The sequence below is a fragment of the Pseudomonas sp. WS 5078 genome (assembly GCF_012985745.1).
Classification (GTDB): domain Bacteria; phylum Pseudomonadota; class Gammaproteobacteria; order Pseudomonadales; family Pseudomonadaceae; genus Aquipseudomonas; species Aquipseudomonas lundensis_A.
Map to the genome: position 1 here is coordinate 1 of NZ_JAAQWX010000007.1, position 114,275 is coordinate 114,275.

The following is a 114,275-nucleotide window of genomic DNA, read 5'->3' on the forward strand; positions in this document are numbered from 1 at the left end:
TCCACCTCAAGGCCGGGGCCCTGGTGACGTTGGATGCAGGCGCGAACCTGACGTTGATGGCAGGCGGTCATCATCTCGTGATCAATGCGGCGGGCATTTTTTGCAGCACACCGATCCAGTTGGGGGGCGTGCCGATACCGGGCATACCTGATCTTGTTGAGCCGCTGATCGCCCTGGCGCCAGCTCCGCAAATTGAGGCACTGAGGGCGGCCGCACGTGGAGCAAAGCCGATCTGCCCGGTTTGCGAAAAAATGCCGAGCATTCAAGCATGAGCCGCGCTTACTTGCTGCTCGACAGTTGCCAGATCGAAAACCTTCCCGTCCGATTGGTGGACCTGGCCCCCGGATCAATCCCTCATGTTTTGTACCGTATGACCCAATACGCCGAGTTGACGATTTGCAGTCCGTTATTAGTCTGCGTCGAAGCTCACAGCCCGTTGGCGCACACCTTTGAAATGCATTGGCAGGACAATGCAGGCATCTGGCTGGAAAGTGATGTTGACGAAGACCTTTTGATTGCGCACTTGCGCAGCCTGGTTCACGCCCGGGTAGACGGCGATGTGAGCGTGTTATTCCGTTATTACGACCCCCGGATTGCCCGATTGTGGTTGCAAGACTTGCCTGCCGGTGTGCGTGAAAAAGTGATGGGCCCCGTCAGCCTGATTCGCTTGCCTGGTTGTGAGTTCCGTCGTAATGGGCCTGCGCAGGCCGGGGCCGACTATGCGCATATCCCTTGGTTGAAACTCAACGTCCCACAGATCGAGCACCTCGGCCAAGAAGGGCGAGGTGTCATCCTGCAGCGCGTACTGGAACATGCTGAGCAGTATTTTCCGGAATATGTGCACGGGCTGGCGTTAGCTGCGCGCAAGCAATGGGCGATTGCTTGCTGCGGCCATGCCGAGCGTCAGGGGTTTGGGGCTGTGGATGAGGTGATGCGCTGGGTCAGTGTTTACGGTCATTTTGGTGACACTTTCCCTGACGGCCCCGCTCACACGCGGTATCGCCAGTTACTGGCAGCTCGCGAGCTTTCACCTAAAGAGCGCCTGGACAAGGTGCTGGACGAGTTCAAACGCCAAATTGCATGCGCAGAGGTTGCCCTATGAGCACTGAGCAACGACTCGCCAGGCTCTCACAACTGGAGGCGGCTGACCGGGCTGCCCGTGGCCATGAACATATCGACATTCATAGTGCCGGCGGCCAGTGCCCGGCTCACCAGCCTTACCTTTTTGTGCTGCCGGTACGGTACGCGTTGAGCGAACAGGCGGCGACACACAGCGCCTCTCAACCGGGCATTGTTCCCGACAGTCATCCCATGGCCGCGCGATTGCTGCGTGAAGGATTTGTGTATGTGTGGCAAGGCAGCAAAGGGCTGCAGCGCTATGCCGTGGCGATCAACGGATGCCTATATGAGCAGGCGCTACAGGCCGATGACACGCGGGTTGAACGCGGCAACCTCCATGGCCTTACGCTGAGCAAGCATGAGCCGGTCTCGATGCTCTACAGCGAATACCCCCTTTCGCCCGAGGCTTGCCAGAACTTGTATGACCCGCAAGTACGTGCCCAGCGCATGCGCGCACTCGATTTACGCCAGCTTGCCAATGAATTGCAGGCCCCTCACTGCGTACCGCTCAATAAAGCGAATGAGCTCATGGGCGAACTGATACCTGAAACCTATGCGCGGGCCGTCACCCTTGACCATTTACGCAACGGCCCAGCGCATAAGGCCCACGAACAGCAATTGGCACAGCGACTGTTCGAAAACCGGCCCACCGACAACATTCAGCACAACATCACGGCATTAACCGATGCCCGGCGCTGGAACCAAGAACGCGCCAGCGTAGCGGCCGGCCATCCGGATATCACCGCAGACGACACGCCGCCCGGTGAGTGGAGCGCAGTGCCGTGGACGCCGATCAGCGTTCGGCAACAGCTGGAACTCGCCCAGCAGCAGGCTCAAGGCTTATATGCCGTACTGGCTTGCCTGGATGACGATCTGGGCGTTTTGCGTGATATCAATCATGAACAGGAACAGGTCGAAAGCCAGCATGAGCAATGGCAGCAGGACCACCAGCTGCGCTTGAGCATCGGCGGATTCATACGCAGCCTGATTACCGAAGATGGCGCTTAAATTGCGGGACAGGTGAGTTATCGCTACCGCGAGCACCTCCTTGAGCTGACCCCTGAGCAAGGTGAGCAACTGCTGAGGGTTGATCATGAACTCGAAGAGCTGTTTCGCGAAGAAGCACGGTTGAATCAAAAGCGCGGGCGTCATTCAAAGAATTGGGAAGGTGCTGTCAGGCTGGAAGAAGTGCAGGCTCAAATAAAACGTACGGTAGCGCCGGTGCGTGAATTCATTCCTGCTCATTTGCACACGGAAGTTGAAGCGTTGGTGCGCGATTACCGAGCATCAAAAGTGGCTAATCTGGAAAACCGTTTCGTCAGTGAAAAGGTTGAGCAGTACATTGACTTACCGGCCATGAATACGTGGCTTGATCACACTGCCCCCACCCATTTTGCTCAGGTTCAACAGCGCCACACCCGACTCTATGCCGACCGGGGTGTGTATTTGGCCCGGCACCATAGCGGCACGTGGTTTGTCGATTTCCACAACCCCGCTCACCTGACATGGCTTGGCCACTTGGCCATTGCCTGCCTGAGCGCGCAATGCCTGCGCAAACAAGGTGCCGAGCAATATGCCGACTACGTGCGCAGTGCCGATCAAGGCGCCTTGCGTCAGTTGTTCTACGGCTGGAGCCCGACCCTGGAGGCGGCGGTCATCGGCATTAGCCGGTCCGCAGAGTTGATGGCGGCATTGAGTCTGGAAAACCAGGCCAACGCCGAACAGGCCTTGATCAAAATACTCGGCCCGCTGGGCGTGCCGATCCTTGCCAGCCTCGCCGAACTTGCTCGCGAGGCTGACAGTTCGTGGAATACCCTTATCAAACGCTTGGGGGCAGCATTGCTGTTACTGGGAGGTGAGCCCGGCACGCCGTTAAGCGGGGCGTGGATGAGCATCATGGTTGCCGCGCGCGTGGGCAGTGAAACCGGCTTGCGCCTGATCGATCAGGGCGGGCGGCAGGTGTTGCAACTGGTCGGTAAAGCTGCCGAAGAACTTACTCAGTGGGCAAAAATAACCGGTAAAGCCATCGGCACAGGGCACGTCGCCAATATCGTTAACTCGCCTGCGGTGCAAAATAGCGGCGGCGTGATTGCATTGGCGGCATTGCTGCTCAATAGCTGGAATGCGGGGCGTTATCTAAGCCAGGCGCAGGTGCTGGAAGGGGTGGATCAACAGCGTCAGTACGAGACAGCGTCCGCGACGTTATATGCAGCAGCCGCGTTGGTGGCGGTGATTGATGCGCAGGTCAGGAAGGGTTTTTGGGGAGGGAGAGGCGTTGAAGTCATTTCTTTGAAGGCCGGTAGAACTTCATACATCGCCTCCGTTATGACAATGCTGGGTGGCATTCTTGGCTTTCTTTCTTCCATAGCAGCATTTATGGAATACAAAGCACTTCAAATTCAACTAGATAACATGCAGGGAAATTTAGATCCGTGGTTGAAAGTGCGGCAGACAGTATCTGCGGGATTTGCTATAGCGTCTGGCGTACAGGCGATGCTCGGTATAATACACACCTCTAAAAGCATGGTTGCAAGCTATGGGGTCGCGCTAGCACAGGCCAGTTATTTAAGATGGTTGGGACCGATTAATGTGGTATTAGCGGTCTTAGGCGTGTTTTATGTGGTTTCTTGGTTCATGCAGCGGACGCCCTTACAGAATTTTCTTGCTCATTGCTGTTGGTCAAAGTTGAGGGCGGGGAAGTGGGAAGTTATTGCGTACGAAGCCCAGGCTAAAGAGTTGATGGAGTTACAGAATATACTGTTTACGCCGCGCCTCAGTTTTGAAAACGGGTCCAGCCAAGAGTTAGTGGATAACTGGGACGGTTTTCGATATGTCTCGACAGTTGAATCTCTGACAGTGGATTTGCCAGGTGCTGGTTTTTATGGCTCGTATGTTGATATTTCTATAGTGGGTGATCCTGTTGATACGATTGCTTATAGAAACATGATTAAAAATAACGGCTCTGGCCATCTTGTCGTCCCGCCGAGACCGATGCGGGATATAGGTAAGTATTGGATTGAAACCAGTACGTGTAACTGGATACCGTATAAGGAAGGGCAGGGTATACGTTTGTCGGGACTGTTTAACCTTGTGCCTGATGTTCTTGGGACTCAACCTCGTCTGGTATCGGTGCGTATACGATACCGAACCCCCATCACTTCAATGTTGAACCTGTCAGAGTTTATTGGGGGGCAAGAAGGGCTCGCATTTACTTGCTCTCCGCTCATCGGTTTGGTGGCGGTACGCGATGCTCCAACTCCAGAATTGAATAAAGCTGAGCGTTTACGTGTGCGTATCGAAGACCATGGTAAAAGTTTAAAGCCCTTGAGTATTAGGGAATGACTCTTCCGCCAGCAGGTACAAGTCAGAAAGGTTTTTTTTCACAAAACGAATATTTGGCGCCGTTAGCAGTGCCAACCGGAGAAGTTGCGAATGACGTGCTGGGTAGTGTGTGGATAAAAAATGACGTTTATATGGATGTCGGTTTATTCGCAATAGGTCAGGCTATCGTCGTGTTATGGGTAAATATATTAATTTTTACTGCGGTTGCCTTTTTTTGGGGTGATTGGGATGTTCTTTACTTGGGCGTCATTTTGTTTGCTTATCCTATTTATCTTCTTGTCACTGTCTTGAAAAAGCCGGTGCCTTTGCCTGCTCGTTTTAATCGCCAGCGTCGAGAAGTTTGCGTTCCGATTAATGCTAGCGAATATTGGATTGTTCCGTGGGAAACCGTTGTCGCCCAAGCAACTGAGTGTTATTCAATGACTCAAGCAGGAAAATATTCAACAGGCGGGGGATTGCTCGTGGTGTTCAAAAATCCTGACCCTGAGGCGGATGAGAAAGTTAAATACTGCCGTTTTTCTTTTGCCAGTGGCAGTACCAGGGCCTCAAAAATGGTCTGGGAGTGTATGCGTAGTTACATGGAAATCGGGCCCGACGCAGTTGATACTCCACCCCAATATCATCCGTACACCAAGGGGGTATTAGCAACCTATTGGGAGCAACTGGGCGAGGCTGCCAGTCGCAAGGGCTGGCCGTTGGCATTGCTATGGGAAGGCTTTTTCGGTGTATTTGTATTTAATGTGTTGTTCATTAGCGCCGTGCACAAGCTAAAACTAAACCCCCCTCCAGATTTGACCTGGCCGGAGATTGTTGAATGGTCTAAACCGATACCACCCGAGCAATGGGCCAAACGTTCGCCCGAGCTGGAAGCTGCCATTGCGCAGCGCGAAGCGGAGCTGGCATTACGCGATTAGTCAGTGCCAGAAGTGCCAGTCGGGCTCGCGAAGCGGTCGTTCCGCTATCGCGAGCAAGGGCTGGCCGGATCGATCAGGCTGTTTCGGTCGGGTCGTGGGGTTTGCGGGTGGCACGTACCACGGGGCGCAGCAGTTCGGTGGGCGGGGTTTCGCAGCTGATTTTGCGGCCCAGCTTGGTTTCGATAGCAGGCAGTTGATACGAGTCGTCTTCACCGGCAAAGCTGATGGATACGCCGTCTGCACCCGCACGCCCGGTTCGGCCAATGCGGTGGACGTAGTCGTCCGGCACTTCCGGCAGGGTGAAGTTGATCACGTGGCTGATGCCGTCGATGTGAATGCCGCGACCCGCCACGTCGGTGGCGACCAGAACGCGGATTTTACCTTCACGGAAGCCTTCCAACGTCTTGATGCGTTTGTGCTGGGGTACGTCGCCCGACAGTTGCGCGGCGTTGAGGCCGTCACGTACCAGCCGCTCTTCGATGCGGCGCACTTCATCCTTGCGGTTGGCAAATACGATGACACGTTCCCAACCGTTGTCATTCACCAGGTTGAACAACAACTTGTACTTATCGGCCCCGGCTACGGCGTAGACGTGTTGCTCCACACGGTCGCTGGCCACGTTTTCGGATTCAATTTCCACGATTGCCGGGTCGGTGGTCCATTGCTTGGCGAGGTTCATGACGTCTTCGGTGAAGGTCGCGGAGAACAGCAAGGTCTGGCGTTCGGCTTTGGGCGGGGTCTGGCGGATGATCTGGCGCACCTGCGGAATGAAGCCCATGTCCAGCATGCGGTCGGCTTCGTCGAGGACCATCACTTCAACCATGTCCAAATGCACTTCGCCGCGCTGGTTGAAGTCCAGCAGGCGGCCCGGGGTGGCTACCAGAATGTCGCAGTGACGGGCTTCAAGCTGTTTGAGTTGCTTGTCGAAGTCCATGCCGCCTACGAACGTCATGACATTGAGGTCGGTGTATTTGGTCAGGTCGGCTGCGTCTTTGGCAATTTGCACCACCAGCTCGCGGGTCGGCGCGATGATCAAGGCGCGGGGCTCGCCCATGTAGCGTTCTTTGGGCGGCGGGGTTTGCGTCAGTTGACTGATGATCGAAATCAGGAACGCGGCGGTTTTACCGGTACCGGTCTGTGCGCGGCCAATCGCATCACGGCCTGAGAGGGTGTAACCCAATACGCCCGCCTGAATCGGTGTGCAATAAGGAAAACCCAGGTCCTGGATAGCGTGCATCAGCTCGGGCGCGAGCTTGAAGTCGTGAAAGCGGGTTTTGCCTTCTTGAGGCTCTACCACGAAATCTTCGAGTTTCCAGGGGATGACCGGTGGCTTGGGGGCCGCTTCCCGGCGCGGTTTGGTCGGCTTTGGTTTTTCGCTGCGTGCCGAAGGTGCAGCAGGCTGTGCGTCGGGCGTTGTCACCGAGGCATCAGCGGGAGCAGGTTGGGCGCTGTGTTGCGCGTCGGTTCGCGGGCCGGGGCTGCTGGAAGGTGCTGTGGAAGCAGGCGCGAGCGGCTCAGCCTCGCTTTTACCGAATATTTTTTTGAGTGCTTTGAGCACGGTCATCTCATCAGTTGGTTAAGGAGTGTACGCCGGGCAGTGTAATGCAAGTCGCGTGCTCGGCGTAGTGAACGACAGGATGTTTCGGTTTTAACTCAGACGCGCCTTGAGCCAGACGCCTATGTCCCGGATTTCCTCAGGTAACACTTCATGGCTCATGGGGTATTCCTGCCAGATCACGGTTACGCCGCGGCTCTTTAAATGTTCATACGCCGTGCGACCCATGGAGTTTTGGACTACATCATCGTACTGACCGTGTAGGCACAAGGCCGGAATGCGTTGCTGACTGGCGGACAATTCCATTTCATCGCTGAAGGTTGGCGCGTAGGTGGAGAGGGCGATTACGCCACCCAATGCGCCCTGCCATTTCAGGTACGCGGTGTGAAATACCACGGCGCCGCCCTGAGAAAACCCGGCCAGAAAAATACGGTTGGCATCTATCCCGTGTGCTTTCTGTTGATCGATCAGCTCAATGACCATCCGGGCAGATTCATTTAACTCGTCTTCGCTGATTGATCGGGCCGGGCTCATGGCCTTGATGTCGTACCAGCTGGGCATGGGATACCCGCCATTGATGGTGACTGGGCGAGTGGGTGCCTGCGGCAAAACAAAACGTGTAGTCAGCAGGTTTTCTTGCAGCGCTTCGGCCACCGGCAAGAAGTCATAACGATCCGCGCCCAAGCCATGAAGCCAGATAACACAGGCATCAGCGGGCTTTGGGGGGTCGAGGATAAGAGGCTCGGTCATGGTTGCTCCATCGTTGTGCAGGCGTGCCATCAGGGGGCGCGGCTTGAGTACGAGTTCGTTTAACGTTTGGCGAAAATGTCTATTGCTTGAACGATTTTTCTGAAAATAAGCGCGCAATGTCGCAGGGCGTGTGACTGGTACGCGCTTTGCTATGAGCTATGGGCGTCTCTGCATATTTCCGGCGGTAACACTAACAGGCAACTGCCGTCGGGGGGATAGCAAAAAGCCCGAAGGTGAAGCTGGACAAGGAGTTCAACCGCTCAAGTGAGCGCTTCAGTTTGAAGGCTTGTGCGATGCACCCATCGCTCAAGGCTTATGCCGCTTGACCTCATTTAATGCCAACACAGGTCAACAGTGCCTCACAAGGGGGCGGCGGGTCTTGTTCAAACACAATAAAAGCAAGACTTGGAGGTTTGAATGAAGCAGTTGAAATCCACTTTGGCCCTGGCCACAGCAGCCGTAGTCCTCACTATGAGCGGTTTTGCCCATGCGGGCGCAACGCTGGACAGCGTGAAAAAGAAAGGCTTTGTGCAATGTGGTGTGAGTGACGGGCTGCCCGGTTTTTCGGTGCCGGACGCGTCCGGGAAAATTCTCGGGATTGATGCGGACATTTGCCGCGCCGTGGCCGCCGCTGTGTTTGGTGACGCGACCAAGGTCAAGTTCAGCCAGTTGAATGCCAAAGAGCGTTTCACGGCGCTGCAATCGGGCGAGGTGGATGTTCTGTCGCGTAACACCACGTGGACCAGCTCCCGTGATGCAGGCATGGGCATGGTGTTCGCCGGCGTGACGTACTACGACGGCGTGGGGTTTTTGGTGAACAACAAACTGGGGGTCAAAAGCGCCAAGGAGCTGGACGGCGCCACCATTTGCATTCAGGCGGGCACGACCACTGAGCTCAATGTCTCTGATTACTTCCGCGCCAATAACCTTACATACACGCCGATTACCTTCGACACCTCTGACGAAAGCGCCAAATCGCTGGAAAGCGGGCGCTGTGATGTGCTGACCTCCGACAAATCGCAGCTGTACGCGCAGCGCACCAAACTGGCGACACCTGGCGATTACGTGGTGTTGCCTGAAACCATTTCCAAAGAACCCTTGGGGCCGGTGGTACGCAAGGGCGATGAGGATTGGTTCAGCATCGTCAAATGGACCCTCTACGCCATGCTCAATGCGGAAGAGGCCGGGATTACTTCCAAAAACGTGGTGGCAGAAGCCAAGTCCACGAAAAACCCGGACGTTGCACGCTTGTTGGGCGCTGATGGTGAATACGGCAAAGACTTGAAACTGCCCAAGGACTGGGTCGTGCAGGTCGTCAGTCAGGTTGGCAACTACGGCGAAGTGTTTGAGAAAAACCTCGGCAAAAGCACACCTTTGGCCATCGACCGCGGGCTCAATGCCCTGTGGAACAACGGCGGGATCCAATACGCACCCCCTGTGCGCTGATAGCGCTGTCACCCGGCCGCTCCAAGGCCGGGTGATGTTATGTCCATTTTTTTCAGGGGTTCAACATGCAGACTAAAGTCGGCGCACTCAAGCCCAGGCTTAGCCTGAGCGATCCACGTGTGCGTGGGTGGGTATTTCAGATCGTCACTGTGGTACTGGTGGTCTGGCTGGGCGCGTATCTGTTTGACAACACCCAGACCAACTTGCAGCACCGGGGCATTACGTCGGGGTTTGACTTTCTGGAGCGCAGTGCCGGATTCGGCATCGCGCAACACTTGATCGATTACACCGAGTCCGACAGTTATGCCCGTGTTTTTGTCATCGGCTTGCTCAATACCTTGCTGGTTTCGGCCATTGGCGTGGTATTGGCGACGATGCTGGGTTTCATTATTGGCATCGCGAGGCTGTCACCCAACTGGATGATCAACAAGCTGGCGACGGTATACGTTGAGGTGTTTCGCAATATTCCGCCCCTGCTGCAAATTCTGTTCTGGTATTTCGCTGTGTTCCTGACCATGCCGCTGCCGCGCAACAGTCACAACATTGCTGACACCTTCTACATGAGCAATCGCGGGCTGAACATGCCCGCAGCGATGGCCACCGAGGCCTTCTGGCCATTTGTATTTAGCGTTCTGCTGGCTCTCGTGGTTGTGGTCCTGATGGTGCGTTGGGCCAACAAGCGCTTTGAAGACACCGGCATGCCATTTCATAAGTTCTGGGCGGCGCTAGGGCTATTGGTAGTGATTCCGGGTATCTGCGTGTGGCTGACGGGCAGCCCGGTGCATTGGGAAATACCGCAGCTCAAAGGCTTCAATTTCGTGGGTGGCTGGGTGCTGATCCCGGAGCTGCTGGCCCTGACCCTTGCCCTCACGGTGTACACCGCTGCATTTATTGCTGAAATCGTGCGCTCGGGTATCAAGTCAGTCAGCCATGGTCAGACTGAAGCCGCGCATTCTCTGGGCCTGAAATCGGGACCGACGCTGCGCAAGGTGATCATTCCTCAAGCGTTGCGGGTGATTATTCCGCCCCTGACCAGCCAATACCTGAACCTGGTGAAAAACTCTTCGCTGGCCGCAGGTATCGGTTATCCGGAGATGGTGTCGCTGTTTGCAGGGACGGTTCTCAATCAGACCGGCCAGGCAATCGAAGTCATTGCCATCACCATGAGCGTGTACCTGGCCATCAGCCTTAGCATTTCGCTGTTGATGAACGTGTACAACTCGCGCATTGCGCTGATCGAACGATGAGGGCGCGACCATGACCACTCATGTTTTCAAACCCGACTTGCCTGCGCCGGGCATGCGCATTGGCCTGCTGGCATGGGCTCGGGCCAATCTGTTTTCCAATGCGTTCAACACCGTGCTGACCCTGCTGGCGTGCTATCTGGTGTGGCTGATCGTGCCGCCGTTGCTGAACTGGGCGATTCTCGATGCCAACTGGGTTGGCACCACCCGCGAAGACTGCACCAAAGACGGCGCGTGTTGGGTGTTTATTCAGCAACGCTTTGGTCAATTCATGTACGGCTACTACCCCAGCGCGTTGCGCTGGCGGGTGGACCTGAGCGTCTGGCTGGCGGTGCTCGGGGCCGCGCCGCTGTTCGTATCGCGCTTCAAGCACAAGACGGTCTACGGACTGGGCTTTTTGGTGGTGTACCCGCTGCTGGCCTACACCTTGCTGCACGGTGGTTATTGGGGCTTGAGCCCTGTTGCCACCAGCCAGTGGGGCGGTCTGATGCTGACACTGGTGATTGCCACGGTGGGCATTGCCGGTGCCTTGCCGCTGGGTGTGTTGCTGGCGCTGGGCCGTCGCTCCGATATGCCCGCCATCCGCGTGGTATGCGTGACCTTTATCGAGTTCTGGCGCGGGGTGCCGTTGATCACGGTGTTGTTCATGTCGTCAGTGATGCTGCCGCTGTTTCTGCCCGAAGGCATGAACTTCGACAAGCTGCTGCGGGCGTTGATCGGGGTGATTCTGTTCCAGTCGGCTTACGTGGCCGAAGTGGTGCGCGGCGGGTTGCAAGCGATCCCCAAGGGCCAGTACGAGGCCGCGGCTGCCATGGGCCTCGGTTACTGGCGCAGCACCGGGCTGGTGATTTTGCCGCAAGCCTTGAAGCTGGTAATCCCCGGCATCGTCAACACTTTCATTGCCCTGTTCAAGGACACCAGCCTGGTCATCATCATTGGCCTGTTTGACCTGCTCAACAGCGTCAAGCAAGCAGCAGCGGACCCCAAATGGCTGGGTATGGCGACCGAAGGGTATGTGTTCGCGGCCCTGGTGTTCTGGATTTTCTGTTTCGGTATGTCCCGCTACTCCATGCACCTGGAGCGCAAGCTGGACACAGGCCACAAGCATTAGGAGACGTGCGTCATGAGTGAAGCCATCAAACAGACCGCCGAGCCACAAGGCATCATCCAGATGCTTGGGGTGAACAAATGGTACGGCCAGTTCCATGTACTTAAAGACATCAACCTCAATGTGCAGCCAGGGGAGCGGATAGTGCTGTGCGGGCCTTCGGGCTCGGGCAAGTCCACCACAATACGTTGCCTCAATCGCCTTGAAGAACACCAGCAGGGACGCATCGTGGTGGATGGCGTCGAGCTGACCAATGACCTCAAACAGATCGAAAGCGTGCGCCGTGAGGTGGGCATGGTGTTTCAGCACTTCAACCTGTTTCCGCACCTGACCATCCTGCAAAACTGCACGCTGGCACCGATGTGGGTGCGCAAGATGCCCAAGCGGCAAGCCGAAGAAATTGCCATGCATTATCTGGAACGGGTGCGCATTCCCGAACAGGCGCACAAATACCCAGGGCAACTGTCGGGTGGGCAGCAACAGCGGGTGGCGATTGCCCGGGCGTTGTGCATGAAGCCCAAGATCATGTTGTTTGACGAACCGACGTCGGCACTGGACCCGGAAATGGTCAAGGAGGTGCTCGACACCATGATCGGCCTGGCACAAGACGGTATGACGATGCTCTGCGTGACCCATGAAATGGGCTTTGCCCGGACCGTGGCGAATCGGGTGATCTTCATGGATAAAGGTGAAATCGTTGAGCAGGCCGCGCCCAACGATTTCTTCGACACCCCGCAAAACGATCGGACCCAGTTGTTTCTGAACCAGATCTTGCACTAGGCCTGTCGTGACACCCGCAGGCTGCGCGCTTTGATCACATCAAAGCGCGCAGCCTCCTACCTCACACGCCCGGATTGCCCCCGGCGTCTTCGTCTGGCTAAGATGTCCCGAATCTTTTGAGGTCCGCGCCAGCAACACTGCGGCGCTCTCAATACCGACATCGGCTGCGACCTGCTATTTCTCCTGCGCCTGATTATTGCCGTGCACAACCCGGCGCTCAGCGAGCTGTATCACGACAGCTCCAGTGGCGTCTGCAGCCAGTTGCGTCACACATCGACTATTCACCCGCGCCGCCCGTCGGTGTTCGATCGGCACATCGAACGGCAGGCTGCTGTCGAACAATAAGACCCTCAACGGGCGATGGCGTTTTGCCGGACGTTGAACAATAAACCTTGAACCGGAGCAGGCCATGACGAGCAATCCGCCACACCATAACGACAGCCCCGAACCCGCACGCCATCTGGAAGATCTGGATCAATTGCTGATTGATGCCGAGGTGGACGACGAAGTGGTCCAGCAAGCGCCTCCAGTGGTGGTGCGCCCCTGGTTGTTGCTGCTGGGCCTGGTGCTGGTGGCGTTGAACTTGCGCCCGGCGTTGTCGAGCATGGCGCCGCTGTTGGGCGAGGTCTCTGATCAATTGGGGTTGTCGGCCGCGCAAGCAGGCTTGCTGACCACCTTGCCGGTGTTGTGCCTCGGCATCTTCGCGCCCCTGGCGCCGATACTGGCCCGGCGATTCGGCACCGAGCGCGTGGTGTTGGGGATCTTGCTGACACTCGGCGGCGGCATCGTGCTGCGCAGTTACCTGGGGGAAAACGGTCTGTTTGCCGGCAGCATTCTGGCCGGTGCCAGCATCGGGGTAATCGGTGTGCTGTTGCCCGGCATCATCAAGCGTGACTTCGCCGGGCATGCTGGCACCATGACCGGGGTTTACACCATGGCACTCTGTCTGGGCGCTGCGCTGGCTGCCGGGGCGACCGTGCCGCTGAGCCATTATTTTGATAACAGTTGGGCGATAGGGCTAGGTTTCTGGGCGTTACCGGCGGTGTTGGCCGCGTTCTTCTGGCTGCCGCAAGTGGGCAAGCGTCAGGGCGCGCATAACGTGGCTTACCGGGTGCGCGGTTTATTGCGTGACCCGTTGGCGTGGCAGGTCACGCTGTATATGGGCTTGCAATCGTCCTTGTCGTACATCGTGTTTGGCTGGTTGCCGTCGATCCTGATTGGCCGTGGGTTGACCCCGACGCAAGCCGGGCTGGTGATGTCCGGGTCAGTGATCGTGCAACTGGCCACCGCGTTGACCGCGCCCTGGTTGGCCACGCGGGGCAAGGATCAGCGTCTGGCCATTGTGTTGGTGATGGGGATGACCTTGGCCGGTTTGTTTGGGTGCCTGTATGCGCCGCTTAACGGCTTGTGGGGCTGGGCCATTGTGTTGGGGCTGGGGCAGGGCGGGACATTCAGCTTGGCGCTGACCCTGATCGTGTTGCGTTCGCGAGACGCCCACGTCGCGGCCAATTTGTCGGGGATGGCGCAAGGCATCGGCTACACCGTGGCCTCCATGGGCCCGTTTGCCGTGGGGCTGGTCCACGAATTGACCGGTGGCTGGAACGCCCTGGGGTGGATTTTCGGCGTCGTGGGCATCGGTGCGATCATCGCCGGACTGGGGGCCGGGCGTGCGAAATACGTCAATGTCGTCAGCGAGAAGATCTGAAGCCATAGTGTTTCTGCTCATGTCGGATTATCGTGCACGAATTCCATCCTGCACGGACCCCGTCATGAGCCAAGCCCACCACGCGTTGATCACTCGTTTCTATCAAGCATTCCAGCAGCTGGATGCCGAAACCATGGCGCAGTGTTACACCGAAGACGTGCTGTTCAGCGATCCGGTGTTTGGCCAGTTGCGTGGGCAGGACGCTCGTGACATGTGGCGCATGCTCACGTCCCGGGCCAAGGATTTCACCCTCAGTTTCAACCAAGTGCAGGCGGACGATCAGCAGGGCAGCGCGCATTGGGTGGCTACTTATGTGTTCAGCCAGACCGGGGCGATTGTCATCAACGACATTCAGGCGCGCTTTGTTTTTCGCGACGGCAAAATCTGCGAGCACCATGACCATTTCGACCTGTGGCGTTGGTCGCGTCAGGCGCTGGGTATCAAAGGCACGCTGCTGGGCTGGACGCCGCTGGTGAAAAATGCGATCCGGGCCCAGGCGAAAAAAGGTCTCAAGGCCTTTCAGGCGCGCGGCCAAGGGCTGTAACAGTGACCGCAGTAACCGAATCTTGTGAAGCGACAGCCGCGAGTAAACCCTGGTTTGTGTACCTGGTGCGGGCTGCCAACGGGGCGTTGTATTGCGGTATCAGCGATGACCCGCATAAGCGTTTTGCCAAGCATCAAAGCGGCAAGGGTGCGCGCTTTTTTGCGTCCAGCCCGGCGGTAGCACTGGTGTATGTCGAATGCTGGCCCGACAAAGGCGAGGCGCTGCGTCAGGAGCGGCTGATCAAAAAGCTCAGGAAGAGCGCCAAGGAGTGCCTGGTAAAAAGCCAGGCATAGCGGTAATCGGTCTGCGCGGGTGAGGGGCAGGCATTTATCCGTTGTCGCCCTTGGCAGGCGGTGCGCCGTTTATTTCAATGCGTCGAGGATCGCCTCGGGCTTGAAGTCGCGAATCAGCGTGCCATTCACATCGAGTATCGGAATCCCGCGTCCGCCCAGCGCTTCATACGCCTTGCGCGCGACAGGGTCTTTGTCGATATCGAATTCGGTGTACGGGATGCCTTTTTCGTCGAGAAAGCGGCGGGTGGCTTTGCAATACCCGCACCACTCGGTGGCGTAGAGCACAACACGGGCGTTGGCCCGGGTCTGCTCGGCAACAACGCCCGAAGGGTTGAGCACGCGTTCAATCTTGCCCCAGTTCTGAAAAATCACCACGACCACCAGCACGAACAGGACTTTTTTCAGGATCCCGTTGAGCATTATTTGTTGCGCTTGAGCTGGTCGAGCAGTTGGGTCGGCAAGCCCTTGAGGATCAGCGTGCCGGCCTCTTCGTCGAATTCCACTTTGGAGCCCAGCAAATGGGCTTCAAAACTGATCGACAGGCCCTCGGCACGGCCTGTGAAGCGGCGGAACTGGTTGAGGGTGCGTTTGTCTGCCGGGATTTCCGGCGAGAGGCCGTAGTCTTTGTTGCGGATGTGATCGTAAAACGCTTTCGGGCGCTCTTCGTCGATCAACTCGGACAGCTCTTCAAGGCCCATCGGTTCGCCGATTTTGGCCTGGCTGCTGGCGTAATCGACCAGGGTTTTGGTTTTCTCGCGTGCGGACTCTTCTGGCAGGTCTTCGCTTTCCACGAAATCGCTAAAGGCTTTAAGCAGGGTGCGGGTTTCGCCGGGCCCGTCGACGCCTTCCTGGCAGCCGATGAAGTCGCGGAAATACTCTGACACCTTCTTGCCGTTTTTGCCTTTGATGAACGAAATGTACTGCTTGGACTGTTTGTTGTTCTGCCACTCGGACAAGTTGATCCGCGCTGCGAGGTGCAACTGGCCAAGGTCCAGATGACGCGACGGGGTCACGTCCAGCTCTGCGTTCACCGCCACGCCTTCGCTGTGGTGCAGCAGGGCAATGGCCAGATAATCGGTCATGCCTTGTTGATAGTGGGCGAACAGTACATGGCCGCCCACTGACAGGTTGGACTCTTCCATCAGCTTTTGCAGGTGCTCGACGGCTACGCGGCTGAAGGCCGTGAAGTCGGTGCCGCCATCCAGGTACTCCTTGAGCCAGCCGCTGAACGGATGCGCGCCGGATTCGGCATGGAAAAAGCCCCAGGCCTTGCCTTGTTTGGCGTTATAGCTTTCGTTGAGGTCCGCGAGCATGTTCTCGATGGCCTGCGACTCGGCCAATTCGGTGTCGCGGGCGTGGAGAACAGCGGGCGTACCGTCGGGTTTTTTCTCAATCAGATGGACGATGCAATGACGGATCGGCATGGGCTTCTCGGCGAGTGATCAGAAGACAGGGGGCAGGCCCCGCGAAAGCGGCAAGTGTAACGCACCTGAGCCTTTGGACGGCCTTCGCACCGGGGTTTAGGGTGCTTCTGTCGGCCGGGAGGCGTTTTTTTACGGTTTTAACGCGATAAAGCTGACCAAATGGGCAGGTAGAGGCGGATATTTGGCCGTCTCTGTGCTAGTTTTGCCCGGTCTTGCGCTGGGTAACGGCGCAAAGCGCGGATTCAGCATGTGTCAGGTCGAACCAAACTCCGTTTCAGCACTCTACATCCGCGATTCGTCGTGAAAGCAAACGGGCGTGCCAGACCCCCAATATCTGGCTCGATAGCTGACTTTGCACTCTGCAAACCAAATGAATTTGATAGGGAAGGAACATCTCAATGGCTATTACTAAAGACCAACTGATCGCCGATATCGCTGAAGCTATCGACGCGCCGAAAACTACCGCGCGTAACGCTCTGGACCAACTGGCTCAGATCGTTGCTGATCAATTGGAAAATGGCGGCGAAATCACTCTGCCAGGTATTGGCAAACTGAAAGTGACCGAGCGTCCTGCCCGTACTGGCCGTAACCCTTCGACTGGCGCAGCCATCGAAATCGCTGCCAAGAAAGTGATCAAGCTCGTTGTGGCCAAAGGCCTGACTGACGCTGTTAACAAGTAAGACACTTGTTAAAAAGCCGCGCCCCGGAGCGATCCGGAGCGCGGCTTTTTTGTGGGCGCTTGTTGCCGGTTATTTCCAGTTCTTCTCGCGCCACAGTTGTTGCTGTTCTTTATCGTGGAAGGTCCAGGCCACAAAACGGCTTTGCTTGTTGCCCTGGGACATGTCCACCACCTGGCTCTCGCGAACGCCTGCTTTTTTCAGGGCGGTCTGGATGGCCGGCAAGTTGGAGGCTTTGGACACCAGTGTGCTAAACCACAGCACCTGACGGCCCACTTGCACGCTTTCGCGGATCAACTGCGTGACAAAGCGCTGCTCGCCGCCTTCACACCACAACTCTGCGGCCTGGCCGCCAAAGTTCAGGACCGGCAACTTGCGTTTTGGGTCTGCCTTGCCCAGTGCCCGCCATTTACGCTCGCTGCCGCGCTGTGCTTCGTCCAATGACGCGTGGAACGGCGGGTTGCACATGCTCAGGTCAAAACGCTCACTGCTTTGCAGCACGTCCAGCAGGATCTTCTGCGGGTTGGGTTGCTGGCGCAGGCTGATGGCTTTGTTCAAACCGTTGGATTGCACGATGGCTTTGGCCGCCTTCAGGGCGATGGTGTCGACCTCAGTACCGAGGAACTGCCAGCGGTAATCGCTATGACCGATCAGCGGGTACACGCAGTTGGCGCCCATGCCGATATCCAGCACGCGCACGCTCGGGCCACGCGGAATCACGCCGTCATTGAGGGTGGCCAACAGGTCCGCCAGAAAATGCACGTAATCGGCGCGTCCCGGGACGGGTGGGCACAGGTAGTCAGCCGGGATGTCCCAGTGCGCAATGCCGTAGAACGCTTTGAGCAGGGCGCGGTTGAACACCCGCACGGCGTCCGGGTTGGCGAAGTCGATGCTCTCTTTGCCGTACGGGTTGATGATCACGAACTGACCCAGTTCAGGGCACACCGAGATCAGTTGCGGGAAGTCGTAACGCCCCTGATGGCGATTGCGCGGGTGCAAGCTGGGTTTGACTCGTGGTGCAGCCGGCTTGGCTTCGCTGGCAGCCTTGGGCTGATGGCGTGTGGCTTTGGAAGTGCGTGGGGTTGTCATGTTCAATTCATTCCACAAAAGCAATCGCGGGCAAGCCCCGAGGCTCCCACAGGAGCATCAGGCCTTGCCCGCGATCAGGTGCGCAGCGTGTTTACAGGCTGGAAATCCGCGCGTGCTGTTCTGCCAACTTGCTCAAAGCCTGTTCGGCTTCGGCCAATTTGGCGCGTTCCTTGTCGATGACTTCGGCCGGGGCCTTGTCAACGAACGCGGCGTTGGAGAGTTTTCCGCCTACGCGGGCCACTTCGCCGTGCAAACGCTGGATTTCCTTGTCCAGGCGCGCCAGTTCTGCATCTTTGTCGATCAACCCGGCCATTGGCACCAGCACTTCCATCTCGCCGACCAGCGCGGTGGCGGACAGCGGGGCTTCGGCGCCGTCTTGCAGCACGGTGATCGACTCGAGTTTAGCCAGCTTTTTCAGCAAGGCATCGTTCTCGGCCAGACGGCGCTGGTCTTCGGCACTGACGTTTTTCACGTAGAGCTGCAACGGTTTGCCGGGACCGATGTTCATTTCGCCACGGATGTTACGCACGCCGAGCATTAGGCCCTTGAGCCATTCGATATCATCTTCGGCGGCCTGGTCGATGCGCGCTTCGTTCGCCACCGGCCACGGTTGCAGCATGATGGTCTTGCCTTCAACGCCCGCCAGCGGCGCGATGCGCTGCCAGATTTCTTCGGTGATGAACGGCATGAACGGATGCGCCAGGCGCAGCGCCACTTCCAGTACCCGAACCAGCGTGCGCCGGGTGCCGCGCTGACGTTCAACCGGCGCATTTTCGTCCCACAGTACCGGCTTGGACAGTTCAAGGTACCAGTCGCAATACTGGTTCCAGATGAACTCATACAGCGCTTGTGCTGCCAGATCGAAGCGGAACTGGTCGAGGTGACGAGTTACTTCGGCTTCGGTGCGCTGCAACTGCGAAATGATCCAGCGATCGGCCAGCGACAGTTCGTAGGCTTCGCCGTTCTGACCGCAGTCTTCGCCCTTGTCCAGCACGTAACGGGCAGCGTTCCAGATCTTGTTGCAGAAGTTGCGATAGCCTTCGACGCGGCCCATGTCGAACTTGATGTCACGGCCGGTGGAGGCCAGCGAGCAGAAGGTGAAGCGCAGTGCGTCCGTGCCGTAGCTGGCGATGCCGTCAGCGAATTCGTCGCGGGTCTGCTTCTCGATTTTCTTCAGCAGTTTGGGCTGCATCAGGCCGGTGGTGCGTTTGGCCACCAGGTCTTCGAGTTCGATACCGTCGATGATGTCCAGCGGGTCCAGAACATTGCCTTTGGACTTGGACATCTTCTGGCCCTGACCGTCACGCACCAGGCCGTGAACGTACACGGTCTTGAACGGAACTTGCGGGGTGCCGTCTTCGTTTTTCACCAAATGCATGGTGAGCATGATCATCCGGGCAACCCAGAAGAAAATGATGTCAAAGCCGGTGACCAGTACGTCGGTCGAGTGGAAGGTTTTCAGCGCGTCGGTTTTTTCCGGCCAGCCAAGGGTAGAGAACGTCCACAGGCCCGAGCTGAACCAGGTGTCGAGCACGTCGTTGTCCTGTTGCAGCGCAACGTCCGGGCCCAAATTGTTTTTGGCTCGGACTTCGGCTTCGTCGCGACCGACATACACCTTGCCCGACTCGTCGTACCAGGCCGGGATCCGGTGGCCCCACCACAGCTGACGGCTGATGCACCAGTCCTGGATGTCACGCATCCAGGAGAAGTACATGTTTTCGTACTGTTTGGGCACGAAGGCGATGCGCCCGTCTTCAACTGCGGCGATCGCAGGTTCGGCCAGCGGTTTGGTCGACACGTACCACTGATCGGTCAGCCACGGTTCGATAATCGTGCCGGAGCGGTCGCCCTTCGGAACTTTCAAGGCGTGGTCGTCAACGCTGACCAGCAGGCCGGCCTCGTCAAAGTCTGCGACGATCTGCTTGCGCGCTTCAAAACGGTCCAGACCGGCGTATTTGGCTGGCAGGGTGCCGTCGATGGTCTCGTTCAGTGTGCCGTCAAGGTTGAACACTTGAGCGGCGGGCAAGACCTTGGCGTTTTTATCGAAGATGTTCAGCAGGGGCAGGTTGTGACGCTTGCCGACTTCGTAGTCGTTGAAATCGTGGGCCGGGGTGATTTTCACGCAGCCGGTGCCAAATTCAGGGTCGCAGTAATCGTCAGCGATGATCGGGATGCGACGGCCAACCAGCGGCAGCTCGACGAACTTGCCGATCAGGGCTAGGTAGCGTTCATCGTTCGGGTTAACCGCCACGGCGGCGTCGCCGAGCATGGTTTCCGGGCGCGTGGTCGCAACGATCAGGTAATCGTTGCCTTCAGCGGTCTTGGCGCCGTCGGCCAACGGGTACTTGAGGTTCCACAGGAAACCTTTCTCGTCGTGGTTTTCCACTTCAAGGTCGGAAATCGCTGTGTGTAATTTGGTGTCCCAGTTGACCAGGCGCTTGCCACGGTAGATCAGGCCGTCTTCGTGCAGGCGCACGAACGCTTCTTTCACGGCTTCGGACAGGCCGTCGTCCATGGTGAAACGCTCGCGGCTCCAGTCGACGGACGAGCCCAGGCGACGGATTTGACGGCTGATATTGCCGCCGGACTGGTCTTTCCACTCCCAGATCTTGTCGAGGAACTTCTCGCGACCCAGGTCGTGGCGGTTCAGGCCCTGCGCTTCGATTTGGCGCTCCACCAGCATTTGGGTCGCGATACCGGCGTGGTCGGTGCCCGGCTGCCACAGGGTGTTGCGACCCTGCATGCGGCGGAAACGGATCAGGGCGTCCATGATCGCGTTGTTGAAACCGTGACCCATGTGCAAGCTGCCGGTGACGTTCGGCGGCGGGATCATGATGGTGTACGGGTCGCCCGCGCCTTGCGGGGCAAAATAGTTTTCTTCTTCCCAGGTTTTGTACCAGGAAGTTTCGATGGCGTGCGGCTGGTAGGTCTTATCCATGCGCGGCGGGACCCTATTGGCATTAATTCAGGAAAGCCGGCAAGTATAGCGGGGCGGGACGCATAGGGCGAGTTGTGCGCGGTGAATACAGGTCATCGCGCGATCAGGGATCGGGCATCAGTTTTGATGCTGGCTGATCAGGCGCTCCATGTGTGCGTCGAGGCGACGTTTGATTTCGGATTCGATGTGTGGGGCGTAGTCGTTGATGACGTCTTGCATGATTGCTTGCGCGGCGGTGCGCAGTTCGCGGTCCAGATGGACCAACAGGGCGTCGGGGGCTTTATCGGCGGCAGGTGTACTGGCAGGTGCGGGGTGGGCTGCTGGCTGGGGGACCGGTGTGTGTTCAATGACCTCGTCCAGCAAGGGGATCTGCGCACCCTGTTCACCCACCATCTCGGTCAGCAGTGGCGGTTGCAGGCCTTCGTCATCCAGCAGTTGGCGAATAGACTCAAGATCATCGAGCAGGTGTGCAGCTTTTTTCGGCGTATTTGGGGTGTCCATCGTGTGCTCAGAGTCGTTGTAACTTGTGGTCTTGCAGAGGATAGCCCTGTTCACGGTAGAAACGGAAACTCTCCCGTGCAGCCAGTCGAACGGCGGGGTCTTCGACCACAACTTCCGCCACACGGGCGAAATGCTTGAAGGATTCGGGGACTTTCACGTCCAGATTGATCAGCAGGTCTTGATGGCCGGCAGGCGCATCGGCGATGCCCATGACGATCACGCCATCAGGTTCGTCTTCGGCGTTACTGTGGGGCACAAAACTCTCGCCTTTAAAGCGCCACAGGCGTTGGTCGAGGTCTTCGCGCTGAGCGGAGTCGCTGCAGTGCAGGTAGATCCGATGCCCGAGACGCCAGGCCTTTTCAGTGAGTTTGCAGGCGAAATCCAGTCGCGCCGCCGGGTCTGCGCTGGGCAGGATATAAAAGTCGATTTTGGTTTTTTCAGAGGTCATTGCGGTTCCTGAATCGGGGCTGCGCCGCCCTTGCGCGACGCAGCCTGCGATCAACAGTGTCAAGCGTTGGCGCGATCCAGCAGGTATTGCGTCAGCAAGGGCACGGGGCGGCCGCTGGCACCTTTGTCTTTGCCGCCGCTGACCCAGGCCGTGCCTGCGATGTCCAGGTGAGCCCAGTTGTACGCCTTGGCAAAACGGGACAGGAAGCAGCCTGCGGTGATTGCACCGGCTTTCGGGCCGCCAATGTTGGCCATGTCGGCGAACGGGCTGTCCAGCTGCTCCTGGTATTCGTCGAACAGCGGCAGTGGCCATGCACGGTCATCGGCTTGCTTGCCCGCGTCCAGCAGTTGCTCGATCAGTTCATCGTTGTTGCCCATCAGGCCCGAGGTGTGTGCGCCGAGCGCTACCATGCAGGCGCCCGTCAGGGTGGCGATGTCGATCACTGCCTGCGGTTTAAAGCGCTCGGCATAGGTCAGCGCATCACACAGCACCAGGCGGCCTTCGGCGTCGGTGTTGAGGATTTCAACGGTTTGACCGCTCATGGTGGTCACGATATCGCCCGGACGGGCCGCGCCGCCGCTCGGCATGTTTTCGGCGCACGCCAGAATGCACACCAGGTTGATCGGCAGTTTCAGTTCGAGTACAGCGCGCAGGGTGCCGAAAACGCTGGCAGCGCCGCCCATGTCGTATTTCATTTCGTCCATGCCCGCGCCCGGCTTGAGGCTGATGCCGCCGGTGTCGAAGGTGATGCCTTTGCCCACCAGCACAAACGGCTTCTCGGATTTCTTGCCGCCCGCGTAGTTCATCACAATCAGGCGGGGCGGCTGGTCGCTGCCCTGGCCGACCGCGTAGAACGCACCCATGCCCAGGTCCTTGATTTTCTTCTCGTCGAGAATCTCGACCTTCAGGCCCTTAAAGGTTTTACCCAGGTTCTTGGCCTGTTCCGCCAGGAATGTCGGGTGGCAGATGTTTGGCGGCAGGTTGCCCAGATCACGGGTGAAGGACATGCCGGCTGCAATGGCCAGTGCGTGGGTCACCGCCAGTTGCACTTCGGCCTGTGCGGCCTTGATGGTCAGCAGGGTGATTTTTTTCAGTGCGCGGGGTTCGGCTTTCTGGCTTTTGAAACGGTCGAAGGTGTATTCGCCGTCTGCCAAGGTTTCTGCCAGCAAGCGGGTCTTGCCGTAGCTGTCGCGGTCCTTGACCACCAGTTCGTCGAGGGCGAAGACCGCATCGCTGCCGCCCAGGCCTTTGAGGACGTTCAGGGCGCCGCTGATGATTTTGCGGAAGGGGCGGTCGCCCAGTACTTCGTCTTTACCTGTGCCTACGAGCAGCACGCGCTCGGCCTTGATGTTAGGCAGGCTGTGCAGCAACAGGCTTTGACCGGTCTTGCCGGCGAGGTCGCCGCGTTTGAGGACTGCGCTGATCGCGCCGCCGGTGAGTTCGTCGAGGGCCTTGGCGGTCGGGCCGAGCTTGCGGCCTTCGCCGACGGCGACCACGAGCGTGGCCGTTTTCAACGTTTCTGGGCTAACGCTTTTTACAACCAGTTCCATGTCCGGGTCCCTGAATCAAATGGTCAACGTGCGCACAAACGCGTGGGTTTGAGTGCCTATGGATGAAACGCTTCACCTGTCTAAGCGGGCCTGCGTCAAGGCGGGCAGTTTGAACCCCGTCGGTCGCGGCTGACAACCCTTGCATGGTCTGCAATTGCTGCTTTGTAACCTTGGGTTAGCAAGCGCAGTGACAGGCGGGGTCATTCACAGGATAATGCGCCATCTTTTTAGTCGGCCCGGCTCATCTATGATGAATGCCTGGCCAACTGGTAATGCCGCTTGTTTGGCCGCCTTAGCCTGACGACCCTGGAGTGTCTGGTTTGATCGTCTTCCGTTATTTGTCCCGCGAAGTCCTGCTTACATTGAGCGCTGTCAGCGCTGTGCTGCTGGTCATCATCATGAGCGGGCGTTTCATCAAGTACCTGGCGCAGGCTGCTTCTGGCGCTCTGGATCCGGGTTCCCTGTTCCTGATCATGGGCTTCCGTCTGCCGGGCTTCATGCAGTTGATTCTGCCGTTGGGGCTGTTTCTCGGCATTTTGCTGGCCTATGGGCGTCTCTACCTCGAAAGCGAAATGACCGTGCTCTCGGCAACGGGCATGAGCCAGCAGCGTCTGTTGGGCATGACCATGATCCCCGCGGCCTTCGTGGCGCTGATTGTGGCCTGGCTGAGCCTGAGCCTGGCGCCGCAGGGGGCGAATCAGTTTCAGTTGCTGCTGAACAAACAAGACGCCCTGACCGAGTTCGACACGCTGGTGCCAGGCCGCTTTCAGGCATTGAGTGACGGTTCGCGCGTGACCTATACCGAAGAGCTGACCAACGACCGCACCAACCTCTCGGGCGTGTTCATCTCGCAAAAGAGCCTTGGTCAGGACGCCAAGGATCGCAGCATCTCGGTGCTGGTTGCAGAAACAGGCCATCAGGAAGTCCGTCCCGATGGCAGTCGCTGGCTGATTCTCAATAATGGCTACCGCTATGACGGTAACCCGGGTCTGGCCGACTACCGCGCGATCAAATACGACACGTATGGCGTGCTGCTGCCCAAGCCGGATGCCAGTGACGAAGTAACTGACCGCGACGCAATTCCGACCCTTGACCTGATCGGCAACCCCGAACCGCGTGCAATTGCCGAGCTGCAATGGCGTATTTCATTGCCGCTGCTGGTGTTTGTCGTGACCCTGATTGCTGTACCACTGTCACGCGTGAACCCGCGTCAGGGCCGCTTCCTCAAGCTGTTACCGGCGATTCTTCTTTATATGGCTTACCTGACCATTCTGATTTCGGCGCGCGGCGCCCTGGAAAAAGGCAAGCTGTCGCCGACACTCGGGCTGTGGTGGGTGCACCTGCTGTTCCTGGCCGTTGGCCTGTTGTTGCTGTACTGGGAGCCGCTGCGCTTGAAGCTGGCTAGTCGCCGTAGCGTGAAGGAGATGACGCGTGGGTAAGCTCGACCGCTACATTGGTAGCAGCGTCTTTTTGGCGATCCTGGCTGTGCTGGGCATTATTCTGGGGCTGGCGTCGCTGTTCGCGTTCATCGACGAGACGGGCAACATCAGTGACAGCTATACCGTCATGGATGTCTTGAGTTATGTCCTGCTGACGGCGCCCCGGCGCATGTATGAAATGTTGCCGATGGCGGCGCTGATCGGCTGCCTCATCGGGCTGGGCAGTCTGGCCAGCAACAGTGAGCTGACCATCATGCGTGCGGCGGGCGTGTCCATCGGCCGGATCGTGTGGGCCGTGATGAAACCCATGCTGGTGCTGATGGTGGCTGGCGTGCTGGTGGGTGAGTACGTGGCCCCGGCCACTGAAAGCACTGCGCAGGCTAACCGGGCGCTGGCGTTGGGCAGCGGGGATGCGCAAAGCTCCAAGCATGGCCTGTGGCACCGTCAGGGTGATGAGTTCATCCACATCAACGCCGTGCAGCCCAATGGCACGTTGTTTGGTGTGACGCGCTACCGCTTTGATGACGAACGTCACATGTTGTCGTCGAGCTTTGCCAAAAAAGCCGAGTTTGACAAAGATCATTGGCAGCTTTCGGAGGTCACGACCACGCTGTTTCATGATCGCAGCACCGAAGTGGTCAGCGCTCCGGTCGAGCGCTGGGACGTGGCGCTAAGCCCGCAATTGCTTAATACCGTGGTGATGGCGCCTGAATCGCTGTCGATCAGTGGTCTGTGGAGTTATATCCATTACCTGAAAGATCAGGGCTTGAACAACGGCCGTTACTGGCTGGCATTTTGGGTCAAAGTGTTGCAACCGCTGGTCACCGCAGCCCTGGTGTTGATGGCGATTTCCTTCATTTTTGGACCGTTGCGCTCGGTTACCCTCGGGCAGCGTGTGTTTACCGGTGTGCTGGTGGGCTTCACGTTCAAGATCGCGCAAGACCTGCTGGGGCCGTCCAGCCTGGTGTTTGGCTTCTCCCCGCTGTTTGCGGTGATTTTGCCAGCCCTCATTTGCGCGCTGGCGGGCGTCTGGTTGTTGCGACGGGCGGGTTGATCGACCTGTAAAGCTCGAACCAAAAGCCTCTGTCCCGCGACAGGGGCTTTTTTGTGGGGGAGCATTGGCCTGTAAACGTGACGCTCGTCGCGATCACAGGTACAATTCCCGGCTATTTTTCGGCGGGCAGTCTGCCTGCGACTTTTTTTGAGTGTTGACCCGTGAGTGATTTGAGTCATATCCGCAATTTCTCCATCATCGCCCACATTGACCATGGCAAGTCGACGCTGGCCGATCGTTTCATTCAGATGTGCGGCGGCCTGACTGCCCGTGAAATGGAAGCCCAGGTGCTGGACTCCATGGACCTCGAGCGTGAGCGCGGGATCACCATCAAGGCCCACAGCGTTACTCTGTATTACAAGGCAAAAGACGGTAATACCTATCAGTTGAACTTCATTGACACCCCCGGCCACGTTGACTTCACCTATGAAGTCAGCCGTTCGCTGGCGGCCTGTGAAGGTGCCTTGCTGGTGGTCGATGCGGGGCAGGGCGTAGAGGCCCAGTCCGTTGCCAACTGTTACACCGCCATCGAGCAGGGCCTTGAGGTCATGCCGGTACTGAACAAGATCGACCTGCCGCAAGCCGATCCTGATCGGGTTAAGGAAGAAATCGAGAAAATCATCGGTATCGATGCGACTGATGCCGTGACGTGCAGTGCCAAGACCGGCCTGGGCGTCGATGAAGTGCTTGAGCGTCTGGTACACACCATTCCTGCGCCGACCGGCAACATCGAAGATCCGCTGCAAGCGTTGATCATCGACTCCTGGTTCGACAACTACCTGGGCGTTGTGTCCCTGGTTCGCGTGCGCCATGGCCGCGTGAAAAAGGGCGACAAGATTCTGGTCAAGTCCACCGGCAAGATCCACCTGGTGGACAGCGTCGGTGTATTCAACCCGAAACACACGGCGACAGCCGACCTCAAAGCCGGTGAAGTGGGCTTCATCATCGCGGGTATCAAGGACATTCACGGTGCCCCAGTGGGCGACACCCTGACCTTGAGTTCCACCCCGGATGTAGACGTTCTGCCAGGTTTCAAGCGCATTCAGCCGCAGGTGTACGCCGGTCTGTTCCCGGTCAGCTCCGACGACTTCGAAGACTTCCGTGATGCGCTGCAAAAGCTCACGCTTAACGACTCGTCGCTGCAATACACCCCTGAAAGCTCCGACGCCTTGGGCTTCGGCTTCCGTTGTGGCTTCCTCGGCATGCTGCACATGGAGATCATTCAGGAGCGCCTGGAGCGCGAGTACGACCTGGACCTGATCACCACCGCGCCCACAGTTATTTTCGAGTTGCTGCTCAAGACCGGTGAAACGATTTACGTCGACAACCCGTCCAAGCTCCCTGACCTGTCCATGATTGAAGACATGCGCGAGCCTATCGTGCGTGCCAACATTCTTGTGCCTCAAGAGCACCTGGGCAACGTCATTACCCTGTGCATTGAGAAGCGTGGCGTTCAACACGACATGCTGTTCCTGAGTACACAGGTACAAGTGACCTACGATTTGCCGATGAACGAAGTGGTTCTGGACTTCTTCGACCGTCTCAAATCCACCAGTCGCGGCTATGCTTCGCTCGATTACCACTTTGACCGTTACCAGTCTGCCAACCTGGTGAAGCTCGACGTGCTGATCAACGGTGAGAAGGTCGATGCGCTGGCCTTGATCGTTCACCGTGACAACGCTCACTACAAAGGGCGTGCACTGACCGAAAAAATGAAAGAACTGATTCCGCGTCAGATGTTCGATGTTGCAATCCAGGCCGCTATTGGCGGACAGATTGTGGCGCGAACCACTGTCAAGGCACTCAGAAAGAACGTACTGGCCAAATGCTACGGTGGTGACGTTAGCCGTAAGCGCAAGCTGTTGGAAAAGCAAAAGGCCGGTAAAAAACGCATGAAGCAAGTGGGTAACGTGGAAATTCCACAAGAAGCCTTCCTTGCAGTGCTCAGGTTGGATAGTTAGGTCCTATGTCACTAAATTTCCCGCTGTTGCTGGTCATTGCTGTAGCCGTCTGCGGTTTGCTGGCGCTGCTCGATCTGGTCTTCCTGGCCCCGCGCCGGCGCAAGGCCATTGCCAACTATCAGGCCAGCGTCAAGCCGGCCGATATGCAGGTCATCGAGAAGCTCAACAAGGAACCGCTGCTGGTCGAATACGGCAAGTCGTTTTTCCCGGTGTTGTTCATCGTGCTGGTGCTGCGTTCGTTTCTGGTTGAGCCGTTCCAGATCCCGTCCGGTTCCATGAAACCAACGCTGGATGTGGGCGACTTCATTTTGGTGAACAAGTTTTCTTACGGGATCCGCTTGCCGGTGATCGACAAGAAAATCATCGAGGTGGGTGATCCGAAGCGTGGCGATGTCATGGTCTTTCGCTACCCGAGCGATCCGACAGTCAACTACATCAAACGTGTAGTGGGCCTGCCGGGCGACAAGATCCGTTATACCAGTGACAAAAAGCTGTACGTCAACGATCAGCTGGTTGCCGAGCAACTGGTGGGTGCTGAGCCCAATACACTGGGCAGCGCACAATTGTACAAAGAGAAGCTGGGCGAAGTGGAGCACATGATCCGCAAGGAAATGAGCCGCTACCGCACACCGCCCGATCATGAATGGACGGTTCCGGCCGGGCATTACTTCATGATGGGCGACAACCGCGACAATTCGAACGACAGCCGTTACTGGGATGATCCGAACATTCCCAAGGACGAGTTGGGCATGGTCCCCGACAAAAATATCGTCGGTAAGGCTTTCGCTGTTTGGATGAGCTGGCCCGAACCGAAAACGAGCCACTTGCCGAACTTCTCGCGAGTGGGTCTGATCAAGTAGCCAAGACGGCGCTGTTAATAACAGCGCCGAATGCTTTTCAGGTGTCCGAATAAATCGGCCGTCTGACGGTTCTTACAACCGCCGTGCAGCGTCAGGCAGGGCGGCAACAGTATTCAGGATGTGGATTTGAACAAAGCGTTAAGTGTGACGGCGGCGAACAGCCTGTTCCCCGTCCATTTGCTATGCGATAAACGAGCATCACTGATCCCTAATATCGGTCCGGTGGTGACATTCGGCCACGAACTCAGCGTGGGTAAATCGTGAGTTTTTCATTAAGTCGTTTAGAGCAGCAGCTCGGTTACACCTTCAAGGACCAGGAACTGATGGTTCTGGCCCTCACACACCGCAGCTTCGCGGGGCGCAATAACGAGCGTCTTGAGTTTCTCGGTGATGCCATCCTCAATTTTGTAGCCGGTGAAGCGCTGTTTGATCGCTTCCCACTGGCGCGCGAAGGCCAGCTGTCGCGTTTACGTGCGCGTCTGGTCAAAGGCGAAACCCTCGCCGTACTGGCCCGTGGCTTTGAGTTGGGCGAGTACCTGCGTCTGGGCTCGGGTGAGCTGAAAAGCGGCGGGTTCCGCCGCGAGTCGATTCTGGCTGATGCCCTTGAAGCACTGATCGGCGCCATCTACCTGGATGCAGGCATGGAAGTGGCCCGTGACCGCGTACTGGCCTGGCTGGCCAGCGAGTTCGAGACGTTGACCCTGGTCGACACCAACAAAGACCCGAAAACCCGACTGCAAGAGTTCCTGCAGTCGCGTGCCTGTGAGCTGCCGCGTTATGAAGTGGTGGATATCCAGGGCGAACCGCATTGCCGCACTTTCTTTGTAGAGTGCGAAATTGCCTTATTGAATGAAAAAAGCCGGGGTCAGGGTGTGAGCCGTCGCATTGCCGAACAGGTAGCGGCCGCTGCAGCACTGATTGCCCTTGGCGTGGAGAATGGCCATGACTGATTCAACTGCAACACGCTGTGGCTATGTCGCCATTGTTGGCCGACCAAACGTGGGTAAATCCACGCTGCTGAACCATATCCTCGGCCAAAAGCTGGCGATCACTTCGCGCAAGCCGCAAACCACCCGACACAACATGCTCGGCATTAAAACCGAAGGCAATGTGCAAGCGGTCTACGTGGACACGCCGGGGATGCACAAGGGTGGCGAGAAAGCCCTGAACCGCTACATGAACAAAACCGCTTCGGCAGCGTTGAAAGACGTCGACGTGGTGATCTTTGTCGTGGACCGCACCAAGTGGACCGATGAAGACCAGATGGTGCTGGAGCGCGTGCAGTACGTGACCGGCCCGTTGATCGTGGCGTTGAACAAGACCGATCGCATCGAGGACAAGGCCGAGATGATGCCGCACCTGAGCTGGTTGCAGGAGCAACTGCCCAACGCGCAAATCATCCCGATCTCCGCCCAGCATGGCCACAACCTTGACGCGCTTGAGCGTGTGATTGCCGACCACCTGCCGGAAAACGAACATTTCTTCCCCGAAGATCAGATCACCGACCGCAGCAGCCGCTTCCTGGCTGCCGAGCTGGTGCGTGAAAAGATCATGCGTCAGATGGGGGCAGAGCTGCCGTACCAGATCACCGTTGAGATCGAAGAATTCAAGCAGCAAGGTAAAACCTTGCATATTCATGCCTTGATTCTGGTGGAGCGTGACGGCCAGAAGAAAATCATCATTGGCGACAAGGGCGAACGCATCAAGCGTATCGGTACTGAGGCGCGCAAGGACATGGAGCTGCTGTTCGACTCCAAAATCATGCTTAACCTGTGGGTGAAAGTGAAGGGTGGCTGGTCCGATGACGAGCGCGCCCTGCGTTCGTTGGGCTACGGCGACCTGTAACGGCAGCTTTTCATTCCCCCCTTTCCTGCAGGAGCGGGGGGAGCAGCAGTGCTGCGCAGATGTGCTTTTACTTCCAGTCCCTCTTCCCCAAGGGGCAAGGTGAGGGCGCTTTTCGTTTTCACAGAGGCGTGCCTGCCATGTCCAGTTCCCCCCCCGCCGCACAGCTTGCCTACGTCCTGCACAGTCGACCCTACCGTGAAACCAGCGCGCTGGTGGATTTCATCACGCCGCAAGGTCGTTTGCGGGCAGTGCTGCGCAGTGCACGGGGTAAGGCCGGTTCTCTGGCGCGACCTTTTGTCCCTTTGGAAATCGAATTTCGCGGGCGCGGCGAGCTGAAAAATGTCGGGCGCATGGAGAGCGCCGGGGTCTCCACCTGGCTCAATGGCGAAGCGCTGTTCAGCGGTCTTTACCTTAATGAGCTGTTGGTGCGCTTGCTGCCGGCTGAAGATCCGCACCCTGCGGTCTTTGATCACTATGCAGCGACCCTGCTGGCATTGGCTGAAGGTCGACCGCTGGAACCCTTGCTGCGGGCCTTCGAATGGCGCTTGCTGGATGATTTGGGCTACGGCTTTTCGCTTTCACAGGACATTCATGGCGCGCCGATAGCCAGCGACGGCATGTACCGTTTGCAGGTCGATGCCGGGCTGGAGCGTATTTACCTGGTGCAGCCGGGGTTGTTTCACGGCGCTGAGTTGCAGGCCATGGCGCAGGCTGACTGGACCACGGCGGGTGCATTGTCGGCGGCCAAACGTTTGATGCGCCAGGCGTTGGCCGTTCATTTGGCGGGCAAGCCGCTGGCCAGCCGTGAGTTGTTTCGCAAGCCCTGAATAGACCGGTATGCTGTGCGCCGAATCTTCAACTCTTCAGGAGAGCCCTCGTGACCCAAAGCAATCGCATCCTTCTCGGCGTGAATATCGACCACGTAGCCACGCTGCGTCAGGCTCGGGGCACGCGTTACCCTGATCCGGTCAAGGCCGCGCTGGACGCTGAAGAAGCGGGCGCCGATGGCATCACCGTGCACCTGCGTGAGGACCGTCGTCACATTCAAGAGCGTGACGTGTTATTGCTCAAGGATGTGCTGCAAACCCGCATGAATTTCGAGATGGGCGTGACCGAAGAAATGATGGCGTTTGCCGAGCGCATTCGTCCGGCGCACATCTGTCTGGTGCCTGAAACCCGTCAGGAACTGACCACTGAGGGTGGGCTGGACGTGGCGGGGCAGGAAGCCCGGATCAAATCTGCGGTTGAGCGCCTGAGTCGGATTGGCTGTGAGGTGTCACTGTTTATCGATGCCGATGAGCGTCAGATCGAGGCGTCGAGACGCGTCGGTGCACCGGCGATTGAATTGCACACCGGTCGTTATGCCGATGCGCAAACCCCCACCGACGTGGCGCAAGAACTGCAGCGGGTAGCGCAAGGTGTGGCCTGTGGCCTGGCTCAAGGGCTGATCGTCAACGCCGGTCACGGTTTGCATTACCACAACGTTGAGGCCGTGGCCGCAATCAAAGGCATCAATGAGCTGAACATCGGTCATGCGTTGGTGGCACATGCTTTGTTCGTAGGCTTCAAGTCAGCCGTCTCGGAAATGAAAGCGTTGATCGTGGCCGCCGCCAAGCACTGAGAGCGTGAGCGTTTTCAAGTAAGGTAGTGTGCGCAATGCGTGCAGGCTCGATCGCTGGGTAAGCGATCGAAGCCTCGAATTGCGACAGCGATGAAGAATCGCAGTTACAACTGGGGTTCTTCTTTTGGCTTGGTTTTATCAATGCCGGGAATGTGCAGTTTGCTGTCGGCTGCCTGGTCGCCTTCAAGCTGTGGCTGCGTGGCCCATGTCAGGATGTCGTAGTAACGACGGATGTTGGCCACAAAGTGCACCGGTTCGCCGCCGCGGGCGTAGCCATAGCGGGTTTTGCTGTACCACTGCTTCTGCGCAAGGCGAGGCAGCATTTTTTTAACGTCCAGCCACTTGTTCGGATTCAAGCCTTCTTTCTTGGCCAGCTTGCGTGCGTCTTCGAGGTGCCCACCGCCCACGTTGTAGGCTGCCAGGGCAAACCAGGTGCGATCCGGCTCCTGGATGTCATCGTCCAGCTCGCTTTTGATCAGTGCCAGGTACTTGGCGCCGCCCTGAATGCTTTGTTTTGCATCCAGTCGATTGGCTACACCCATGGCCTGTGCGGTGTTCTGCGTCAACATCATCAGCCCCCGAACACCGGTTTTTGAGGTCACAGTCGGTTGCCAGAGGGATTCCTGATAGCCCATCGCTGCCAGTAGACGCCAGTCGATGCCTTCTTTCTTGGCAGCGTCCTTGAAAAACTTCTCATACTTGGGCAGTCGCTGCTGCAAGTGCTGGGCGAAGGTGTAGGCACCGACATAGCCCAGTACGTCCACATGGCCGTAATATCGGTCCTTGAGGCGTTGCAGCGTGCCGTTCTTTTCGACTTTGTCGAGGTAAGCATTGATCTCGTTCAGCAGGCTGTTGTCTTCGCCAGCCATCACTGCCCAGCGCTGGCTGCGGGCGTCACCCAGATCAAACGCGACGCGTACGTTGGGGAAGTACACCTGGTTCATGGCCACTTCGTTGGAGTCCACCAGGGTCAGGTCGATTTGCCCCTCATCGACCATGCGCAAAAGGTCGACCACTTCCACGGCGTCGGATTCGTCGTACTCAATGCCGGGGTATTGTTTCTTCAGTTCGGCGAGCTGTTCTGCGTGAGAGCTGCCTTTAAGGACGGTAATGCGTTTGCCCACCAGATCAGCAGCAGACGTCGGGCGCGACTGCCCGTTGCGGTAGATGATCTGTGGCGTCACTTCGAGGTAGGGGTGGGAAAACTTGGCTTGTTTGAGGCGATTCTCGCTGCTGACCAGTCCGGCAGCAGCCAGCACAGGGCCGTCAGGCTGGCCCAACTGGTTAAACATGTCGTCCAGATTGTCGGCGGTCTCGATTTTGAGTTCGACACCCAAGTCGTCGGCAAAGCGTTTGACCAACTCGTATTCAAAGCCGGTTTCGCCATTGCGGTCTTCAAAATAAGTGGCCGGGCTGTTACGAGTAATCACCCGCAGTACCCCGTCCTCCTTTACACGCTCAAGAGTGCTGGGTTTTTCAACGCAGGCACCGAGCATCAGGAAGAGTCCGGTTGCGAAGAGCCATTTGGCGCAGCGCGGGCGGATTGCTGATAAAGAAAACATGCGCGCAGTATACGCAAAGCAGGGCGGGTGCCATATCTCGACAATATGTAGCCATTCTGATAACAACTCCCAAAACCGCCCAAACCCTTGTGAAATGGGGCTTTGCAGGCCGTTCAAAGAGCTAAATCGACCAGCCGTCAGCGCGCTGATAGCCACAAAGAATAAGGCCCTGATCGATTAACGACGTTTGGCGTGCGCTTGGTGTGCCGTTTCGGGTGCCGAGGCCAACGGTTTACGTTAGAATGCCGGGCCTCAAAGCACACCCCTCCCGAGGCTGTCCCGAAGATGTTGATCCTGCGCGGCGCTCCTGCCCTTTCTGCCTTTCGCCACAACAAACTTCTCGCACAACTGAGCCAAAAGGTTCCAGCTGTCAGCGGTTTGTACGCTGAATTCGCCCACTTCGCCGATGTTAAAGGCGAATTGACCAGCGACGAGCAACTGGTACTGGCTCGTCTCCTCAAGTACGGTCCAAGTGTGCCGGTTCAAGAGCCGAGTGGCCGACTGTTCCTGGTGTTGCCGCGGTTTGGCACCATCTCGCCCTGGTCGAGCAAGGCCAGCGATATTGCCCGTAACTGTGGCCTGGCCAAGATCCAGCGCCTGGAGCGCGGCATTGCCTTCTATGTAGCCGGTCAATTGAGCGACGCCGACGCGCAGCTGATTGCCGATGCATTGCACGACCGCATGACGCAAATCGTGCTGGGCAACCTGGAGCAGGCTGCCGGTCTGTTCAGCCATGCCGAACCCAAGCCGCTGACAGCGATTGACGTGCTGGGTGGCGGGCGTGCTGCGCTGGAGAAGGCCAACGTCGAGTTGGGCCTGGCACTGGCAGAAGACGAAATTGATTACTTGGTCAATGCGTTCAACGGTCTGGGCCGCAACCCGCATGACATCGAACTGATGATGTTTGCCCAAGCCAACTCCGAGCATTGCCGCCACAAGATTTTCAACGCCAGTTGGGACATCGACGGCCAAAGTCAGGAAAAAAGCCTGTTTGGCATGATCAAAAACACCTACGTGATGCACAGCGAAGGTGTGCTGTCAGCTTATAAAGACAACGCGTCGGTGATTGTCGGTAGCGTGGCCGGGCGCTTCTTCCCGAACCCTGACACCCGTCAGTACGGTGCGGTGCAGGAGCCGGTGCACATCTTGATGAAAGTCGAGACGCACAACCACCCAACAGCCATTGCCCCGTTCCCGGGTGCAGCCACCGGTTCCGGCGGCGAGATTCGCGATGAAGGCGCTACCGGCCGTGGCGCCAAGCCAAAGGCCGGCCTCACCGGGTTTACCGTATCCAACCTGCAAATCCCTGGCTTTGAACAGCCGTGGGAAGTGCCGTACGGCAAGCCGGAGCGCATCGTCAACGCGCTGGACATCATGATCGAAGGCCCGCTGGGCGGCGCTGCGTTCAACAACGAATTCGGCCGTCCTGCGCTGACCGGCTACTTCCGTACATTTGAGCAATCGATCAGCACGCCCCACGGCGACGAAGTGCGCGGTTATCACAAACCGATCATGCTCGCGGGCGGCATGGGCAACATCCGCGCCGAACACGTTCAAAAAGGCGAAATCACTGTCGGCTCCAAGCTGATCGTGCTGGGCGGTCCGGCCATGCTGATTGGCCTGGGTGGCGGTGCCGCCTCTTCCATGGCCACGGGCGCAAGCTCGGCTGACCTGGACTTCGCTTCGGTACAGCGCGAAAACCCGGAAATGGAACGCCGCTGTCAGGAAGTCATCGACCGTTGCTGGCAGTTGGGTGACAAGAACCCGATCAGTTTCATCCATGACGTGGGCGCGGGCGGTCTGTCCAACGCGTTCCCGGAGCTGGTGAACGACGGCGACCGCGGTGGCCGTTTCGAACTGCGCAACATTCCGAACGACGAGCCGGGCATGGCCCCGCACGAAATCTGGAGCAACGAGTCACAGGAACGTTACGTGCTGGCGGTGGGCGTTGAGGACTTCGAACGCTTCCAGGCCATTTGCGAGCGCGAGCGTTGCCCGTTTGCCGTTGTTGGTGAAGCCACGGCCGAGCCGCAACTGACTGTGACCGACAGCCACTTCGGCAACAACCCGGTGGACATGCCGCTTGAAGTACTGCTGGGCAAAGCGCCCCGCATGCACCGTTCGGCAGTGCGCGAGCAGGAGCTGGGCGATGATTTCGACCCGGCTACACTGAGCATCGGCGAGTGCGTCGAGCGCGTTCTGCATCACCCGGCGGTAGCCAGCAAGAGCTTCCTGATCACCATTGGCGACCGCACCATTACCGGTCTGGTGGCTCGCGATCAAATGGTTGGCCCATGGCAAGTGCCGGTGGCTGACGTGGCCGTCACCGCCACCAGTTTTGACGTCTACACCGGCGAAGCCATGGCCATGGGCGAGCGCACACCGCTTGCACTGCTGGATGCGCCAGCTTCGGGCCGCATGGCCATCGGCGAGACCCTGACCAACATCGCAGCGTCGCGAATTGGCAAGCTGTCCGACATCAAAATGTCGGCCAACTGGATGTCTGCCGCCGGCCACCCGGGTGAAGACGCCCGTCTGTTCGACACCGTTAAGGCTGTCGGGATGGAATTGTGCCCTGAGCTGGGCATTACCATTCCGGTCGGCAAAGACTCCATGTCGATGCAAACCCGCTGGAACGAAGACGGTACCGAGAAAAGCGTCACCTCGCCGCTGTCGCTGGTTGTTACCGGATTTGCCCCAGTGGTGGATATCCGCCAGACGCTGACCCCCGAATTGCGCATGGACAAAGGCCTGACGGATTTGATCCTGATCGACCTGGGCCGTGGCCAGAACCGCATGGGCGCGTCCATCCTGGCGCAAACCTACGGCAAGCTGGGCAAGCAGGCGCCAGATGTCGACGACGCCGAAGACCTCAAAGCCTTCTTTGCCGTGATTCAGGGCCTCAATGCCGACGGCCATTTGCTGGCTTACCACGACCGTTCCGACGGCGGCCTGATGACCAGCGTGCTGGAAATGGCGTTCGCCGGTCATTGTGGCTTGAGCCTGACCCTCGATTGCCTGACGCAAAACGTCAGTGAAATCCCGGCCATCCTGTTCAACGAAGAGCTGGGCGCAGTGATTCAGGTGCGTCAGGATGCGACGGCCGAAGTACTGGCTCAGTTCAGCGTTGCTGGCTTGGGTGAATGTGTGGCCGTGATCGGCCAGCCGCTGAACAACAGCGAAGTCACCATCAGCCTCAAGGGCGAAACTGTTTTCGAAGGCCAGCGTGGTGCTTTGCAACGTCAGTGGGCAGAAACCAGCTACCAGATCCAGCGCCTGCGTGATAACGCCGAGTGCGCCGATCAGGAATTCGACGTGCTGCTGGAAGAAGACAACCCGGGCCTGACGGTCAAGCTCGGCTTTGACGTCAACCACAACATCAGCGCGCCTTACATCAAGAAAGGCATTCGCCCGCAAGTGGCGGTTCTGCGTGAACAGGGCGTCAACGGTCAGGTTGAAATGGCGGCAGCGTTTGACCGGGCCGGTTTCAACGCCATTGACGTGCACATGAGCGACATTCTGGCTGGTCGTGTCGACCTGAACGAATTCAAAGGCATGGTGGCCTGCGGTGGCTTCTCTTACGGCGACGTGCTGGGTGCCGGTGAAGGCTGGGCCAAGTCCGCGCTGTTCAACACCCGTGCGCGGGATGCGTTCCAGAGCTTCTTCGAGCGCTCCGACAGCTTCTCGCTGGGTGTGTGCAACGGTTGCCAGATGATGTCCAACCTCAGTGAGCTGATTCCGGGCAGCGAGTTGTGGCCGCACTTTGTGCGTAACCGCTCCGAGCAGTTCGAAGCCCGTGTAGCCATGGTGCAGGTGCAGGAGTCGAACTCGATCTTCCTGCAAGGCATGGCCGGGTCGCGCATGCCAATCGCCATTGCGCACGGCGAAGGTCATGCTGAATTCGCCAGTGAAGAAGCCATGTTGCAAGCGGACCTGTCCGGCGCAGTAGCGCTGCGTTTCGTCGATAACCACGGCAAAGTCACTGAAAGCTACCCGGCCAACCCGAACGGTTCGCCGCGCGGGATTACCGGTCTGACCAGCCGTGACGGTCGCGTGACCATCATGATGCCGCACCCGGAGCGTGTTTTCCGTGCCGTGCAAAACTCGTGGCGTCCTGAAGAGTGGAACGAAGATGCGCCATGGTTGCGCATGTTCCGTAACGCTCGCGTCTGGGTGGATTAAGCGCGATGTACAAGCTCAGCTTTTTCGTGCCTCCCAGCCACATAGATGGGGTCAAGGATGCCGTATTCGCTGCCGGTGGCGGCCGTATCGGCAACTACGACCACTGTGCCTGGCAGACCCTGGGCCAAGGCCAGTTTCGCGCGCTGGACGGCAGTCAGCCGTTCATCGGGCAAACCGGCACGGTTGAATATGTTGGGGAATGGAAAGTTGAGCTGGTGGTTGCCGATGAGCTGATCCAGGCAGTGGTGGCTGCGCTCAAGCTCAGCCACCCGTACGAAACGCCTGCTTATGAGGTGTGGCGGCTGGCTGATTTTTAGTCGGGAACTGCAATAAAAAACCCGCTGAACCGGTAACGGTCAGCGGTTTTTTTTATGGCGCGAGAGGGGTTACGGGCGAATTTCGACCATCGTGCCGTCTTTGGTCAGGTTCCACACCTCACGCATTTCATAGTTCTTCATGGCGATGCAGCCGTCAGTCCAATCCAGCGTATGAAACAGGTTTTCCGGGTTTTCTTCGGTGTCCGGTGTGCCGTGAATCATGATCATTGAACCCGGGCTCACACCTTCACGGCGGGCCTGTGCGGCATCGCTGATGTTGGGATAAGAGATGTGCATGGCGAGGTTGAATTTCTCACTTTTCTTGCGCCAGTCGACCCAGTAAAGGCCTTCCGGAGTGCGCTTGTCGCCTTCGCGGGTTTTTGGCCCCTTGGGTTGCTTGCCCAATGAGATGCGGTATGTCCTGATGGGTTTGCCGTTGCTGATCAACTGCAACTGACGGGCCGACTTGAGCACGAGGATTTTTTCCACCGGCTGACCGGCGCGGGCGGGCTGCGACGAAAGATGCGGCTGGATCACTTCATTTTTATCGACGGGCTTGCCGTTGATGGTGACGACAACGGCGGCTTGGCACGTAACAGCAAATGACAGACAGAGTGCGGTAAACAACCAACGCATGGAGCGGTATCCCTAGAGGTGCAGTGGGGTGACGAACACGTTTACTGTTGAGGTTTGACCAAGCCTGCCAAGGGCGGCACGGCTTCGCTGCGCACCGGATAGGTTTGCCCCGGCCGGTCAGCGAAAAAGCATTCTAAGGTACGGCTGACCGTGCGAAAAGCCAGCTCTGACCAAGGGATATCGGCTTCGTCGAACAGGCGCACTTCAAGGCTCTCTTCACCGGCCGCAAAATCGCGGTTCAGCAGTTCGGCACGGTAGAAAATATGCACCTGATTGATGTGCGGTACATCGATCAAGGTATAGATGCTCAGGTTCGCGACTTCGGCACAGGCTTCTTCGCGGGTTTCACGTTGCGCGGCCTGCTCAACGGTTTCGCCGTTCTCCATGAAGCCGGCGGGCAGCGTCCAGAACCCTTTACGGGGTTCGATCGCGCGCCTGCACAGCAACACTTGGGTGCCCCACGTTGGTACGCACCCGGCAACGATGTTCGGGTTTTGGTAGTGAATGGTCTGGCAGTGGTCGCACACGTAGCGCAGGCGCGAATCACCCTGCGGGATGTGTTGGCTGACGGAATGGCCGCACTGGCTGCAAAATTTCATGCTGAGCTCTCTGGTGTGGCGCCTATCTTGGCGGTTCAGGCGGGGCTTGGGCAAGTGCCGCATGGCGTGCTGCGACAGTGTGGGGCTTGGGTGCATTGGGTGATTTGGTGCATGATGCCCGATAAGTGACGGATCGAGATGACCTATGCTGGACGAGCTGCTTGGCCGCGTGAGCCGCTACACCCCGCGAACGCTGGTGACAGAGCGCAATTTCCCCGAGGCTGCCGTATTGCTGCCGGTGACCCGCAGTGATAAGCCTGAATTAATATTGACCCTGCGCGCCAGCGGCCTCTCAACCCATGGGGGCGAGGTGGCCTTCCCCGGTGGCCGACGTGACCCCGAAGACCCGGACCTTGTGTTTACGGCCCTGCGCGAAGCTGAAGAAGAAATCGGTCTGCCGCCGGGGCTGGTGGAAGTCATTGGCCCGCTGAGCCCATTGATTTCCCTGCACGGCATTCGAGTGACGCCCTATGTCGGGGTTGTTCCTGACTATGTCGAATACCTGGCCAACGATGCGGAAATCGCGGCTGTGTTCAGCGTTCCTCTGGACTTCTTCCGCCAGGACCCCCGTGAACACACGCACCGTATCGACTATCAAGGCCGCAGTTGGTTTGTGCCGAGTTACCGCTTTGGTGTGTACAAGATCTGGGGGCTGACCGCGATCATGATCGTCGAGTTGATGAACTTGCTTTATGACGACGTGAATATCAACCTGCATACCCCGCCAGAACGTTTTATCACTTTCTAGAACCCTGCTCACAGGGTCATGCCTGCCTTGAGGACTTTGCCATGAAATACCGTTTGGGCGACGCATGCGTCGACACCCACCCTGACAGTTGGACAGCACCCAATGCCACGCTGATCGGTAACGTGCGGCTGGAAGAGGGCGCCAGCGTGTGGTTTAACGCCGTGTTACGGGGTGATAACGAACTGATCCTCATCGGTAAGGACAGCAACGTGCAGGACGGTGCCGTGATGCATACCGACATGGGCTATCCGCTGACCTTGGGCACGGGCGTGACCATCGGCCATAACGCCATGCTGCATGGCTGCACGGTCGGCGATTACAGCCTGATCGGCATCAATGCAGTGATCCTTAACGGCGCCAAAATTGGCAAACACTGCATCATTGGCGCGAACGCGCTGATCGGCGAAGGCAAGGTTATCCCAGAGGGTTCGCTGGTCATGGGGTCGCCAGGCAAAGTGGTCCGCGACCTGACTGACGAGCAAAAAGCGTTGCTGCAAGCCGGTGCCGCCCATTACGTGAAAAATGCCCAGCGTTACGCCCGCGACCTTGCAGAGCAGTCATCGTGAGTGAACAGGAGCGTCCGGTAGCGTCCCCCTGCGTGAGCATTTGCGCGCTGGACGACAATGACGTGTGCACCGGATGCCAGCGTACCGTGGCTGAAATCACCCGCTGGAGCCGCATGACCAACGCTGAACGCCGCGACGTGCTGGTGTTGTGCCATGAGCGGGCCGCGTCCAGTGGCGTGATGTGGATGATGAACGGCCCGGTTTGACCTGTGTGGTCGCTGCGCCAGCGACTACAAATACAGGCATGACTCAAGTACCCTGTGCGCCTTGCCCAGAGGTGTCTCCCGTTACCATGCTGTATCTCATCGCGTATATCGCCAGCGTTGTGCTCATCAACTACGCGTTTTCTACGGCGCCGCATCTGGACATCATCTGGTCGGCCTGGGGCGGGCTGGTATTCATCCTGCGCGACATGGTGCAAACCCGCTTTGGTCATGGGGCCCTAGTGGCCATGCTGGCGGCGCTGGTTTTGTCCTATATCACTTCCGACCCTTCCATTGCCTTGGCCAGCGCCACTGCGTTTGCCGTGTCAGAGTGCATTGACTGGTTGGTGTTCACCGTCACTAAGCGCCCATTGCATGACCGGCTGTGGATCAGTTCAGCGCTGAGCATACCGATTGATACCTTCATTTTCTTTGGCATGATCGATGCTTTTACCCCCGGCGTGATCCTGACGGCCATGGGCTCGAAGTTTGCGGGCGTGACCTGCGTGTGGCTGGCCATGGCCTGGAGAATGCGCAAAGCAACGGCCCAATAAGGTCACGCGGCCCGGATCATGTAAAATGCCGGCCTTTCTCCCCCAGCAGGCGCTGGCCTGGCGAGCGCCTTCGATGATTTGTTTCCTTGAGGACCTGAAATGACCCGTATCGGAACTCCACTGTCGCCGACCGCGACCCGCGTATTGCTGTGCGGCTGCGGCGAGCTGGGTAAAGAAGTTGTCATCGAATTGCAGCGTTTGGGTGTCGAAGTGATTGCCGTTGATCGCTACGCGCATGCCCCCGCCATGCAAGTGGCGCACCGCAGCCACGTGATCAACATGCTCGACGGCGCCGCCTTGCGGGCCGTGATCGAAGCTGAGAAACCGCACTTCATCGTGCCGGAAATCGAAGCCATCGCTACCGCCACATTGGTCGAACTGGAGGCTGAAGGCTTTACCGTCATCCCCACAGCCCGCGCCACGTCGTTGACCATGAACCGTGAAGGCATCCGTCGTCTGGCCGCCGAAGAGCTGGACCTGCCGACCTCGCCCTATCACTTTGCAGATACATTCGAAGACTACAACCGTGCCGTGCAAGACCTCGGGTTTCCCTGTGTGGTCAAGCCGGTCATGAGTTCTTCGGGCAAAGGCCAGAGCCTGCTACGCGGCACTGATGATGTGCAAAAAGCCTGGGATTACGCGCAAGAGGGCGGCCGCGCGGGTAAAGGTCGCGTCATCATCGAAGGCTTTATCGACTTTGATTACGAAATCACCTTGCTCACTGTGCGCCACGTCGGCGGCACGACATTCTGTGCGCCGGTGGGGCATCGTCAGGAGAACGGCGACTATCAAGAGTCGTGGCAGCCGCAGGCCATGAGCCCGATTGCGCTGGCTGAATCCGAGCGCGTTGCCAAGGCCGTCACAGAGGCACTCGGCGGGCGCGGTTTGTTCGGCGTCGAGCTGTTCATCAAAGGTGATCAGGTCTGGTTCAGCGAAGTCTCGCCGCGTCCGCATGACACGGGGCTGGTCACGCTGATTTCTCAGGACTTGTCGCAGTTTGCGCTGCACGCCCGCGCCATACTGGGGCTGCCGATCCCCTTGATTCGTCAGTTCGGGCCGTCCGCGTCGGCGGTCATTCTGGTGCAAGGCCAGTCCACCCAGACGGCTTTTGCCAACCTGGGTGCCGCGCTGAGCGAGCCTGATACGGCATTGCGCCTGTTTGGCAAACCTGAAGTCAGCGGTCAGCGTCGCATGGGCGTAGCCCTGGCCCGTGACGAGTCGATTGAGGCCGCGCGTGCCAAAGCCACACGTGCCGCCCAGGCCGTGGTTGTCGAGCTGTAAACCCTTGTGCGTCGCTGCCGTACTTGGCGGCAGCGACGACGAGTTTTAAAGCATCTTCACGCGACCCTGTTCAGGTCAGCTTCCCTTGTTTCCTTCAGGCACAGCACAGCAATCAGGCTGAGTAGCGCTGCCCCTGATACGTACCCGCCTACCCAGCTCAAACCACCCATGCTGACCAGCTTTTGGGCGAAGAACGGTGCCGCAGACGCGCCGACAATCCCGCCCAGGTTGTACGCGGCCGACGCGCCGGTATAGCGCACGCGGGTGGGGAACAGCTCCGGCAGCAGCGCCCCCATCGGCGCAAACGTAACGCCCATCAAGAACAGTTCAATACACAAAAACAGCGCCACGCCCCATGTGGTGCCGTGGGTGAGCAACGGCTCCATCAAAAAACCCGACAGCAATGCCAGTACGCCACCGACGATGAGCACCGGTTTACGTCCCCAGCGGTCGCTGGCCCAGGCCGCGAGCGGCGTTGCCGCTGCCATGAACAGCACGGCAAAGCACAGCAGGCCAAGGAACGTTTCGCGGGTGTAGCCCAAGGTCGACACCCCGTAACTCAGGGAAAACACTGTCGAGATATAGAACAGCGCGTAACACACCACCATTGAAGCCGCGCCCAGCAGCATCGGCGCCCAGTATTGGCTGAACAGCTCGATGATCGGCATTTTTACCCGTTCGTGTTGCGCCACGGCTTTGGCAAATACCGGCGTTTCTTCAAGTTTGAGGCGCACATACAAACCTACCATCACCAGGGCTGCGCTCAGCAGGAATGGAATTCGCCAGCCCCAGGCGCGGAACTGCTCATCGCTGAGGGTCATGGCCAACGTCAAAAACAAGCCATTGGCCGCCAGAAAACCAATCGAGGGGCCTAGCTGCGGGAACATGCCGAACCAGGCACGTTTGCCTTTTGGCGCGTTTTCAGTGGCCAGCAGCGCTGCTCCGCCCCATTCCCCACCCAGACCAAGGCCTTGGCCAAAACGTAGCACGCACAACAGGATGGGGGCCCAGGCACCGATCGTGGCATAGCCCGGCAGCACGCCAATCAGCGTGGTGCACACGCCCATCAGCAGCAGCGAGGCCACCAGCGTGGACTTGCGACCGATGCGGTCGCCGTAATGGCCAAACAGAAATGAGCCCAGCGGGCGTGCGAGAAAAGCGATACCGAAGGTCAGAAAAGCCGACAACATTTGCGCGGTGCCGGATGTCTGCGGAAAGAACACCGGCCCGATGACCAGCGCGGCGGCCGTCGCGTAGACATAAAAGTCGTAGAATTCGATGGCCGTTCCGATAAAGCTGGCGGTGGCCACACGGGTGGCTGAATTGGCCGGTTTCTCGGACGCAGCTTCGCTGTAAGTGGTGCTGGTGGTCATGTGCATATCCCTGACAGTTATGTGCTCATGGCTGGCCTGCGCGGGGAGCGAGGCGAGGCTGAGCGATTGTTATGGTCGTTGGCCCCGAGGGATAACAGGGTGCAAGCGCCGTTCGGGATGGGAACGCACGCAGGTACTGCGAACAACAACCCGCCGGGGACGCGGCGCGCGGGTAGCACGCCTGTTGGCGGGGCTTGGGTAAGCGGGGATGATTATAGGGAGCCGTGCCGGAATCGAACAAGGCCCTGCGCGGCGATCAGGCCGCGGGCTTGACGCTGTTGTGCCAGATCAATACGCGGCTGACACGGTTGTCTTCGGTTTCGAGGATTTCCAGTCGATAGCGGCCGATCTTCAGGCATACCGTGGTTTCCGGGATGGTTTCCAGGGCTTCGGTGACCAGCCCGTTCAGGGTTTTCGGTCCGTCGCACGGCAGCTGCCAGCCCAGGCTTTTATTCAGCTCGCGAATGGATGCCGCGCCGTCTACCACGTAGCGGCCATCGGGCAGCGGCTCGATATGCGGGTTGTCGACGTTTTGCTCGTTTTCGAACTCGCCTACGATCTCTTCGAGGATGTCTTCAAGGGTCACAATCCCGAGTACTTCGCCGTATTCATCCACCACGATGCCGATCCGACGCTGCTGTTTGTGAAAGTTCAGCAGTTGCAAATGCAGCGGGGTGCTTTCAGGGATGAAGTAGGGTTCGTGGCAAACGGCCAGAATCGCCTCTTTGGTCAGGCTGGCGTCCGGCAGCATGTGCTGGATATGGCGCGTGTTGAGGATCGCTTCAACTTGGTTAATGTCGTTATGAAACACCGGCAGGCGCGTGCGTTTGGTTTGGCGTAACTGCTCGATCAGGTCCTCTATCGGGTCGTCGAGGTTAAGGCCTTCGACCTCGCTCCGCGGGATCAGGATGTCATTGACCGTGATGTTATCCAGCGCGTGAATGCCGGCCAGTAAGGGCGGACGATTGTTGGGTTCATCGTCTTCCTCGGGCAGGGCGCTGTGAAGCGAGTGGGGCTCGGCACGCTGAACCACGGATCGCGACTTGCGCGACAGCAGACCAATAAAAAATCCCAGCCCTGCAAACACCAGAGCCAATAAGGCCAGCAGCGGCCCGGGGGGCAAGCTATCCATAATCATCGCCCGTCAAATATGCAGAATGTATTCGCGAACCAGCTTGCTGCCAAAATAGGCCAGCATCAGCAGGCAGAACCCGGCAAACGTCCAGCGGATGGCTTTGTGGCCTCGCCACCCGAGGTGATGGCGACCCCACAACAGCACGCTGAACACGATCCAGGCCAGGCACGCCAGCAGTGTTTTATGCACCAGATGTTGAGCAAACAGGTTGCCCAGGAACAACCAGCCCGAAATCAGCGACAGCGACAGCAGCGTCCAGCCTGCCCACAAGAAACCGAACAGCAGGCTTTCCATGGTTTGCAGGGGCGGGAAGTTTTTGATCAGGCCCTTGGGGTGCTTGTGTTTGAGCTGGTGGTTCTGCAGTGACAGTAGCAGCGCCTGAAACACCGCAATGGTGAACATGCCGTATGCCAAAATCGACAGCAGGATATGGGCCAGGATACCGGGCTCTTCATTAATGACTTGTACCGTGCCGGGCGGGGCGAATTCGGACAGCAGCACTGTCAGGGCCCCCAGCGGGTATAGAAGCAGTAGTAGATTCTCGACCGGGATGCGGGCGCAGGCGACCAGCGTTACTGCTATCACGGCGACCGCAATCAGGCTGGCGGCGCTGAAAAAATCCAGCTCCAGACCGGCAGGGGTCATCAAATGGGTAAAAAGGCTCGCGGCGTGAGTGATGACGGCAAGAATGCCGAGCGTCACCAACAGGCGTTTGTTTGCCTTTGCGCCATGGCGCAAGCAATTGCCTTGATAGAATGTCGCAGCGGCGTAAAGACACGCGGCGGCTAGGCTGGGGAGCAAACTCGGTGACAAGGGGAGCATAAATCCTGTTAGGCAAGCCCGAAAGGGCTGAGTTTGGCATACAACCGCCTGAACACGAAAGCCACATAAGCTGACGGTAAGGTGTCCGCCGCGATCAGTCTTCGCTATAATCCGCGACCTGCCCACGCCGCAGGCTCGCCGAGCATCAGTTTTACACGGGCTGGGCCGCAATAACCCCGGTCTACTTTGGGCCTGAAAGGATCGCGCATGTTTGAAAATTTAACCGACCGTCTCTCGCAGACGCTGCGCCATGTCACCGGCAAGGCCAAGCTGACCGAGGACAATATCAAAGACACCCTGCGCGAAGTGCGCATGGCGTTGCTGGAAGCCGACGTGGCTTTGCCAGTGGTCAAAGACTTCGTCAACGCGGTCAAAGAGCGCGCTGTCGGCACTGAAGTGTCGCGCAGCCTGACGCCGGGCCAGGCGTTTGTGAAGATCGTCCAGGCTGAACTTGAAAGCCTGATGGGTGCGGCGAACGAGGACCTGATCCTCAACGTCACGCCGCCTGCCGTGATTTTGATGGCCGGTTTGCAGGGCGCGGGTAAAACCACCACCGCCGGCAAGCTGGCGCGCTTCCTTAAAGAGCGCAAAAAGAAAACCGTCATGGTCGTGTCCGCCGACGTGTATCGTCCGGCGGCGATCAAGCAGCTGGAAACCCTGGCGGGTGAAGTGGGCGTGACTTTCTTCCCGTCCGACATCAGCCAGAAGCCGGTGGCCATTGCGCAAGCAGCTATAAATGAAGCGCGGCTCAAGTTCATTGATGTCGTGATCGTCGATACCGCCGGTCGCCTGCACATCGACGCCGACATGATGGCTGAGATTCAGGAGTTGCACGCGGCGGTCAAGCCAGCTGAAACCCTGTTTGTGGTAGATGCCATGACCGGCCAGGACGCCGCCAACACGGCCAAGGCCTTTGGTGATGCGCTGCCGCTGACCGGTGTGATCCTGACCAAGGTCGATGGTGACGCCCGTGGCGGTGCGGCGCTGTCGGTGCGCGCCATCACGGGCAAGCCGATCAAGTTCCTCGGCATGGGCGAGAAGAGCGATGCGCTCGACCCGTTCCATCCGGATCGTATTGCGTCACGTATTTTGGGCATGGGCGATGTGCTCAGCCTTATCGAGCAAGCCGAACAGACCCTCGATAAAGAAAAAGCCGACAAGCTGGCTAAAAAGCTCAAAAAAGGCAAAGGCTTCGACCTCGAAGATTTTCGCGATCAACTGCAACAGATGAAAAACATGGGCGGCCTTGGCGGCCTCATGGACAAGCTGCCGAACATGGGTGGCGTGAATCTGGCGCAAATGGGCAATGCCCAGGGCGCAGCAGAAAAGCAATTCAAGCAAATGGAAGCCATCATCAACTCCATGACCCCGGCCGAGCGTCGTGACCCTGACCTGATCAGCGGTTCGCGCAAACGTCGTATTGCCATGGGTTCCGGCACGCAAGTGCAGGACATCGGGCGCTTGATCAAGCAGCACAAGCAGATGCAAAAGATGATGAAGAAATTTTCTACCAAAGGCGGCATGGCCAAAATGATGCGCGGCATGGGCTCGATGATGCCCGGCGGCGGCATGCCGAAAATGTAATTCACCTGTGCAAGCGCTTGCGCTTGCACAGCTCGCAGTCCTGCGAGATCTCCAGCAAACCCGCACTGTGCGGGAGCTGACTTGCCGCCATTCGTGGCGGCCTTATAGCAGATCTGGATGTAACGCCACGTAGGCGCCAGAAAAAGACATTTGCAAAAGTCCGGATATTCCTTAGAATATGCGGCCTTTCGGGCACCTATGCCCGCTGTGCATTTAGATTTGCAGCACCGACTACAGGAAAGATCTACACATGCTAACAATCCGTCTTGCCCTTGGCGGCTCCAAAAAGCGCCCGTTTTACCACTTGACCGTTACCGACAGCCGTAACCCACGTGACGGTTCCCACAAGGAACAAATTGGCTTCTTCAACCCGGTTGCTCGTGGTCAAGAAGTTCGTTTCTCCGTTAAAGAAGACCGCCTCGCCTACTGGCTGAGCGTTGGTGCCCAACTGTCTGAGCGTGTTGCTCAGCTGGTTAAAGAAAACGCTAAGGCTGCGGCCTGAGCAATATGAGCGTGACGCCTGAAACTGCTGATGATTTGATCGTTATCGGCAAAATCTACTCAATTCACGGCGTGCGCGGCGAAGTGAAGGTTTATTCCTTTACGGATCCAATTGATAACCTGTTGGACTACAAAAAGCTGACGCTTCGGCGTGGCAATGATGTACGACAGGCAGAGCTGGTCAGTGGCCGTTCTCATAACGGCAAGTTTCTGGTCGTGAAGCTCAAGGGTCTTGATGATCGTGATGAAGCAGGTCTTCTTCGCGAATTTGAGATCTGCGTGCCGCGCAACCTGTTTCCTGAGCTGACCGAAGGCGAGTACTACTGGTACCAGCTGCAGGGTCTTAAAGTGACCAACCTCGAAGGGCAATTGCTCGGCAAGGTTGTTGATCTGATGGAAACTGGCTCGAACGATGTCATGGAAGTCAAACCTTGCCCAGGTAGCCTGGACGATCGTGATCGCTTGTTGCCCTATACAGAGCAATGCGTGTTGAGCATCGACCTGGAAGCGGGCGAGATGAAGGTGGATTGGGATGCGGACTTCTAAGCGTGGCTAAATTGCGCGTAGAAGTGATCAGTTTGTTTCCCGAAATGTTTTCCGCCATCAGCGACTACGGCATCACCAGTCGCGCGGTGAAACAAGGGCTCTTGCAGCTCACCTGTTGGAATCCGCGAGACTACACAACGGACCGGCATCACACTGTGGACGATCGCCCATTTGGCGGTGGTCCGGGCATGGTGATGAAGATCAAGCCTCTGGAAGATGCGCTGGTTCAGGCCAGAAACGCAGCCGGAGAGGCGGCGAAGGTAATTTATCTGTCGCCCCAAGGCCGTCAACTGAATCAGTCGGCGGTACGCGAACTGGCGAATGAGGAAGCATTAATCCTCATTGCAGGTCGTTATGAAGGCATTGACGAGCGTTTTATAGACGCTTATGTCGATGAAGAGTGGTCGATTGGCGACTATGTATTGTCTGGCGGCGAGCTGCCGGCAATGGTTCTGATTGATGCGGTTACACGACTGCTGCCTGGAGCTTTAGGGCATGCGGACTCCGCCGAGGAAGATTCCTTTACGGATGGTCTGCTTGATTGCCCGCACTACACCCGACCGGAGGTGTATGCGGATCAGCGTGTTCCCGACGTATTGCTTAGTGGCAATCATGCACACATCCGGCGTTGGCGTTTGCAGCAGTCCCTTGGGCGGACCTACGAACGACGCGCCGATCTTCTGGAAAGCCGCTCGCTTTCTGGAGAAGAGAAGAAGCTGCTCGAGGAATACATCCTCGCGCGGGACGATAGTTAACAACGTATCGATGGTAGATCCGACGATCTACCTTAGGAGCACAGCATGACTAACAAAATCATCCTTGCACTCGAAGCAGAGCAGATGACTAAAGAGATCCCTCCTTTTGCCCCGGGCGACACCATCGTCGTTCAGGTGAAAGTGAAGGAAGGCGATCGTTCGCGTCTGCAAGCTTTCGAAGGTGTAGTGATTGCCAAGCGTAACCGTGGCGTGAACAGTGCTTTCACTGTTCGTAAAATCTCCAACGGTGTTGGCGTAGAGCGTACTTTCCAGACCTACAGCCCGCAAATCGACAGCATGGCTGTGAAGCGTCGCGGTGACGTTCGTAAAGCCAAGCTGTACTACCTGCGTGACCTGTCCGGTAAAGCAGCTCGCATCAAGGAAAAACTGGCTTAAGTCCAGCTTCCTGATGCAGAAAAAAGCAGCCTTCGGGCTGCTTTTTTGTTGCCTGAAATTTGTCAGACCTTTGTCCAGTTGTAGGTAGTAAAAAGCATGACTCCGCGTGAGCAAGAGATTCAACGTCGTACAGAACTGTCAGTCACCCGCATCACAAAAGCCGTATTCCCTTCGACCACCAATCACCACAACACGCTGTTTGGCGGCACTGCACTGGCCTGGATGGATGAGGTGTCGTTCATTGCCGCGACCCGTTTCTGTCGCCTGCCACTGGTGACGGTGTCCACTGACCCCATCAATTTCAATCACCCGATCGCAGCGGGCTCAATCGTTGAGTTGGTGGGGCGCGTGGTGAAAGTGGGCAACACCAGCCTTAAAGTAGAGGTGCAGGTGTACGTTGAGAGTATGAGCAGCGACGGGCGTGAACTCGCGATCCAGGGCTTGTTCAGCTTTGTGGCCATCGACGACGACAAGCGCCCTGTGCCCGTGCTGCCGGGCTTTGCCCAGTAATAACTGGCGCCCGTTACGCGGGCCTGATCAATGCCAGTAATGTCCAGCCAGCCTCGGGGATCACGTCGCTTTGCGGCGTGATCACGTGTATCCAGCCTGATGTGTCCCGGGCAAACAGTAGGTTTGCACGTTCCCCGTGCAGCGCCTGATAGTCTTCCCAGGTGAACGCGTCTGTGAGGTGTGTGCTGTACATCTGCGCGCCCTGATTGAGTTCACTCAGCAATTGACTGTACGTCAGCGCATGATCCCCGAGCGCCCGCCCCCGGTGTTGATGGATGGCCCGGTGTTTATCCGAGCGACGGCTCTCCTGGCTGTTGGCCAGTGCAAACAGGCGATGCGGCCCGAACTCATGACGAAAACGCATGGCGGCCAGCGCATTGAGTTCGCCGGAAGGGGACAGCCCGAGCAGGTGCCCTAACCCGACCAGATCCAGGTGCGATTCGGCATGCTCTGACGCCGGGTTACCGAAGTAAGTCGGCAGGTTTTCCATGCGGGCCGCGCGAATGTTCTCCCAACTCGAATCCGTCAGCAGCACCCGACTGCCCAATTGCTGCAAGGCTTTGCCTATCACGCGGGCCGGGCCGTTGGCGCCGACAATCAAAAAACCGCTGGGAGGTGGCTCGGCCACCTTGAGCAAGCGTGCGAGCGGTCGGGCTGTAGCGCTTTGCACGATGACAGTGCCGATGATGACTGCGAAGGTCAGAGGCACCAGTAACAGTGCCCCTTGGTGACCGGCTTCGTCCAGGCGGATGGCAAAAATGGCCGATACCGCAGCGGCCACAATGCCACGCGGTGCAATCCAGGCGAGGAGGGTGCGCTCACGCCAGTTCAGTTTTGAGCCACATGTCGAGAGCAGCACATTCAGCGGGCGTGCAATAAATTGAATGACCAGCAGCAAGACCAGCACTGCCGGGCCCAAGCCAATCATGGCGTGCAGGTCAAGGCGCGCGGCGAGCAGAATGAACAGGCCTGAGATCAGGAAAACGCTGAGGTTTTCCTTGAAGTGCAGAATGTTGCGCACATCCACACCTTTCATATTGGCCATCCACATGCCCATCAGCGTGACGGCCAGCAGACCGGACTCATGCATGACCTGATTGGAGGCAATGAACACGGCCAGCACGGTCGCCAATGTGGCAAGGCTTTGCAAGTATTCGGGCAGCCATTGCTTGCGTAACACGTGCCCTGATACCCAGCCGCCCACGATCCCGAACAGGCTGCCGCACACAATCACGCCGCCAAATGTCAGCAAGCTGTGGCTCAAGCCATCGCCCGAAGCGCGGGCAATGATGAAGCTATAGACCACCACGGCGAGCAAGGCACCAATCGGGTCAATGACAATCCCTTCCCAGCGCAAAATATTGGCAATCGACGCCTTGGGCCGCACCACGCGCAGCATCGGTACGATGACCGTCGGCCCGGTGACCAGCGTCAGGGTGCCGAACAACAATGCCAGTAGCCAGTCAAAACCCAGTAGCCAATGAGTGGCCACGGTAATGACGGCCCAGGTCGACAGTGCTCCCAAGGTGACAAGACGACGGACAACCGTGCCAATTTCACGCCATTCGGACAGGTGCAGCGTCAGGCTTCCCTCAAACAGGATCAAGGCCACCGACAACGACACCAGCGGCATCAGCAGCGGGCCAAACAGTGTTTGCGGGTCTAGCCAACCCAGTACCGGTCCAAGCACGATGCCTGTTAGCAACAAGAACAGGATGGCCGGCAGTTTCAGGCGCCAGGCCAGCCATTGGCAGCCCAGCGCAGCGATTCCGATGCCCCCAAACGCCAGAAGGATCTGTTGTTCATTCATAAAGCGTCCCTTGGGGGTGTGTGATAGATGCTTTCTGTTTATGCGGCGAGCCGGCTATGAAAGACTAGCGGCCACTTTCACTGTTCACTATTTATTTATGCGCGGCTCGATGCCTGCGCGTTTCGAGCGCCAATGCCAGCTATAGATGACCCGCTTATTGACCGTTTTCTGGATGCCTTGTGGCTGGAAAAAGGCCTGTCTGACAACACCCGTGACGCGTACCGCAGTGATTTGGCGCTCTTCAATGGCTGGTTACAGGAGCGCGGGATCGGATTGCCCAACGCTGGGCGCGAGTTGCTACTCGACCATCTGGCCTGGCGCCTCGATCAACACTACAAACCGCGTTCTACGGCGCGGTTTCTGTCAGGGGCGCGTGGGTTCTATCGTTACTTGCTGCGCGAAAGAGTGATTGCGGTTGATCCGACGCTGCAAGTCGATATGCCTCAACTGGGTCGACCCTTGCCCAAATCCTTGTCCGAGGCCGATGTCGAAGCGTTGCTGGCCGCCCCTGACCTGAGCGAAGCCATCGGCCAGCGCGATCGCGCCATGCTGGAGGTCTTGTATGCCTGTGGGTTGCGGGTCACCGAGTTGATCAGCCTGACGCTGGAGCAGGTCAACTTGCGCCAGGGTGTGCTGAGGGTCATGGGCAAGGGCAGTAAAGAGCGGCTGGTGCCCATGGGAGAAGAGGCGATTGTGTGGGTTGAACGCTACCTGCGTGACGCCCGGCATGAACTCTTGAGCGGCCGTCCCAGTGATGTGCTGTTCCCCAGTCAGCGCGGGGAGCAAATGACCCGCCAGACCTTTTGGCACCGCATCAAGCACCAGGCCAAAGTAGCCGGTATCGACAAATCACTGTCGCCGCATACGCTGCGCCACGCCTTCGCAACCCATTTGCTCAATCACGGGGCGGACTTGCGGGTGGTGCAAATGCTGCTTGGGCACAGCGACCTCTCGACCACCCAGATCTACACCCATGTGGCCCGCGCCCGCTTGCAAGACTTGCACGCCAAACACCATCCGCGTGGTTGAAGTACCGTCTCAGGCCTTGCATCAGCCACAGTCGGCCTTGCGGGCCAACTGTGGTAGGCTTTGCCGGTTTAGAAAACGAGCCGCTACACCCCTTTTTACCCCGGGGTATTCACATTCGGCCGTTTTGTCCGCCTTCAGGAGTTCTCATGCGCGTGACCCAGATCTTCGCCGCCGCAGCCATTGCGTTGGTCAGTACCTTTTCGTTTGCCGATACCGGCGCCGAGCAAGCCATTCGTAAAAGCCTTGAAACGCTGCAGCTGGACGTTCCGGTCGAAAGCATCAGTGCCAGCCCGATGGCGGGCCTGTACGAAGTCAAGCTCAAAGGCAGCCGTGTGCTGTATGCCAGCGCTGACGGCCAGTTCATCGTGCAGGGCTACATGTTTCAGCTCAAAGACGGCAAGCCGGTCAACCTGACCGAAAAGGCCGAGCGCGTCAGCGTCGCCAAGCTGATCAACGGGATTCCTGCAACAGAAACCGTTGTGTACCCGGCGGTAGGCGAAACCAAATCGCACATCACGGTGTTTACCGACACCACCTGCCCGTACTGCCACAAGCTGCACGAAGAAGTGCCTGAGCTGAACAAAATGGGCATTGAAGTGCGCTATGTAGCGTTCCCGCGTCAGGGTTTGGGCTCGGCCGGTGATCAACAGTTGCAAGCGGTCTGGTGCTCGAAGGACAAGAAAAGCGCCATGGACAAAATGACCAATGGCAAAACGGTTGATGCGCCCAAGTGCGCCAACCCCGTGTCCAAGCAGTTCGCACTGGGTCAGTCCATTGGCGTAAACGGTACACCGGCAATTGTTTTGGCCGATGGCCAGGTCATTCCGGGGTATCAGCCGGCTGCACAGGTTGGCAAGCTGGCACTCAGTGTTAAATAATCCTGCCTCGTCACAGTAAGCCTTTGACGAGCATGGGCGGGTCGTTCAATGACCCGTCCATTAATAGAGAACCGTGGCAGACCACGGTTGTTTTCCACGGCCGACCCAGCGTCGGCCGTTTTATGGGGAGTTCAGCGTGAATCCGGTCAAAGTAGGCATCTGTGGACTAGGGACCGTCGGTGGCGGCACCTTCAACGTACTTAAGCGTAACGCCGAGGAGATTGCCCGCCGTGCCGGGCGTGGCATCCAGGTTGCGCAAATTGCGATGCGTACGCCAAACACTCAGTGCGACATTACCGGTACCCCCATTACCAACGATGTATTCGCTGTTGCAACCAACCCTGAAATCGACATCGTGATCGAGTTGATCGGCGGTTACACCGTTGCCCGCGAGCTGGTGCTCAAAGCCATTGAAAACGGCAAGCATGTGGTCACGGCCAACAAGGCGCTGATTGCCGTTCATGGCAACGAAATTTTCGCCAAAGCCCAGGAGAAGGGCGTGATTGTTGCGTTCGAAGCGGCGGTCGCGGGCGGCATTCCGGTCATCAAGGCAATCCGCGAAGGCTTGTCTGCCAACCGCATCAACTGGGTGGCTGGCATCATTAATGGCACGGGCAACTTCATCCTCACCGAGATGCGCGAGAAAGGCCGGACCTTCGAAGACGTTCTGGCAGAAGCGCAAGCGCTGGGTTATGCCGAAGCCGATCCGACCTTCGACGTTGAAGGCATTGACGCTGCCCATAAGCTGACAATTCTGGCGTCTATCGCGTTCGGTATTCCGCTGCAATTCGACAAAGCCTACACCGAGGGCATCACCAAGCTGACAACCGCTGACGTGAACTACGCCGAAGCATTGGGCTACCGCATCAAGCACCTGGGCGTTGCCCGCAGCACGGCCAGCGGCATTGAGCTGCGGGTTCACCCAACTCTGATCCCGGCCGACCGCCTGATTGCCAATGTCAACGGCGTAATGAACGCCGTGATGGTCAACGGTGACGCCGCAGGTTCGACCTTGTTCTACGGTGCTGGCGCCGGCATGGAGCCAACCGCTTCCTCGGTCGTGGCAGATCTGGTCGACGTGGTACGTGCCATGACCTCCGACCCCGAGAACCGTGTGCCGCACCTGGCCTTTCAGCCAGACTTGCTGTCTGATCATCCGATTCTGCCGATCGAAGCCTGCGAAAGCGCGTACTACTTGCGCATTCAGGCCAAGGACCATCCCGGCGTTCTGGCGCAAGTGGCCAGCATCCTGTCCGAGCGCGGCATCAACATCGAATCGATCATGCAGAAAGAAGTCGAAGAGCATGACGGCCTGGTGCCCATGATTCTGTTGACCCATCGCGTGCTTGAGCAGCACATGAACGACGCCATCACCGCGCTGGAAGCGTTGCAAGGCGTAGTCGGTTCAGTGGTCCGCATCCGCGTGGAACATCTAAATTAATGACCAGCGGCAGGCTGTAGGCGCTTGCCCCCGCTAACGCGCCATCCGGCGTTGACGGGGGCCATGACGCCACGGCTTGCCGCTCACCTTGAAGGTTCGCCCTAATGCGCTATATCAGTACCCGCGGCCAGGCACCGGCCCTGAATTTTGAAGATGTCCTGCTGGCCGGTCTGGCCAGTGATGGCGGCCTGTACGTGCCGGAAAACCTGCCACGCTTTACCCAGGAAGAAATCGCCTCGTGGGCCGGCCTGCCTTACCACGAGCTGGCATTTCGCGTGATGCGTCCGTTTGTGACAGGCAGCATCCCGGATGCCGATTTCAAAAAGATTCTCGAAGAAACCTACGGCGTGTTCTCCCACGCGGCCGTCGCGCCTTTGCGTCAGCTCAATGGCAATGAATGGGTGCTGGAGCTGTTCCACGGCCCGACGCTGGCATTTAAGGATTTCGCCCTGCAACTGCTGGGTCGCTTGCTCGACTACGTGCTCGAAAAGCGCGGTGAGCGGGTGGTGATTGTCGGCGCCACCTCCGGTGACACCGGTTCGGCGGCGATTGAAGGCTGCAAGCACTGCGAAAACGTGGACATTTTTATTCTGCACCCCAATAACCGGGTGTCTGAAGTGCAGCGTCGCCAGATGACCACGCTGTTTGGTGACAACATCCATAACCTGGCCATCGAAGGCAACTTCGACGACTGCCAGGAAATGGTCAAGGCCAGCTTCGCGGACCAGGGTTTCCTGAAGGGCACGCGTCTGGTTGCCGTGAATTCGATCAACTGGGCGCGGATCATGGCCCAGATCGTTTACTACTTCCACGCGGCCTTGCAACTGGGCGGGCCACACCGTTCCGTGTCGTTCTCGGTGCCCACGGGCAACTTCGGCGACATCTTCGCCGGTTACCTGGCGCGCAACATGGGGCTGCCGATCAATCAGTTGATTGTTGCCACCAACCGCAATGACATCCTGCACCGCTTCATGAGCGGCAACCAGTACGCCAAAGAAACCCTGCACGCGACCCTGTCGCCGTCGATGGACATCATGGTGTCCTCGAACTTCGAACGCTTGTTGTTCGACCTGCACGGGCGTAACGGTGCGCTGGTTGCCGAGCTGATGGACACGTTCAAACAAACCGGCCACTTCAGCGTTGAAGACGATCGCTGGACCGAAGCCCGCCGCCTGTTTGATTCGTTGGCCGTTGATGACACCCAGACCTGTGAAACGATCGCCCAGGTGTTCGCAGAAACCGGCGAAGTGCTGGACCCGCACACGGCCATTGGCGTGAAGGCAGCACGTGAATGCCGCCGCAGCCTGGACATCCCCATGGTGACTCTGGGCACGGCTCACCCGGTGAAGTTCCCTGAGGCGGTTGAGAAGGCAGGCGTAGGAAAGGCATTGCAACTCCCAGCGCATCTTTCTGATTTGTTTGCGCGAGAAGAGCGTTACACCGTTCTGGCAAACGATCTCAAAGCCGTTCAAGCCTTTGTCAGCCAGCATGGCAACCGGGGTAAAGCCTTGTAAAAGGTCTTGTCCTACATACATTGAAGCCCGTCGCCTGACGGGCTTTTTTGTTTCTGCGTGGCAAACTTGCGCCGTTCTCGCCCTCCAAGGCTGGCGAGTTGTCGGTCAAGGAAGCTGCCATGTCACGTACTCTTCAGGCATTTGAATCATGGATCTACGCCGTGCTGGTTATCGGGTTGCTGAGTTTTATGCAGACGGTCGATGCCGCACACGGATTACCCTTCAAGCTGCCCCCAAGCTTTGCCAGTTTCAAGCCGTTGCGTCTGGACAGCGAAGAAAAGCGTTGGCTGCAAGAGCACGGGAAGCTTCGCGTGGGGATCACGATCGATGATTACGAACCCATCGATATCACCAACGACCGAAATCGTTATCAAGGTATCAGCGCCGATTATCTGAGCATTATTCGGGACAAGTTAGGGGCTGAGGTCGAGGTGCTTGGCTACCGCAAGCGCGATCAGGCTGTCGCCGAACTGCTGGCGGGCAAGATTGATGTATTGACCAGCGCCAGTGGGTTTGAGCGAGGGATCGAGGGCATCGAGTTCTCGCAGCATTACATGGTTGATCAGCCAGTCATTGTCGGGCGTGATTCGGAATCTGAATCCATCGTTGAATGGGCGGGCAAAAAGATCGGCTTCGTGGACGGTTACATCGATATTCAAGCCGCCCACGCGTTCTATCCAGACAGCGAAATCATCATCACGCCTAATATGCACAGTGCCATGGAGGCACTGATAGAAGGGGATATCGATGCTTTCATCGGTAATGAAATCATTGTTCAGGCCTTCAAGAGCATCCGCCCTTTTTCAAGATTGCGCATCATCGATGACAGCGCCATACCGGTCTCGGGGTTCGCCTTTGCTACCCGTCTTGCAGACCGTCAATTAACGTACCTGATCAATCAGGTACTCGACAGCGTGGATGACACCCTCTCGGAGCTTATCCTTTCACGCTGGACCCACGGGTTAGAGGGAAGCATTGCCCAGCAACATATAGATTTGCTCCCCAATGAGCGTGAATGGATCAAGGCCAACCCGGTGGTCACGGTGGTAAGCCAGCAATTTCCGCTTTACACCTTCAAGAACGCCGTGGGTGAGTGGGAAGGCTTGAGCATTGATATCCTCGCGCGCATTTCACGCATGACCGGTCTGCAATTCGTTCATGAAGAGTCGTTTTCGACCGCTCAAACGTTGAGCCTGCTCAAGAGCGGTCAAGGGCAGATGAATGCCACGTTATCGATCAGTCCGGAGCGCAAGGCGTTTCTCAACTTCACGTACTCCTACGGCGGGGCGCCATGGGTGTTTATCGTTCGCACCCATGATTCCCGGCTGGGCTCGCTGGAACAGCTGTCCGGCAAAGTTTTGGCACTGCCCGCCAGGCATGCCCTTGAAGCCATGATCAGGCGCGAGCATCCGGAGGTTGAAATACGCACGGTTGCCAGTTTCGATCAGGCCAGGAGCCTGGTGGAAAAAGGCGAGGCAGATGCAACGATTCAAAGCGAGACACAGGCGTACCTCTATCCGCCGGGCCGCCTCAAGGTGGGCCGCACCGTTGATGGTCGCTGGTCGGCTGATACGTTTTCAGTGCATGTAAAGCACCCCGAGCTCTTGAGCATTGTGAACAAGGCGCTGGAAGCCATGACCATGACGGAAATCCGGACGTTGAGAAGCAAGTGGCTGGGCGGGGTGGGTAAAGCGCCGTTCGTCGAGGGCTCTTTTTATCACTCACCCTGGTTGTATGTGCCAGTGACCGCGTTGCTGGTGGCAGGCCTGGTGCTGTTTTTATGCAATAGGCGCCTGCATAAACAAATTAGGCTCGGGCAAGCGCGCGAAGCACAGTTACGAGAAGGCATCCATTTCCAGCGCCGCTACCTGGACGGTATACCCAGCCCCATTTTTGTCGTCGGCGTAAAAGGTGAGCTGGTCACCTGCAACCGCAGTTATGAAGAGCGTTTGTCCGTCAAGCTGGAGCGGATTCAAGGGTTAACCAGTCTTGAAGTTAATCTTTATCCGCCGCCGTTGGCTGAGCAGCTACATCAAGAGTTATTGAGCGTTATTCGAAGCCGAAAGCCCTTTTATAAAAAACGCGTACTGGTATTCAAGGCCTGCAGTACTGAGATTTATCAGTGGACTGTTCCCTTTTATTCTTCCACCGGGCAGTTGGAAGGGCTGGTGGGGGGGTGGTTTGATGGGGCGGAATTCAGAAAGTGGGCTCTACCTTGAGGCAATTGTCTACGGGCCCGAAGATGTAGTGCTGCGTAGGGTTTTCTTACCGAAATTCAAGATTTGTCTTATGTTTTGTTCAGTTCGAGCCTTCTACAGTGCGCTCCATTCGAGAAATCGTTCCGCTGCTGTAAAGGCTGATGATGCAAAATCTGAAAGTACTGATCCTTGAAGACAATCCGTTTCAGTTGATGGCCATCCATCAAATGTTGAACGCATGCCGCATCTTTGATGTGCTCACGGCTTCAAGCCTGGAAGCAGCACGTCATTCCCTCGCTGTGCGCGGTGCTATCGATATCGCCATTTGCGACCTTTACCTGGACAACCTCTCCGGGCTTGAGTTGATCCGTGAACTGGCGGAGCACCGAAATGCTTCGGCACTGATCATTCAATCCAGTGCTGCGCCGCAGGTGGTTGAAACGGCCGCGCATCTGGCACGCAGTCAAGGCCTTAAGGTGCTGGGTTGCCTGGCCAAACCCGTCACATTGAGTCGCTTGAACCAGTTGTTGCAGGCTTATCAGGTTCCGTGTTTCAACGCTTTGGCCCACTGAGCAAATATGATTGCTGCACCAGGGAACCTTTTTTCCTACTGGCTTGTCAGATTTTTCATCGACGGGATCAAGCGTTTTGCTCCGATGCCTGAAGCCTGTCGAGCGGATCACATGATCCTGTTAAACCCCGAGTTGACTCCCCACTGCTCGGGGTTTTTTTTGAGCAAAATTTGTCAGCGCGAGAGCGGACGTTTAGGCGGGGCTGTTTGTCCATTCAAGTAGTCGTCTGGCTGGCCGGGCTCTTGCCACCGAGCTTCTGCCTCGCGCAAGGCGTCCGGCCCCAACGTTGCCAATGCCCGGTTAATCCGGACCAACGCTTCGTGGCCGGCAGGGGTGTCGGAGCAACCGATATAAATCGGCTGATAAGCGGGCGCGCCCAAAATCCGATAGAACAGCAGCGTCTCATACGGCAAACCTTGCTGCCGGGACTTGGACTGGATCTCGGGCCAATACCCCAAAACACCTTCCAGTCGGCCTGCATGCTGCATTTGCAAGAGACTGCCCAGCGCATCATTGCCGTGGTGAACAAACACCTGGCGGTCTTCGCTGTGCGCCAGTTGTTCATCGATCCACATGCCATAACTGCGCTTGGCCACCACCCCCAGCCGCATGCCTTGGGCATTGAGCATGCGCTTGAGGTCCACGGCGTGATCGGTGACATAAGGCGCGATCTTCGGCTGATCGCTGCTGCGGATTACCAGCCCGTTACTGTGTAAGCCCATGACCGGCGCTGAGTAGGCGATTGAACGCGCACGTGCCGGATTCCACACCAGCGCCGGGTCGCACGTCAGGGTCGGGTCTTGCAGCATTTGCATGGCGCGGGCCCGATTGACCTGCACCACCACATGTTCGTATTCAGGCAGGTTGGCGATCAGGAAGGGCATGAGTTGATCAATCACCCCCTGACCTTTTTGCGGGCCTTCAAAGACGGTTAGCGGGGGCAAGTCGCGCATCAGCCACGTGAGTTTTTCGGCCCCTGAACTCATGCACGCCCAGCCCAGCAGCGCCCACGGAATGAGTTGAGCCCAACGGCATGGCCGCCGTGAGCGAATCGTCATGGTGCGGTGTTCCTTCTACTGCGTTTGAAAAGGGAGATGAACCCCTCTGCTAAATGGCGCCGTTGTGTTTCAGTGCCGCAATGGCCGAGGCGTCGTAGCCCAGCGCACCGAGCACTTCGTTGTTATGGGCACCCAACTCAGGCCCCACCCACTCAGCCGATCCGGGTGTGTCGGAGAGCTTGGGCACAATGCCTGGCATTTTAAAGTCCTTGCCGTCGGGCAGCTTGGCACTCAAAAACATTTCCCGCGCCAGAAACTGCGGGTCGCTGAACATGTCTTGCGCCGAGAAAATACGGCTGGCCGGCACCTGCGCCGTATTCAATTGCTCAAGCACCGCCTCCAGCGGCAGCGAGGCCACCCAACGATCAATCACGCCGTACAGCTCATCGCGTCGCGCGTCGCGCCCGTCATTGCTGGCCAACAGCGGGTCGTTTGCCAAATCGTCACGGCCAATCAGCTGCATAAAACGTTTGAAAATGGCATCGCCGTTGGCGCCAATCTGAACGTGCTTGCCGTCCAGGCTGGTATGGATCGAAGAAGGTGTGATACCGGGCATGATATTTCCCGTGCGTTCGCGAATAAAACCGAACACATCGAATTCGGGAACCATGCTTTCCATCATCGCGAAAATGGCTTCATACAACGCCACATCCACCACTTGGCCCTGGCCGCCATTCACCTCGCGGTGCCTCAAGGCCATCAATGCACCGATCACGCCCCACAGCGCGGCAATCGAGTCTCCAATGGAAATGCCGGTGCGCACGGGCGGCCGGTCTTCGAAGCCGGTGATGTAACGCAACCCGCCCATCGACTCCCCCACGGCGCCAAACCCTGGCTGATCCTTCATCGGCCCGGTCTGGCCAAAGCCCGATAGGCGGACCATGACCAACTTGGGGTTCAAGGCATGCAACACGTCCCACCCCAGCCCAAGCTTCTCGAGCACACCGGGCCGGAAGTTTTCGATCAGGATATCCGCGTCGGCCAGCAACGCCTTGAGCACCTGAATGCCTTCGGGGTGCTTGAGGTTGAGCGTCAGGGATTTTTTGTTGCGCGCCTGCACGAACCACCACAGCGACGTGCCCTCGTACAGCTTGCGCCACTTGCGCAAGGGATCGCCCCCATCCGGGGATTCGACCTTAATCACCTGCGCCCCGAATTCGGCGCAAATACGTGAAGCAAACGGCCCGGCGATCAGCGTTCCGAGTTCGACAACCTTAAGGCCCGAAAGGGGTTTGGCAGCGAGGGGCATGAGTAATCCTTGTCCGGGAGCGTGCGAGTACAGCCTTTTAACATAGGAGCGGGCGCGCAAGAAGCCGCAGAGTTCGTTGATCCTTGGCGTATCGGGTAGACTTGCCGCCTTTCTCCGTATCAAGAAGCCCGTTCATGGCCCAGCCGTCCACGACTTATAAGTTTGAACTCAACCTCACCGATCTGGATCGCGGTGTGTATGAGAGCGTAAAACAGACCATCGCCCGTCACCCTTCGGAAACCGAAGAGCGCATGACCGTGCGTTTGCTGGCATATGCCTTCTGGTACAACGAACAACTGTCCTTCGGCCGCGGCCTGTCTGATGTAGACGAACCGGCGCTGTGGGAAAAAAGCCTGGATGACCGTGTTTTGCACTGGATCGAAGTCGGCCAGCCTGACGCCGAGCGCCTGACCTGGTGTTCGCGCCGCACAGAACGCACCAGTTTGCTGGCCTACGGCAGCCTGCGCGTCTGGGAAGGCAAAGTGATCCCGGCGATCAAAAACCTGAAAAACGTCAACGTGGCGGCCGTGCCGCAAGACGTCCTCGAAACCTTGGCCAAAGACATGCCCCGGGTCATCAAGTGGGACGTGATGATCAGCGAAGGCACGATATTCGTGACCGATGATCGCGGCCAGCACGAAGTGCAATTGCAGTGGTTGACCGGCGAGCGCGGTTAATCCTCGCCCTGCGTGAATCTTTCAACCTTCAGACACAGAGACACATCCCCCGCCTATGCGCATCGAACCTCGTCCATTGCCTGAAACCCTGCCTTTTCTGGGCGAAATGCCGACGTTACTGACACGGTTGTACGCCGCCCGTGGCGTGCAGTCGCCCGCTGAACTGGACAAGAGCCTGGCGCGGTTGATTCCGTACCAGCAGCTCAAAGGCATTGATGCCGCCGTGGATTTGCTGGTGCAGGCGCTGGACCAGCGTCAGCGCATCCTGATCGTCGGCGATTTCGACGCCGATGGCGCGACGGCCAGCACCGTCGGCATGCTGGGCCTGCGGTTACTGGGGGCCGCGCATGTCGATTACCTGGTGCCCAACCGCTTTGAGTACGGCTACGGGCTGACCCCGGAAATCGTCGAAGTTGCCCTGACCCGCGAGCCGCAGTTGCTCATCACGGTCGACAACGGCATTTCCAGCGTAGAAGGGGTCGCAGCGGCGAAAAAGGCCGGTCTGAAGGTGCTGGTCACCGACCACCACTTACCGGGCACTGAATTGCCTGCCGCCGATGCCATCGTCAACCCTAACCAGCCGGGCTGCGAGTTTCCCAGCAAGGCATTGGCCGGGGTGGGGGTGATTTTTTATGTGCTCATTGCGTTGCGTGCGCGTTTGAACAGCCTGGGCCGATACGAACACAGCAAGGCGCCGAACATCGCTGAACTGCTGGACCTGGTGGCATTAGGCAGTGTGGCGGACGTGGTGCCGCTGGACGCCAACAACCGGATTCTGGTGCATCAGGGCCTGGAACGGATTCGCGCCGGTCGCGCACGGCCGGGGCTCAAGGCCATTCTGGAAGTGGCTAAACGCGACCCTGCGCGCATCACCTCCACCGACCTCGGCTTCATCATCGGCCCACGGCTGAACGCGGCGGGGCGCCTGGACGACATGAGCCTGGGCATCGAATGCCTGCTCACCGACGACGCCAACGCCGCGCGCGCCATGGCCGCCCAACTGGACGACATGAACCAGGACCGCAAATCCATTGAGCAAGGCATGCAGCGCGAAGCGCTGGCCCAGCTCAAGGAATTACCGGTCGACTCGATGCCGTTCGGGTTGTGCCTGTTCGACCCGGACTGGCACCAAGGGGTCATCGGGATTCTGGCGTCGCGCCTCAAAGAGCGCTATTTCAGGCCCACGTTTGCGTTTGCCGATGCGGGTGACGGCTTGCTCAAAGGGTCGGGGCGTTCTGTGCCGGGCTTTCACATCCGCGACGCGTTGAGCGTGGTTGCAGCGCAACACCCTGACTTGATCGCCAAATACGGCGGCCACGCCATGGCCGCCGGATTGACCTTGCCGGTGGCGAACTTTGAGCGGTTCAGCCAGGCGTTCGATGAAGAAGTGCGGCGACAACTGCGTGAAGAAGACCTCATGGGGCGCCTGCTGTCCGATGGCAGCCTGACCGTCGAAGAGTTTCACCTTGAGCTGGCCCGCGCCTTGCGCAATGCCGGCCCATGGGGGCAACACTTCCCCGAGCCGCTGTTTCACGGCGTGTTCCAGCTGGTTGAGCAACGCATCGTCGGTGAACGGCACCTTAAAGTGGTACTCAAAACCGAATGCGGCAGCGTCAAACTGGACGGCATTGCGTTCGGCATCGACCGCGAGGTGTGGCCCAATCCGACCATCCGTTGGGTTGAACTGGCCTACAAACTCGACCTCAATGAGTTTCGTGGCAACGAGACCGTGCAACTGATGATCGCCCACATCGAGCCGCGCTGAGCCACGGCGGATTTGAACCCCACCTCTTTCAGTGTTGTCGACTAATCTCTGGGTAGAGCTTGGTCGGCAAACCGACGTCAAGCCGTCTGGAGCTTGCCCACTGACATGAGAGGTGACCCATGAGCCTGCTGCTTGAACCCTATTCCCTGCGCCAACTGACCTTCTTGAACCGCATTGCGGTGTCGCCCATGTGCCAGTACTCCAGTGTTGACGGGTTGGCCAACGACTGGCACTTGGTCCACTTGGGCAGCCGCGCCGTGGGCGGTGCCGGGCTGATTTTCACCGAAGCCACCGCTGTCACGGCCGATGGTCGCATCACGCCGCAAGACCTCGGCCTGTGGAATGACCAACAGATCGAACCGCTGCAACGCATCACCCGCTTTATTCGCGCCCAAGGCGCCGTCGCTGGCATCCAGTTGGCCCACGCCGGGCGTAAGGCCAGCACCTGGCGGCCGTGGTTAGGCAAACAAGGCAGCATCAAGGTGGAAGACGGCGGCTGGGTGCCGGTCGGGCCATCGCCCATCGCCTTTGACCCACGCCACACCGTGCCCACGCAACTGGACGAAAGCCAGATCCAGGACGTCATCCAGGCCTTTGCCGGCGCCGCCAAACGCGCGCTTGAAGCCGGGTTTTCGGTGGTTGAAGTCCACGCTGCTCACGGCTACTTGCTGCATCAATTTCTCTCGCCGTTGAGCAACCAGCGCCGCGATCAATACGGCGGTTCGTTCGAAAACCGCATTCGTTTGGTGCTGCAAGTGACCGAGGCGGTGCGTGAAGTGTGGCCGCAAGAACTGCCCCTGTTCGTCAGGGTATCGGCCACCGACTGGGTAGAAGACGGCTGGAACCCCGACGAAACCGTCGAACTGGCGCGGCGGCTCAAAGCGTTGGGTGTCGACCTGATCGACGTGTCTTCGGGGGGCACATCGGCCAACGCCGAAATCCCCGTCGGGCCGGGTTATCAGACCCGCTTTGCCGAAAGCATCCGCAAAGAATCGGGCATCGCCACCGGCACGGTCGGCATGATTACCGAACCGGCGCAGGCCGAACACATCCTGCGCACCGGCCAGGCCGACCTGATCTTGTTGGCCCGCGAACTGCTGCGCGACCCTTACTGGCCGCTGCATGCCGATGACGACCTGGGCGGCAAACAGGCGACCTGGCCTGCGCAATACCAGCGCGCCACCCATCGCGATCAACCCATTCACGAATCAGACCTGCGCGAATGAACCCAGCCCGGCCCACCCCGCGCCTGCGCGGGTAGTGCCGGGCCGTCTTCAGGTTCAATTAATGTAGGTTTGGCAAGCTTGGCGCAACATCTGGAAGCAAACCAACTGACTACGGCGCGTGGCCGCGAACTACTCTGTCGGCCTGCTGACTCCCCCAACCCTGTTGCTAGAGGCTGTGTATGAATACGCGTGGATTGCTCGATCAGTTACTCAAGTCTGGCCAAGAGTTATTGCAAAACAAAACCGGTGCTGCAAAACCCGGCGCGGGTGCCGACAAAGGCGCACTTGGCGGATTGCTCGGTGGATCGGGCGGGCTAGGCAGCCTGCTTTCGGGGGCGGGCGGCGGGGCCTTGGCGGCGGGAGCCATGGGCCTGCTGCTGGGCAACAAAAGCGCGCGCAAAATCGGCGGCAAAGCCATCACCTACGGCGGCTTGGCGGCGCTGGGCGTATTGGCCTACAAAGCCTACGGCAACTGGCAGGCCAGCCAAGGCACCGCGCCGCAAACCGAACCGCAAACCATCGACCGCATCCCGCCCGTGCAAGTTGAACAGCACAGCCAGGCCATCCTCAAGGCGCTGGTCGCGGCGGCCAAAGCCGATGGCCACATCGACGACCGTGAGCGTGAATTGATCGAAGGCGAGTTCCACAAAATCAGTGGCGACTCGGGTTTGCAGGACTGGTTAAAAGCCGAACTGAACAAACCGCTGGACCCGGCCGAAGTGGCACGTGCGGCAAGCACCCCGGAAATGGCGGCCGAAATGTACATCGCCAGCGTGATGCTGGTGGACGAAGAACACTTCATGGAGCGTGCCTACCTGGACGAACTGGCCAAACAGCTCAAGCTGGAGCCGGGGCTCAAGGCTGAGCTGGAACGTCAGGTTCACCAGGCGGCCTAGCCGCCGTGTGCTGCACGGGCGTGACGTCGCACTACGATTTGTACGCACGTAATTGCGGGAGGTTTCGTACAGGTTTGCTGATTGATGAGGTTGTTCGGTCACGCCTATAGTCTGCGCTCGCCCCTCGGGGCGACCGGGTTTGGCGACCTGGACAGGATTTTGGAAGCGTAATGGTTGTTGTATTTGGCGAAGCGTGTATTTTGCATCGCCATCCTTTATGGCTGCTGTGCGCGGGAGATCTTCGGGTCTGCCGGGTTTTCCTAGATTCTGCCGGTTCGCCAACCCGCGTACAGCAGCCACCTTTGATTTCGTTTGGCGACGGGAAGTGGGTGGCCTAATCGCAAGATCTAGGAGTTGTCTCAATGATTAAGTCCCCATATATCCCGCTAACAGCCATCGACTGCACGATCCCCGCCTTATTGATTGACCGAAACGCCCCGCTTGATGTGTTGCATGCCAATGCCACGGCCCGTGTGCTGGCGGTTACCCAATTGATGGAAACCTTTTCCAGCCGCGAGGTGCAGGAGGCGGATGCGGTTGACCTCAAGCATCTGGCAGCCACCGCAGCCGTGTTGCTGCGTGATGGGTGTGATTTGCTCAACGTGTTGGGGTGGCGATTGCAGCCGAGTTGAGTCTTTCCAGACGGTGTTTTTTAAACGCGATCTCCCAACCCGTTTTACTGCTACCACTCAACCCTGAGAACACCGCAGAAGGTCTTTTACTGCCGCCACTCAACCCTGAGAGCACCGCAAAGGCCCCTCACAGAAGGCCGAGCGCAGGCGGTATGACGGGGGTGACGAGGCAGGATGCCGAGACAGCCGTGCTGGGCCATGGATGGCCCGTCACGGCGTGCCCCCGTTATATCGCCGGAGCGAGGGCACCGGCGAGCCTAGGCGAGGCGGCCGTATGGCAGGGCAAGGCCTTTTTGGTTCCTTTTGTGGCTGTTTGACAAAAGGGACTCGCTGTAAGAGCGAAACCAATCATCCAGTTAGGCGCTGATGCCGGATATGTACGCCCTGTTCCTGTTAAAGCAACTGTGTACATATCCGTTGGATGTGTGAAGGCCTTCTACGGGTTCCGCCCTTACGGCGGCTCACTTTTGGCAAACAGCCCCAAAAGTAAGCAAAAGGTCCTTGCCCTGCCATACGGCCGCCTCGCTCAGGCTCGACGGTGCCTTCACTCCGGCACTGTTGCGGGGGCACGCCGTGACGGGCCATCCATGGCCCAGCACGGCTGGCTCGGCTCCTGCCGACCCACCCCCGCAACAGCACCTGCGTTCAGCCTGCTGTGAGGGGCCTTTGCGGTGTGCGTGCGATTGTGTGGCGGCAGGGAAACTTTTCAAGATCAAGATCAAGATCAAGATCAAGATCAAGAAAGACCTCGGTGTGTCTTGCCACTAAAGCAGATGCATTACCGAGTAAGTTTTTTAGCTAATCGATGTGAGATCGGTCTCAAACCCCGTACGAATCCTCCCTAACCCTCGGCTATACTCCCCCACATTTCAACGGCACCCCGAGGATCGACTGTGAAGAACTGGACGTTACGCCAACGCATCTTGGCGAGCTTTGCCGTAATCATTGCCATCATGCTGTTGATGATCGTCGCGGCGTATTCACGCTTGGTCAAAATCGAAACCAGTGAAGACAAAGTCCGCACCGACTCGATCCCGGGCCTGTACCACAGCTCCATGATCCGCAGTGCCTGGGTCGACAGTTACGTGCAAACCCTGCACCTGATGAACGAAGGCGAGGGCCGTCCCCTGACCAAGGACGAAAAAGAGCTCTACACCTCCTACGAAACCCGTCTTGAAAAAGAACTCGCCGGTTACAGCGCCACCATCAGCGGTGACGCAGACAAGTCGCTGTATGAAGACTTTGTCGCGCTTCATAAAAAGTACGACCAGTCGCTGGACGCGGTTCTCGGGCTGTTTGAAAAGAACGACATGCCGCAGGCTCGCAGCCTGTTGAACGCACAATTGACCCCCAATTGGAGTGCCGGTCGTCAGCAGCTCAACAAGGTGATTCAGGACAACCAGAACGCCGCGATTCGGGCCAGTAACAACATCTCCGATGCGGTGCTGACGGCTAAGGCCAGTATGTTGATTTCGCTGGCGATTGCGGTGCTGGCGGCGGGGCTGCTGGGCTTCCTGTTGTTGCGTTCTATCATGTCGCCGATGCAGCGCATTGTGTCGATCCTTGAAGTCATGCGTTCCGGGGATTTGAGCAAGCGCCTGAACCTTGAGCGTAAAGACGAGTTCGGTGCCGTCGAAACGGGCTTCAACGACATGATGGCCGAGCTGACGGCGCTGGTGTCGCAGGCGCAGCGTTCTTCGGTGCAGGTCACCACGTCGGTGACCGAGATTGCCGCCACGTCCAAGCAGCAACAGGCCACGGCCACTGAAACCGCCGCCACTACCACGGAAATCGGCGCGACGTCCCGCGAAATCGCGGCCACGTCCCGGGATCTGGTGCGCACCATGACTGAGGTGACGTCGGCGGCGGATCAGGCGTCGATTTTGGCCGGTTCCGGCCAACAAGGGCTGGCACGTATGGAAGACACCATGCATTCGGTCATGGGCGCCGCCGATCTGGTGAACGCCAAGCTGGCGATTCTGAATGAGAAGGCCGGCAATATTAATCAGGTGGTGGTGACCATCGTGAAGGTGGCCGATCAGACCAACTTGCTGTCACTCAACGCCGCGATTGAAGCCGAGAAGGCCGGTGAGTACGGGCGCGGGTTTGCCGTGGTCGCGACGGAAGTGCGTCGTCTGGCGGATCAGACCGCCGTGGCCACCTATGACATCGAGCAGATGGTGCGCGAGATTCAGTCGGCGGTGTCGGCCGGGGTGATGGGCATGGACAAGTTCTCCGAAGAGGTGCGCCGCGGCATGTCGGAGGTGCAGCAGGTGGGCGAGCAGTTGTCGCAGATCATTCATCAGGTTCAGGCGCTGGCGCCGCGGGTGTTGATGGTCAACGAAGGCATGCAGGCCCAGGCCACCGGCGCCGAGCAAATTAACCACGCGTTGGTGCAATTGGGGGATGCCAGCAGCCAGACGGTTGAGTCCCTGCGTCAGGCCAGCTTTGCCATTGATGAGTTGAGTCAGGTGGCGGTCGGGCTGCGCAGCGGCGTGTCGCGTTTCAAAGTCTGATGAGTGCTCCTCTCGCGCCGCGCGAAGCCGTCAAGGCGTCGAAGCATTGCCTGTTTTTGGTGTTTTTTATCGGCACTGAACGCTATGCCCTGCAGGCGGTTGACGTGGTGGAGGTGTTGCCGCGTTTACCGCTCAAGCCCATTGCCCACGCCCCCGCGTGGGTGGCCGGGGTGTTTGCTCATCGCGGGCACATGGTGCCGGTGATTGATGTCAGTGCCATGACGTTCGGCCAACCCGCCGTGGCCCGCACCAGCACGCGGTTGGTGTTGGTGCGCCATCACGGTCACTTGCTGGGGCTGGTGCTGGAACAGGCCAGTGAAACCCTGCGCTGTGACCCGGCGGACTTTCAGCCGTACGGGTTGGATAACCGCGAGGCGCCGTATTTGGGACCGGTGCGCAAAGACAAGGACGGCCTGTTGCAGTGGATTCGCGTGGATGAATTGCTGACGCCTGCCGTGCGCGGGTTGTTGTTCCCCGAGCAGAGCCTCAACGCGACCCGGCAGGCCCGCCCATGAGTGCCGATCAACGGTTTTTTGATTTCCTCAAACGGCGCATCGGGCTTGATGTGGCATCCGTGGGCCCGGCGATTATTGAGCGGGCCGTGCGCCAGCGTTGCACCGCGCTCAACATGCAGGATCACGATCAGTATTGGCAGCGGCTCAATGCCTCGGCCGACGAGCAGCAAGCGCTGATCGAGTCTGTGATCGTGCCCGAGACCTGGTTTTTTCGTTACCCCGAATCCTTTCCTACGCTGGGGCGCCTGGCCCGTGAGCGGCTGGCAGCGCAAACGCGTCCACGGGTGCTGCGTCTGTTGAGCCTGCCGTGCTCCACTGGCGAGGAGCCGTATTCGATTGCGATGGCAATGTTTGACGCCGGGTTTGCCGCGCATCAGTTCAAGGTCGATGCGCTGGACATCAGCCCGCTTTCGATTCAACGCGCCCAGCGTGCGGTGTATGGCAAGAATTCGTTTCGCGGCCAGGACATCAGTTTTCGCGAGCGGCATTTTTCCCTCGAGGCGGATGGGTATCACGTGTCGGCGCGGGTGCGTAATCAGATCCACTTTCAGGTCGGCAATGTGCTGGACCCGGCCCTGACGGCGAGTCAACCGCCCTATGACTTTGTGTTTTGCCGCAATTTGTTGATTTATTTCGACCTCAACACCCAACAGCAGGCACTGGACGCCCTCACGCGCATGACGCGTCTGGACGGGGTGCTGTTTATCGGCCCGGCCGAGGGTAGTTTGCTGCACGGCCTGGGCATGCGTTCGATCAGCGCTGCGCAATCTTTTGCCTTTTGTCACAGCCAAGCGCTGCCCGCCGTGTTGCCAACCCAGGTCGAACGCACACCGCAGGTTCGGCCCTTGCCGCTGCCCGTGGTGGCGGTCAGTCGTCCATTTGCGGCGCGCCCGCTCACCCCGCAACGGCCGCCCATTCAGGCAGCGCATGCGCCTGTGCAGGAGGCTGACGGCGTGCTGGAGACCATTGCGCGGTTGGCCAATGAGGGCAAAAGCCGCGAAGCCCGCGCCTTGTGCGAACAGGCATTGCACCAGCATGGCCCGCAAGCCCAGGTGTTTTACTGGCTGGGCCTGCTCAGCGATGTCGAAGGTCAAACCGCGCAGGCCCAAGGGTTTTATCGCAAGGCGTTGTACCTGGAACCCCAACATGCAGAGGCGCTGGCGCATTTGGCGGCGTTGCTGGCCTCGCAGGGCGATGTGGCCGGCGCCCAGCGTTTGCAGGCCCGGGCTGCGCGTAACGAGCGTGCCCTTCACAGTGAGCGCAAATCATGAACGGTCTGTCCGCCCAAAGTTTGATCCATACCGAAGCCCAGACGATTGATGATTGTTGGAACCGCATTGGCGTGTACGGCGATAAATCCTGCCCGTTGCTGCCCCAACACATTCATTGCCGTAATTGTGCCGTGTATGCGGCGGCGGCCACGCGCTTGCTCGATCGTTATGCCTTTGTTCAGGACGAGCAGGAATTTGCCGCGCCACAGGCGTTGGAACACGCCCATGCGACCCGCTCGCTGGTGGTGTTTCGCATGGGCGGCGAGTGGTTGGGGCTGGCGACCCGCTGCCTGGATGAAGTTGCGCCTTTGCAGTCGATTCATTCGCTGCCGCATCAACGCTCCCGTGCCCTGATGGGCGTGGCCAATGTGCGCGGCGCGCTGGTGCCTTGTCTGTCGCTGGTGGAGTTGCTGGGGCTGGACCCGACAGTGAGTGTGACGACCGCGCAGCGGGTGATGCCGCGCATGCTGATTGTGGCTGCACCCGGCGGGCCGGTGGTGGTGCCGGTGGACGAGGTCGATGGCATTCACACGATTGAAGAACGCGTGCTCACTGCCGCGTCGCTGTCGGGCGATCACGCCAGCGCCATTTACACCCGTGGTGTCTTGCAATGGAAAACCCGCAGCCTGCGCTGGCTGGATGAAGAGCAGTTGCTCGGTGCGATTACCCGGAGCCTCACATGACCCCCGAGCAAATGCGCGACGCCTCGTTGCTGGAATTGTTCAGTCTGGAGGCCGAAGCCCAGACCCAAGTGCTCAATGCCGGTTTGTTGGCGCTGGAGCGTAACCCGACCCAGGCCGATCAGCTGGAAGCCTGCATGCGCGCGGCTCACTCGCTCAAGGGTGCAGCGCGGATTGTCGGTGTGGAGGCCGGGGTCAGCGTTTCCCATGTCATGGAAGATTGCCTCGTCAGTGCGCAGGAAGGGCGCTTGTACCTGCAACCCGAGCACATTGATGCCTTGTTGCAGGGCACGGATTTGTTAATGCGCATTGCAACGCCGGGCAATACGGTCACGTCGGCTGACATTGAGGCGTATGTAGCCTTGATGAACCGGCTGGTCGAGCCTTCAGCGCCTGCGGCGCGCGTGGCGCCACCGCCCTTTGATGTGTCGCACTTGTTGCTTGCGCCCGAGCCTGTGGTGCCTGAGGCGCCTGCGCCGGTCGAGCTGGCGCCGCTGCCCGAGCTTGCGCCTGCGGCAGAACCGGCGCGCCGCCCGCAGCGATTGACCGAAGGCGGTGAGCGGGTGTTGCGCGTCACGGCCGAGCGCCTTAACAGCTTGCTTGACCTGTCGAGCAAGTCGCTGGTGGAAACCCAGCGGCTCAAGCCTTATCTGGCGACGATGCAACGCCTCAAGCGCATGCAAACCACCAGTTTGCGGGCGCTGGACCATTTGGGCGATCAGCTCAAGGTGCTCAACCTTACGCCTGAGGCCGAAGAGGCGCTGAGCGAAGCCCGGCGCTTATTGGCCGAGTCGCAGCACGTGCTCACTGAGCAGACCGCACAACTGGACGAGTTTGGCTGGCACGCCAGTCAACGTGCGCAGTTGCTGTATGACACGGCGCTGGCCTGCCGCATGCGCCCGTTCGCCGATGTGCTGGCCGGGCAAGAGCGCATGGTGCGTGATTTGGGGCGCAGCTTGGGCAAACAGATCCGCCTGGAAATTGAAGGCGAGAAAACCCAGGTGGACCGTGACGTGCTGGAAAAGCTCGAAGCGCCCCTGATGCACCTGCTGCGCAACGCGGTGGACCACGGCATTGAATCCCCCGAGCAGCGGTTGCTCGCCGGCAAACCCGCCGAAGGAGAGATTCGCTTGCGTGCCTCGCATCAGGCCGGGCTGCTGGTGCTGGAGTTGAGCGATGACGGCGGCGGCGTCGACCTTGAGCGCTTGCGCCGCTCCATCGTGCAGCGCCAGTTGTCCACCGAGGCCACGGCCGCGCAGTTGAGTGAAGAAGAACTGCTGACGTTTTTATTCCTGCCGGGGTTCAGCCTGCGCGACACCGTGACTGAAGTGTCGGGGCGTGGCGTCGGGCTGGATGCAGTGCAGCACATGGTGCGCCTGCTGCGTGGGTCGATTGTGCTGGAGCAGGTCAGCGGGCAGGGCAGTCGTTTCCATCTTGAAGTACCGCTCACCCTGTCGGTGGTGCGCAGCCTGGTCGTTGAAGTGGGCGACGAAGCGTATGCCTTTCCGCTGGCGCACATCGAACGCATGCGCGACCTTGCGCCTGAGGACATCGTGCAGGTCGAAGGCCGCCAGCACTTCTGGCACGAAGGGCAGCACGTGGGGCTGGTTGCCGCCAGCCAGTTGCTACAGCGTCCTGCCGGCCAGAATGATGACGAGACCCTGAAGGTGGTGGTCATTCGTGAACGCGAGGTGGTCTACGGCGTGGCGGTCGAACGGTTCATCGGGGAGCGCACTTTAGTGGTATTGCCCCTGGACCCGCGCTTGGGCAAGGTGCAGGACATTTCGGCAGGTGCACTGCTCGACGATGGCTCGCCGGTGCTGATTGTGGACGTTGAAGACATGCTGCGCTCGGTCGATAAACTCCTTAACACTGGGCGTCTGGAACGCATTGACCGGCGCAACCGGCACACCGCCGAGGTGGCGCGCAAGCGCATTCTGGTGGTCGACGACTCGCTCACTGTGCGCGAACTGCAGCGCAAGCTGTTGCTCAATCGCGGTTACGACGTGGCGGTCGCGGTGGACGGTATGGATGGTTGGAACGCGCTGCGTGCCGAGCATTTCGATTTGTTGATTACCGATATCGACATGCCGCGCATGGACGGCATCGAGCTGGTCACCCTGTTGCGTCGCGACAACCGCCTGCAATCGATGCCGGTGATGGTCGTGTCTTATAAAGACCGTGAAGAAGACCGTCGGCGCGGCCTGGATGCAGGAGCCGACTACTATTTAGCGAAAGCCAGTTTCCATGACGATGCGCTGCTTGATGCAGTGGTTGAGCTCATTGGAGGAGCCCAGACATGAGAATTGCCATCGTCAACGACATGCCCCTTGCGGTAGAGGCCTTGCGCCGGGCGTTGGCATTCGAGCCCAAGCATCATTTGGTGTGGGTGGCGTGTAACGGCGAAGAAGCGGTGCGCCTGTGTGCCGAGGACACGCCCGATTTGATTTTGATGGACCTGATTATGCCGGTCATGGATGGCGTGGAGGCCACGCGCCAGATCATGGCGCAAAGCCCGTGTGCGATTGTGATCGTCACCGTTGACCGGCAGCAGAATGTGCACCGCGTGTTTGAAGCCATGGGTTTCGGCGCGCTGGACGTTGTCGATACCCCGGCATTGGGCGCAGGCGATGCTAAAGAAGCTGCGGCGCCGTTGTTGCGCAAGATCATGAACATTGGCTGGTTGATGGGCCAGCAGCCCCCTAAGCGGGTGCATGCCGTCGAGGCTCCGCCGCGCAAATCACTGGAGCAGCGCAGGTTGGTGGCCATCGGATCGTCGGCGGGCGGCCCCGCAGCGCTGGAAACCCTGCTCAAAGGCCTGCCGCGGACGTTTCAGGCGGCGATTGTGCTGGTGCAACATGTGGATCAGGTGTTCGCCGCCGGTATGGCCGAATGGCTGAGCAGCTCGTGCGGGGTGAATGTCCGGCTGGCCCGTGATGGCGAAACGCCGCAAGCCGGCACGGTGTTGTTGGCCGGGACCAATCACCATATCCGCCTGTTAAAAAACGGCACGCTGGCTTACACCGCCGAGCCGGTGAACGAAATTTATCGGCCCTCGATTGATGTGTTTTTCGAGAGTGTGGCCCGGTACTGGGACGGTGAGGCCGTGGGCGTATTGTTGACCGGCATGGGTCGCGATGGCGCGCAGGGGCTTAAACTCATGCGCCAGCAAGGGTTTTTGACCATCGCCCAGGACCAGCAAAGCAGTTCGGTATACGGCATGCCCAAAGCGGCAGCGGCGATTGATGCGGCTGTTGAAATTCGACCCTTGGACACGATTGCGCCACGCTTGCTGGAGATCTTTCATACATGACTGACACAACCCGGCAGGACTGGCTTGAAGGTGGTAATTCAGGTGAACGCGCATGAATGACTTGCAGATGGACGACGTCAAAACTGACGAAAACGCCGCCATGGTATTGCTGGTGGACGATCAGGCGATGATCGGCGAAGCCGTGCGCCGGGGCCTGGCCCTTGAGCAGAACATCGACTTTCACTTTTGCGCCGACCCGCACGATGCCATTGCCCAGGCCATTCGCATCAAGCCGACGGTGATTTTGCAAGACCTGGTCATGCCTGGGCTCGATGGTTTGACGCTGGTGCGCGAATACCGCAACCACCCGGCCACCAAAGATATCCCGATCATCGTGTTGTCGACCAAGGAAGACCCGCTGATCAAGAGTGCAGCCTTTGCAGCGGGCGCCAACGACTACCTGGTGAAACTGCCGGACAACATTGAGCTGGTGGCCCGCATTCGCTATCACTCGCGCTCCTACATGACGCTGTTACAACGCGATGCTGCCTACCGCGCACTGCGGGTCAGCCAGCAGCAACTGTTGGACACCAATCTGGTGTTGCAGCGCCTGATGAATTCAGACGGCTTGACCGGACTGTCCAATCGCCGCCACTTCGATGAATACCTGGAACTGGAATGGCGCCGGGCCCTGCGTGAGCAAACCCAGTTGTCATTGCTGATGATCGACGTGGATTACTTCAAGTCCTACAACGACACCTTTGGTCATCTGGACGGCGACGAAGCCCTACGCAAAGTGGCCGCGTCGATCCGTGATGCCAGCTGCCGGCCTTCGGACTTGCCGGCGCGTTACGGGGGGGAGGAGTTTGCGATTGTATTGCCCAACACCTCTCAAGGCGGTGCACGGCTGGTGGCTGAAAAGCTGCGTCAGGCTGTGGCGGCGCTCAAAATCCCGCACATTGCTCCGGCCGACGGCAGCAGCCTGACCATCAGCATCGGTCTGGCCACCATGACCCCGCAGCACAGCGGCAACTGCCGAGAGTTGATTTCGGCGGCCGACAAAGGCCTTTATCTGGCTAAAAACAATGGCCGTAATCAGGTCGGCATCGAGTAACAGACACCGCCGGTGCCTGTCGCCGCGACTTGAAAAGCCAGGTGCGGCGCTTGTCGCAGCCTGTTACTTCGCTTGCGGCGATACCGTTTGAAAGCCTTCACGCGCGTCTTTTTCTGAGCAACATCAGGCCTGAGGAATACGCCGTTTTATAGCGCCCCGCGCAATAGTGGGTATAAAGCGTCTGGTAATAGTCAGTGATGGCCTGCTCACGGATAGTTTCGTCAAACTGGTTGCGCACCTTCGCGCTCGCCCCCCAATGCCAGTCCCTGAAATCGTTGAGGTTTTCGAATTCAACGGTTTCTTCAATGCGCTGTGAGCGGATGATTTCAAAGTCGTTCAGTGTGTCCAGCAGGGCACTGCGGCTGAGCCGGAAATCATCAAACACCACGGGTTCGCTGATACAGGGGTATTGATGGCGAATTTCCATCAGCGCCCGCTCCTGAATGAAGCGCTCATCGGGCAAGTAATCGAAATCGAACGCGCAGGATAAAAACACCTGACCGCCCGGTTTGACCACTGACGACAGCTTGTCGATTACGGCTTGTTCGTTGGGCACGAAGCCTTGCAGGCAACCGGCACACACCACCGCATCAAAGACCGGCAGGCGTTCAAGGTTGCAGTCCAGAAAGTCGCTGACGATGAAGCGCACGTTCGGTGCGGCATGCACCAGGTTGGCGTAGGCGATCTTGTCTTTGGAGTGATCGATGCCAACGTAATATTCGATATTGTTGGCGTCCACAAACAACAGGCTGTTGCCGGTGCCGCAGCCGATGTCCAGCAGATTGCCCTGTGGGGTGGCGAATGACAGCAGCAGTTCAAGGTTGCGTTTGTTCACATGCCGTGAGTTGCGTTGAAAGCCGTGCGGGCTAAGCCTCGGGTTATTCATCGTCATGCTCCTGGTGTGTCCGCAGGGTTAACCCGTGCGCGTGCAAAGGCGCAGGCGAGGGGGGTGTTCGTGGCGCTGTTGTTTTAGGTATAGCGAGCCAGGTTTGATGTGCAATGCGCAGGCGTGTAGTCCGTTTCCTTTAAATTGGGAGATTTTTCCCAAGTTGCGCCATGAGAAGGGTTGGCAAGGCGAAGGGTATACCTACGGCCGATAACGCTGACAGGCTGCGGCAATTGGCCTGCATTACCCCGCTGGGCGGGCTGCTGTAACGGTATATTTTCGGTATACTCTTTGGCTTTGTAAAAATCGCCTACGAGTGCCGCCAGCCATGGAAATCAACCCAATCCTTAACAGCATCAAGGACCTGTCAGAGCGCTCCGAAACCATTCGGGGGTATCTTTGACTACGATCAAAAGCATGAGCGTCTGACCGAGGTCAATCGCGAGCTTGAAGATCCGAGTGTCTGGAACAACCCTTCGTACGCCCAGGAACTGGGGCGCGAGCGCTCCCTGCTGGCGCAAATTGTAGAAACCCTCGACGAGATGCACACAGGCCTGGCGGATGCCAAGGACCTGCTGCTGATGGCCGCCGAGGAAGAAGACCAGGCCGCTGTAGATGACGTGTCGGCTGAAGTCGAACGCCTGCGCGAGTCCCTTGAAAAACTCGAATTCCGCCGCATGTTCAGTGGCGAGATGGACGCCAACAACGCTTACCTGGACATTCAGGCAGGCTCTGGTGGCACCGAAGCGCAAGACTGGGCCAATATCCTGTTGCGGATGTATTTGCGTTGGGCCGACAAGCGCGGCTTCGATGCCACCATCATGGAATTGTCCGCCGGTGAAGTGGCCGGGATCAAAGGTGCGACCGTGCACATCAAAGGCGAGTACGCCTTCGGTTGGTTGCGCACCGAGATCGGCGTCCATCGTCTGGTTCGCAAAAGCCCGTACGACTCGGGCAACCGTCGTCATACCTCATTCTCGGCCGTGTTCGTTTCGCCGGAAATCGACGACAACATCGAAATCGACATCAACCCCTCGGACCTGCGGATCGACACCTATCGTTCCTCCGGTGCGGGTGGTCAGCACGTAAACACCACTGACTCGGCCGTGCGTATTACCCACGTTCCGACCAACACCGTGGTGAGCTGCCAGAACGAACGTTCCCAGCACGCAAACAAAGACACCGCGATGAAAATGTTGCGGGCACGTCTCTACGAGCAGGAAATCCAGAAGCGCAACGCCGCTTCCCAGGCCCTGGAAGACACCAAGTCCGACATCGGCTGGGGTCACCAGATCCGCTCGTACGTACTTGACGCTTCGCGCATCAAGGATTTGCGTACCAACATCGAGCGCAGCGATTGCGACAAAGTGCTCGACGGCGACATCGACGAGTACCTGGTGGCCAGCCTGAAACAAGGGCTGTAAGTCGCGCAACAAACGTAAAGTGCGCAGCTGACGCGATGCCTTGACGGCGCGCCGAAGCCCGCTTCCCCCTGCCGCAAGGCGGGGGCAACGAACCTGTGATGGAATTTTTAAAACATGAGCGACCAACAACTCGACCCGCAAGATTTGCAACAGGAAGAAAACGCCCTGATCGCCCTGCGCAAGGAAAAACTTGCTGCCGAGCGCGCCAAAGGCAATGCCTTCCCGAATGATTTCCGTCGTGACAGCTACTGCGCCGACCTGCAGAAGAAGTACGCCGAAGCGACCAAGGAAGAGCTGGCTGAAGCCGCCATCCCGGTCAAGGTTGCGGGTCGCATCATGCTTAACCGTGGTTCGTTCATGGTGATTCAGGACATGACCGGTCGCATCCAGGTCTATGTCAACCGCAAGACCCTGCCGGAAGAAACCCTGGCCGAAGTCAAAACCTGGGACCTGGGCGACATCATCGCCGCCGAAGGCACCCTGGCCCGCTCCGGCAAAGGCGACCTGTACGTTGAAATGACCCACGTGCGCCTGCTGACCAAATCCTTGCGTCCGCTGCCCGACAAGCACCACGGCCTGACCGACACCGAGCAACGTTATCGCCAGCGTTACGTTGACCTGATCGTCAACGAAGACGTGCGCCACACTTTCCGTGTGCGTTCGCAAGTCATCGCGCATATCCGCAACTTCCTGATGGCGCGCGACTTCCTTGAAGTCGAAACACCAATGTTGCAAACCATTCCGGGCGGTGCGGCAGCCAAGCCGTTTGAAACTCACCACAACGCGCTGGACATGGAAATGTTCCTGCGTATCGCGCCTGAGTTGTACCTCAAGCGTCTGGTGGTTGGCGGCTTCGAGAAAGTCTTCGAAATCAACCGTAACTTCCGTAACGAAGGGGTTTCGACGCGCCACAACCCAGAATTCACCATGCTTGAGTTCTACCAGGCGTATGCCGACTACGAAGACAACATGGACCTGACCGAAGAGCTGTTCCGCGAGCTGGCGCAGCTGGTTCTGGGCAGCACCGATGTGCCGTACGGCGACAAAGTGTTCCACTTCGGTGAACCGTTTGTGCGTCTGTCTGTGTTCGACTCGATCCTCAAGTACAACCCCGAGTTGACCGCTGACGACCTGAACGACATCGACAAGGCCCGTGCCATTGCTAAAAAGGCTGGCGCCAAGGTGTTGGGCTTTGAAGGTCTGGGCAAGCTGCAGGTGATGATTTTCGAAGAGCTGGTTGAGCACAAGCTGGAACAGCCGCACTTCATCACGCAGTACCCGTTCGAAGTGTCCCCGCTGGCCCGTCGCAACGATGAAAACCCGAACGTGACTGACCGTTTCGAGTTGTTCATCGGTGGCCGTGAAATCGCCAACGCCTATTCCGAGTTGAACGACGCGGAAGACCAGGCAGAGCGCTTCATGGCACAAGTGGCCGACAAAGACGCCGGTGACGACGAAGCCATGCACTACGACGCCGACTTCGTGCGTGCACTGGAATACGGCATGCCGCCAACGGCAGGTGAAGGTATCGGCATCGACCGTCTGGTGATGCTGCTGACCAACTCCCCGTCGATCCGCGATGTGATCCTGTTCCCGCACATGCGCCCGCAAGCGTAACGATGCTGAATAAGAAGCCGCCGTTCAGGGCGGCTTTTTATTGCCTGTCGTACAAGGATGCCCCGTGAAACGGCGTGCGGCGCCAACGTTGTGGTAAACCCGGTGCCTGCGGTTTTCAGGCTTTTTTCGTCTTCTTCAAAGGAAACCTTCGTGAACCTTGCCAAGGCTCAAACGGGTGTCGTCGATGTCGCCACTGCGGTGGCCGAGAGTGTTCAATACCAGGGCCGCAAAGCCAGTCGCCATGGCAGTGAACAGCGTCGGCAAATGATTCTGGATGCGGCCATGCGTATCGTGGTGCGCGACGGTGTACGTGGCGTCCGGCACCGGGCGGTCGCTGCCGAAGCCGGGGTGCCACTGTCGGCTACCACGTATTACTTCAAGGACATTGATGACCTGATCAACGACACCTTTGCGCAGTATGTCGAACGCAGTGCCGCCTTTATGGCCAAGTTATGGCAAAGCACCGAAGGCAAGCTGCGCGAACTGGTGGCGTATGGTGATGGCAGTCCGCAGTCGCGCTCGCAACTGGCGGATGAGATTGCCGCCATGACCGCGAACTATGTTGAGCACCAGTTGATGACCCGACGCGATCAGTTGCGCGCCGAGCAGGCGTTTCATCAGGCGGCCCTGCTTAACCCCCGGCTGGCGGTGCTGGTGCGGGCCCACGAGCAGATTTTTCTGCAGGGTACGTGTCAGATCTTTCAAGTTCTGGGCTCCAAACAGCCGCAGCACGATGCCAATGTCTTGACGGCGATTATCGGTCGGATGGAATATCAGGCCCTACTTAATGGCGCGCAGCCAGCAGCCGATGCACAAAGGCTCGCTATCCTTACGCGCTACATGCACTTGGTGTTGGCCGCTCTATAGAAGGATGCAGGCATGAAAGGTTGGCGTGTAATGCTGTTGGCGGTGGCGTGTTTACTGTTGAACGGCTGTCTGGTGACGTTCAAGCAAGCGCCGCTGGAGGCGCAAACGGCGCCTCAGGCACTGCTCGGCAAATGGACCAGCAAGGATGCCTGGGGGCAGGCGCGACGCCTGAGCATCAGTGCCATCGATAAAACCCACTATCAGGCCGAGGTGTACCCCAAAGGTGAACCCAAGGCGCGTCAACGCTACCGATTCATCGTCGCCAAACACGGCAACCGCTGGTACGCCTCGGCAGCCGTACCGGCCAAACTGGGCGGTAATTTCACGCTGAACGGGTTTGAATTGACCGACGGGGGCGAGCTGGTGATTTACGAGCTGGACCTTGAGCAAATCCGTCAGGCCATCGGCCAGTCGGCGTTGGCCGGCGACACGGTTGAAACCCCCGAAGGCGCAGGCGTTCAGATCGACAGTCCATCGTCTACAGTCTTTGCTTACCTGGATGACCCGGCCAACTCCGACGTCTTTGTCGAAACCGCCCGCTATCAGCGCGCGGCCAAGTAACCGCCTTTTTCAAGGAGCACCGGGTGGACGATTACCAGCGCACGATTCGCACATTGTCAGACCGCATCGTGCTGGCTCAGACCCCGATCCGCGTGTTGGATGCGGTGAAGTGGGACGACAGCATCCGTCAGGGGTTTCTCAAGGCCAAGGGCAAACAAATGCCAGCGGTTGATCGGGATTATTACCTGGGGCGGCCGTTGTCTTTCGATTCGGGCGCCGTGAAGCTCGAATTTCAGAACATCGAACGTGATATCACTCGCCAGTTGGGCCAGTTCAACCCGGTCGGGCAAATCATGCGCCGCATGTGCAAGGAGTACCGCATGGTGGTGCGCATGCTCGAAGCGCGCGGCACCGAAGATTTCGGGCTGATCTCGCAAGAGCTGTATGGCGCTGCGTCCGATGCGTTTCATGCGGGCGACCCGACGCTGGCGGACCTGGGGTTGATGATGTCTGACTACCTGGACAACATCGACGACCGCGGTGCGCTCAAGGACGAAGCTAAAACCCTGACTGCCAAAGACGCCGTGCACCTGTTGCAAACGCGGCTGAACAAGGTATTTGGCGAGGCCGAAGAAACCATCCGGGTGTTTGAGTCTGACGGCATTGTCGCGGATGCGGCGGCGGGTGCCGATTACATCAAGATCCGCACCGATGCGATGTTCAACCACCGCGACGTGCGTGCGCTTGAGGTCCACGAAGGGCTGGTGCATGTGGGCACTACGCTCAATGGCCTTAACCAGCCGATCTGTACGTTCCTCGCCAAAGGTCCGCCCTCGTCGACGGTCACTCAGGAAGGCCTGGCCATTTTGATGGAGATCATCACGTTTGCTTCCTACCCGAGTCGCCTGCGCAAATTGACCAACCGCACCCGCGCCATTCATATGGTGGAGGAGGGCGCGGACTTCATGCAGGTGTATGAATTCTTCCGTGAGCAAGGCTTTGAAATGCCGGAAAGCTACGGCAATGCGAGTCGGGTTTTCCGTGGCTCGGTGCCAAATGGCCTGCCATTTACCAAAGACTTGTCCTACCTCAAGGGCTTCATCATGGTTTACAACTACATTCAGCTGGCCGTGCGTAAAGGCAAGCTGGAACAAGTGCCGCTGCTGTTTTGTGGCAAAACCACGCTGGAAGACATGCGGACCCTGCGCCAACTGGTCGACGAAGGCCTGGTGGTTGCGCCCAAGTACCTGCCGGAGCAGTTCCGCGACATGAACGCACTGGCGGCCTGGATGTGCTTCTCCAACTTCCTCAACCACTTGAGCCTGGACCGGATCGAAGCGGATTACTCCAACATCCTCTAAGCGGGTTCAAGGCCGCTCGAACCTCGACAGCGACGGCGCATTTACACATGGTGGCTCGTTTGATCAAAACCCTGGCTGCATGCTGGCTGCTGCTGGCACTCAGCGGATGCAGCTCCCTGCTGTTTTATCCGGAACCTGGCCAGCCAATCACGCCGACGGTGGCGGGGCTGGACTACCGCGATGTGACATTGACCGCCGCTGATGGCACACGGCTCCACGGCTGGTGGCTGCCTGCCAAGCCCGGCGTACCGCTCAAAGGCACGGTGCTGCACCTGCATGGTAACGGCGGCAACCTGGCTTATCACTTGGGCGCCACAGCCTGGCTGCCTGCACAGGGCTATCAGGTGCTGATGCTCGACTATCGCGGTTACGGATTGTCACAAGGCTCGCCCCGGTTGCCTGAGGTGTACCAGGACATCGACGCGGCCTTTGACTGGGTGCAAAAAGAGCCATCGGTCAACGGCCAGCCGCTGATTGTGTTGGGGCAGAGCCTTGGCGGGGCGATGGCGGTTCATTACTTGAGTGAACACCCGGCGCAACGCGCACGTGTCAGCGCCATGGTGCTCGACGGAGTGCCCGCCAGTTACCGCGAAGTGGGGCAGTTTGCCCTGAGCACGTCGTGGCTGACCTGGCCGCTGCAAGTGCCGCTGTCCTGGCTGGTGCCGGACGCGGACAGCGCCTTATATGCCATCGCGAACCTGGAGGGTGTGCCCTTGTTGATCTTCCACAGCGTGGACGATCCGGTTGTGCCGCTTTCCAATGGCATCCGGCTGTATCAAGCTGCGCCCCCGCCCAAGGTGTTGCAACTGACCCGTGGCGGGCATGTGCAGACCTTTGGCGACCCGACCTGGCGCGAGGTCATGCTGCGCTACCTGCAAGACCCGCAACATTTCACGGGCGTGAGGCGCTTGGGTGAAATCCCCAATTACCCCGCCCCCCCCCCGAATTCGAAAAACGTTGAACCAGAGAGCCAACCATGAGTGAAGAACGTAACGCTATCCCGCTGATCATTACCGGTATTTGCACCATCATCGGCACCGTAGGCGCCCTGTGGTACTACGGCTACCTGCATTTCGCCAAACCGGAAGATGCGTTGCTGCTCAACGACTTCACCATGCTCAAGACGATTCCGGGTGAGGATTACAAAATCTCTCTGACTCCGGCCAATCAGGTTGCCCAGTGCGTGGACGGTATCATCGTGCTGTTCGACACCGAGCAAAAAGGCCTGACCGGCGTGCTGGTCAACAACAAAAAGCAAGCCGTTCACTGCCTGGGTCAGGAAACCCCGAAACTGGAACAGTAACGTCGCGGCGCTCTAACGCACGCAGCAAAAAGCCCCGCCTGATGACTCAGGCGGGGCTTTTGTGTTTACGCGTACGGCTTACTACATCGACGAACGCGGCGCGACTGGCTGGTTGTCGTTGGAGATGGTCACTTCAACGCGACGGTTCTGGGCACGGCCAGAGCTGCTAGCGTTATCGGCAACCGGGTATTCCTTGCCATAGCCCTGCGCGACGATGCGCGAAGGTTCGACACCGGCGCGTACCAGTGCGTTTTTAACCGCATTGGCGCGACGTTCGGACAGGCCCTGGTTGTAAGAGGCCGACCCTTTGCTATCGGTATAGCCTTCAACAATCACTTTGCGGTCAGGGTTTTTGATCAGGTAGTTGGCCAGCGTGGTGACGCTGTCACGGCTGTTGGCCTTCAGGCTTGCCTGATCGAAATCAAACAGTACGTCGCCGAACGTTACCAGCGTACCGCGCTCGGTTTGCTTGGCGTTCAGGCCACGCAGTTGCTTGATTTGTGCATCACGGGCATCCAGCAGCGCTTGAGCGCGGTCGGAGCCAGCGTTTTTGATTTTGTTTTCAGCAGTGCGCAACGCGATGGTTTGCTTGGCCACTTCAACACGCTGGTTGGTCAGGTAAGCCAACTGGTCAACCGTGGACTCGTCTTCTTTGTCCAGGTAAGCCTTCTGCGCTTTGTCCAGCCACTCGCTGGCGTCTTTGGTTTCCAACGCTGCGACTTTGGTCGCTTCAGGGTTGGTTTGCAGGGCCGAGAAATTGGTCTTGGCATTTTCCAGGTTCACGTTTGGCTGGTGCGAGCACGCCGCCAGGCCAACGCTTAGAGCCAGGAGGGCAGGGATCAGTACGGTATTGCGCATAATATTTAGTCCTTTCTATCGATGAGGAATGCTGTGTCGTCAGCCGCAGTCAAAAAAGGCGACTTACTGCAGCGGGCGCATGCCTTCCTGACGCAGTTGCTGAACGGCTTTCTGAGCATCCTGAGCGGCCTTCTCGGCTTTGGCGGCCTGGGCTTTACGCTCGGCTACACGGGCGTCCCACTCGGCTTGTTCAGCCAGACGCTTGGCGTCCTTGTAGTTCTTATCGTGCATGGCCAGCTCGGCTTGCTTGAGCTTGTCTTGCGCAGCCTTCATTTCAACCGGGGCGTATTCAGTACCGCCAGCGCTCACGGCGTTATTCACCGCCGATTGAGTCACTGCGTATTGCTCCGAGGGTGGATTGCCAGCACAACCGGCCAGAACGAAGCTGGTACCGATTGCCAGCGCAGCCAGTTTTAGCCCGCGCAGGCGAGGTGAGGTGGTTTTGACAGTGCGGGTCATCATGGTCTTCAACTCCATTAGGTAACTCCTGAAAAACTTCAAATTCCATCACGTCAGTGGCGTCAAACAGGATTGCCTGTGATGTCACCCGGAGTGTTGATTTCCCTGCCCCGGCAGTGATGGTTACTGGGTGTGACCGAAGCGATTTTTGAATAGTTCAAAAAAAAAGGTGGCAGATTGCCTAAAAACTTGTGACTGCTCAGTCAGGTGTTTTCAAGGTTGAGCACTTGGGCAAAAGCCCCGACTTAGAGCGTACGCGAGGCGCCGTAAGGGTTTGCCGGGCGCAAGGGGGTATTAAAGTGCCATCGTCCAGACTGTGCTGAAACGCGTCAGCCAGCGACTCTTTTTATCCGCCTTGCGGCTTGCCACGGAGGGCGCTTGCGACGCACTCTTGAGGCAGGAGCTGTCCCCGGATACCGCTGGAGAAATTGCTGATGACCGATATTGATGCACGCTTGCGCGATGACGTTCACCTGTTGGGTGAGTTGTTGGGGAATACGATCCGTGACCAGTACGGCGAAGCGTTTCTCGCCAAGATCGAGCGCATTCGTCAGGGCGCCAAGGACGACCGCCGTGGTACCACCGGCGAAGAATTGAGCACGATCCTCGGGGACTTGAGTGATGAAGAAGTGCTGCCGGTGGCACGCGCCTTCAACCAGTTTTTGAACCTGGCCAATATTGCGGAGCAGTACGAGCTCATTCATCGCCGCGAAGAGGGCCAGCCCGAACCCTTTGAAGCCCTGGTCTTGCCTACCTTGCTCGAACGCTTGCTGGCCGAAGGGCACAGCCCTGAATCACTGGCGCAACAAGTCAGCACGTTGCAAATCGAGCTGGTGCTCACGGCGCACCCGACTGAAGTGACGCGCCGCACGCTGATTCAAAAGTACGATGCGATTGCTGCGCAACTGGCCGCACAAGATCATCGCGACCTGACCCGCAGTGAAAAATCCCACATTGAGCAGCGCCTGCAACGGCTGATTGCCGAAGCGTGGCACACCGAAGAAATCCGCCGCACCCGCCCTACGCCGGTTGATGAGGCCAAATGGGGGTTCGCGGTCATTGAGCATTCGCTGTGGCAGGCCGTGCCGAACATGATGCGCAAGGCTAGCGAAGCTTTGCACGCAGCCACGGGGCAGCATTTACCGCTGGATGCCGCACCGATCCGTTTTGCCTCGTGGATGGGTGGGGATCGTGATGGCAACCCGAATGTAACGGCCAGTGTTACCCGCGAAGTGTTGTTGCTGGCCCGCTGGATGGCCGCCGATCTGTACTTGCGTGACCTCGATAAACTGGCCGCCGACTTATCGATGCAACAGGCCACGCCCGACTTGCTGGCCGCGGCCGGGGACAGTGCCGAACCCTATCGGGCAGTGCTAAAACAGCTGCGTGAGCGTCTGCGCATTACGCGAAACTGGGCGCACGGTTCGTTGAGCGTGAACCAACCGGCGCCCGACGGCGTGTTGCATGACAACGGTGATCTGCTGGCACCGTTGCAGCTGTGTTATCAATCGCTGCATGCCTGCGGCATGGGAGTGATTGCGCAGGGCCCGTTGCTTGATTTCTTGCGGCGTGCCGTGACGTTCGGGTTGTTTTTGGTGCGCCTGGATGTCCGTCAGGACGCGGCGCGACATGCCTCGGCAATGACTGAAATTACCGATTACCTGGGGCTTGGGCGTTACGAAGACTGGGATGAAGACACGCGCCTGACCTTCCTGATTCGTGAACTGGCCAACCGTCGGCCTTTGCTGCCGGGCTATTTCAAACCAGGTGCCGAGACGGCGCAAGTGCTGGCCACGTGCAAGGAAGTCGCCGCCGCGCCGGGGGCTTCGCTGGGGTCTTATGTCATCTCGATGGCCGGCGCCGCCTCGGATGTGCTGGCGGTGCAGTTGCTTCTTAAAGAGGCGGGGCTGGAACACCCCATGCGGGTTGTACCCTTGTTCGAAACGTTGGCCGACCTGGACAATGCCGGCCCGGTCATAGAGCGTCTGTTGCTATTGCCCGGCTACCGTTCGCGGTTGCAGGGGCCGCAAGAAGTGATGATTGGTTATTCCGATTCGGCCAAGGATGCAGGGACCACAGCAGCGGCCTGGGCGCAGTATCGGGCGCAAGAAACGCTGGTCAACATCTGCCGCGATCAACACGTCGAATTGCTGTTGTTCCATGGCCGTGGTGGCACCGTGGGACGTGGTGGCGGTCCGGCGCATGCGGCGATTTTGTCGCAACCGCCGGGGTCGGTAGCAGGCCGTTTCCGCACCACGGAACAGGGGGAGATGATCCGCTTCAAATTTGGTCTGCCCGATATCGCAGAGCAAAACCTCAACCTGTACCTGGCCGCCGTGCTCGAAGCGACCTTATTGCCACCCCCCTTACCTGAACCGGGCTGGCGTGTGCTGATGGACGAATTGGCCGCCGACGGGGTGAAAGCCTATCGCGCGGTGGTGAGGGACAATCCGCAGTTCGTTGAGTATTTTCGTCAGTCCACCCCGGAGCAGGAACTCGGCCGTTTGCCATTGGGCAGCCGTCCGGCCAAACGGCGTGCGGGCGGAATTGAAAGCTTGCGGGCAATCCCGTGGATTTTCGGCTGGACGCAAACGCGCCTGATGCTGCCCGCCTGGCTGGGTTGGGAAACGGCGCTCAACAATGCCCTTGAGCGCGGTGAGGGCCAGCAGTTAGCACAGATGCGCGAGCAGTGGCCGTTTTTCCGCACCCGCATCGACATGCTGGAGATGGTGTTGGCCAAGGCCGATGCGGATATCGCCCGGCTGTATGACGAACGTTTGGTGAGCCCTGAACTGCTGCCGTTGGGTGCGCACTTGCGCGACTTATTGTCGCAGGCGTGTGGCGTGGTATTGGGTTTGACCGGGCAGTCGCAACTCATGGCGCACAGCCCTGAAACCTTGGAATTCATACGCTTGCGTAACACTTACCTGGATCCGCTGCATCTGTTGCAGGCCGAATTACTGGCGCGTTCGCGACGTCAGGAGGCCGCGCAAGACAGCCCTCTGGAACAGGCATTGTTGGTAACTGTGGCCGGAATTGCAGCGGGCTTGCGTAACACCGGTTAAGAAAAAAGCCGGTTCAGTTGGTGTGCCCCAGCGTGTGCGGCAGAGGCCGGATCTTCTGCTGCTGCGTTTGGGGCGCGACACTTTATTGTGAGGTAGCGACCTGTGACACCCCGTCGCAAGGGCGTATCAGCCTCTGATTTTTCCTACTTTTGCTGTCTTGTGTGGGCCGGGCCTGCTGTGTATCTTGGTCAGCCCTTGGCCATTTTGATGGCCATCACCCGATTCTGAGATTGGCCCAAAGAGGCGAGTCTGTTGTCATTTAAATAAAAAATTTGAGGAGCACATCGATGCGCGTCATTCTGCTGGGAGCTCCCGGGGCCGGTAAAGGTACTCAGGCAAAGTTCATCACTGAAAAATTTGGCATCCCGCAAATCTCCACAGGCGACATGCTGCGCGCAGCTGTGAAGGCCGGTACCGAGCTGGGCCTGATCGCCAAGAGCGTCATGGACAGCGGTGGTCTGGTCTCCGACGACTTGATCATCAACCTGGTGAAAGAGCGTATCAGCCAGCAAGACTGCAAAAACGGTTTCCTGTTTGACGGCTTCCCGCGCACCATTCCGCAAGCTGAAGCCCTGGTCAAAGCCGGTGTTGAACTGGACCATGTGCTGGAAATCGCCGTAGAAGACGAAGAAATCGTTCAGCGCATTGCTGGTCGTCGTGTCCACGAAGCTTCGGGCCGTGTGTACCACATCGTCTACAACCCGCCTAAAGCGGAAGGCAAAGACGACGTGACCGGTGACGATCTGGTTCAGCGTAAAGACGATACCGAAGAAACCGTGCGTCATCGTCTGTCGGTTTACCACTCTCAGACCAAGCCGCTGGTGGAGTTCTACCAGAAGCTTGCCGCGGCCAACGGCAAGCCGAAGTACAGCCACGTTGAAGGTGTGGGTTCGGTTGAAGCCATCACCGCCAAGGTGCTTGCAGCACTGAGCTGATCGTCGATTTGCTCTGAGACAACAGCCCGCTTGCGGGCTGTTGTTGTTTATACTGCGGCACTTTTTAAATTTTGATTCTGACGGGAACACCGATGAGCACCTTGCTGGCCCTGGATACCGCGACTGAAGCTTGCTCTGTTGCCTTGCTGCACGATGGCAAGGTCACGAGCCACTACGAGGTCATCCCGCGCCTGCATGCGCAAAAGCTGTTGCCGATGATCCAGACCTTGCTGGCTGAAGCGGGCGTTGAATTGTCGGCGGTCGACGCGATTGCGTTCGGTCGTGGGCCGGGCGCGTTTACCGGCGTGCGGATTGCCATCGGTGTGGTTCAGGGCCTGGCATTTGCGCTGGACCGCCCGGTATTGCCCATCTCGAACCTGGCGGTGCTGGCACAGCGCGCCCACCGTGAGCACGGTGCCACTCAAGTAGCGGCCGCGATTGATGCGCGTATGGATGAAGTGTATTGGGGGTGCTACCGCGAAGACGCGGGTGAGATGCGCCTGGTGGGGGCTGAAGCGGTACTGGCGCCTGAAGCGGCACACTTGCCTGAGGGCGCCAGCGGCGACTGGTTCGGCGCGGGCACCGGTTGGGGCTACGCCGACCGCCTGAGCCTCAAGCCATACGCCATGGAGGCGGGCATGTTGCCACACGCTGAAGACCTGTTGACCCTGGCCCGTTTTGCCTGGGCCCGTGGTGAAGCCATCGTCGCCGACGATGCACAGCCGGTGTACCTGCGCGACAAAGTCGCGACCCCCAAAGCCCGCCCCTGAACGGCCCCCTTGTTTGCATGGCGCTCGGGTGCAACGCACCCGCCCAACCTCCTGGAAACACGCGTGGCCTATGCCCCGGTCCGCCAGCATCTACACTGATCGATAGCGGGTTTTAAACCTTTTCGGGGTTTTGCAGTCTAGTGTTCACTTGGGCAATTGCTTAGTTCGGCCGGTGCCGCTAAATTGCCATCATTGCTACCGAGCTTGCAGCCATGCGAATAGACGGCTTTTCCTCACAGTCCTACCCGATCAAGCGCAAGCCGCGTAAAGGCAGCGCGCAGGTTGACGAGTCGGTGGAAGACAGTGAAATCGTCTTCGAAAACGCCCCGCAACCTTCGCGTGGATCGTCCTCGGGCGAACGTGTCAGCCAAGTGCCTGCGCGTCAGCAAGACATGATTTTTCAGCGCGTCATGAACAGAAAAGTCGCCAGCGCCCTCACCAGCTACCTGACCACCGCCGGTTTTGTTGAGTGGGACACCGAAGTGCTGGGGCTGGACCTGTACATTTGAGCCATGACTCACCCTTTACTCCCGTATTACCTTGGTTGCCCGTCCTGGAGTGATAACACCTGGCGCGAAGGCCTGTACCCGCAGAATGCCCGCTCTACGGAGTTTCTCAGCCTGTACGCCCACGTGTTCAACGCCGTCGAGGGCAACACCACGTTCTATGCCAACCCCAAGCCCAGCACTGTCGAGCGCTGGGTGCAGAGCTTGCCCGAACACTTCCGCTTTACCGCCAAGTTTCCACGTGAAATAAGCCATGGCGGTGATTTGCGCACTCAACAAGCCGCCGTGGATGACTTCTTGCAGCTCATGCAGCCGCTGGGAGCGCGTGTCGCCCCGCTGTGGCTGCAACTGCCAGCGAGCTTCGGCCCTCAGCGTCTTGCCGAGCTGGTGAGCTTTATAGACGCGCTGGAGCGGCCATTGGCGGTGGAGGTGCGTCATCCGGCGTTCTTCGAACGCGGTGACGCTGAACGGGTGCTCAATCGCGTGTTGATGGACCGGGGGGTGGAGCGCATCTGCCTTGATTCCCGTGCGCTGTTCAGTTGCACTTCGACCGACCCTGCAGTGCTTCACGCCCAATCGAAGAAGCCGCGCGTGCCACCCCGGCCGGCAGCCTTTACCCAATGCCCGCAGGTGCGCTTCATTGGCCGGCCTGAACTGCACGCCAACGATGAGTTTTTAGTGCCGTGGATTGAAAAAGTGGCGGGCTGGATCGAGGAGGGGCGTACGCCCTATGTGTTTCTTCATACGCCAGACAATCACCTGGCGCCTGAGCTGGCGCGGCGTTTTCACGCGCAATTAAGCGAACGTTTACCGGGCTTGCCTGCATTGCCAACGCTGTATGCCCCGCAAACCACCGAACAGTTGGGGCTGCTTTAAGCGGCCAGGCGCAGGTTGTTGACGATCAGCGGACGTGCCCATGCCAGATCGAAGTCCATGGCCCGCTGCTGTTCAATCAGCGTCATGGCATCGAACGGTTCGGCGGGTTTGTCCAGCAAGTCCAGCTCGAACTCGGCAATCGGCAGATGCAGCGGACGCGGCGCGGGGGCCGGGCCCGGCTCAGGCAATGGATGACCGGCCGCCATCACCAGTGGACGCACCCAGTGGCTGTCGAAGTCTTGTTGCTGCTGTTGGGCAAACAGCTCATCCGGTGGATACGGCTTGGCAATGGGCGGCAGCAAATCCAGCTCGAATTCGGCGATCGGTAAGAACAGCGCTTCGGGCGGGCGCAATTCGGTATCTTTCACCTCGCAATGGCGCTGCGTCACGATGTTGCTCAGCAGGTCACTCCCACCGCGTGGTTCGACGTCTTCCTCCACCTCAAGCGGCTCGGTTTCGAGCGCTAAACATTCGTCAGTACCGGACTGCTCGACCAATGCCTGGGCGTAGAAGTCCTTCCACAGGTGATTGACGCTGCCCGTGATTTGCGAATTGTGACGGCCAAAATCGCTAATCGGTGCGATAAAGCCTATCGATGTGGAATGAATGTCTGACATAGCTCTCGGTCGACGCCCGGGTCTGGCAAAATGCCGGATATTTCATTTATCGGCAGCGTTTGCCGATCATTAAATTTTTGAGCGTGTTTTTAAATGAGTGAGCAAACAGCGGGCTGTCGCATCATCGTCGAGGCACTGGACGAGGCATATCAAGCCTTGGCTGAGCAGTGGGCCGGGCGCCTCGGCCTGACGATGGGCCAAACAGATGCCGAGTTCGCCCTGCAAGTCTCAGCCCAGGGTTTGCAGTTACAGCAGTTGGGGCCGGATGCGCCGGGCCCGGTGCGTGTTGATTTCGTGGAGGGCGGCGCGGCTCATCGGCGCTTGTTTGGGGGGGGCACCGGGCAAATGATTGCCAAGGCTGTGGGCATTCAGCAGGGCGTACGCCCGCGGGTGCTGGACGCCACGGCAGGGTTGGGCAAGGACGCGTTTGTCCTGGCCAGCCTTGGCTGCGAAATGAGCCTCATCGAGCGCCAGCCTTTGATTGGTGCTTTGCTCGAAGATGGCTTGGCGCGAGGGCTGAATGACGCTGAGGTGGCGCCGATTGTGTCGCGCATGACCTTACTTAAAGGCAACTCCATTGAGGTGATGCGCAATTGGGAAGGCGAACCGCCGCAGGTGATTTACCTCGACCCCATGTTTCCGCACCGTGAGAAAACGGCATTAGTGAAGAAGGAAATGCGCCTTTTCCGCCCGTTGGTGGGGGACGACAACGATGCGCCCGCCCTGCTTGAGGCCGCGTTGGCACTGGCCACTCACCGCGTGGTGGTCAAGCGCCCGCGCAAAGCGCCGTGCATTGCCGGGCCAAAACCCAGCCACGCGCTGGACGGAAAATCGAGCCGTTACGATATTTATCCGAAGAAAGCGTTGAAACCCTAACGCGATGCAAGGTGCGAGTCTCCCTGTGCGGATGGGGGGAGCTCAGCCCTTTCAAACCGGTCGGTAGGCGCGCATGAACAGGTCCACGACATCCTGCACGTGGGTGTGCGCCTCATCGGTGGTTAATGGCTCGCCGTAGTCATACAACAGGCGGAAGTTAGGCCCGCCTTTTATCAGGCAAAAAAAGTGTTCCGCTGCCGCCTCAGGCTTGTCGATGTGCAACGCGCCGGTCTGGTGTATATGGTTGAGCAGTCGTCCCATCTCCAGCACGATCCGCTCTGGCCCGGCTTCGAAGAAAATCTGCGACAGCTTCGGGTCCTGGCTGCCCAACGTCATCATCAAACGATGCAGGTTGAGTGACTCCTCACTGTTGATCAGCGTGTAAAACCCTCGCGCAATGTTTAACAACACAGCGTCAACCGGTACGCCAGCGGGCAACTCAAAAAACAAATCGGGCAACTGCTCTGAGCACGTGGCCATGATCGCGGCCGAGAACAGCTTTTCTTTATCGGTGAAGTGGCTATAGACGGTCAGTTTCGAGACGCCAGCCAGATTGGCTACAGCGTCCATGCTGGTGCTGGCAAACCCTTTGCTCAAGAACAGAGATTTGGCCGCCTCAAGGATGGAATGGCGTTTTGCCATGTCTTTGGGGCGCCCGGGGGCATTGGGCATTAAAGGATGATCAGACATTTCCGTTTATTACTGGACTGGTGAGTTTGGTATTAATAACATGCCGGCCAGTATAAATATTCCAAGCCCCATAAGCGAAAGGTCGTCTCCATGTTGCGTCATGCCTTGCCCCGCGCTGTGCCTGTCTGTTTGGTGTTGTTGTTAGCCGCGTGCGGGCATGAGGAGCCTGTTCAGGTGAACATCAGTCCCGCAATCGTGGTGCAACCCCAGCCTTCGGCACTGGCCACCCACAGTTATCCGGGCGAAGTCCGTGCCCGGTTTGACCCGCAGCTGGCCTTTCGCATTCCTGGCAAGGTCACTAAACGGTTGGTCGATGAGGGCGAGCGGGTCAAGGCCAATCAACCGCTGGCCGAGCTGGACCCCCAAGACGTCCGCCTGCAGCTCGATGCCACCCGCGCTCAGGTGGCGGCCGCGCAAGCCAACCTGAATCTGGTGCGTTCGGAGCGCGACCGCTACAAAACCCTGCTGGAGCGGCAGATGGTCAGCCGCTCGCAGTTTGATAACGCTGAAAACCTCTACCGTGCGGGCGAAGCCAAGCTTCAGCAGCTGAAGGCGGAACAGGACGTGGCCAGTAATCAGGCCAGCTACGCCGTACTGCGCGCCCCGCAAGACGGCGTGATTGCGCGGCGCCAGGTTGAAGTCGGACAAGTCGTATCAGCAGGACAGACCGTTTTCACGTTGGCCGCCGACGGAGAGCGTGACGTGTTGATCAGCCTGCCGGAGCAGGCTTTCGGCCGATTCAAGACCGGACTGCCGGTGTCGGTTGAGCTGTGGTCGCAACCAGGTCAGCGCTTTAGCGGGCGGATTCGCGAACTGTCGCCCTCGGCTGATCCCCAATCGCGCACCTTTGCCGCGCGCATAGCGTTCACGGCGGGCACTGTGTCTGCCGAACTGGGGCAGAGTGCGCGGGTGTTCATTGCGCAGGATGGCGTGAACGCGCTATCCGTGCCGCTTTCAGCCCTCAGCGCGGAAAACGGCGCAACCTACGTCTGGCGTGTCGGCCAGGGCAACACCTTGCAGCACGTGGCCGTGCGGGTCGGAGCGTATGGCGAGAGCAGCGTGCCGGTACTGGAAGGACTGTCGCCCGAGGATTGGGTGGTGGCGGCGGGTGTCCATGTGTTGCACGACGGGCAGGAGATACGGCCTGTTGATCGGTCCAACCGAACGATCAACATCGCGGCGAAGGAGTAATCGCCATGGGCTTTAACCTCTCGGCGTGGGCGTTGCGTAATCGTCAGATCGTGCTGTTTTTAATGTTACTGCTGGCCATCGTTGGCGGGCTTTCCTACACCAAATTAGGCCAGAGTGAAGACCCTCCGTTCACCTTCAAGGCCATGGTCATTCGTACATTGTGGCCGGGCGCCACGGCTGAAGAAGTGTCGCGTCAGGTCACTGAGCGCATCGAAAAGAAGCTGATGGAAACCGGGGAGTACGAGCGCATTGTCTCGTTTTCGCGGCCCGGCGAGTCGCAAGTGACGTTCATGGCCCGAGACTCCATGCACTCCAACGAAATCCCCGAGCTGTGGTATCAGGTTCGAAAAAAGATCAGCGACATTCGGCACAGCTTGCCGCCGGGGATTCAGGGGCCGTTTTTCAACGACGAATTCGGTACCACATTCGGCAATATCTACAGCCTTAGCGGCGAAGGTTACGACTACGCGGTGCTCAAGGACTACGCCGATCGCATCCAGATCCAGCTGCAACGGGTAAAAGATGTAGGCAAGGTCGAACTGCTCGGCTTGCAGGACGAAAAAATCTGGATCGAACTCTCAAACCTCAAACTGGCCACGCTGGGGTTGCCGCTGGAAGCGGTACAAAAAGCACTGGAAGAACAAAATGCGGTCTCAACCGCCGGTTTTTTTGAAACCCCGACCGAGCGCGTGCAGCTGCGGGTCAGCGGTAATTTCAAAACGGTAGAAGAGATCGAGCGTTTCCCTATACGTGTGGGTGAACGCACCTTGCGCATCGAGGACGTGGCGGATGTGCGTCGTGGGTTCAATGATCCACCCGCACCGCGCATGCGCTTCATGGGCCAGGACGCGATTGGTCTGGCCGTGGCGATGAAAGACGGCGGCGACATTCTGGTGCTGGGCAAGGCGCTGGAGGCCGAGTTTTCCCGAATCCAGAAAAACCTGCCAGCCGGCTTGCAGTTGAGCAAAGTCTCGGATCAGCCCGCAGCGGTTAAAACCAGCGTGGGGGAATTCGTGCAGGTGTTGGTCGAGGCGCTGGTGATTGTGTTGCTGGTGAGTTTCTTTTCATTGGGCGTACGCACCGGCATGGTGGTGGCGCTGACCATCCCGCTGGTGCTGGCCATGACGTTTGCAGCCCTGCATTACTTCGGTATCGGTCTACACAAGATTTCGCTCGGGGCCTTGGTATTGGCGCTGGGTTTGCTGGTGGACGATGCCATCATCGCCGTTGAAATGATGGCCATCAAAATGGAGCAAGGTTACGACCGGTTCAAGGCGGCGAGTTTTGCCTGGACCAGCACGGCTTTCCCGATGCTGACCGGCACGCTGATTACAGCGGCGGGCTTTCTGCCGATTGCCATGGCGCAGTCCAGTACCGGGGAATACACGCGTTCGATTTTTCAGGTGGTGACCATAGCGTTGCTGGCGTCGTGGATCGCGGCCGTGGTGTTTGTACCTTATTTGGGGGCGTTGCTGCTCCCTGACCTGGCGAAGCGTCATGCTGCCAGACATGGCGCGGGCGAGCGTGCTCCCGACCCGTACGGCACACCGTTTTACCAACGTATCCGGCGCCTGGTGGAGTGGTGCGTGCGCCGCCGCAAAACCGTGATTGCCCTGACGGTGGTGCTGTTCCTGGGCTCAGTCGTGCTGTTCAAGTTCGTTCCGCAACAGTTCTTCCCGGCCTCCAGCCGTCTGGAGCTGATGGTGGACCTGAAGCTGGCTGAAGGCGCGTCGCTGAGCAATACCACCGAACAGGTGCAGCGCCTGGAAACCTTGCTCAAAGGCCATCCCGGCATCGTCAATTACGTGGCTTACGCCGGAACAGGCTCACCGCGTTATTACTTGCCGCTGGACCAGCAACTGCCCGCGGCCAGCTTTGCGCAATTTGTGGTGCTGGCACAGACCATTGAAGACCGCGAGCGCTTGCGCACCTGGCTGATTGACACGCTCAACGAACAGTTCCCGACGGTACGTTCGCGGGTCACCCGCCTGGAAAACGGGCCACCCGTGGGTTACCCGGTGCAGTTCCGCGTGACCGGTGAGCACATTGAAGAAGTGCGGGCGCTGGCGCGTAAAGTGGCGGCCAAGGTGCGTGAAAATCCGCATGTGGTTAACGTGCACCTGGACTGGGAAGAGCCGAGCAAGGTCGTGTACCTGAACGTCGATCAGGACCGCGCACGGGCCTTGGGCGTGAGCACTGCGAACCTGTCGCGCTTTCTGCAAAGCACGCTGTTGGGCTCGACGGTCAGCCAGTACCGGGAAGACAACGAGTTGATTGAAATCCTGTTGCGCGGTACGCCCCATGAGCGCACGGAACTGACGTCGCTGCCGAGTTTGGCGGTGCCCACGGATAACGGCCAGAGCGTCGCCTTGTCGCAGATCGCGACGCTGGAATATGGCTTCGAGGAAGGCATCATCTGGCACCGCAACCGTCTGCCCAACGTCACCGTGCGCGCCGACATTTATGGCAAGGAACAACCGGCGACCCTGGTGCAGCAGATTCTTCCCACACTTGAAAATGTGCGGGCTGAGTTGCCGGACGGTTACTTGCTGGAAGTGGGCGGTACGGTAGAGGACTCTGCGCGCGGCCAGAATTCGGTCAAGGCCGGCGTGCCACTGTTTATCGTGGTGGTACTGACCTTGCTGATGGTGCAACTGCGCAGCTTTTCGCGCATGGCGATGGTGTTCCTGACAGCGCCGCTGGGCCTGATCGGTGTAACGCTGTTCCTGCTGGTGTTCAACCAGCCGTTCGGGTTCGTGGCAATGCTGGGGACGATTGCGTTGTCGGGGATGATCATGCGCAACTCGGTGATCCTCGTGGACCAGATTGAGCAGGATAAAGCGGCGGGGCTGGATGCCTGGCAGGCGATTATCGAGGCCACGGTACGCCGGTTCCGGCCGATTGTGCTGACTGCGCTGGCGGCGGTGCTGGCGATGATCCCGCTGTCACGCAGTGTGTTCTTTGGTCCGATGGCCGTGGCGATTATGGGCGGGCTGATCGTGGCGACTGCGCTGACTTTGCTGTTTTTGCCAGCCCTGTATGCGGCGTGGTTCCGTGTGAAAAAGGTCTAAGCAACGTCTCTGCACAAGACCTGCCGCTGCGCACGGCAGGTCTTGGCGCGGGTTGATCAGTGAGCCACTTGATCGACGCGCAGACGCAGTGGCTGCAGGGTTTTTGCGTTGAGGTCCACGCTGTTGCGTTCCGTGTTGATGAAGAGCAGTTGGCCATTGTCTTCAATACGGGCGCTGATGGCATAGGTGTGGCCGGGCTTGACGCTCGCCGGGTCATACGTCAAATGGAACGGCAGCGGGACTTGGCCCTTGATCGGACCGCTTTGCTTGGCCAGCGTGACAGCCGGAGCGTCGGCCAGCGACACATCCTGCAAGCTCACTTCAAGTGTGGCGGTAGGAGGCAGGGCGATGCGTTGCAGGTAGAACACTTCGCCGTCGAGGGTGGCCTGAGGTGTTGAGTGCATTGAGCTGCATGCGCCCAGCAGGGCTGTGAGGCTGAGGATCAGGACTTTTTTCATAAAGAGGCTTCCTTTCAGTAGGCATCAAAACGATGAGGTGAATAGGGCAAGCCTGCGTGACGCCATGGGCATCAACACAGGCTTTACCGCGTTTTAAAGGTGTTTCTCGAGCGAGAGCGGCGGTTGACCCTGCTCTTCGGCGTCTTCAGCCCGGTGCAGTGCCACTTGACGGATCGACAGGCGAATCTCGGCAGGCAAGACGCGTTTGGCAGCGCCTTCGGCCAATTCGCCAAGCAACTCGTGATAGCTCAACTTGCCATTGGCATCGCGCCGCAGGACGTCTTCTTCCAGCAAGGTCTGGATAAAGTGACGGAACAGGCTCTTGTCGAAAAATTCCGGGGCGTTGAGGCCATGCAAGATCGACAGGCGTTGAGCCATCATCGTGCACAGGTCTTCCAGCTCCTCGGCGCTCAAGGTGTTTTGGCCGCTGTTGAGCAACAACGAAATGGCCATGTAAAAACGTTGCAGGGTTTGGGCGATGCTTTTGGACAGCAGCGTCAGCAACACAAAGTGCCGCGAACTCGGTGCCGGGCGCAGGTACACATCATTCTCAAAGCGCAACAGACCTTGCTCCACAAAGGCCTCAAGCCATTGATCGACCACGGCGTCCAGTTCGTCCAGCGACCAGCGGATAAACAGCTCGGATTGCAGGTACGGATAAAGAGCGCGGGTGTAACGCAGAATCTGCTCACGGGTCATGCGCGAAGCGCTTTGGAAGAAACTGGCCAGCAACGACGGCAAGGCAAAGATATGCAACACGTTGTTGCGGTAGTAGGTCATCAGGACGGCATTTTGCTCATCCAGGTACAGGATTTTACCCAGCGCATCACTTTGTTCGGACAGCAGGTCCATGTCCTTCACGTGCTCAATCAGCGCACGGCCGTCGCCTTCGGGCAAGGTGGTGTGCGGTGAATAAGGCACGCGACGCAGCAGTGCGAGGTACAGGTCCAGCACCCGCGCCATGGCGCGATCGTCCAGTGCCAGTTTGCTGGTAGACAACAACGCCAGCGCCACCAGATTGACCGGGTTGATCGCGGCTGCTTCGTTCAGGTGCTGTGCCACTTTCTCACCCAGACGATGGGTCGTGGCGTTGAGCCATTCAGGACGGTACGTCGGCCCCAATGCTTGCTGGCGCCAGTCTGGCTGCTCATGGTCGAGAAATTCGGCCAGTTTGATCGGCTCGCCGAAGTTGACGGCTACCTGGCCAAAACGCTGCTTGAGGGCACCGATGACTTTGAAAATGTCGAAAATCGACTCTTTCTTCTTGCTCGCCCCGCGCAGTTCGCCCAGGTAAGTACGGCCTTCAAGCACCCGCTCGTAGCCGATGTACACCGGTACGAACACGATGGGCATGCGCGACGAGCGCAGGAAGCTGCGCAGGGTGATGGCCAGCATGCCGGTCTTGGGTTGCAGCATGCGCCCGGTGCGCGAGCGTCCGCCTTCGACGAAGTACTCCACCGGGAAGCCTTTGGTGAACAGTGTGTGCAGGTACTCGTTGAATACCGAGGTGTACAGCGGGTTGCCCTTGAATGTGCGGCGCATGAAAAACGCGCCGCCGCGGCGCAACAGGCTGCCAATAACCGGCATGTTGAGGTTGATCCCGGCCGCGATGTGCGGTGGGGTCAGGCCGTTGCGGAACAGCAAGTAGGACAGCAGCAAATAGTCGATGTGGCTGCGGTGACACGGGACGTAGATGATTTCGTGACCTTGCGCGACGTCTTGCACACCTTCGATGTGGTTAACCTTGATCCCGTCGTAAATCTTGTTCCAGAACCAGCTCAGCACCACTTCCAGAAAGCGGATAGCGGTGTAGGTGTAATCGGAGGCGATTTCGTTGGCGTAACGCAGCGCCTGGGCCTTGGCTTTATCGACCGAGATGTTTTCACGCCGCGCTTCATCGAGGATTGCCTGACGCACGGCCGGTTCGTTGATCAGGCCTTTGACCAGGTTGCGACGGTGCGACAGGTCGGGGCCGATCACAGCGGTTTTCAGATTGCGAAAGTGCACCCGCAGGATGCGCTGGGCCATGCGCACGGTGCGTTCGTGACCTTTGTTGTGGTCGACCAGTTCGCGCAAGTGAATGGGCGCAGAAAACTGCACGCGGGTCTTGCGGCCCAGAATCAGGATGCGCAGCAAACGGCGCAGGCGCCCGGTGACGGCCCAGCTGTCGGCGAACAACAGCTTCCAGGGGCTCGATTCGCTGTCGGGGGATTGGCCCCAGAACACGCTGACCGGGATGATTTGCGCATCTTCGCCGGGGTGCAGCGTCAGGCTGTCCACCAGTCGGGTGAGGGTCGGCGGAGCGCCGCGCTTGTCCTGACGGCCCAGCCAGTCGGGCTCGGGCGTCAAGTAGAAGAACGCGGCAGGCTCGACCATCTGCCCGACGGCCACCGGCAGCACCGGGCGCGGCAGGCCCGCCTTGGTGCACTCGGCATCAACCACGGCCAGTTCGGTAATGGAGGGCGATTGCAGGACGTAGAACACTGGCCGGCTGCGGTCCAGGTTCAGGGTGAAAGACGACTGATTAATCGTCTCCGAGCGTACCCATAGGTACAGCAGGCGACGCAGGGCGCCAAACACAAGACGGCGAAACGGGGAACGGGTCATACGGCTTCTGCATGAGTGGATTAAAACGAGTGCTTACTCGGTCGCGTAGTGTGCCGTATCTCTGGAAAATCGGCAAAAAAGCAGCGAAGTAATATTGATTGAGTGTTTTTCTCGCTGACTTATACTCGGTGCACTTTCGCCAAGAAGTGTAAGACGTTTTCAGCAAAGTATAAGTTCGAGCGAAAGTTCTCGAAGGGCTGAATGAGCAAGCCCATTAAAAACAATAAGGGGATGCAAGTATGACTACGCGGTTAACCGGCAATGTGAAATGGTTCAACGACGCCAAAGGCTATGGGTTCATTCAGTGTGACGGTGGCGCTGATGTGTTTGTGCACTACCGTGCCATTCGCGGCGAAGGCCATCGCTCGCTGGCGGAAGGGCAGCAGGTTGAATACACCCAGGTGAGGGGGGACAAAGGGCTACAAGCCGAGGATGTGGTGGGCCTGTAATCGCCACGTGTAGTCGCTGCTGCAGGCCGGGTAACAGGCCGCAGGACTTCCGCTGTTGCGGACCTCGGCACTGCTGGCCTGTCACACCCTGCAGCAGCCACTACGCGTTTGAGTGTTTCAGGAACCGGTTTTCCAGGTGATTTCTTCTTCACCGTCTGCGCTGATGCGAATCCAGCGGTCAGCGTCTGCCTCGCCCTGTTCTTCTGCCCAACTGCCCGGCGCGCAACGCACTTCGATGTTGAGCGCCGCAAACGCGGCCTTGGCGCAGGCGATGTCGTCTTCCCACGGCGTTTGGTCACTGTCCAGGAGCAGGCTGTTCCATTTGCCGACGGCTTTGGGAAACCATGTCACAGGCACTTTGCCCGCCGTGCATTTATAGGTATTGCCTTTCTTAGTCCATTTCGAGCATTCGCCCAGCACGTCTGACAGCCAGGCTTCGACGTCTTTGTAAGTAACGTCGGAATCCTTCAGGTAAATCTCGATATCGGGTTGGCGCATGGATGTCCTCACTGCGTGTCTGAAAAATCCACTCGCGGATTAGTCGGGCCAAGGGGAGCTCCCTTGGCCGTTAAGTCGGTTATTGAAGCACGAAAAAATCGTAGCGCATGGACACGGTCACGATTAACGGCTCAGGGTGTTCGATGACAGCTGCGCGACGTTCGGCACTGGCGCGCCAGCCGTGTGGCGTCATGGCCAACAAATTGGCACGGTCCTGCGGCTCGCTCAGGTGCAATTCAAATGTCAGTGTTTCACTGTGTTGCAGCTGCATGCCTTCGGGAATCAGCGCCAAATGCTTATCGTCGGCGTAATCGCGAACTTCGTCGTACAGGCGCTCGCGCAACTCCATCAGGTGCCCGCGGGTCGGGCCTACACGCATCAGGCCGCCGCCGGGGCTGAGCAAGCGCTTGGCTTCCAGCCAGTCCAGCGGGCTGAAGACGCTGGCCAAAAACTGGCAGCTGGCGTCTGCCAACGGCACGCGGGCCATGCTGGCGATAAGCCAGGTCAGCTGCGGGTTGCGTTTGCAGGCGCGTTTAACGGCTTCGCGGGAAATATCCAGCGCATAGCCATCAGCGTGAGGCAAGGCTTCAGCGATTTGGGCGGTGTAGTACCCCTCGCCACAACCGATGTCGAGCCAGCGCTGCGGCGCGCGTTCGGCTGCCAGTTCCGCCAGGCGCTTGGCCACGGGGGCGTAATGCCCCGCATTGAGGAAGTCGCGACGCGCTTCAACCATGGCCTGATTGTCACCGGGGTCGCGGCTGTTTTTATGCTGCACCGGCAGCAGGTTCAGGTAACCCTGACGCGCACGGTCAAAACGATGGCCTGCCGGGCAGACCACGCCATTATCGACCGCCGTCAGCGGTTCGGAGCAAATAGGGCAGGCGAGCATCAGGCGAGCAACTTGATCAGGGTTTGGTAGTAGATTTCGGTCAGCACGTCGAGGTCGCTGGCCAGCACGCGTTCGTTGACCTGGTGGATTGTCGCGTTGACCGGCCCCAGCTCAACCACTTGCGTCCCGAGGGTGGCAATAAAGCGCCCGTCCGAGGTGCCGCCGCTGGTGGAGGCTTTGGTTTCACGGCCGGTGACTTGCTTGATGCTCGACGAGACGGCGTCCAGCAGGGCGCCGGGTTCGGTGAGGAACGGCAGCCCCGACAACGCCCACTCGATGTGCCAGTCCAGGCCATGCTTATCGAGAATGTCGGCCACGCGCTGCTGCAACCCTTCGACTGTGGACTCGGTGGAAAAACGGAAGTTGAACACGGCCACCAGTTCGCCGGGAATCACGTTGGTCGCGCCAGTCCCCGAGTTGAGGTTGGAGATCTGGAAGCTGGTCGGCGGGAAGAAGTCGTTGCCGTTGTCCCAGTGCTCGGCGGCCAGTTCGGCCAATGCCGGGGCGGCCAGGTGAATCGGGTTTTTCGCCAAGTGGGGGTAGGCTACGTGACCTTGAACGCCGCGTACCGTGAGCTTGGCGCCCAGAGAGCCGCGGCGACCATTTTTAACCACGTCGCCCACCAGCGTCGTGCTCGACGGTTCGCCCACGATGCACCAGTCCAGACGCTCTTTGCGCGCAGCAAAACGCTCAACCACGGCTTTAGTGCCGTGATGAGCCGGGCCTTCTTCGTCGCTGGTAATCAGAAAAGCGACTGACCCCTTGTGGTCCGGATAATCCGCCACGAAGCGTTCAGCGGCCACCAGCATGGCGGCCAGGCTGCCTTTCATGTCCGCAGCACCACGCCCGCACAGCATGCCGTGCTCGTCGATCAGCGCATCAAACGGGTCGTTCTGCCAGGCTTGCACCGGGCCGGTCGGCACCACGTCGGTGTGACCGGCAAAGCACAGCACCGGGCCATCCTGTTTGCCGTGGGTGGCCCAAAAATTGTCCACGTCTTCAATACGCATCGGTTCCAGTTTGAAACCGGCATCACCCAGGCGCTGCATCATCAGCTTCTGGCAATCGGCGTCGATTGGCGTCACGGAAGGGCGACGGATCAGATCGCAAGCAAGTTGCAGGGTCGGCGAGAGGTCGGCGTGGGCCGTCATGGTGGTGGACTCCGAAGCTGGGCGTGTAAGGGCGCAGGATTGATCGCGAGCACGCTCGCGCCTGCAGGGCTGGCGCCAAAGGGCGGTTATCTTAAAGCAAAACGGCGACCAGAGGCCGCCGTTTAGTGGTTGCTGTCAATTTATGCAGCAGGCAGTTCTTCAGACGCTTCCACCGGTTTTGGCAGAGAGGACATAAAGGCCATCACCAGAGCCGCCAGATACGGCAGCGATTGCACCAGCAACATCACCACCCAGAAACGCATGTCGTTGCTTGGCAGCCCCTGGACGAAAAAGATCCCGACCGCGGCGCCCCAGAGCAGCAGCATGATGAACACTTCTTCCCGTGCTTCCGAGATCGCCACCCAGAAGCCGTGGTTGTCGGCGTTCTTGGGGGTACGGAAAAACGGAATGCTGGTGGTGAAAAATCCGTACAGCACCGCTTTGGCGATGGTGTGCGATAACGCCAATCCGGCCAGTGCTGCGGCAAATGCATCCTTGAGGTTGACCCCCACGGCGCGGCGGTACAGGAAGATGATCTTGCCGACCTTGAACACAAACAGCGCCAGCGGCGGGATGGCAAAAATCAGCAACGGCGGGTCGACGCGTGTCGGTACGATGATCATCGCTGCCGACCACAACAGGGCGCCAACGGTGAAGAAAATATTCATGCCGTCAGCCACCCACGGCAACCAGCCCGCGAGGAAGTGATAACGCTGCCCCCGGGTCAGTTGAGACCCCTTTCCCCACAGCAGGCTGGCGGCGTGGCGCTTGATGATCTGGATCGCTCCGTAGGCCCAGCGGAATCGCTGTTTCTTGAAGTCGATGAAGGTATCGGGCATCAGCCCTTTGCCGTAGCTGTTGTGGGAATAGGCAGCGGAATAGCCTTTTTCGAATACCCGCAGGCCCAGCTCGGCATCTTCACAAATACACCAGTCGGCCCAGCCCAGTTCTTCGAGCACTGAGCGGCGGGTCATGGTCATGGTGCCGTGCTGGATGATCGCGTCGCGGTCGTTACGGGTCACCATGCCGATGTGGAAGAACCCTTTGTACTCGGAGTAGCAGAGCTTTTTGAAGGTGCTTTCAGTCTGATCGCGGTAGTCCTGCGGTGACTGCACGATAGCGATTTTCGGATCGGCGAAGTGCGGCACCATGTGTTTGAGCCAGTTACGGTCCACACAGTAATCGGAATCGATGACGGCGATGACTTCGGCGTCCGGCGCGGTGTGCGGGATCAGGTAGTTCAACGCGCCCCCCTTGAAGCCGGCGAGCGGGGCCACGTGGAAGAACTTGAAGCGCGGGCCTAGGGTGGCGCAGTAGTCACGGACCGGTTCCCAGACCGCCGGGTCCTTGGTGTTGTTGTCGATGATCAACACTTCGAAGTCCGGGTAATCGAGGTTGGCCAGCGCGTCGAGGGTCTGTTTCACCATCGCGGGCGGCTCGTTGTAGCACGGCACGTGAATAGAGACCTTGGGTCGGTAAGCATCGTCGCTCTCGACCGGTAAGAATTCCCTGCGCCTCTTGCGAATCCACACGGCTTCCGCCAGTTCGTGCGCTTCGGTCAGCAGCACGATAAACACCCCGAGGGCACCGAGCCCGAGCAGGAAACCCACGGTAAGGCTGAACCAGGTGCTGTATTGCTGGCTGTAGTCATAACCGATCCACACCAGTACCGACCCGCACAGGAACGCGGTGAACGTCAGGAAGGTGCGACCACGCTGGCGCAACGCCGAGCCATCAATCAGCAACAGCGCGAGCGACAGCAGGCCCATGACCACCGAGCCAATGGCCAGGACGCGCCATTGCGGGATCGCCACGACCGGACCTTCGAAGTTGAATTTCTGCTGGCGGGCGGCGTTGTACACGCCCCAGTAGGCGCCCACAGAGCCTTCGTCACTGGCCTTCCACGGCTGGTCGAACGCTTCGATGACGAAATAGTTGTAGCCCCGGCGGTTCAGGGTGTTGACCAGGTTACGCAGGTAAATGGCCTGATCGGCCGGGCTGGCATCTGCACCGCCGCGCATGCGGCCGTTGCTTGGCCAGCCAACTTCCGACAGCAGCAATGGTTTTTTCGGGAACAGCTTTTTCAGGTCCCGGGCACGGTCCAGTACGAATTCACCGGCCTTGTCCACCGGGATAAATTCCCAGTACGGCAGGATGTGCGCGGCAATCAAGTCTACGTGCTTGGCCAGTTGCGGGTATTTCTCCCAAATGTGCCATTGCTCGGACGTGGTCACGGGCACTTTGACGGCTGCGCGCACCCGGTCGAGCAGCACGATCAGCTCTTCGGGGGTGATCTCTTCACGGAACAGGGCTTCGTTGCCGACCACCACGCGTACAACGCTGCGTGAGTTGTTGGCCAGTTCGATGGCTTTTTGGATTTCGCGCTCATTGCGCTCTTTGTCAGGGCTGATCCAGATACCGATCGTGACCCGCAAACCGAACTCTTCCGCCAGCTTGGGGATGTCCCCCAACGTGCCGTCGACCGAATAGGTACGAATGTTGTCGGTCAGCTTGCTCATGATCTCCAGGTCGCGACGCATTTCATCGTCGGACGGGTACTGGTCTTTCTGCGGGTACTGGCCTTGTTGAAACGGCGAGTACGAAAAACCGGAGATTTGCTCGGGCCAGTTGGGCGCAGAGACCGGGCGATTGATAAGCGCCCAGAAGCCGGTGAAGAGTGCGGCAATGGCCAGAACCACCACCAGATTGAGTCCAAATTTACGCGATGACATAACTATTTCGGGTTCCAAAGGGAGTGGAACGAAGATCGGTCGGCAGGTGCCAAACGGCGCGCATCCTACACTGCGTTTTCACTGGGCGTACAGCAGGCGGCGAAAGGTTGGGCATTTGGCAGCGATAGTCGACTTAAGTTCTTTCTTTATTACTTGTAGCTCTTATCTTGTTGCTTAGTAGGTTATTAAAGCAGGCTTAGTCGGAAGTCTTGTAGGAAATGTACTCAAGCGTCGCAAGACACCCCTATAATGCGCGCCGGTTTTTGGGGTGGTGGTTATGAGTACAGAAGATCCGCGGTTTGCCGGTGTCGCCCGGTTGTATGGTCTGGAAGGCATGGATCGGCTGCGCTGTGCCCATGTGGCAATCGTGGGCGTGGGCGGTGTCGGTTCGTGGGCAGCCGAAGCCATCGCCCGCTGCGGCGTGGGTGAAATTTCGCTCTTCGACCTTGATGACGTGTGCGTCAGCAATACCAATCGGCAACTGCATGCTTTGAGCTCGACCGTTGGTCGGGACAAAGTCGAGGTGATGGCCGAGCGCCTGCGTGAGATCAACCCTGTGTGCACGGTGCATGCGGTGGCTGATTTCGTGACCCGTGAAACCATGGCCGAGTACATCACCCCGGACATCGATTGCGTGATCGACTGTATTGACAGCGTGAATGCGAAAGCGGCGCTGATTGCCTGGTGCAAGCGCCGCAAGATTCAGATCATCACCACCGGTGGTGCGGGCGGGCAAATCGACCCTACGTTGATTCAAGTGTGCGACCTGAACCGTACTTTCAACGATCCGCTGGCCTCAAAAGTGCGCTCCACCTTGCGTCGCGATTACGGGTTCTCGCGCACGGTGACCCGTCACTACAGCGTGCCCTGTGTGTTCTCGACTGAGCAACTGCGCTATCCCAAGCCGGATGGCAGCATTTGCTTGCAGAAAAGTTTTGTCGGGGATGGCGTCAAGCTGGACTGTGCTGGTGGGTTCGGCGCGGTGATGATGGTGACAGCGACCTTCGGCATGGTCGCGGCCACCAAGGCGGTGGACAAAATCGTGGCGGGGGTGCGTCGCCCCTCAGAAAAGCTGAAGCAACAACAGAGTATTCAGCCTGACCCGCTCCCACCGGCAGCGGCGTCTGACGGTGTGAACTCAGAAAAACCAGCAGCCTGAACGGGCTGCGGGGCTGTTAGCTGAGCGCCAGTTCCCGCATCCGCTGTAACACGGCGTTCAGGCCGTTGCTGCGTGATGGGGACAGTTGACGGCTTAGACCCAACTGTTCGAACCAGGCGGGTAAATCCACGTGTTTGAGTTCTTCGCCCGTCAAGCCGTTAACCCGCGTCAGCAGCAGTGCCACCAGCCCGCGAATCAAGCGAGCATCGCTGCTGGCGGCAAACTGCCAGTGACCGTCTTTCAGTTCACCGACCAGCCATACCTGGCTTTCGCAGCCGTGCACGCGATTGGCATCTGTCTTGGCGTGCTCATCCAGCGCAGGCAGATGCTGGCCCCATTGCATCAGCAAGCGGGCGCGCTGCTCCCAGCCCGAACACTGTTCAAAGCTGTCGAGCGCCGCTTGCGCGTCTGCGGGTAAGGTCATCGCAGTAACTCCAGTGCCTGATCCAGCGCGACGAAGAATCTCTCCAGGTCTTCAGAATCGTTGTACAGCGCCAGCGAGACGCGAATGGCGCCTGCCAAACCCATGCTTTTAAGGAGTGGCATTGCGCAGTGATGGCCAGCGCGGACTGCTATCCCTTGTTCGGTGAGCAAATGCGCCAGATCGGCGTTGTGCACCCCATCCACCACGAAACTGACGAGTGCCAGTTGCGGGTTGCCCAGCAGGCGAACGCCCTTGCGCTGCTTCAGGCCTTCTACCAGCAGGGCGTGCAAGGCGGCTTCGTGAACGTCAACGGCCCGCTGATCCAGGCTTGCCAGATAGCTTAAGGTCGCGCCCAGGCCGATCACGCTGGCAATCGGCGGGGTGCCCGCTTCAAAACCCAAGGGCGCCGGGCGGAAGGTTGCGTGGTGGTAGTCGGCGTCTTGCACCATCTCGCCACCCAATTGCCAGTGCCGCAGGCGGGCAAAGGCGTCATGGCGCCCGAAGAGCACGCCCAGCCCGTCCGGGCCATAGAGCTTATGGCTGGAGAAAACATAGAAGTCGCAACCCAGCGCCTGCACATCGTGCCGACCGTGCACCACGCCCTGTGCGCCATCGACCACGGTCAGCGCATTCTGTGCCCTGGCCAGTGACAGCAAGGCAGGCAAGGGCTGCCATACGCCAAGGACGTTGGACAGCTGGCTGACGGCCAGCAGGCGGGTGCGCGGGGTGATTAGTTCGGCGGCGGCTTGCAGGTCAATGATGCCGTCATCGTTAAGCGGCAAAATCACCAGTTTGAGGTGTTTGCGCTGGGCCAGCTGTTGCCACGGCAGCAGGTTGGCGTGGTGTTCAAGGGCGCTGATGACGATTTCATCGCCCGCTGCAAATTGATGTTCCAGCCCATAGGCCAGTAGATTCAGTGCCGAGGTCGCGCCGTGGGTGAAAACCACGGTGCCGCAGTCGCTGGCGTTCAGCCAGTTAGCGACTTTTGTACGGCTGTTTTCGAACGCCTGGGTTGCGTGGGCGCCCGGTAAATGTTGGGCCCGGTGCACATTGGCGGCGCCACTGGCGTAGTAGTGCGTCAGTGCGTCGAGCAGGGCCTGGGGTTTTTGTGTGGTAGCAGCGTTGTCCAGATAGGTCTGGTCTTGACGCTGCAAGGCGGCGATGGCCGGAAAGTCAGCCCGCCAGGGAGAAGACAAAAACATGGTGTTCAGGGCTCAGTTGACGAGGCCGGAAGCCGGCCCCGTCAGTGGCAGACAGACGCTTAGTTGTGAGCGTGCAGGGCTTCATTCAGCTCGATGGCCGACTTGTGGGTTTTGCATTCCACAGCGCCGGTTTCGGAGTTACGACGGAACAGCAGGTCAGGTTGACCGGCCAGTTCACGCGCCTTGACCACTTTGACCAGTTGGTTATGTTCGTCCAGCAAGGCCACTTTGGTGCCAGCGGTCACGTACAGGCCAGATTCCACTGTGTTGCGGTCGCCCAGCGGGATGCCGATACCGGCGTTGGCGCCGATCAAGCAGCCTTCGCCGACCTTGATCACGATGTTGCCACCGCCCGACAGGGTGCCCATGGTCGAGCAGCCGCCGCCCAGGTCCGAGCCCTTGCCGACGAATACGCCTGCCGATACACGGCCTTCGATCATGCCCGGGCCTTCAGTGCCAGCGTTGAAGTTAACGAAACCTTCGTGCATCACGGTGGTGCCTTCCCCGATGTAAGCACCCAGACGCAGACGGGCCGCGTCAGCGATGCGCACGCCAGCCGGAACAACGTAGTCGGTCATTTTCGGGAACTTGTCGACCGAGAATACTTCCAGCAGCTCGCCACGCAGGCGGGCTTCGAGTTGACGCTCAGCCAGCTCGCTCAGGTCGATGGCACCCTGGCTGGTCCAGGCGACGTTTGGCAGCAGCGGGAACACACCCGCCAGGCTCAGGCCGTGGGGCTTGACCAGGCGGTGCGACAACAAGTGCAGCTTGAGGTATGCCTCTGGGGTGGAGGTCAGGGCAGCGTCTTCGGCCAGCAACGTGGCGACCAGCGGCTTGTGGCTTTCAGCCAGACGGGTCAGCAGGGCTGCCTGGGCCGCGTCCACAGGTTTGGCGGCTTCAGCCATCTGGGCGGCCTGGGCCGTGGTGAAGGTGATTGCCTGATTGCCGCCGGTGTAGCCCAGGATCGGGGCGATGGCGGCGATCAGCTCGGCCGACGGGTTGAGCAGGGGCTGTGCGTAGAACACTTCCAGCCATGCGCCTTGACGGTTTTGGGTGCCGACGCCGAAGGCTGCGCTGAACAGGGTAGTAGACATGCAATTACCTCTTACAAAAATAAATGGGCGGGTCCGTGGCCTTTAAGCCTTTTAAAGAAGGGCCGCCGCATAAAGATCTGGCTTGAAGCCAATCAGGGTTTTGTCTCCGAGATCGAGCACCGGGCGCTTGATCATCGAGGGTTGGGCGAGCATCAGTTCAACGGCTTTGGCTTGGTCGAGATCGGCTTTGTGTTCGTCGTCGAGTTTGCGAAAGGTTGTACCTGCCCGGTTGAGCACCACCTGCCAGCCGTGCTCGTTGCACCACTGGTTCAGGTGATCACGGTCGATGCCGCTGCTTTTGTAGTCGTGAAAATCGTATGGCACCCCATGTTCATCCAGCCAGGTGCGAGCCTTTTTCATGGTGTCGCAGGCCTTGATGCCAAAAAGGTGCAACGTCTTGCTCGAATCGGTCACGGAAATTGCCCCTCCTTTGGAGATGCGGAAAATGAGCGGTCGCGGATTATGCCACGACCGGCGCGCCGGATGCGCCAGCCGTAGAGGTTGCCACAGTGATGTGACATGTCATCAGGCCATTGCGACTTTTGTTCAGCGGTCAGAGTTAGTGGTTAAAGGCTACTATGGCTCTTGATGGAAAAGTGTTGCCACTTATGTTTAGTTAAAAGCTGTTTTGTTTAAAACGGCTTGTTCGGGAACCCTGCTGATATGCAAACCGCCTATACCGTCCTCATCCTGCTGATGCTGGTGGGTGTCTCGCGTCTATTGGGGCGTTTGATCCCGTTGCCGTTGCCCTTGGTGCAAATCGCAGCCGGCGCCTTGCTGGCTTGGCCGACGTTGGGGCTGCACGTGGCGCTGGACCCGGAGCTGTTCCTGTTTCTGTTCTTGCCGCCGTTGTTGTTCTCGGATGGCTGGCGCATCCCCAAGCGCGAGTTCTGGCGCTTGCGAGGGCCGATCCTGACGCTGGCCGTCGGTCTGGTTTTATTTACGGTGGTGGGGGCGGGGTACTTCATTCACTGGCTGCTGCCGACCATTCCTTTGCCTGTTGCGTTCGCGCTCGCCGCTGTCCTGTCCCCGACTGATGCGGTGGCGGTTTCAGCCATTGCGCAAAACCGCTTGCCGGCGCCCTTGATGCATATGCTGCAAGGCGAAGCGTTGATGAATGACGCAACAGGTCTGGTTACGTTCAAGTTCGCGTTGGCAGCTGCGATTACAGGCGTGTTTTCGCTGGCCAATGCCAGTGTGACTTTCATGTTGGTGGCCTGTGGCGGCCTGGCCATCGGTGTGGCGTTGAGCTGGGTAGTCGGGCGCATGCGCTCGTGGATGATTGCTCGCGGCTGGGATGACCCTGCGACGCATGTTGTATTTATGCTGTTGTTGCCCTTTGCCGCGTACGTACTGGCCGAGCGTCTGGGTGCGTCAGGTATTTTGTCGGCGGTCGCGGCGGGGATGATGCAGAGCTGGCTGGACTTGTTGCCGCGTCAAACCAGCACCCGGTTACTGAACCGCAGCGTGTGGGGCTTATTGGAGTTTGCGTTTAACGGGCTGATTTTTTTGCTGCTGGGTCTGCAACTGCCCGACATCATCAAGGCGGTTGTCAGGCTGGAAACCCACCTCTGGCCCACGCTGATGTATCGCATCCTGGATGTGGTGGTGATTTTCCTGGTCCTGATCGCGCTGCGTTTTATCTGGGTGCAGAGCATCTGGCGCTTGTCAGGTTTGCTGCGACGCTGGCGCGGTAAGGAAGAGTTGACGATGGTGCCGACTGCACGCTCCTGCTGGATCCTGACCGTGGGCGGTGTGCGCGGGGCGGTGACGCTGGCGGGTGTGATGTCGATCCCCTTGCTGCTCAATGAGGGCCTTGATTTCCCCGAGCGTGAGCTGCTGATCTTCATTGCGGCCGGTGTGATTTTGCTCTCGTTGATCGTGGCCTGTATTGCCTTGCCGTTATTGTTGCGCGGGATCGCCCGCAGCTCGGATGACGCAATGCGCAATGAGGTACGTGAGGCGTGGCGCCGTACGGCAGAGGCGGCCATCCATGCCCTGGAGACTGAAGAGGTGATTGATCCTAACGATCCGCCGGATGCTGCCCAGGCAGCGTTGGCTGCTGAGTTGAAGGCGCGGATCATGTCTGAGTACCGGCATCAGCTTGACGTCTTCAATGATTCTGCAGAGGCCCAGGCCTTGGCATCGAAGATGGATGATCTGGAAGGGCGCTTGCGCCTTAAAGCGCTCAGGGCGCAGCGTCTGGAGCTTTACAGCCTGCGTCGTCATCACGAAATTGGCGATGAAGTGCTTAGCGAAATCCTGCGTGATCTGGACTTGAGTGAAGCGAATCTGGGGACCGTAAAGTAAGCAGTGCGTGTGCCTGAGTGCAGGAGCGAACACGCTCGCTCCTGCAGATTCAAAGCATTAGGTGCGGCGTTCAATAAACGCGCGAATCCGCCCTGCGGCTTCCACGCATTCAGCCAAGGGGGCCACCAGTGCCATGCGCACGCGGCCTGCGCCCGGGTTGAAACCATCGACTTCGCGTGACAGGTACGAACCTGGCACTACGGTCACGTGCTCTTCGGCAAACAGGTCGCGGCAGAACGCAGCATCGTCGCCTTCAATGCTCGGCCACAGATAAAAGCCGCCATCCGGGCGCTGTACATCCATGACCGGGCTCAGAATCTCCAGCACCGCGTCAAATTTTTCGCGGTACAGGTCGCGGTTGGTGCGCACGTGGGCTTCATCGTTCCAGGCAGCAATGCTGGCCAGTTGGGTCTGAACCGGCATGGCGCAGCCGTGGTAGGTGCGATACAGCAAGAACGCCTTGAGGATTTGGGCATCGCCTGCGACGAAACCGGACCGCAGCCCTGGCAGGTTAGAGCGCTTGGACAAACTGTGGAACACCACGCACCGTTTGAAATCCTCACGACCCAAGGCCACGCAGGCGCTGAGCAGGCCGACTGGCGGGGTGGTTTCGTCGAAATAGAGTTCGCTGTAGCACTCGTCGGCGGCAATCACGAAG

102 protein-coding genes and 3 pseudogenes (1 of these 105 running past the window's edge) are annotated in these 114,275 nt (G+C 58.7%); 71 read left to right on the forward strand and 34 right to left on the reverse strand.

Translation table 11 applies throughout. The annotated features are described in order from the left end of the window. From HBN68_RS11150 to HBN68_RS11165, 5 genes and pseudogenes are all read left to right on the forward strand, one after another. Positions 1–272, forward strand: a pseudogene (locus tag HBN68_RS11150) (type VI secretion system tip protein VgrG); the annotation flags it as partial. Then, positions 269–1,102: a DUF4123 domain-containing protein gene (locus tag HBN68_RS11155; protein WP_094992516.1), complete on the forward strand. Its 834-nt coding sequence runs from the start codon at positions 269–271 to the stop codon at positions 1,100–1,102. The pseudogene HBN68_RS11150 and the gene HBN68_RS11155, both read left to right, overlap by 4 nt. Beyond that, positions 1,099–2,127, forward strand: coding sequence for a toxin VasX (locus HBN68_RS22180; RefSeq protein ID WP_262373507.1), 1,029 nt, complete (start codon positions 1,099–1,101; stop codon positions 2,125–2,127). Before HBN68_RS11155 ends, HBN68_RS22180 begins: the two co-directional genes overlap by 4 nt. Before the next feature lie 12 nt (positions 2,128–2,139). Further along, positions 2,140–4,461, forward strand: a complete 2,322-nt coding sequence (locus tag HBN68_RS22185) for a hypothetical protein (protein WP_262373508.1) — start codon at positions 2,140–2,142, stop codon at positions 4,459–4,461. Then, complete coding sequence (locus HBN68_RS11165) at positions 4,458–5,375, forward strand: DUF6708 domain-containing protein (protein ID WP_169964105.1); 918 nt, start codon at positions 4,458–4,460, stop codon at positions 5,373–5,375. The genes HBN68_RS22185 and HBN68_RS11165 overlap by 4 nt, the downstream gene beginning before the upstream one ends. Before the next feature lie 73 nt (positions 5,376–5,448). On the opposite strand, the gene rhlB is transcribed toward HBN68_RS11165, so the two are convergent. Together rhlB and HBN68_RS11175 are read right to left on the reverse strand one after the other, a co-directional pair. Beyond that, positions 5,449–6,939: an ATP-dependent RNA helicase RhlB gene (rhlB, locus tag HBN68_RS11170; protein WP_169964107.1), complete on the reverse strand. Its 1,491-nt coding sequence runs from the start codon at positions 6,937–6,939 to the stop codon at positions 5,449–5,451. An 84-nt stretch (positions 6,940–7,023) separates the two neighbouring features. Then, on the reverse strand, positions 7,024–7,680 hold the full coding sequence (locus HBN68_RS11175; RefSeq protein ID WP_094992513.1) for an alpha/beta hydrolase: 657 nt from the start codon (positions 7,678–7,680) through the stop codon (positions 7,024–7,026). A gap of 417 nt (positions 7,681–8,097) precedes the next feature. Between HBN68_RS11175 and HBN68_RS11180 the strand changes: the two genes are divergently transcribed. From HBN68_RS11180 to HBN68_RS11215, 8 genes are all read left to right on the forward strand, one after another. Continuing rightward, entirely contained in the window at positions 8,098–9,126 is a 1,029-nt protein-coding gene (locus HBN68_RS11180) for an amino acid ABC transporter substrate-binding protein (protein WP_169964109.1), read from the forward strand. 65 nt (positions 9,127–9,191) lie between these two features. Next, entirely contained in the window at positions 9,192–10,373 is a 1,182-nt protein-coding gene (locus HBN68_RS11185) for an amino acid ABC transporter permease (protein ID WP_094992512.1), read from the forward strand. Positions 10,374–10,383: 10 nt separating this feature from the next. Continuing rightward, entirely contained in the window at positions 10,384–11,481 is a 1,098-nt protein-coding gene (locus HBN68_RS11190; RefSeq protein WP_169964111.1) for an amino acid ABC transporter permease, read from the forward strand. A gap of 12 nt (positions 11,482–11,493) precedes the next feature. After that, positions 11,494–12,258 carry an amino acid ABC transporter ATP-binding protein gene (locus HBN68_RS11195; RefSeq protein WP_169964113.1) on the forward strand — a complete coding sequence of 255 codons (765 nt, stop codon included), beginning with the start codon at positions 11,494–11,496 and terminating at the stop codon, positions 12,256–12,258. Positions 12,259–12,459: 201 nt separating this feature from the next. Next, positions 12,460–12,603, forward strand: coding sequence for a hypothetical protein (locus HBN68_RS11200; RefSeq protein ID WP_169964115.1), 144 nt, complete (start codon positions 12,460–12,462; stop codon positions 12,601–12,603). A gap of 40 nt (positions 12,604–12,643) precedes the next feature. Next, the gene (locus HBN68_RS11205; RefSeq protein WP_094992509.1) at positions 12,644–13,963 is read left to right on the forward strand and encodes a CynX/NimT family MFS transporter; all 1,320 of its coding nucleotides are present in this window, start codon (positions 12,644–12,646) and stop codon (positions 13,961–13,963) included. 64 nt (positions 13,964–14,027) lie between these two features. Beyond that, positions 14,028–14,507 (forward strand): nuclear transport factor 2 family protein, encoded by a 480-nt coding sequence (locus HBN68_RS11210; protein WP_169964117.1) that lies wholly within the window; start codon positions 14,028–14,030, stop codon positions 14,505–14,507. Positions 14,508–14,509: 2 nt separating this feature from the next. Then, positions 14,510–14,800 carry a GIY-YIG nuclease family protein gene (locus tag HBN68_RS11215; protein ID WP_094992507.1) on the forward strand — a complete coding sequence of 97 codons (291 nt, stop codon included), beginning with the start codon at positions 14,510–14,512 and terminating at the stop codon, positions 14,798–14,800. A 69-nt stretch (positions 14,801–14,869) separates the two neighbouring features. Here HBN68_RS11215 and HBN68_RS11220 read toward each other — a convergent pair whose 3' ends face one another. Together HBN68_RS11220 and yejK are read right to left on the reverse strand one after the other, a co-directional pair. Next, on the reverse strand, positions 14,870–15,220 hold the full coding sequence (locus tag HBN68_RS11220; RefSeq protein ID WP_169964118.1) for a glutaredoxin family protein: 351 nt from the start codon (positions 15,218–15,220) through the stop codon (positions 14,870–14,872). After that, a complete protein-coding gene (gene yejK, locus HBN68_RS11225) occupies positions 15,220–16,224 on the reverse strand; it encodes a nucleoid-associated protein YejK (RefSeq protein WP_094992505.1) in 1,005 nt (334 codons plus the stop codon). The genes HBN68_RS11220 and yejK overlap by 1 nt, the downstream gene beginning before the upstream one ends. A gap of 398 nt (positions 16,225–16,622) precedes the next feature. Between yejK and HBN68_RS11230 the strand changes: the two genes are divergently transcribed. Further along, positions 16,623–16,904: an HU family DNA-binding protein gene (locus tag HBN68_RS11230; RefSeq protein WP_003440137.1), complete on the forward strand. Its 282-nt coding sequence runs from the start codon at positions 16,623–16,625 to the stop codon at positions 16,902–16,904. A 69-nt stretch (positions 16,905–16,973) separates the two neighbouring features. Here HBN68_RS11230 and rlmF read toward each other — a convergent pair whose 3' ends face one another. The 5 genes from rlmF to HBN68_RS11255 form a co-directional block, all read right to left on the reverse strand. Beyond that, a complete protein-coding gene (gene rlmF / locus HBN68_RS11235; RefSeq protein WP_094992503.1) occupies positions 16,974–17,990 on the reverse strand; it encodes a 23S rRNA (adenine(1618)-N(6))-methyltransferase RlmF in 1,017 nt (338 codons plus the stop codon). 91 nt (positions 17,991–18,081) lie between these two features. Beyond that, complete coding sequence (locus HBN68_RS11240) at positions 18,082–20,928, reverse strand: valine--tRNA ligase (protein WP_169964120.1); 2,847 nt, start codon at positions 20,926–20,928, stop codon at positions 18,082–18,084. Between the two features lie 117 nt (positions 20,929–21,045). Further along, entirely contained in the window at positions 21,046–21,429 is a 384-nt protein-coding gene (locus tag HBN68_RS11245; protein WP_094992501.1) for a DNA polymerase III subunit chi, read from the reverse strand. A 7-nt stretch (positions 21,430–21,436) separates the two neighbouring features. Further along, positions 21,437–21,877, reverse strand: a complete 441-nt coding sequence (locus HBN68_RS11250) for a DNA polymerase III subunit chi (protein WP_094992500.1) — start codon at positions 21,875–21,877, stop codon at positions 21,437–21,439. Positions 21,878–21,936: 59 nt separating this feature from the next. Then, the gene (locus tag HBN68_RS11255; protein ID WP_169964122.1) at positions 21,937–23,427 is read right to left on the reverse strand and encodes a leucyl aminopeptidase; all 1,491 of its coding nucleotides are present in this window, start codon (positions 23,425–23,427) and stop codon (positions 21,937–21,939) included. Positions 23,428–23,747: 320 nt separating this feature from the next. On the opposite strand from HBN68_RS11255, the gene lptF reads away from it, so the two are divergent. From lptF to pdxJ, 8 genes are all read left to right on the forward strand, one after another. Next, the gene (gene lptF, locus HBN68_RS11260; protein WP_094992498.1) at positions 23,748–24,866 is read left to right on the forward strand and encodes an LPS export ABC transporter permease LptF; all 1,119 of its coding nucleotides are present in this window, start codon (positions 23,748–23,750) and stop codon (positions 24,864–24,866) included. Further along, positions 24,859–25,920 (forward strand): LPS export ABC transporter permease LptG, encoded by a 1,062-nt coding sequence (gene lptG, locus HBN68_RS11265; protein ID WP_094992497.1) that lies wholly within the window; start codon positions 24,859–24,861, stop codon positions 25,918–25,920. The genes lptF and lptG overlap by 8 nt, the downstream gene beginning before the upstream one ends. A 161-nt stretch (positions 25,921–26,081) precedes the next feature. Then, complete coding sequence (gene lepA / locus HBN68_RS11270; protein WP_169964124.1) at positions 26,082–27,881, forward strand: translation elongation factor 4; 1,800 nt, start codon at positions 26,082–26,084, stop codon at positions 27,879–27,881. Between the two features lie 5 nt (positions 27,882–27,886). After that, the gene (gene lepB / locus HBN68_RS11275) at positions 27,887–28,741 is read left to right on the forward strand and encodes a signal peptidase I (RefSeq protein WP_094992495.1); all 855 of its coding nucleotides are present in this window, start codon (positions 27,887–27,889) and stop codon (positions 28,739–28,741) included. Positions 28,742–29,001: 260 nt separating this feature from the next. Further along, positions 29,002–29,691, forward strand: coding sequence for a ribonuclease III (gene rnc, locus HBN68_RS11280; RefSeq protein WP_047278350.1), 690 nt, complete (start codon positions 29,002–29,004; stop codon positions 29,689–29,691). Continuing rightward, positions 29,684–30,586 (forward strand): GTPase Era, encoded by a 903-nt coding sequence (gene era, locus HBN68_RS11285; RefSeq protein WP_094992494.1) that lies wholly within the window; start codon positions 29,684–29,686, stop codon positions 30,584–30,586. Before rnc ends, era begins: the two co-directional genes overlap by 8 nt. Positions 30,587–30,723: 137 nt before the next feature. Then, entirely contained in the window at positions 30,724–31,413 is a 690-nt protein-coding gene (gene recO / locus HBN68_RS11290) for a DNA repair protein RecO (RefSeq protein WP_094992493.1), read from the forward strand. Positions 31,414–31,463: 50 nt separating this feature from the next. Further along, positions 31,464–32,207: a pyridoxine 5'-phosphate synthase gene (pdxJ, locus tag HBN68_RS11295; RefSeq protein ID WP_169964126.1), complete on the forward strand. Its 744-nt coding sequence runs from the start codon at positions 31,464–31,466 to the stop codon at positions 32,205–32,207. 104 nt (positions 32,208–32,311) lie between these two features. On the opposite strand, the gene mltF is transcribed toward pdxJ, so the two are convergent. Beyond that, complete coding sequence (mltF, locus tag HBN68_RS11300; RefSeq protein WP_094992491.1) at positions 32,312–33,769, reverse strand: membrane-bound lytic murein transglycosylase MltF; 1,458 nt, start codon at positions 33,767–33,769, stop codon at positions 32,312–32,314. A gap of 285 nt (positions 33,770–34,054) precedes the next feature. Between mltF and purL the strand changes: the two genes are divergently transcribed. Both purL and HBN68_RS11310 read left to right on the forward strand, forming a co-directional pair. Further along, positions 34,055–37,951, forward strand: coding sequence for a phosphoribosylformylglycinamidine synthase (purL, locus tag HBN68_RS11305; protein ID WP_094992490.1), 3,897 nt, complete (start codon positions 34,055–34,057; stop codon positions 37,949–37,951). Positions 37,952–37,956: 5 nt separating this feature from the next. After that, positions 37,957–38,268, forward strand: coding sequence for a YqfO family protein (locus tag HBN68_RS11310; RefSeq protein WP_094992489.1), 312 nt, complete (start codon positions 37,957–37,959; stop codon positions 38,266–38,268). Between the two features lie 69 nt (positions 38,269–38,337). On the opposite strand, the gene HBN68_RS11315 is transcribed toward HBN68_RS11310, so the two are convergent. Together HBN68_RS11315 and HBN68_RS11320 are read right to left on the reverse strand one after the other, a co-directional pair. Continuing rightward, the gene (locus tag HBN68_RS11315) at positions 38,338–38,904 is read right to left on the reverse strand and encodes a L,D-transpeptidase family protein (protein WP_094992488.1); all 567 of its coding nucleotides are present in this window, start codon (positions 38,902–38,904) and stop codon (positions 38,338–38,340) included. Positions 38,905–38,945: 41 nt separating this feature from the next. After that, complete coding sequence (locus HBN68_RS11320; protein WP_094992487.1) at positions 38,946–39,503, reverse strand: NUDIX hydrolase; 558 nt, start codon at positions 39,501–39,503, stop codon at positions 38,946–38,948. 145 nt (positions 39,504–39,648) lie between these two features. Here HBN68_RS11320 and HBN68_RS11325 point away from each other — a divergent pair, with 145 nt between their 5' ends. The 5 genes from HBN68_RS11325 to purT all read left to right on the forward strand — a co-directional run bounded on the left by HBN68_RS11325 (position 39,649) and on the right by purT (position 42,855). After that, complete coding sequence (locus HBN68_RS11325; RefSeq protein ID WP_169964128.1) at positions 39,649–40,251, forward strand: CoA pyrophosphatase; 603 nt, start codon at positions 39,649–39,651, stop codon at positions 40,249–40,251. 41 nt (positions 40,252–40,292) lie between these two features. Continuing rightward, on the forward strand, positions 40,293–40,817 hold the full coding sequence (locus HBN68_RS11330) for a gamma carbonic anhydrase family protein (RefSeq protein ID WP_169964130.1): 525 nt from the start codon (positions 40,293–40,295) through the stop codon (positions 40,815–40,817). Continuing rightward, positions 40,814–41,023 (forward strand): DUF1289 domain-containing protein, encoded by a 210-nt coding sequence (locus HBN68_RS11335; protein ID WP_094992484.1) that lies wholly within the window; start codon positions 40,814–40,816, stop codon positions 41,021–41,023. The genes HBN68_RS11330 and HBN68_RS11335 overlap by 4 nt, the downstream gene beginning before the upstream one ends. An 86-nt stretch (positions 41,024–41,109) precedes the next feature. Continuing rightward, positions 41,110–41,574, forward strand: coding sequence for a VUT family protein (locus HBN68_RS11340; protein ID WP_094992483.1), 465 nt, complete (start codon positions 41,110–41,112; stop codon positions 41,572–41,574). A gap of 99 nt (positions 41,575–41,673) precedes the next feature. Then, complete coding sequence (purT, locus tag HBN68_RS11345) at positions 41,674–42,855, forward strand: formate-dependent phosphoribosylglycinamide formyltransferase (protein WP_169964132.1); 1,182 nt, start codon at positions 41,674–41,676, stop codon at positions 42,853–42,855. 56 nt (positions 42,856–42,911) lie between these two features. Here the strand turns inward: purT and HBN68_RS11350 are convergent, their stop codons facing one another. The 3 genes and pseudogenes from HBN68_RS11350 to ccsA all read right to left on the reverse strand — a co-directional run bounded on the left by HBN68_RS11350 (position 42,912) and on the right by ccsA (position 46,185). Continuing rightward, positions 42,912–44,228 (reverse strand): MFS transporter, encoded by a 1,317-nt coding sequence (locus HBN68_RS11350; protein WP_094992481.1) that lies wholly within the window; start codon positions 44,226–44,228, stop codon positions 42,912–42,914. Between the two features lie 256 nt (positions 44,229–44,484). Next, positions 44,485–45,225 (reverse strand): annotated as a pseudogene (locus HBN68_RS11355) (transporter associated domain-containing protein); the annotation flags it as partial. A gap of 147 nt (positions 45,226–45,372) precedes the next feature. Further along, a complete protein-coding gene (ccsA, locus tag HBN68_RS11360; RefSeq protein ID WP_094992480.1) occupies positions 45,373–46,185 on the reverse strand; it encodes a cytochrome c biogenesis protein CcsA in 813 nt (270 codons plus the stop codon). Positions 46,186–46,392: 207 nt separating this feature from the next. Between ccsA and ffh the strand changes: the two genes are divergently transcribed. From ffh to HBN68_RS11390, 6 genes are all read left to right on the forward strand, one after another. Next, positions 46,393–47,769 carry a signal recognition particle protein gene (gene ffh, locus HBN68_RS11365; RefSeq protein WP_094992479.1) on the forward strand — a complete coding sequence of 459 codons (1,377 nt, stop codon included), beginning with the start codon at positions 46,393–46,395 and terminating at the stop codon, positions 47,767–47,769. 250 nt (positions 47,770–48,019) lie between these two features. Beyond that, positions 48,020–48,271 carry a 30S ribosomal protein S16 gene (rpsP, locus tag HBN68_RS11370; RefSeq protein ID WP_019411651.1) on the forward strand — a complete coding sequence of 84 codons (252 nt, stop codon included), beginning with the start codon at positions 48,020–48,022 and terminating at the stop codon, positions 48,269–48,271. Between the two features lie 5 nt (positions 48,272–48,276). Then, the gene (gene rimM / locus HBN68_RS11375; RefSeq protein ID WP_094992478.1) at positions 48,277–48,816 is read left to right on the forward strand and encodes a ribosome maturation factor RimM; all 540 of its coding nucleotides are present in this window, start codon (positions 48,277–48,279) and stop codon (positions 48,814–48,816) included. Between the two features lie 2 nt (positions 48,817–48,818). Next, complete coding sequence (trmD, locus tag HBN68_RS11380; protein WP_094992477.1) at positions 48,819–49,571, forward strand: tRNA (guanosine(37)-N1)-methyltransferase TrmD; 753 nt, start codon at positions 48,819–48,821, stop codon at positions 49,569–49,571. 45 nt (positions 49,572–49,616) lie between these two features. Further along, a complete protein-coding gene (gene rplS, locus HBN68_RS11385) occupies positions 49,617–49,967 on the forward strand; it encodes a 50S ribosomal protein L19 (RefSeq protein WP_003440273.1) in 351 nt (116 codons plus the stop codon). 96 nt (positions 49,968–50,063) lie between these two features. Next, positions 50,064–50,477 carry an acyl-CoA thioesterase gene (locus HBN68_RS11390; protein ID WP_047277358.1) on the forward strand — a complete coding sequence of 138 codons (414 nt, stop codon included), beginning with the start codon at positions 50,064–50,066 and terminating at the stop codon, positions 50,475–50,477. A gap of 13 nt (positions 50,478–50,490) precedes the next feature. Here HBN68_RS11390 and HBN68_RS11395 read toward each other — a convergent pair whose 3' ends face one another. Further along, complete coding sequence (locus HBN68_RS11395) at positions 50,491–52,287, reverse strand: sodium:proton antiporter (RefSeq protein WP_169964136.1); 1,797 nt, start codon at positions 52,285–52,287, stop codon at positions 50,491–50,493. A 132-nt stretch (positions 52,288–52,419) separates the two neighbouring features. Here HBN68_RS11395 and xerD point away from each other — a divergent pair, with 132 nt between their 5' ends. The 6 genes from xerD to HBN68_RS11425 all read left to right on the forward strand — a co-directional run bounded on the left by xerD (position 52,420) and on the right by HBN68_RS11425 (position 59,919). After that, positions 52,420–53,316 (forward strand): site-specific tyrosine recombinase XerD, encoded by an 897-nt coding sequence (gene xerD, locus HBN68_RS11400; RefSeq protein WP_094992475.1) that lies wholly within the window; start codon positions 52,420–52,422, stop codon positions 53,314–53,316. 146 nt (positions 53,317–53,462) lie between these two features. Continuing rightward, positions 53,463–54,194, forward strand: coding sequence for a thioredoxin fold domain-containing protein (locus HBN68_RS11405; protein WP_169964137.1), 732 nt, complete (start codon positions 53,463–53,465; stop codon positions 54,192–54,194). Between the two features lie 136 nt (positions 54,195–54,330). Next, positions 54,331–55,635 (forward strand): homoserine dehydrogenase, encoded by a 1,305-nt coding sequence (locus HBN68_RS11410; protein ID WP_094992473.1) that lies wholly within the window; start codon positions 54,331–54,333, stop codon positions 55,633–55,635. A gap of 104 nt (positions 55,636–55,739) precedes the next feature. Continuing rightward, on the forward strand, positions 55,740–57,149 hold the full coding sequence (thrC, locus tag HBN68_RS11415) for a threonine synthase (RefSeq protein WP_169964139.1): 1,410 nt from the start codon (positions 55,740–55,742) through the stop codon (positions 57,147–57,149). A gap of 119 nt (positions 57,150–57,268) precedes the next feature. After that, positions 57,269–59,368 carry a transporter substrate-binding domain-containing protein gene (locus HBN68_RS11420; protein WP_169964141.1) on the forward strand — a complete coding sequence of 700 codons (2,100 nt, stop codon included), beginning with the start codon at positions 57,269–57,271 and terminating at the stop codon, positions 59,366–59,368. A 143-nt stretch (positions 59,369–59,511) separates the two neighbouring features. Further along, positions 59,512–59,919 (forward strand): response regulator, encoded by a 408-nt coding sequence (locus HBN68_RS11425; protein ID WP_094992470.1) that lies wholly within the window; start codon positions 59,512–59,514, stop codon positions 59,917–59,919. A gap of 173 nt (positions 59,920–60,092) precedes the next feature. On the opposite strand, the gene HBN68_RS11430 is transcribed toward HBN68_RS11425, so the two are convergent. Further along, positions 60,093–60,977 carry a TIGR02285 family protein gene (locus HBN68_RS11430; protein ID WP_094992469.1) on the reverse strand — a complete coding sequence of 295 codons (885 nt, stop codon included), beginning with the start codon at positions 60,975–60,977 and terminating at the stop codon, positions 60,093–60,095. A gap of 49 nt (positions 60,978–61,026) precedes the next feature. Then, a complete protein-coding gene (locus HBN68_RS11435) occupies positions 61,027–62,226 on the reverse strand; it encodes a CaiB/BaiF CoA-transferase family protein (RefSeq protein WP_094992468.1) in 1,200 nt (399 codons plus the stop codon). Positions 62,227–62,360: 134 nt separating this feature from the next. Between HBN68_RS11435 and HBN68_RS11440 the strand changes: the two genes are divergently transcribed. From HBN68_RS11440 to HBN68_RS11495, 12 genes are all read left to right on the forward strand, one after another. Further along, entirely contained in the window at positions 62,361–62,903 is a 543-nt protein-coding gene (locus HBN68_RS11440) for a YaeQ family protein (protein WP_094988811.1), read from the forward strand. Between the two features lie 55 nt (positions 62,904–62,958). After that, positions 62,959–64,668, forward strand: coding sequence for a single-stranded-DNA-specific exonuclease RecJ (gene recJ / locus HBN68_RS11445; protein ID WP_094992467.1), 1,710 nt, complete (start codon positions 62,959–62,961; stop codon positions 64,666–64,668). 119 nt (positions 64,669–64,787) lie between these two features. Further along, positions 64,788–65,894 carry an NADH:flavin oxidoreductase/NADH oxidase gene (locus tag HBN68_RS11450; protein ID WP_094992466.1) on the forward strand — a complete coding sequence of 369 codons (1,107 nt, stop codon included), beginning with the start codon at positions 64,788–64,790 and terminating at the stop codon, positions 65,892–65,894. A gap of 179 nt (positions 65,895–66,073) precedes the next feature. Next, positions 66,074–66,790 (forward strand): tellurite resistance TerB family protein, encoded by a 717-nt coding sequence (locus HBN68_RS11455; protein ID WP_169964143.1) that lies wholly within the window; start codon positions 66,074–66,076, stop codon positions 66,788–66,790. A 362-nt stretch (positions 66,791–67,152) separates the two neighbouring features. Next, positions 67,153–67,422, forward strand: coding sequence for a hypothetical protein (locus HBN68_RS11460; RefSeq protein ID WP_047277335.1), 270 nt, complete (start codon positions 67,153–67,155; stop codon positions 67,420–67,422). Positions 67,423–68,315: 893 nt separating this feature from the next. Then, complete coding sequence (locus HBN68_RS11465; RefSeq protein WP_169964151.1) at positions 68,316–69,938, forward strand: methyl-accepting chemotaxis protein; 1,623 nt, start codon at positions 68,316–68,318, stop codon at positions 69,936–69,938. Beyond that, positions 69,938–70,453, forward strand: a complete 516-nt coding sequence (locus HBN68_RS11470) for a chemotaxis protein CheW (RefSeq protein WP_169964153.1) — start codon at positions 69,938–69,940, stop codon at positions 70,451–70,453. Before HBN68_RS11465 ends, HBN68_RS11470 begins: the two co-directional genes overlap by 1 nt. After that, positions 70,450–71,724 (forward strand): protein-glutamate O-methyltransferase CheR, encoded by a 1,275-nt coding sequence (locus HBN68_RS11475; RefSeq protein WP_169964154.1) that lies wholly within the window; start codon positions 70,450–70,452, stop codon positions 71,722–71,724. The genes HBN68_RS11470 and HBN68_RS11475 overlap by 4 nt, the downstream gene beginning before the upstream one ends. After that, entirely contained in the window at positions 71,721–72,407 is a 687-nt protein-coding gene (locus tag HBN68_RS11480) for a chemotaxis protein CheW (RefSeq protein ID WP_094992460.1), read from the forward strand. The genes HBN68_RS11475 and HBN68_RS11480 overlap by 4 nt, the downstream gene beginning before the upstream one ends. Next, entirely contained in the window at positions 72,404–74,707 is a 2,304-nt protein-coding gene (locus HBN68_RS11485; RefSeq protein WP_169964157.1) for a hybrid sensor histidine kinase/response regulator, read from the forward strand. Before HBN68_RS11480 ends, HBN68_RS11485 begins: the two co-directional genes overlap by 4 nt. After that, on the forward strand, positions 74,704–75,717 hold the full coding sequence (locus HBN68_RS11490; RefSeq protein ID WP_169964159.1) for a chemotaxis response regulator protein-glutamate methylesterase: 1,014 nt from the start codon (positions 74,704–74,706) through the stop codon (positions 75,715–75,717). The genes HBN68_RS11485 and HBN68_RS11490 overlap by 4 nt, the downstream gene beginning before the upstream one ends. A gap of 52 nt (positions 75,718–75,769) precedes the next feature. Continuing rightward, positions 75,770–76,771: a PleD family two-component system response regulator gene (locus HBN68_RS11495; protein WP_094992457.1), complete on the forward strand. Its 1,002-nt coding sequence runs from the start codon at positions 75,770–75,772 to the stop codon at positions 76,769–76,771. Between the two features lie 97 nt (positions 76,772–76,868). Here the strand turns inward: HBN68_RS11495 and HBN68_RS11500 are convergent, their stop codons facing one another. Next, entirely contained in the window at positions 76,869–77,657 is a 789-nt protein-coding gene (locus tag HBN68_RS11500) for a class I SAM-dependent methyltransferase (RefSeq protein ID WP_169964161.1), read from the reverse strand. A gap of 328 nt (positions 77,658–77,985) precedes the next feature. Here HBN68_RS11500 and prfB point away from each other — a divergent pair. The 7 genes from prfB to HBN68_RS11535 all read left to right on the forward strand — a co-directional run bounded on the left by prfB (position 77,986) and on the right by HBN68_RS11535 (position 84,730). Further along, positions 77,986–79,081, forward strand: a protein-coding gene (prfB, locus tag HBN68_RS11505) for a peptide chain release factor 2 (protein WP_097191388.1) whose coding sequence is annotated in 2 segments (ribosomal slippage) — positions 77,986–78,057 and positions 78,059–79,081 — 1,095 coding nt in all. Because the reading frame shifts where the segments join, the coding sequence is not laid out codon by codon here. Positions 79,082–79,195: 114 nt separating this feature from the next. Then, positions 79,196–80,698, forward strand: coding sequence for a lysine--tRNA ligase (gene lysS, locus HBN68_RS11510; RefSeq protein WP_047277273.1), 1,503 nt, complete (start codon positions 79,196–79,198; stop codon positions 80,696–80,698). Between the two features lie 150 nt (positions 80,699–80,848). Continuing rightward, positions 80,849–81,565, forward strand: a complete 717-nt coding sequence (locus HBN68_RS11515; RefSeq protein ID WP_346010207.1) for a TetR family transcriptional regulator — start codon at positions 80,849–80,851, stop codon at positions 81,563–81,565. Between the two features lie 12 nt (positions 81,566–81,577). After that, entirely contained in the window at positions 81,578–82,126 is a 549-nt protein-coding gene (locus tag HBN68_RS11520; RefSeq protein ID WP_094992454.1) for a hypothetical protein, read from the forward strand. Between the two features lie 23 nt (positions 82,127–82,149). Further along, positions 82,150–83,427, forward strand: a complete 1,278-nt coding sequence (locus HBN68_RS11525; protein ID WP_047295153.1) for a flavohemoglobin expression-modulating QEGLA motif protein — start codon at positions 82,150–82,152, stop codon at positions 83,425–83,427. 62 nt (positions 83,428–83,489) lie between these two features. After that, positions 83,490–84,407 carry an alpha/beta hydrolase gene (locus tag HBN68_RS11530; protein ID WP_169964268.1) on the forward strand — a complete coding sequence of 306 codons (918 nt, stop codon included), beginning with the start codon at positions 83,490–83,492 and terminating at the stop codon, positions 84,405–84,407. Continuing rightward, entirely contained in the window at positions 84,404–84,730 is a 327-nt protein-coding gene (locus HBN68_RS11535) for a hypothetical protein (protein WP_169964165.1), read from the forward strand. The genes HBN68_RS11530 and HBN68_RS11535 overlap by 4 nt, the downstream gene beginning before the upstream one ends. 81 nt (positions 84,731–84,811) lie before the next feature. Here the strand turns inward: HBN68_RS11535 and HBN68_RS11540 are convergent, their stop codons facing one another. After that, positions 84,812–85,588 (reverse strand): OmpA family protein, encoded by a 777-nt coding sequence (locus HBN68_RS11540; RefSeq protein WP_169964167.1) that lies wholly within the window; start codon positions 85,586–85,588, stop codon positions 84,812–84,814. A 63-nt stretch (positions 85,589–85,651) separates the two neighbouring features. Beyond that, on the reverse strand, positions 85,652–86,050 hold the full coding sequence (locus tag HBN68_RS11545; RefSeq protein ID WP_169964270.1) for a DUF4398 domain-containing protein: 399 nt from the start codon (positions 86,048–86,050) through the stop codon (positions 85,652–85,654). 431 nt (positions 86,051–86,481) lie between these two features. Between HBN68_RS11545 and ppc the strand changes: the two genes are divergently transcribed. From ppc to HBN68_RS11570, 5 genes are all read left to right on the forward strand, one after another. Beyond that, positions 86,482–89,112: a phosphoenolpyruvate carboxylase gene (ppc, locus tag HBN68_RS11550; RefSeq protein WP_169964168.1), complete on the forward strand. Its 2,631-nt coding sequence runs from the start codon at positions 86,482–86,484 to the stop codon at positions 89,110–89,112. Between the two features lie 287 nt (positions 89,113–89,399). Beyond that, positions 89,400–90,047 (forward strand): adenylate kinase, encoded by a 648-nt coding sequence (gene adk / locus HBN68_RS11555; protein WP_094992449.1) that lies wholly within the window; start codon positions 89,400–89,402, stop codon positions 90,045–90,047. Between the two features lie 92 nt (positions 90,048–90,139). Next, complete coding sequence (gene tsaB / locus HBN68_RS11560) at positions 90,140–90,817, forward strand: tRNA (adenosine(37)-N6)-threonylcarbamoyltransferase complex dimerization subunit type 1 TsaB (RefSeq protein ID WP_094992448.1); 678 nt, start codon at positions 90,140–90,142, stop codon at positions 90,815–90,817. A gap of 212 nt (positions 90,818–91,029) precedes the next feature. Beyond that, positions 91,030–91,326 (forward strand): hypothetical protein, encoded by a 297-nt coding sequence (locus tag HBN68_RS11565; RefSeq protein WP_094992447.1) that lies wholly within the window; start codon positions 91,030–91,032, stop codon positions 91,324–91,326. A 3-nt stretch (positions 91,327–91,329) separates the two neighbouring features. Beyond that, complete coding sequence (locus tag HBN68_RS11570; RefSeq protein ID WP_094992446.1) at positions 91,330–92,199, forward strand: DUF72 domain-containing protein; 870 nt, start codon at positions 91,330–91,332, stop codon at positions 92,197–92,199. Here the strand turns inward: HBN68_RS11570 and HBN68_RS11575 are convergent. Further along, positions 92,196–92,816 (reverse strand): energy transducer TonB, encoded by a 621-nt coding sequence (locus HBN68_RS11575; protein ID WP_094992445.1) that lies wholly within the window; start codon positions 92,814–92,816, stop codon positions 92,196–92,198. The two genes, HBN68_RS11570 and HBN68_RS11575, sit on opposite strands and share 4 nt — an antisense overlap. Positions 92,817–92,909: 93 nt before the next feature. On the opposite strand from HBN68_RS11575, the gene HBN68_RS11580 reads away from it, so the two are divergent. After that, complete coding sequence (locus HBN68_RS11580) at positions 92,910–93,692, forward strand: class I SAM-dependent methyltransferase (protein WP_169964170.1); 783 nt, start codon at positions 92,910–92,912, stop codon at positions 93,690–93,692. A 51-nt stretch (positions 93,693–93,743) separates the two neighbouring features. Here the strand turns inward: HBN68_RS11580 and HBN68_RS11585 are convergent, their stop codons facing one another. After that, positions 93,744–94,382, reverse strand: coding sequence for a TetR/AcrR family transcriptional regulator (locus tag HBN68_RS11585; RefSeq protein ID WP_169964172.1), 639 nt, complete (start codon positions 94,380–94,382; stop codon positions 93,744–93,746). Positions 94,383–94,472: 90 nt separating this feature from the next. Between HBN68_RS11585 and HBN68_RS11590 the strand changes: the two genes are divergently transcribed. Both HBN68_RS11590 and HBN68_RS11595 read left to right on the forward strand, forming a co-directional pair. Continuing rightward, entirely contained in the window at positions 94,473–95,573 is a 1,101-nt protein-coding gene (locus HBN68_RS11590; RefSeq protein ID WP_169964174.1) for an efflux RND transporter periplasmic adaptor subunit, read from the forward strand. Between the two features lie 5 nt (positions 95,574–95,578). Continuing rightward, positions 95,579–98,644, forward strand: a complete 3,066-nt coding sequence (locus HBN68_RS11595; protein ID WP_169964175.1) for an efflux RND transporter permease subunit — start codon at positions 95,579–95,581, stop codon at positions 98,642–98,644. A 56-nt stretch (positions 98,645–98,700) separates the two neighbouring features. Here HBN68_RS11595 and HBN68_RS11600 read toward each other — a convergent pair whose 3' ends face one another. Then, positions 98,701–99,102, reverse strand: a complete 402-nt coding sequence (locus HBN68_RS11600; RefSeq protein WP_094992440.1) for a YbaY family lipoprotein — start codon at positions 99,100–99,102, stop codon at positions 98,701–98,703. A 93-nt stretch (positions 99,103–99,195) separates the two neighbouring features. After that, on the reverse strand, positions 99,196–101,709 hold the full coding sequence (gene plsB, locus HBN68_RS11605; RefSeq protein ID WP_094992439.1) for a glycerol-3-phosphate 1-O-acyltransferase PlsB: 2,514 nt from the start codon (positions 101,707–101,709) through the stop codon (positions 99,196–99,198). Between the two features lie 239 nt (positions 101,710–101,948). Here plsB and HBN68_RS11610 point away from each other — a divergent pair, with 239 nt between their 5' ends. After that, positions 101,949–102,158 carry a cold-shock protein gene (locus HBN68_RS11610; RefSeq protein WP_094992438.1) on the forward strand — a complete coding sequence of 70 codons (210 nt, stop codon included), beginning with the start codon at positions 101,949–101,951 and terminating at the stop codon, positions 102,156–102,158. Positions 102,159–102,275: 117 nt separating this feature from the next. Here HBN68_RS11610 and HBN68_RS11615 read toward each other — a convergent pair whose 3' ends face one another. From HBN68_RS11615 to HBN68_RS11630, 4 genes are all read right to left on the reverse strand, one after another. Continuing rightward, positions 102,276–102,656, reverse strand: a complete 381-nt coding sequence (locus HBN68_RS11615) for a hypothetical protein (RefSeq protein ID WP_094992437.1) — start codon at positions 102,654–102,656, stop codon at positions 102,276–102,278. Between the two features lie 79 nt (positions 102,657–102,735). Continuing rightward, positions 102,736–103,545 carry a putative RNA methyltransferase gene (locus HBN68_RS11620; RefSeq protein ID WP_169964177.1) on the reverse strand — a complete coding sequence of 270 codons (810 nt, stop codon included), beginning with the start codon at positions 103,543–103,545 and terminating at the stop codon, positions 102,736–102,738. Next, a complete protein-coding gene (dapE, locus tag HBN68_RS11625; RefSeq protein WP_094992435.1) occupies positions 103,545–104,696 on the reverse strand; it encodes a succinyl-diaminopimelate desuccinylase in 1,152 nt (383 codons plus the stop codon). The genes HBN68_RS11620 and dapE overlap by 1 nt, the downstream gene beginning before the upstream one ends. A 140-nt stretch (positions 104,697–104,836) precedes the next feature. Continuing rightward, positions 104,837–107,428: a glycosyltransferase gene (locus HBN68_RS11630; protein WP_094992434.1), complete on the reverse strand. Its 2,592-nt coding sequence runs from the start codon at positions 107,426–107,428 to the stop codon at positions 104,837–104,839. A gap of 277 nt (positions 107,429–107,705) precedes the next feature. On the opposite strand from HBN68_RS11630, the pseudogene tcdA reads away from it, so the two are divergent. Further along, positions 107,706–108,506: pseudogene (gene tcdA / locus HBN68_RS11635) on the forward strand (tRNA cyclic N6-threonylcarbamoyladenosine(37) synthase TcdA); the annotation flags it as partial. 97 nt (positions 108,507–108,603) lie between these two features. On the opposite strand, the gene HBN68_RS11640 reads toward tcdA, so the two are convergent. Genes HBN68_RS11640 through HBN68_RS11655 form a run of 4 tightly spaced genes read right to left on the reverse strand, consistent with a single transcriptional unit; the run spans position 108,604 to position 111,721 of the window. Next, a complete protein-coding gene (locus HBN68_RS11640) occupies positions 108,604–109,011 on the reverse strand; it encodes a SufE family protein (RefSeq protein WP_094992433.1) in 408 nt (135 codons plus the stop codon). Beyond that, on the reverse strand, positions 109,008–110,213 hold the full coding sequence (locus HBN68_RS11645; protein ID WP_169964179.1) for a cysteine desulfurase: 1,206 nt from the start codon (positions 110,211–110,213) through the stop codon (positions 109,008–109,010). Before HBN68_RS11645 ends, HBN68_RS11640 begins: the two co-directional genes overlap by 4 nt. Positions 110,214–110,272: 59 nt before the next feature. Beyond that, the gene (gene dapD, locus HBN68_RS11650) at positions 110,273–111,307 is read right to left on the reverse strand and encodes a 2,3,4,5-tetrahydropyridine-2,6-dicarboxylate N-succinyltransferase (RefSeq protein ID WP_094992431.1); all 1,035 of its coding nucleotides are present in this window, start codon (positions 111,305–111,307) and stop codon (positions 110,273–110,275) included. Positions 111,308–111,358: 51 nt separating this feature from the next. Further along, positions 111,359–111,721, reverse strand: a complete 363-nt coding sequence (locus tag HBN68_RS11655) for an ArsC family reductase (RefSeq protein ID WP_094992430.1) — start codon at positions 111,719–111,721, stop codon at positions 111,359–111,361. Between the two features lie 249 nt (positions 111,722–111,970). Here HBN68_RS11655 and HBN68_RS11660 point away from each other — a divergent pair, with 249 nt between their 5' ends. Beyond that, positions 111,971–113,617: a Na+/H+ antiporter gene (locus HBN68_RS11660; protein WP_094992429.1), complete on the forward strand. Its 1,647-nt coding sequence runs from the start codon at positions 111,971–111,973 to the stop codon at positions 113,615–113,617. Positions 113,618–113,674: 57 nt separating this feature from the next. On the opposite strand, the gene dapC is transcribed toward HBN68_RS11660, so the two are convergent. Then, on the reverse strand, positions 113,675–114,275 hold the 3' portion of the coding sequence (gene dapC / locus HBN68_RS11665; protein ID WP_169964181.1) for a succinyldiaminopimelate transaminase. 599 nt of this gene lie beyond the right edge of the window; 601 of the gene's 1,200 nt are visible here — the last part of the coding sequence; its start codon lies off the right edge, out of view; the stop codon is at positions 113,675–113,677.

Excerpts from the sequence above, each read along its gene's own strand:
- HBN68_RS11155 (WP_094992516.1), top strand. The coding sequence starts at position 269 with ATGAGCCGCGCTTACTTGCTGCTCGACAGTTGCCAGATCGAAAACCTT.
- HBN68_RS22180 (WP_262373507.1), top strand. The coding sequence starts at position 1,099 with ATGAGCACTGAGCAACGACTCGCCAGGCTCTCACAACTGGAGGCGGCT.
- HBN68_RS11165 (WP_169964105.1), top strand. The coding sequence starts at position 4,458 with ATGACTCTTCCGCCAGCAGGTACAAGTCAGAAAGGTTTTTTTTCACAA.
- rhlB (WP_169964107.1), bottom strand. The coding sequence starts at position 6,939 with ATGACCGTGCTCAAAGCACTCAAAAAAATATTCGGTAAAAGCGAGGCT.
- HBN68_RS11175 (WP_094992513.1), bottom strand. The coding sequence starts at position 7,680 with ATGACCGAGCCTCTTATCCTCGACCCCCCAAAGCCCGCTGATGCCTGT.
- HBN68_RS11180 (WP_169964109.1), top strand. The coding sequence starts at position 8,098 with ATGAAGCAGTTGAAATCCACTTTGGCCCTGGCCACAGCAGCCGTAGTC.
- HBN68_RS11185 (WP_094992512.1), top strand. The coding sequence starts at position 9,192 with ATGCAGACTAAAGTCGGCGCACTCAAGCCCAGGCTTAGCCTGAGCGAT.
- HBN68_RS11190 (WP_169964111.1), top strand. The coding sequence starts at position 10,384 with ATGACCACTCATGTTTTCAAACCCGACTTGCCTGCGCCGGGCATGCGC.
- HBN68_RS11195 (WP_169964113.1), top strand. The coding sequence starts at position 11,494 with ATGAGTGAAGCCATCAAACAGACCGCCGAGCCACAAGGCATCATCCAG.
- HBN68_RS11210 (WP_169964117.1), top strand. The coding sequence starts at position 14,028 with ATGAGCCAAGCCCACCACGCGTTGATCACTCGTTTCTATCAAGCATTC.
- HBN68_RS11220 (WP_169964118.1), bottom strand. The coding sequence starts at position 15,220 with ATGCTCAACGGGATCCTGAAAAAAGTCCTGTTCGTGCTGGTGGTCGTG.
- yejK (WP_094992505.1), bottom strand. The coding sequence starts at position 16,224 with ATGCCGATCCGTCATTGCATCGTCCATCTGATTGAGAAAAAACCCGAC.
- HBN68_RS11230 (WP_003440137.1), top strand. The coding sequence starts at position 16,623 with ATGGCTATTACTAAAGACCAACTGATCGCCGATATCGCTGAAGCTATC.
- rlmF (WP_094992503.1), bottom strand. The coding sequence starts at position 17,990 with ATGACAACCCCACGCACTTCCAAAGCCACACGCCATCAGCCCAAGGCT.
- HBN68_RS11240 (WP_169964120.1), bottom strand. The coding sequence starts at position 20,928 with ATGGATAAGACCTACCAGCCGCACGCCATCGAAACTTCCTGGTACAAA.
- HBN68_RS11245 (WP_094992501.1), bottom strand. The coding sequence starts at position 21,429 with ATGGACACCCCAAATACGCCGAAAAAAGCTGCACACCTGCTCGATGAT.
- HBN68_RS11250 (WP_094992500.1), bottom strand. The coding sequence starts at position 21,877 with ATGACCTCTGAAAAAACCAAAATCGACTTTTATATCCTGCCCAGCGCA.
- HBN68_RS11255 (WP_169964122.1), bottom strand. The coding sequence starts at position 23,427 with ATGGAACTGGTTGTAAAAAGCGTTAGCCCAGAAACGTTGAAAACGGCC.
- lepB (WP_094992495.1), top strand. The coding sequence starts at position 27,887 with ATGTCACTAAATTTCCCGCTGTTGCTGGTCATTGCTGTAGCCGTCTGC.
- era (WP_094992494.1), top strand. The coding sequence starts at position 29,684 with ATGACTGATTCAACTGCAACACGCTGTGGCTATGTCGCCATTGTTGGC.
- recO (WP_094992493.1), top strand. The coding sequence starts at position 30,724 with ATGTCCAGTTCCCCCCCCGCCGCACAGCTTGCCTACGTCCTGCACAGT.
- mltF (WP_094992491.1), bottom strand. The coding sequence starts at position 33,769 with ATGTTTTCTTTATCAGCAATCCGCCCGCGCTGCGCCAAATGGCTCTTC.
- purL (WP_094992490.1), top strand. The coding sequence starts at position 34,055 with ATGTTGATCCTGCGCGGCGCTCCTGCCCTTTCTGCCTTTCGCCACAAC.
- HBN68_RS11310 (WP_094992489.1), top strand. The coding sequence starts at position 37,957 with ATGTACAAGCTCAGCTTTTTCGTGCCTCCCAGCCACATAGATGGGGTC.
- HBN68_RS11315 (WP_094992488.1), bottom strand. The coding sequence starts at position 38,904 with ATGCGTTGGTTGTTTACCGCACTCTGTCTGTCATTTGCTGTTACGTGC.
- HBN68_RS11320 (WP_094992487.1), bottom strand. The coding sequence starts at position 39,503 with ATGAAATTTTGCAGCCAGTGCGGCCATTCCGTCAGCCAACACATCCCG.
- HBN68_RS11325 (WP_169964128.1), top strand. The coding sequence starts at position 39,649 with ATGCTGGACGAGCTGCTTGGCCGCGTGAGCCGCTACACCCCGCGAACG.
- HBN68_RS11330 (WP_169964130.1), top strand. The coding sequence starts at position 40,293 with ATGAAATACCGTTTGGGCGACGCATGCGTCGACACCCACCCTGACAGT.
- HBN68_RS11340 (WP_094992483.1), top strand. The coding sequence starts at position 41,110 with ATGCTGTATCTCATCGCGTATATCGCCAGCGTTGTGCTCATCAACTAC.
- purT (WP_169964132.1), top strand. The coding sequence starts at position 41,674 with ATGACCCGTATCGGAACTCCACTGTCGCCGACCGCGACCCGCGTATTG.
- HBN68_RS11350 (WP_094992481.1), bottom strand. The coding sequence starts at position 44,228 with ATGACCACCAGCACCACTTACAGCGAAGCTGCGTCCGAGAAACCGGCC.
- ccsA (WP_094992480.1), bottom strand. The coding sequence starts at position 46,185 with ATGCTCCCCTTGTCACCGAGTTTGCTCCCCAGCCTAGCCGCCGCGTGT.
- ffh (WP_094992479.1), top strand. The coding sequence starts at position 46,393 with ATGTTTGAAAATTTAACCGACCGTCTCTCGCAGACGCTGCGCCATGTC.
- rpsP (WP_019411651.1), top strand. The coding sequence starts at position 48,020 with ATGCTAACAATCCGTCTTGCCCTTGGCGGCTCCAAAAAGCGCCCGTTT.
- rimM (WP_094992478.1), top strand. The coding sequence starts at position 48,277 with ATGAGCGTGACGCCTGAAACTGCTGATGATTTGATCGTTATCGGCAAA.
- rplS (WP_003440273.1), top strand. The coding sequence starts at position 49,617 with ATGACTAACAAAATCATCCTTGCACTCGAAGCAGAGCAGATGACTAAA.
- HBN68_RS11390 (WP_047277358.1), top strand. The coding sequence starts at position 50,064 with ATGACTCCGCGTGAGCAAGAGATTCAACGTCGTACAGAACTGTCAGTC.
- HBN68_RS11395 (WP_169964136.1), bottom strand. The coding sequence starts at position 52,287 with ATGAATGAACAACAGATCCTTCTGGCGTTTGGGGGCATCGGAATCGCT.
- xerD (WP_094992475.1), top strand. The coding sequence starts at position 52,420 with ATGCCAGCTATAGATGACCCGCTTATTGACCGTTTTCTGGATGCCTTG.
- HBN68_RS11405 (WP_169964137.1), top strand. The coding sequence starts at position 53,463 with ATGCGCGTGACCCAGATCTTCGCCGCCGCAGCCATTGCGTTGGTCAGT.
- thrC (WP_169964139.1), top strand. The coding sequence starts at position 55,740 with ATGCGCTATATCAGTACCCGCGGCCAGGCACCGGCCCTGAATTTTGAA.
- HBN68_RS11420 (WP_169964141.1), top strand. The coding sequence starts at position 57,269 with ATGTCACGTACTCTTCAGGCATTTGAATCATGGATCTACGCCGTGCTG.
- HBN68_RS11425 (WP_094992470.1), top strand. The coding sequence starts at position 59,512 with ATGCAAAATCTGAAAGTACTGATCCTTGAAGACAATCCGTTTCAGTTG.
- HBN68_RS11430 (WP_094992469.1), bottom strand. The coding sequence starts at position 60,977 with ATGACGATTCGCTCACGGCGGCCATGCCGTTGGGCTCAACTCATTCCG.
- HBN68_RS11435 (WP_094992468.1), bottom strand. The coding sequence starts at position 62,226 with ATGCCCCTCGCTGCCAAACCCCTTTCGGGCCTTAAGGTTGTCGAACTC.
- HBN68_RS11440 (WP_094988811.1), top strand. The coding sequence starts at position 62,361 with ATGGCCCAGCCGTCCACGACTTATAAGTTTGAACTCAACCTCACCGAT.
- recJ (WP_094992467.1), top strand. The coding sequence starts at position 62,959 with ATGCGCATCGAACCTCGTCCATTGCCTGAAACCCTGCCTTTTCTGGGC.
- HBN68_RS11450 (WP_094992466.1), top strand. The coding sequence starts at position 64,788 with ATGAGCCTGCTGCTTGAACCCTATTCCCTGCGCCAACTGACCTTCTTG.
- HBN68_RS11455 (WP_169964143.1), top strand. The coding sequence starts at position 66,074 with ATGAATACGCGTGGATTGCTCGATCAGTTACTCAAGTCTGGCCAAGAG.
- HBN68_RS11460 (WP_047277335.1), top strand. The coding sequence starts at position 67,153 with ATGATTAAGTCCCCATATATCCCGCTAACAGCCATCGACTGCACGATC.
- HBN68_RS11470 (WP_169964153.1), top strand. The coding sequence starts at position 69,938 with ATGAGTGCTCCTCTCGCGCCGCGCGAAGCCGTCAAGGCGTCGAAGCAT.
- HBN68_RS11475 (WP_169964154.1), top strand. The coding sequence starts at position 70,450 with ATGAGTGCCGATCAACGGTTTTTTGATTTCCTCAAACGGCGCATCGGG.
- HBN68_RS11480 (WP_094992460.1), top strand. The coding sequence starts at position 71,721 with ATGAACGGTCTGTCCGCCCAAAGTTTGATCCATACCGAAGCCCAGACG.
- HBN68_RS11485 (WP_169964157.1), top strand. The coding sequence starts at position 72,404 with ATGACCCCCGAGCAAATGCGCGACGCCTCGTTGCTGGAATTGTTCAGT.
- HBN68_RS11490 (WP_169964159.1), top strand. The coding sequence starts at position 74,704 with ATGAGAATTGCCATCGTCAACGACATGCCCCTTGCGGTAGAGGCCTTG.
- HBN68_RS11495 (WP_094992457.1), top strand. The coding sequence starts at position 75,770 with ATGAATGACTTGCAGATGGACGACGTCAAAACTGACGAAAACGCCGCC.
- HBN68_RS11500 (WP_169964161.1), bottom strand. The coding sequence starts at position 77,657 with ATGAATAACCCGAGGCTTAGCCCGCACGGCTTTCAACGCAACTCACGG.
- lysS (WP_047277273.1), top strand. The coding sequence starts at position 79,196 with ATGAGCGACCAACAACTCGACCCGCAAGATTTGCAACAGGAAGAAAAC.
- HBN68_RS11520 (WP_094992454.1), top strand. The coding sequence starts at position 81,578 with ATGAAAGGTTGGCGTGTAATGCTGTTGGCGGTGGCGTGTTTACTGTTG.
- HBN68_RS11535 (WP_169964165.1), top strand. The coding sequence starts at position 84,404 with ATGAGTGAAGAACGTAACGCTATCCCGCTGATCATTACCGGTATTTGC.
- HBN68_RS11540 (WP_169964167.1), bottom strand. The coding sequence starts at position 85,588 with ATGCGCAATACCGTACTGATCCCTGCCCTCCTGGCTCTAAGCGTTGGC.
- HBN68_RS11545 (WP_169964270.1), bottom strand. The coding sequence starts at position 86,050 with ATGATGACCCGCACTGTCAAAACCACCTCACCTCGCCTGCGCGGGCTA.
- ppc (WP_169964168.1), top strand. The coding sequence starts at position 86,482 with ATGACCGATATTGATGCACGCTTGCGCGATGACGTTCACCTGTTGGGT.
- adk (WP_094992449.1), top strand. The coding sequence starts at position 89,400 with ATGCGCGTCATTCTGCTGGGAGCTCCCGGGGCCGGTAAAGGTACTCAG.
- tsaB (WP_094992448.1), top strand. The coding sequence starts at position 90,140 with ATGAGCACCTTGCTGGCCCTGGATACCGCGACTGAAGCTTGCTCTGTT.
- HBN68_RS11565 (WP_094992447.1), top strand. The coding sequence starts at position 91,030 with ATGCGAATAGACGGCTTTTCCTCACAGTCCTACCCGATCAAGCGCAAG.
- HBN68_RS11570 (WP_094992446.1), top strand. The coding sequence starts at position 91,330 with ATGACTCACCCTTTACTCCCGTATTACCTTGGTTGCCCGTCCTGGAGT.
- HBN68_RS11575 (WP_094992445.1), bottom strand. The coding sequence starts at position 92,816 with ATGTCAGACATTCATTCCACATCGATAGGCTTTATCGCACCGATTAGC.
- HBN68_RS11580 (WP_169964170.1), top strand. The coding sequence starts at position 92,910 with ATGAGTGAGCAAACAGCGGGCTGTCGCATCATCGTCGAGGCACTGGAC.
- HBN68_RS11585 (WP_169964172.1), bottom strand. The coding sequence starts at position 94,382 with ATGTCTGATCATCCTTTAATGCCCAATGCCCCCGGGCGCCCCAAAGAC.
- HBN68_RS11590 (WP_169964174.1), top strand. The coding sequence starts at position 94,473 with ATGTTGCGTCATGCCTTGCCCCGCGCTGTGCCTGTCTGTTTGGTGTTG.
- HBN68_RS11595 (WP_169964175.1), top strand. The coding sequence starts at position 95,579 with ATGGGCTTTAACCTCTCGGCGTGGGCGTTGCGTAATCGTCAGATCGTG.
- HBN68_RS11600 (WP_094992440.1), bottom strand. The coding sequence starts at position 99,102 with ATGAAAAAAGTCCTGATCCTCAGCCTCACAGCCCTGCTGGGCGCATGC.
- plsB (WP_094992439.1), bottom strand. The coding sequence starts at position 101,709 with ATGACCCGTTCCCCGTTTCGCCGTCTTGTGTTTGGCGCCCTGCGTCGC.
- HBN68_RS11610 (WP_094992438.1), top strand. The coding sequence starts at position 101,949 with ATGACTACGCGGTTAACCGGCAATGTGAAATGGTTCAACGACGCCAAA.
- HBN68_RS11615 (WP_094992437.1), bottom strand. The coding sequence starts at position 102,656 with ATGCGCCAACCCGATATCGAGATTTACCTGAAGGATTCCGACGTTACT.
- HBN68_RS11620 (WP_169964177.1), bottom strand. The coding sequence starts at position 103,545 with ATGCTCGCCTGCCCTATTTGCTCCGAACCGCTGACGGCGGTCGATAAT.
- dapE (WP_094992435.1), bottom strand. The coding sequence starts at position 104,696 with ATGACGGCCCACGCCGACCTCTCGCCGACCCTGCAACTTGCTTGCGAT.
- HBN68_RS11630 (WP_094992434.1), bottom strand. The coding sequence starts at position 107,428 with ATGTCATCGCGTAAATTTGGACTCAATCTGGTGGTGGTTCTGGCCATT.
- HBN68_RS11640 (WP_094992433.1), bottom strand. The coding sequence starts at position 109,011 with ATGACCTTACCCGCAGACGCGCAAGCGGCGCTCGACAGCTTTGAACAG.
- HBN68_RS11645 (WP_169964179.1), bottom strand. The coding sequence starts at position 110,213 with ATGTTTTTGTCTTCTCCCTGGCGGGCTGACTTTCCGGCCATCGCCGCC.
- dapD (WP_094992431.1), bottom strand. The coding sequence starts at position 111,307 with ATGTCTACTACCCTGTTCAGCGCAGCCTTCGGCGTCGGCACCCAAAAC.
- HBN68_RS11660 (WP_094992429.1), top strand. The coding sequence starts at position 111,971 with ATGCAAACCGCCTATACCGTCCTCATCCTGCTGATGCTGGTGGGTGTC.